Source organism: Nostoc sp. MS1, assembly GCF_019976755.1.
In the GTDB taxonomy this organism is placed as follows: domain Bacteria; phylum Cyanobacteriota; class Cyanobacteriia; order Cyanobacteriales; family Nostocaceae; genus Trichormus.
In genome coordinates, this window is sequence record NZ_AP023441.1 from 4,049,018 (window position 1) to 4,164,360 (window position 115,343).

Below are 115,343 nucleotides of genomic sequence, written 5' to 3' on the forward strand. Positions count from 1 at the left end.
GTGCGTTAGGCTAACGCCTTAACACACCCTACTTAAGCTTTACTTTATAAATAGTTTCTAAAACATGTGTGAAGAAGCGCACAACCCCGCGCCTCTTCAGTAATAAACATTCTTGCGTGAGGAATTATTTTTTGAGTAACCAACCTATAGGCAAAATTAAGATTTCTTAAAAATTATTGTTGCGCGACTACCATGAAATTACTTAATCCTCAAAACTCAATTCAGATTATACGTAAGTAAAATCATTGAAATCTCAACTAGACTGGGCTATATATCTGCTATTCGCCAATAAATCCCTTGTGAGCGTTGCATGAGTTGGTTTTCTATTAACTCTCGTCGCAAAGTAGCATAGTCAGGATGGTAATTTTGCAGAATTGCATTTACCTCCCGTTCTGGATAATTAACTCCCACATGGAATTGATTTACTAACCATTTGAGGATAACTAAACGCTTTTTGCGACTAGCGGGAATTTCTTTGAGTCGTACATTTGAGTTTTCCAGGAAAGGATCACCTTCAAAAAAGTTTTTGAGAATTTTTCTTGACCATGTTTCACTTTCCCCATTATTTAATACATTTGTTCTATTTTTATCCTGAAAAATTTCCTTACCAATAGTTTGTAATGTGGTGTTATCCAATTTATAGAGGTAAGTATCATCTTGAGAACGCATACTGACTAGATTGAATTTCTGTAACTTTGCCAGATGGTGAGATACTATCGACTCTTTGAGTTGCATCACCTTGGCCAATTCTTCGACGCTATACTCTTGGTTAGCTAAAATCCCTACTATTCTCAGGCGGCTCTCATCTGCTAAAGCTTTAAAGAAATTAATTAAAATATCAGGTTGTTCTAGTGGCATAGGGCAATTCTAATTAGATGTGCATCTAATTAGAATTATATCTAATAAATTAATATGAGTGTCAAAATCCTGTTAAGCTTTGTAGTATTCGCGTGTATCAAGGACTAGAGTCCTTACTACAAAGCTTTTTTCAATGACTAAAGTCACGTTTGCATTAACCGCCAGTAGACTCCATTTTCTCGTTGCATTAACTTATAACTAATCAACTCTCGTCTGAGAGTTGCGTAATCTGGATGGTAAAGATTGATAATGTCATTGACTTCGCGTTCTGAGTAATTAATACCTAACTCAAATTTGCTTACTAACCATTTAAGAATGACTAAGCGCTTCTTGCGGCTGGCTGGAATTTCTTTGATACGTTGGATTCCTTGTGTACTGTTGATATCTATCTCTAGATAGTTCCTTAAGACTTTGCTTTCCCAAGCTTCGATATCTACATCTTCAACTAACGAGGCAATTTTTTCTGGAGAAAGAATTTCCTTGCTGATACTTTGCAACACTTCACTATCTAATTGATATATCCGGCTATTGCCTTCTGGACGCATGGTGACTAAATTTAGCTCTTTGAGTCTGGACAGATGATGGGAAACTGTCGGCTCTTTAAGCTGCATCAGCGCCGCTAATTCTTCGACGCTACACTCTTGATTTGCTAAGATCCCTAAAATTTTCAATCGGCTTTCGTCAGCTAACACTTTGAAAAATTGCAGTAAGGTTTGAAATTGCTCTTGTTTCATAATTTGTTATACTTAATTCGATCGCAATCTAATTAGAAGTGGATCGAATTACTGATGCTGTATTCGTCTGATGCAGCACAAGCTCTGCTTTGGTGATTTTTGAATTAATGTTAATTTTGCGATTTGTTCTGGAGAAAGTTGAGTTTTCTTAAGTTGTTCTTTACATTTTGCTATGTTGAGATTTGTACCAAGGCGAAAAAGAAAGCATCAGGGTATGCTTAGACAAGGTACTTCGCTTGTCCAAGCTGCCAGATTTTTGGGAATGGATCAAAGTTCTCTGTATATGGCTTTGCAAAAAGGGCAAATTCCCACGCACAAAAGCAATGGGCGGACAGTAGTTAGTCAAGGTGCGCTACTAGATTATCGAGCCAGGACAAGAAATTTGTAAGTTTGAAAGGAATGAGTTAGGGCGGGTTTTGCTGAATTTACTAATCAATATCCCGCTCAATGCTCGTTCTCACCTAGTTCAAGCGTAACGGAATGTGAGTATCACGTCCTCCCCATCTTGACGTAGGAGCAGCTAATTATCTTGACTAAGTGCGATCGCGTTCCGCCCACCGTAGGCGATCGCTAATTTAATAGCTAATGCTTATGTGTGTTGCAAAAATAGTTTTAAAGCTGATACCGCTATTCTTTAAATGATGACTTACACTTGGCAGTGCTTAAAGTATTTCTTTAGTTTCCATTTCTAGAAAAACTGAAAATATTACTTTATAAGAAGTTTTTTAAAGATATAAATTGAATGGTAAATCTTTAACTTTTTATCGTGATGTTTATACTTATTTTAACTCAATTATTACTTCAGCACTAAACAATTAAGTATTATTCTGTATTAAAGAAGTCTGTAAAATAAATTATGCCAATTTTTGAACTCAACGCAACAGTTTCTTCTCCTTGCCTCCTGCCTACACGGTGATAGGAGATTTTTTTAGTTGAAAGTTGCTTATCTGCGTTTGAGTGTGAGAAACAAAGAAACCTGGGGTAAGCTAGGCTAACACAGGGGTTGGGTACTCCCAGAAGATACCCTCCACACGTTAAGCTGGATAAAAGTAGCAATTTGTTGCACTTTTTAGATGAAATTAGCTATCCCTGCTAATTTTTAATTTTTACTCCTTGAGAAATCTGGAATGCTAGACCAAATTTTTGATTACCTAAACTTTCATTTCAGCGTGGAAGCCTCTATAGTCCTGCTGATATTAGTACTTCTAGAGGCGGTACTGTCAGCAGATAACGCGATCGCTCTAGCTGCTATTGCCCAAGGACTAGAAGACAAAAACCTGGAACGCCAAGCCCTCAACATTGGTTTAGTCGTGGCTTATGTGCTGCGAATTACCTTACTGTTGACTGCCACTGAGGTACAAAAATTTTGGCAATTTGAGCTTTTGGGTGCTGCCTACTTGCTTTGGTTGGTGTTCCAACACTTTACTTCACAAGAAACAGAAGACGACCATCATCACGGCCCGCGTTTTGCTTCTTTGTGGCAAGCCATACCCGTGATTGCGTTTACTGACTTAGCCTTTTCTTTAGATAGCGTGACAACAGCGATCGCCGTCTCTCAAGAAACTTGGCTAGTGATTACAGGCACAACAATCGGCATCGTCACCCTGCGATTCATGGCAGGATTATTTATTCGCTGGTTAGATGAATTTGAAAACTTAGAAGACGCAGGTTATATAACTGTAGCTTTAGTAGGCTTGCGCCTGTTATTAAAAGTTGTAAATAATGATTTTGTCCCGCCTGAATGGTTAATGATTACGGCGATCGCCATTATTTTCTCCTGGGGCTTTTCTAAGCGTAGTTTCAAAGAATCACCCCAAGTAGAAGTAGAAAAAAGTGAAGTGTCGAAGTGAGGCAGGAGGCAGGAGGCAGGAGTGATATTATCTCCCTCATCTCCCCACACTCCCCACTCCCCACTCCCCACTCCCTAACTAACTATTCGTGCAACCAAGGGGTTAAGTGTGGTTGCCAACTGACTAATTCTGCATCTGTAAACCACAGACTGATTTCTTTTTGTGCGGTTTCTGGTGCATCAGAACCGTGGATGAGGTTGCGGCCGATGTTAATGCCAAAATCGCCCCGAATTGTTCCGGGTTCTGCTGTGAGGGGATTGGTTGCACCAATAATTTTTCTGGCAGAAGCAATTACACCATCACCTTCCCAAACCATCGCTACTACCGGGCCAGAAGTGATAAATTCAACTAGACTGGAAAAGAAAGGTCTTTCTCTGTGGACACCATAATGTTCTTCCGCCAACTCTTTACTGACTTGGAGAAACTTTAAACCCACGAGGGTAAAACCTTTTGTTTCAAAGCGACGTATAATTTCGCCAACGAGTTTACGCTGCACGCCATCGGGCTTAATTGCTAAGAATGTGCGTTCCAAAGCTATCTCCCAAAACTTAATAAAATTTTTATTTGGTCAAGAGTCCATAGTCCACAGTCCATAGTCCACAGAAAATATCCTTTTAACTGTTGACTATTGACCCTTACGGGTTCGCTAGTCGCTCATGGGGAAACCCTCAAGACCACGCTAGCTCACTATTGACTATTGGCTAAAAAACTGACCAATCAAGAGTGTATCTCAGAAATTATCCCTGAGTGCATATCAGTTCTTATACGAATGAGTTAAATTGTTTATTCGTGGGTGAAACACAGAGGTCAGGAAGAAATGGGTGTTGAGTCAACTGCTACATCTGACGAGGTGGTAAAAGTACCAGCTAACGGAAGCAAGTTAGAGGGGAAAAATCATAAGCAGAAGAAACTGCTAGCACCAAGTACGCCAGGAGATGTTTCTCGTACTTGGAAAATTGAAGACAGCGAAGCTTTATACCGAATTGAAGGATGGGGACAGCCTTATTTCTCGATTAATGCGGCTGGTCATATCACTGTGTCTCCCAAGGGCGATCGCGGTGGTTCTTTGGACTTGTTTGAATTGGTCAACGCTTTGAAACAGCGAAATTTGGGGCTACCTTTACTAATTCGCTTTTCTGATATTTTGGAAGACCGGATCGAACGGTTGAATGCTTGTTTTGCTAAAGCGATCGCTCGTTACAATTACCCCGGTGTTTACCGTGGTGTATTTCCTGTCAAATGCAATCAGCAACGGCATTTGATTGAAGACTTGGTGAGATTTGGTAAACCACATCAGTTTGGTTTAGAAGCTGGTTCCAAGCCAGAGTTAATGATTGCCTTGGCTTTATTGGATACCCCTGGATCATTGCTAGTTTGCAACGGCTACAAAGACCGGGAATACGTGGAAACAGCCATGTTATCCCAAAGACTAGGACAAACACCGATAATCGTCTTAGAACAGGTGGAAGAAGTCGATTTGGTGATTGCGGCTAGCCAGCAGTTGGGAATTAAGCCGATTTTGGGTGTAAGAGCGAAATTAAGCACCCAAGGTATGGGACGTTGGGGAACATCCACAGGCGATCGCGCCAAGTTCGGTTTGACGATCCCGGAAATTATTCAAGCAGTTGATAAGTTACGCGATGCTGATTTGCTGGATTCTTTGCAGTTAATGCACTTCCATATAGGTTCGCAAATCTCCGCTATCAATGTGATAAAAGATGCCATCCAAGAAGCTAGCCGGATTTATGTAGAGTTAGCGTCCTTGGGGGCAAATATGAAATACCTCGATGTCGGTGGTGGCTTGGGTGTGGACTATGACGGTTCGCAAACCAACTTCTACGCCTCCAAGAACTACAACATGCAGAACTATGCTAACGACATCGTGGCAGAGTTAAAAGATACCTGTGCGGAGAAACAAATACCCGTACCTACACTGATTAGTGAAAGTGGACGGGCGATCGCTTCCCATCAGTCGGTACTCATTTTCGATGTTCTCAGTACCAGCGATGTCCCCCGCGATAACCCAGAACCACCAAAAGAAGGTGAATCTCCAGTAATTAATTACCTCTGGGAAACCTATCAATCTATCAACAAAGAAAATTATCAAGAGTTCTACCACGACGCGACCCAATTTAAGGAAGAAGCTATTAGCCGCTTCAACTTAGGGATTCTGCGTTTGAGAGAACGGGCGAAGGCTGAACGCCTCTACTGGGCTTGTTGTCAAAAGATTTTAGACATCATTCGTCAGCACGATTACGTACCCGATGAGTTGGAAGACCTTGAGAAAATCATGGCTTCCATTTACTACATCAATCTTTCCGTGTTTCAATCAGCACCAGATTGTTGGGCAATTGATCAACTATTCCCCATTATGCCCATCCACCGCTTAGATGAAGAACCAACCGAGAGAGCCATTCTAGCAGACCTCACCTGTGATAGTGACGGTAAAATTGACCGCTTTATTGATCTACGTGATGTCAAATCTGTGCTGGAACTGCACCCCTTCCAAGCAGGAGAACCTTATTATCTGGGAATGTTCCTCAATGGTGCTTACCAGGAAATTATGGGGAACTTGCACAACTTGTTTGGCGATACTAACGCCGTCCACATCCAGTTAACACCTAAAGGCTACCAAATCGAACACGTAGTCAAAGGTGATACCATGAGTGAAGTTGTTGGCTACGTGCAGTACGACTCTGAGGATATGGTAGAAAATATCCGCCAACGCTGTGAACGGGCTTTAGAAGAGAAGCGGATCACTTTGGCTGAATCTCAACGCTTGCTCCAAACCTACGAACAAAGTCTCAGAAGATACACATACTTGAATAGTTAGGAGTTATTAGTCCACAGTCTATTGACTATGGACTAATGACTATTGACTATTGACTAACTAACCATTAGTTCCCAACAATTCGGCGATCGCTTGCCGTTCTGCTGGAGTATGTTGTGGGGGTGTTTGCCGTGCGTCGGTAATTAACCAATCAAGGGATGCAGCTTGCACGTCAATGGAAGCCCCGGTTTTATCGACGCAGTAACGCCCGAACACAAGTTTATCTACTAGCCTGACTCCAGGGCCTAAGCGTGACCATTCAAAGATGACGCTGTTATCTACAGTAGCGCCACTGCATATCCAGCAGTTAGGGCCAATCATTGCTGGGCCGATAATTTTCGCTCCATCTTCGATGCGAGTCATACCACCGATGTAAACTGGCCCTGTGATATCCACTTTGTCCCAGTTCACTGCTACATTCAAGCCAGTGTAAATGCCAGGGGCAACCTCATGACCAGGGATCTGCACATTCTTAATTTCCCCTTGTAATACGCCACGAATCGCTCGCCAGTAGTCAGGAACTTTACCGATATCTACCCATTCAAAATCCATTGGAATAGCGTAGAAAGGCGCACCAATTTCTACTAGTTTGGGGAATAGTTGGCTACCGATGTCATATTCCACACCAGAAGGAATGTAGTTAAATACCTCTGGCTCGAAAATGTAAATACCTGTGTTGATATTGGTGCTAAGTGCTTCCTCTACCGATGGTTTTTCTTGGAAGGCTTTCACCCGGCTATGTTCATCGGTGACGACAACACCGTAACTAGAAACTTCTTCTTTGGGAACAGTTTTTGTAATGATAGTAGCGATCGACCCCTTCGATTTATGCCACTTTACTGCCGCAGTCAAATCCAAGTCAATTAAAGCGTCGCCGCACAGTACCACAAAGGTATCATCGAAAAATGGAGAAAAATCTTGGATGCGTCGCATCCCACCAGCAGAACCTATAGCTTCCCCTACCAACTTACCTTCATCATCGATTTTGCCTTCAAAAGAATAGGCAATCTGGACACCAAACCGTTGACCATCACGAAAATAGTTTTCAATTTCCTCAGCCAAATGGCTCACATTGACCATAATTTGGTCAAAACCATGCTGCCGTAAAAGTTCTAATAAAAATTCCATCACTGGCTTTTGCAGGATTGGAATCATCGGTTTGGGAATCGTGTAGGTAATCGGACGAACGCGAGTACCCTTACCTGCTGCGAGAATCATCGCTTTCATAGTATTTATTCCTCAACCACAAGCCAGTTTACTTTCATCGTGTGATACTTAATCATCAGTTTTTTTGGTCTGTTATAAGTAACCGCTAACAACAGGGATAACAGGAATCTATGGTTTATTGCAACCACAGATATGGTTATTTCTCCAGAGAATAAGGGACAGGTGACAGGTGAGCGGGGGTAATTGAAAGCGTATTCATACTTGACTGGATATATACCAGTTCTAGGCGTTAATGGGTGTTTAGTCCCAAAGAGCATGAGGAAATTGCAAGCACTATCCCCTATTTCTTATTCCCTATTCCCTCCATTGATGACAAGCAATCAGTTATCTTTATTAATTTAATCGGATTTTTGGTTTCCCTGATGCAACAGTCTGTAAATTTACTTAAGCTTATATATTACTGTTCTAAACGACTTTAGTTCATCGGCTGTTCTAATGATTGGTATGTGTTGGCTGAGTCTGTAATTAGACGGATTTTCACTTCTTGATAAAATTCCTCTTGAGATAGTTCCACTTTAGATTGTGCCGATAACAGCAATAAAGCCCAAAAAACACTGACTAGATGGCTATTTACTGATTCATGAGTTGATAATTCCTGTTGTTGCTTTGTCTGAGACCACAATTCTATAAGTTGTTCTAAGTTTAAGTAATTTTGTTCTAAGAGTAATTGTTCGGCTGAACAACGCAATACTTGCTCCAATTCCCCCGCTACTTCTGTTAAATTTTCTTGGTGCGCTAACTCTAGCGCCTCTCGCATCGCTTTGACAGTGGGCTGGCGCTTGGGACGTTCCGGTTTGCTAACTTTTTGTACCAGTTTGAGCTGATTCGCCATAATTTGCAACTGCGCGATTAGCTCTTGCAAGGTTACACGGCGTTTCGGTGGTGGCATGGCGGCAGTCCGCCTACGCAAAACTCGCTCTAAAGGTAGACGGTGAGTTTGATGGAAAATACCATCTCCATTCTCGATTAATAGCTCATCTTCAATATCTGCTAAATCTTCTGCTGTGGACAACTGCATCAAGGTATTAGCTTTGAATAAAACTAGCATAGAGGCTGATAAAAAAGCTTGCCCAGATTGGGACAAGTCTGATTCGTAGCCTCTAGCAGTTGTCTTTGGTGTCATTAGTTCTAAATAACGGTCAATCACCTCAATAACCTTGACATCCCAAGGATCTATGTCTCCTTGTTCTGCTTGCTCAATTAGAAGTGTAATTGTCTCTAATAGCTCGGAAGCATCCATGCTGTGGGGATTGGGGAGTAGGGAGTGGGGAGTGGGGAGTGGGGGGAGAAGAGGAAGATGAGGGAGAAAGGGGAACAGGGGAGAAAAACAATTAACAACTGTCAACTGTCAACTGTCAACTGTCAACTGCTTACTCAGCACTCAAATTTTCTCCGCCTACAGAATGGTGTATATAATAACCAATTTTTTATCAAAAGAAGGATGAATTTTAACTATTAAAGCTTTGGAATGAATATACATTGTTGAGCTTTAATTACCAAGGATAGGAATTTCCTCACATGAGTCTACTATCTATTGATGAGTTAAAAAATTTAATTGAGAATTGTCAAACACCATGTGTATCTCTTTATATGCCTATGCAGAAAGCAGGGCCGGAGATTCGCCAAAACCCCATTCGCTTTAAAAATTTAGTGCGTGAGGCTGAACAACGTTTACAGGCATTAGAAATTCCTGCTAACGAAATTGAAAATTTACTACAACCAGTCAAAGAATTAGATGAAGCTGAGTTTTGGGAAAATCAAGACCACGGTTTAGCAATTTTTATTGCGCCGCAAGTATTCCGTTACTACAGTCTGCCGATAGAGTGTCAAGAATTGGTAGTTGTAAGTAATCAATTCCATTTCAAGCCGTTGCTGCATTTAATTAATAGTGATGGTAAGTTTTATATTCTCGCTCTAGGTCAAAAGGATCTGAAGTTTTTTGAGGGGACGCGCGGTGGAATCACTGAGGTAGAAGTAGAAAATATGCCTAAGAGTGTTGATGAGGTTCTCCAGTACGACGAAACTGGCAAAGAGGGGCAATTCCGCATTGCTACATCTAAGGGTAGTAACAATAATCCTTTTACGCGATCGCAGCCTGGAGCATTCCACGGTCAAGGTAGTCCCGACCGAGATCAACACCAAGAAGCTATCTTACAATTTTTCCACGCTGTGGATACAGCCTTACACGAAAAACTGCGGGATCAAAAAGCACCTTTAATTTTGGCTGGTGTGGATTATCTCCACCCCATTTATCGAGAAGCTAACAAGTATCCTCATCTTTTGGAACAGGCTATTACTAAAAGACCCGAACTTTTCCAAGCAGATGAGTTACATAGCGAAGCTTGGGAAATTGTCGAACCTTTGTTCCATCAGTCAGAACAGGAAGCGATTGAACTTTTCCAACAACTGGCCGGAGAGGAAACTGGTACAGCTTCTAGCGATATTAAAGAAATCGTTTCCGCCGCTTATTACCAAAGGGTTGACTCGTTAATCGTCCCAGTAGGGCAGCAAATCTGGGGTACATTTGACCCGGATACAATGGCTGTAGACCTGCATCCAGAGCCACAACCGGAAGACGGAGATGTTTTGGACTTTGCAGCAATTCATACGCTATTAAACGGTGGTACTGTTTACGCTGTTGAACCAGAGCAAATGCCTGATGGTAAACCAGTTGCGGCGATTTTCCGATATTAATCGGCTTTGGGGTGTTGTATAAAAGAAGGCAGTGAACAATTGACGATTGACAGTTGACAGTTGTCAAGTTATTTGGCATTTTCACTGTCGCTCATGTACAACACCATTTATGAAAACTTTTCGTACTTTTATTAATCAATTTTTAGTTGGTTTAGTTGTTGTTAGTGCTGCATCTGTAATATGTCAACCAGTTAAGGCTGAGTTATTTACTGGGCAATCAGGTAATGTTAAGGCAGAAATAACTTTTGACAAACCGCAGGAGTATCAGTATAAGAATGTGCGGTTGCGAATTGTACGAGCAGGGAAGACGGTTTTAGATAAAACTTTGCCCCAAGAAAGCGAGTACGATAGACCAATTGGTGGGTTATTCTCAGAAAAGATACCTGTGATGGATTTGGATGGTGATAAGGAACCTGAAATAATCGCCGATTTCTTTACAGGTGGGGCGCATTGTTGTACTTATTCTTTAATTTACCGCTACGATCGCATCTCTGGACAATACAAACAAATTCGCCACGATTGGGGTAATGGAGCCTACAAGCTGGAAGATTTGAATCGAGATCGTATACCAGAATTTAATAGTCGTGATGATCGCTTTGCAGCTGCTTTTACAGCTTATGCTGCTTCTGCCTATCCCCTACAAATTTGGCAGTACCGCCAAGGCAAGATGACTGATGTTACCCGTCGTTATCCTAAATTAATTGCTAATCACGCCTCACAGCTATGGAAAGACTACAACGATATCAAGCGTCAAGGTGATGATGGCAAGGGCTTTTTAGCTGCATATCTGGCTGATCAGTATTTGCTTGGGCAAGGACAGGAAGGATGGCGGCGAGTACAACAAGCTTATACTAAGAGAGATCGCTCTCAATATTTCGTGGAATTACGTAAGTTCTTACGTGAAGCTGGATACTATAGGTAATTGATAATTATTCTCTTCTTGTTAGATCAGTACCGATAAAAGGCTCACGCAAAGGCGCAAAGAAGGAAAAAAATTTATAGCGTTTCCTAGTAGGGTGGGCAATGCCCACCCTACTCACCATCAGGTGTTAACGGATGACTGATGGAGATTTAGCGCATATTGTCTAAATCTTTCTAAATCAGCTTGAATTGTCGATTCAACTGCCCGCCCCAAAAACAAGCTATCCATGATTTTGCCTAAAAAGCCGGGGATAGCATAGGAAATAGTCATCTTAACGATACTATGACCGTGGCGATCGTAAAAGCGGATAGCGCCTTGATTGGGTAAACCATCAATTGATTCCCACTGAATGATTTGATTGGGGATCACTTTGGTAATGCGGGATTTCCAAGTAAATTCCAGTCCACCAGTATTTAGTTTCCAAAACGATAAATCAGGATTTTCTGGTGGTACTTTTACGGAATCAATCCACTTCATCCATTTGGGCATTTGTTCCAAGTCAGCCCATAGCCCCCAGACTAATTCTATGGGGGCTTCTACTTCTACCTGTACGCTATGTTCTAGCCAGTTAGACATTCTATTTTGGATTTGAGATGTGATTAGATTAGCAGCTATAACTCTATTTTTTAATATCCTCTAGGATGGCTTTTGCTGCCTGCCTACCAGACAGTGTTGCCCCTTCCATGCTGTCGATGTAGTCTTGCTGCGTATAACTACCTGCGAGGAAGAAATTAGCTATAGGCGTTTTTTGGTTAGGACGATAAACATCCATACCTGGGGCTTCTCTGTAGAGAGATTGCGCTAGTTTGACTACATTGAACCAAGTCATGTTTAGTTCCCGTGATAAGGGGAATAGTTCATGGACTTGTTTGAGGACGTGTTGGGCGATCGCTTCGTTACTTTGCTTAATAAATGGATCACCCGGTGTTAGCACCAGTTGTAATAATGAGCCTTGACCTTGGCGATAATAATCACTGGGGCTAGTCAAAGCCAAGTCAGCAAAACAGGAGAAATCAGCGTCTGCGGTATACAACAAATTATCTAGCCCGGTTGCTTGTTTTAGCTGCTGGCGTTTCTCCTCGTCTTGCAGTTCTGTCACCCAGCCATCAAACCTCATCTGCACAGTAGCGACTGGTACTGCATCTAACTTGTAAATATTATCAAATTCTGACCATTTTCGCCATTCTTGGGGCAAAACTCGCTGTATTCCGGGAATGTCGCAAGCACACACATAAGCATCGGCGGTAATTTCTTCTATCTCATCACCTTGAGCAACTACTATGCTAGTAACGCGAGTTTGTCCTTCAATTTCCGCATACTTAATTTCCCGTACTTGCCGACGAGTATAAACTTTTGTTCCCCTAGCTTCTAAATATTTGAGGATGGGTTTGTGTAGGTATTCATCTGGTGAACCCTCCAACATCCGCAGTACCGAAGCTTCGCTTTTGATTGCGAAGAACTGAAAGATAGTCAGCATACAACGGGCAGAAATGTTTTCACAGTCAATAAATCCCAAAGCGTAGGCTATGGGGTTCCACATCCGCTTGATACTACCGTTACTACCACCATGACTGCGAAACCAATCAGCAAAGCTAACTTTATCAAGGTTGCGGATGGTTCTCATTGCGCCGTCAAAGTCTACTAAGCCTCGGACTATGGGGCTTGTACCTAAAGCGATCGCATTTTGCAGTTTATCTTGGAGTGAGAGTTGAGATGTAGTAAAAAACGCCTTTAAGCCATTAAAGGGCGCACCTGTAAAGAAGCGGAAATCTAAAGCACCCAGATTTCCCCCTTTATTTACAAAGGTGTGGGTATGTTCTTTGAGACGTAAATGAGAAAATGCCCCCACCTTATTCATCAGATCAAACAGTTGGTAGTAGCACCCAAAAAAGACATGCAAACCCATCTCAACATGGTTGCCATCTCCATCGATCCAACTGCCAACCTTACCACCGACAAATGGACGGGACTCAAAAATTTGGACTTCACAGCCAGCATCAGCTAAATCTATAGCGGTTGCTAGCCCAGCCAATCCCGCACCTACGATTGCAACGCGCATTCCGTCCTTCCTTATTCACCTGCTTTACAAATTGTAACTGGGTTGGTGTCGGAATTTGCTACTTATATAAATTCAAGCAGTATGTTGTAGGGCAACATAAGTTATGCCCCTGATGATCAATATGCTTTAATTAATCTTTTTAATTTTTGTTACCGAATACACTTAACTCCACGCGCGTGTATTCTAGTCAACTAACTTTCGTTAGTTAAAACAGATTAAAAAAAAGCATTGTGGGTATCCGTCGAGTGTTCTTATAGATGTAGATGTAAAAGTGAATAAAAAGTCTGAAAACACCCCCTAACTATTTATTTCTTTGTTGTCATCTGTTATGGGTAAACTTCTAATGAGTTCCCTAATTACATCAGTTGCTGGTCTACCTGTCTGTTGACAATATTTTTCCAGTTTTTCTGCTTCCTGTGCTGCTAAGTTAACAGTTATGCGTTTAACGGCCCATTTTTTATTAGTCATTATCATGCTATTTGCTGTGTATTGACACCATCAAAAACAACTTAATCAAAGATGAAGACGATAAGATTATCAGAATTTGTGACACGAAACAAGCGATATCGTTAATACCAAAAATGCTAGGTTTGGCAAATTATTCATCGTTTTTCCAGAAAACATAATAAATTAATTACTCCTGGTCGAAGAATAATAGGTAAGGTCACTATTCCAGAGAATAACCTTAGCAATAGGAACCTAAAGTTTAGCAATTATTTTGTATAGATGAGTCTAACTTATTTAATGTTCACTCCGTGAAATTTTCCTACAGTTGAATTATCAAAAGTACGTGACATCTTAGTCAGCCTAATATCATCTACAACCTGGATAGATCATCTTCCATAAGAATCACATTTAACTAGCTATCATCAAGCGATCGCTCTTATGGGTATGCTATTAAGACGGTAAACTCCTAAAAGCCCCAAACATCTGCGTTCATTACCTGACTTACTCACCTCAAAGATATCTTTTTGCTGTAATAGCTAAGACATCCAGCACTTACAGCAAATAACTTTCCAGAATCAGTTCGAGTTAGTTGCTCAAACAGTCCAAGCAGCAACTTTGGAGTTAAGTTTCTCAGTTTTATCGTTAATTTTGTAAGAAGTTAACTACTGTAAACTTGAGAAAATCGCCATGATAATTACTTATCGTCTAAGTAATAATGATGCAGCTAAATTGGTTTTGTTCCTGTAGTTAATCCGATCATCTCTGCGTATTTCATCAATTACTGATTGTGAATTGATTGACTTTGTAGTTGACAACAGAACAGCACACTAAATTTTAAATTATCTATTCAAGTTATTTGGATTCTGGAAATTGTAGTTTAGTGGTTGATGATTAGCTGTATTAATTCAACTCACTATTTTTCACTCTATCAAAGATGAACCATTTCTTTTTTTAATGGTAATCATTAATTGAATTAGAGTAGAATTTAATTACTGTTATGAATTAGATGTTTATTTACATCAATCCAGCACAAATAACTTTAGTTCCTTAACTTTAGCACCCATAACCTAAATAAGTAGTAACCTTGTCTTTCAACAATTTATTTATTGTTGTATCGCTATTATATCGGTGTTTTTATGGATTGCATTCATCTTTATCAAAAGTACAATTTATAGTTATTTATCTTTGTAAGAAAAGTATAAAGTTAATTTCATTATTACTGAATTTTTGATTAACTGTATTGACAAAGAATCAAGCATATAAAATAAAAATTTTTCAGTTGTATTCTGGATACAGTTAATTAATATCGATTTCTCAAAAATTTGAGCTATTTATCTTCAGAGTTAGCTCTTACACAAAATTAATTTACCCAGATAGTAAATAAAAATAACAGCAATACATTCTTTGTATAAAAAATTAATACAAGGATAATCTCTGGCTGAAAATTAGGAAGTAAAGGTTGGGATTAGAGCCTAGAGAAGATATTTACATTAATTAATAGTATATTTTGTTACCTTGAAATAGGCAAAAAATGAGTTTTCCTAGTGAAATTATGGGCTAGAGAGATTATTGATAATGCCGTCTATACACTACTTAGTGAAGAACCTTGAAAGTGATACGGATTTGCAGCCAAAGAAGGTAACTTGGGCTGAGAGTAAGAAGTATTATGTTTGATCGCAACTTAGTATGAGTAAATGTTGGTATTGACCGCAGATGTCATTCCAATTGAAACTGGGGCATGAGTTGCAGGGTTCCTAGACCTAAATCCTTGGGTGAGAGCGATCGCGCTTCAAATAAAGCCATCATGTCTCGCAGTTGAGGATTACCACGGGAAGCGCCTGTTAAGCCTTTGGCAATAATTAATCCACAGAAGCCTTTGGTATTTTTACAGCGTTGATTCCACTTGCGTCTGGCTTCTACGTGGACTGGATCATCATCTAAAAATTCGCCAAAAAGGAACAATTCTCCATTTTGAGTTTGCAATAAACCCAAGTCATAGCGATCGCCATCAAAGGGATCAGCACCCGGATTAAAACAGATAGCTTTCAGTCCCCCAGCTGCTTCGATATTTTCAATGACAGTCTTGGCTTTGGGGCGGGAGGTTTGGATTAAAATTACAGGTAGACCATCACCCACTTGTTTATATTCACCCAGTGGATGGTATTTCACTCCTTGGCGCAAATACTCCAACATTTCCCAAGACACTACACCTAAACTGAGAAAAGAGTCCTCTGGGATCAAGTCATCCCGTAAAGAACGAGACTCTAAAGAGGCAAATTCCTCAAAATCTTCCTCATCTATGAATACATCTGCCATTTCTTCCAACTCTGCGGCGAGTTGTGGCATGGTAGAAACAGTTACGGATACAGCTTTAGTCACTTCATCGGATGCAGGTAGAGAAATGCGATAGCGACGACTTAGGCTAGGGAACTCCCGATTTGACAATTGGCGGCGATGGTCACGAATGAAGCGAGAGAGGCCTTCCAAAGCCAAAAAGACCACAGCCGCTTCCTCATCGTACAGGACAGAACGTAATCCTTCTAAGGGATGGATGTTGCCAAAGGTAGGAGTAAGGTCTGATAATGCCAAATTACTTAATTCTTCAACCTCATCCTCATCATCATTTTCATCCTCACGCTCAAAAGTGAGAAACAAGCAATCTTGTTTAAGAAAAGCCTCCTCTAAATGTCCGTGGGATTCTTCATGATTTAAAACTTCTGCACGAAAGCGTTTGAGAGAATCTTCTGAGCGATAAAACAAAATGCCATACTCCATTCCCAGCATTCCCATAACTGAGGCGTAGAGTGTGCCTACATCCCATTTATTAATCTCTATAGATATAATTTGCTGTTCTTCTAAAAATTCCCAAGGCGCTGCTTGCCACATAGCATACGCTTTTTCATGTAAGGCTTTGGCATACTGGGGAGGAATATCAGGAACCTGACCATCAATAATTTCCGTAAATCCGCGAAACAGTTCATCAATGAGCGGCAGTTCTGGTGCATAATCTATGGCAATATCCAAATCTTGGAGTACGCCACGCAGATAAAATTGGATTTCTCGATCGCGCACCACAATTCTTTGTGGTCGCGCGGGTTTAGCGGGACTGTGGGGATGTTCCATTGCACGCATTAAAGTGCGAACTATCGCTTCCGGCCCAGTCTCTTCTGAGATCACATCCATTCCCCGGACAATGCCTTGTGAACCGTCCACCCACAAAATACAATCACCCTTAGATTCTGAGTGAACATTTGGGGTATGCGGTGATGACAACGGACGGCGATCGCCCTCCCATACAGAAGGAATTTGGGTTAACTTCTTCAACCGACGACTGGTAGAGCGATTAAAACTTGTCATAGAAATGGGTTAATCAGAAACAGGCAATGGAACAGAACAGTTGGAAATGGCTGGCCATGAAGCGAACTTCCTGGCTGAATTGTGACTCAGACTGTTATAAGGTTGGAACTCTAAAAATACTGAGTCTTTCAATTCTAGAATAAAAAACTTCCCCCACAAGGGGATCATGTTTTTGTTCATGGTTAAGGGGAGTTGGGGGAGGTGGGGGAGATGAGGGAGATGAGGGAGATGAGGGAGAATAATTTTGACTGTAGACTAATGACTATGGACTAATGACTAATGACTAATGACTAATCACAATTTAAAGTCATTATTATCGCTAGAATGGATTAAAAAATTGAAAAACAATCTAAGGGTTATTGCAAGCCCGAAACGGATATTTTAAATTAATTCAGGAGTTGAAAATTTTATGACACAAGCCACTCAGTCTCAACAACGCGGCATACTGTTGAGCGAAAGCGCTCTGCGACAAGTAAAGTCCCTCCAAGAGAAGCAAGGTAACGATTTGTGTTTGAGAGTGGGAGTTCGCCAAGGTGGTTGCTCTGGAATGTCTTACATGATGGACTTTGAACAAGAAAGTAAGATCACTCCACAGGATGAAGTTTTCGATTACGATGGCTTTAAAATTGTTAGCGATCGCAAAAGTTTGTTATATCTTTATGGCTTAATGCTCGACTATAGCGATGCCATGATTGGTGGTGGTTTTCAGTTTACGAATCCTAATGCTTCTCAGACCTGTGGTTGCGGTAAATCATTTGGGGTGTAGTTAATAGTCAATAGTCAATAGTCCACAGTCAAGTTTTGTGAAGTAATTTTTGACTGTCAGCTATTGACTAACCACCACTATTAAGTATTGACTAATGTACAGATACGACGAAAAGCTCGTCTCTACTAATGACCCTTCGGGTATGCCTTCTCTACGAGAGGCTGCGCCAACGGCACGCCAAGGGCGAACGCCAGTTCCCTACGGCGGGAAACCCCTCCGGGTTCGGCAGCCACAGGACTGGACTCACTAATGACTAATGACTGATGACTAATGACTAATACAACTGATACCGTTGATGCTTTATTTGATAAAGGTTTAGAACGCTATAAGGCAGGAGAGCCTGCTGCTGACTTAATCCCTGTGTTTAAGGAAGTGTGCGATCGCGCTCCTAAAGCCAGTGCAGCTTGGATTTGTTTATCTTGGTTATATCTGTTGGAAAACAAGCCAAATTTAGCTCTCAAGGCTGCACAAAAGGCGGTAAAAATCAATCCTCAAGACCCACAAGGTAGGGTAAATCTTGCTGTGGCTATGCTGGAAACTGGACAAAAAGGTTTACGGCAACACATTGATATTGCAAAACAGTTAATCTTGGTCAATCCTGAGTGGGAACAAGACATACAAAGTAGTATTGAAGACGGATTCAATAGAAAACCTGATTGGCAAAGCTTGGCAAAAGTCCAAGGTTGGTTGTTTAACGAATAAACCAATAGAAGTTAGGGCGTAGGGAATAAAGACTGGATGAAAAGTATTATTTCATACCTACTCCCCACTCCCTACTCCCCACTCCCTGCACATTATGAAAGATAAATTACTTAACTGGCTCAATTTAATTTTAGTTGCGGATGTATTTTTGGTATTTCTAGGTTTTGGTTGGTTTGTGATTGCTGTGATAGGTGAAGCATCAGGAATCAATCTCGGTCTAGATTTGTGGCACAAACTCTGGCAACCTGTATTTAACCCAGCTATTGGCATCCTTATGGGTGGCGCACTGCTAAGTGGTTTAATCGGTTGGGTATCTAAGAAATTCCTTTCTAGTCAATAGTTGATTATTTAATGAGTGATTCTGATTATCTACAACTATCTGAAGCGGAATTGAGAGAGTACGTAAAACAACATCCCCAAGATGAGGATGCTTTTCAGCATTACCTCAAGATTATGAGGGCAAAACCTAACAGAGTAGTGGTTAGTACTGATGAACAGTTAGAGGCTGAACTGAAAAAAAGGCTTATGTCTTAAAATAGACAATAAGTATTAAGCCTTTATTGATACTAAGAAACCACTGGCAAACATAATTATTTCAAGATTTCTTGCAGTGCTGGTTGTAAATTAGGATACTCATATTTAATCCCGGCTTCTAAAGCACGTTTAGGAAGTACCTGTTGACCTTCTAGAACAACGATCGCTCCATCTCCTAAAAGAGCTTCTAGAGCAAACGCTGGAACAGGTAGCCATGAGGGACGGTTCATTACTTGTCCCATAGTTTGGCTTAAATCATTCATGCGTACAGGGTTAGGTGCTGTAGCATTATATACGCCTTCTAACTGAGGATTAGTCAAAGCTTGGACAATAAGATTCACCAAATCATCGATGTGAATCCAGGAAAACCATTGACGACCACTACCTATAGGCCCCCCAGCATAAAGTTTAAAGGGGGTAATCATTTTTCCTAAAGCGCCACCCAAGCCTAAAACAATGCCTAAACGCAGTATAACCAGACGAACACCAGATTCTTTGACTTTTTGGGCTTCTGCTTCCCATGCTTGACAAACCTTTGCCAGAAAATCTCGACCAGAAGCACTACTTTCATCAAAGGTAGTTGTTTCGCTTGTCCCGTAGTAACCAATGGCGGAAGCATTAACTAATACTGTTGGTTTAGGATTAGCTTTGGCTATAGCTTCAACTATTTTTTGTGTACCTAATTGACGACTGTTGAGAATCTCACGTTTTTGTTCTGGTGTCCAGCGAGTCTCGGCGATAGGTTCTCCTGCTAAATTAACCACACCATCACAACCAGCAATTACATCTTGCCACGCTCCAGATGTGGTTGGTGTATATGCCACAATTTCTACATTGGCATAGGTTTGAGCCGGAAAATTTCTCTTAGCCGATGTCAGGTTACGGGTCAAAATTATGATTTGATGACCTTCTTTGTGCAGTCGTTGTATTAACCGAGTACCGACAAATCCTGTTGCGCCTGTAATTGCTACTTTCATATATGCACCTTCACCAAATCCTTATTTTAAAGTTTTTTATCAATTTTTCAACTTATGTTTCAGGATTGGGAACAAATAAATTCAAAATTCACAACTGTTGAGGTTGGGCATAGGGATTAGCCAATGCCCTGTATAACTAAGTTATATTTATCTGTTTTTCGTGGTGAAGATGGTGGTAAACATCATCAAAAAACCACCTAAAAGGATAGTTAGCGCCAATCCTCCTGTAATCCAGTCGAGCAGATTTTGATTGTCCATAGTTAAAAGTCCATAGTCAAAAGTCCATAGTCCATAGTTTATAACGGTTGACTGTAGTCCATAGTCAAAAGTCCATAGTCCATAGTAAAAACTGTTGACTAATGACTAATGACTGTTGACTAACTTAAAAATCTACTCCCCGTTTGAGTTCTACGCCTTGATTAGCGTAGTGTTTGTGACAGTAAACCTCAGAGTGAATGCTGGCTAGGTCAAAGTAGGCGGGGTGGTTTTGACAACGGCCAGTGATGATGATTTCGGTGTCGCGGGGTTTGCGGAGTAAAGCTTGGACAATTGGTTCTACAGGAAGTAGTTCTAAGTCTACAGTGGGGTTGAGTTCGTCGAGGATGATGGTTTTGTAGAGTCCAGAGGCGATCGCAGTTTTAGCTATTTCCCAACCGCGTTCTGCTTCTACATAGTCTAGTTCTTGGCGGGAATTGCGCCAGACAATCGCATCTCTACCGCAGCGTTGATGGTCTACGACTTCAGGGTATGATTGCCGCAAGGCTGCGATCGCTGCATCTTCTGTATAACCACTACCACCTTTAAGCCACTGCATAATTAGTACCCGCGTTGAACCAGGATGGTTGATTCCTCTACCAATGGCTTGTAAGGCTTTGCCTAAAGCACTTGTAGATTTACCTTTACCTGCGCCGGTGTAAATTTCGATCCCATTGATGAGAAGTTCTTTGGCTATGGGATGGTGTTGGGGTTTCATTTCTGAGTGTAAATCCGCAATATCGAGTAATTCTTGCGGCGCACCTCGTCCTGTGGCAATGATTTCTAATTCTTGGGGTTTAGATTTTAATGTTTGAACTACTTCATCTACGGAAAGTAACCCCAAATCCAGGACTGGGTTAATTTCATCCAAGACGACCACAGAATATAAACCAGAAGCGATCGCACCTTTGGCCACATCCCAACCCCGTCCAGCTTCCGCACGGTCAAAGGATGTGATTTCTTCTGAGCCAAAAAATTCTGCTCTCCCGGTACGTACTTGGTCGATGAGATGGGGAAAACCACGCTGTAAAGCTGCGATCGCACCATCTTCGTCATAATCCCGTTCTGGCCCTTTGAGAAAACGCAATAGTAAGACGCGATTGGAATTGTTTGGTGTATTAATACCCAAGCCTATCGAGCGTAAAACTACACCCAAAGCCGCTTGAGACTTACCTTTACCGATACCATCATATACGTGAATCTGGCCAGTAAGCCGTTCTGAACGCACTTGTGCTGTGCGGATACCGATGCCGTTCCTTGTCATCTGTTGAAAAGCTCTATCATGGCAGTTTCTCATCTTACCTAGTCATTAGTCATTAGTCATTAGTCAACAGTCCATAGTCAAAATTTTTCTCCCTTGTCCCCCCCTCTCCTCCATTCCCAGTACTCAGTATTCATTAATTACGGCTATACTCTCTACAGTTTCATTTTTTGTAAGTGTTTATGTTTGAAGACTTTGATCTACCCAGAGTTTGGCCGATTGGCACGATTCTATTTAATTTGTTGTTTTTCTTAATAGCTATTCCCATAGAGGGATACGTCTATCACAAGAGACTGAACTTCGATAAAAAGACTAGTATTTTTTATGCGATCGCGGTTAATAGCTTTTCTGGCGTAATCGGTTGGATAACATTCTTTATAATAGAGCCTTTATTAGCAGTACCTTTAAAGGCAGAGTTAATTAGTTACATATTTTTTAATAATTTTCGAGCCAGTAATAGCCAAGGTGTTCTGATTTTAACTACTTTTATAATTTTCTTTGCTACTTTTATACTAAAATTCTTCCTTTTACGGATTTTTGTTTTTGTCTTAAGTGAAGATATTGGTAAAAAGAAAGAAGAACCAGAGCTTGGGCAACGTCAAAAAAATCGTTTTATTAGTAAGATTAATTTTCAAGATACGAACTTGGTTACTACAACACTTATTGCTAATTCCTTGAGTTACACTGCCATAACTGCTATTTTATTGATTCGCAACAATAGATAAATTCAATTTTTTTTGTATTTGTATTTTTATTAAAAGATGTGTGGAGGTTGAATTATGAATTTATTATTTAAAGACTTTTTCGGTATTTTCAAAATTTTTGAAGAGACTTATGAACGTATTAGAAAGATATTAATACCGCCAAAGGCTTATTCTTGGCAGACATTTATTTATTTGAGTATTTTCTCTTGGATAATGTCTTATTTGGCTACGGGTTACATTAGAGATATTATTGCCCTTTTCGGTTGGTTATTTTTAATTGCAGGTACAGCTTGGTACACGACTGATGATCCTTTGCGAGTTCCTGGTACTTTTATGCCAATAGGAGCAGTAATTACTGGATTTTTAGTTAGTGTTTTTGCTTTTGGTGATCAGACAGAAACCATTACATCTAGAACTATTGTACTTTGGCCGACAATATCAGCATTAATTACCGCTATTCCTGAATTTATTGAAGGAACTGATGTTGACTCTAAAACTCGCATTCCTAAACCAGACGCTCGGCAGAGAATTATCGTTTTGGTAGCTAGTTGTATGATGATCAGTTGTTGGCTTCAGTTTTATTTTGTTATGGATAATTGGTTAAAACAATATCCTAGTTTATCAGCAGAAAGTTTTGGACGTAGTAGTTTTGTCATCACTGGTATGGAGCCAGAAAAAATCCCTACTAATGGGGTGACTATTTTAAATAAATTGCAACCATTAGTTGAAGAACAAATTGCAGATAGACCTTGGTCAGAAGTTGAAAGATGGCTGTTAGAAGCAAATGTCAAGGTAGGTCAATTAGGTAGGGAAGTAATAAATAATAACTTGTCAAAATACGAAGAAAAAGAACTCTGGCGTGTAGAACCACGAGTTGTTAACCTTAACTCTGGCTATAGGTTAGATTTGTTAAGCATTTGGACAGGCCCAACTGCTAACCCTCGTGGTTATTTCTTGCGAAAATCCTGTCAAATTGACCCCGTAGCCGCACCCAGCACTACCACAAACAGTAGAATACCGGAGGATAAAAAAGCAGTAGCAGAAATACAATGCGATCGCTTGAGTAAATTATTCTCAGGCGCAGCACCACCGCAACAGTGAGAGTTGGGAGTAGGGAGTAGAGAGTAGGGGGAGATGGGGGAGAAAAAAAAGAATAAATTACGGCTGTGGACTGTTGACTAATAACTAATGACTATGATGAAAACTTTTGCAATTGCTAAGAATGTATTTCAGGAAGTAGTGCGCGATCGCATTCTCTATATTATCGGTTTTTATGTTTTGACTTTGGCTGTAGCTATCCGTGCTTTACCCGAATATGCGGCTTCTACTCAAGATAAAATGTTTCTTGACTTCGGTTTGGCAGCGATGAGTGCTATCAGTTTACTAATTGCTATATTTGTAGGTACAGGTTTAATTAATAAGGAAATAGAGAAACGAACTATTTTGTTATTAATTGCTAAACCTGTAAGCCGTGGGGAAATTATCACGGGTAAATTCTTTGGTTTATCGTCTGTGCTGGCTGTTTTAATTGCCAGTATGACAGTTATTTATCTGCTATTTTTACAATTTGGTAATATTCCTCATACAACAGCAAGTATTTTAATCGCAGCCGTATTTTTATGTTTACAGTTATCTTTGATAACTGCTGTGGCTATTACCTTTGGGGTATTCACTAGCACATTGTTGGCTGTGGCTTTGACTTTTGCTGTGTATTTAATGGGGAATATTACGCAAAATTTGGTGGAGTTTAGCCGCCTGAGTCGTAACCCTGTAATGGAAAGTGTTAGTCAGTTTTTATATTTAGTCTTGCCAGATTTATCTCGATTAGATTTGAAAAATGATGCTGTATATGGTCTGCAAGCACTACCTGATCCAATTTCCCTGTTTGGTCACGCTGGCTATGGTTTAATTTATATTGTCATGTTATTAGCGATCGCCATTTCTCTGTTTTCCAGACGAGAATTTTAAATCATTCAAAAATTACTATTTGGGGATGGTGAATCTTGCCATCTGGCATAATAGTGTCGTGCAACTTAGTATAAGTTATTGTTGTTGCTTCTAAGTTGGCATTACTTAAGTCAGCCTTGGTAAGATTTGCCCATGTCAGGTCAGTATTGCTTAAGTTAGCCTCTGTTAAATTAGCTTCTAGTAATTTAGCTCCAGATAGGTTGGCATTTGTAAGATTTGCTTTAACTAGATTAGTTTGGATTAAAGAGGCTTCCACTAATTTAGCTTGAGTCAGATCAGCTTCCCGTAAATCAGCTTCGCATAAGGAAGCACCCCAGAAATTAGTATTATGACATTGCGATCGCCAAAGCATTGCACCACATAAATTTGCTTGCGTTAAATCAGCATTAGTTAAATTAGCTGACGATAAATCAGCCTCGTATAACTTAGCTTCACGCAAATTAGCATTGCTTAAATTTGCACCAGCGAGGTTTGCACCCGTGATGATACAGCCAGACAAATTAGCAAAGCTTAAATCTGCACCTACCAAATTAACTCCACTTAAATCAACCGTCCTTAAGTCAATTCCACTCAAATCACAGCCGCTAAAATCTCGACGCTGACACAATTTATCTTTGATTTGACTCAGTACTGATGCCTGTGAGCCAGCAAAATTTATCATGTTATCTACCTACGAGTGTCAATGAGTGAAAAAGACGATTGTGAAACTTGCTGTATCTTGAAATTACACCCTAGTCGCTAAATAGATACAGCGAAAATTAGCCAAAAATTGGCATTTATTTTGTTTTTGTAAAAAAGGACTTTAGTCAGTTATTTTAACAACATAAATAACTAAGGTAAGTCAAGAAAAACAGATAATGTCAGAGAATGCCCTATGTAATAATTTTTTTTATTACACTACATAAGTTTTATAGCTCACTTAAAGTAGCTCTGGTAAATATGTAAATAAAATTTAGTAGATAGAAATTATAATTACATTCATAAATGTATCTTTAGGTAGATACATATAAAAATAAAAGATGTTCTTACAGATACAAAGACTTTTATAATTACGAATTACGAATTACCAATTAGTCTTACTCTTCTTCCCAAGTGCGTAACTGGAAGTACACTAGCACCAAAGCCAAAGCTAAAAGTACAGTTGCGGCGGCGGCGGCGTAACCAAAGTCAAATTCACCAAAAGCTTCTTGATAGATATAGTAAACCAGTAAGTTGGTTGTGTTTAAAGGCCCTCCACCTGTCATTATGAAAACTTGCTCGAAACTCCGCAATGTAAAAATGGCTGTGGTGATTGCAGCAAAAATTAAAGTAGGTCTTAATCCAGGTAAGGTAATATACCAAAACTGTTGCCAACTGTTAGCACCGTCTAGTTCTGCGGCTTCGTAGCGACTGGAAGGAATAGCCTGTAACCCCGCCAAGAACACCACCATATTAAATCCAATTTGTTTCCAAATACTTAAAATAATGATTACAGGCATTGCCCAAAATGTATCTCCTAACCAGGAAATTTCGGGAATACCAAGCATAGTTAAAAATGCGTTTACCGGGCCGGAGGTTTGAAACAACCAACGAAAACCTAAACCAGACGCTACCAGAGAAATAATTGATGGGAGAAAATAAGCACTTCTTAGCACTCCGCGTAATATAAGGGTACGATTTAATAAAACTGCCAGTCCTAAAGGGATAACTAAGCTAGGAAGTACGGAAGCTGCGGTAAAATAAACGGTGTTACCAAGAACTTGCCAAAAATCAGCGTTAAGTAACAATCGCCAGTAATTTTTTAACCCTACCCAATATGTCCCTGTGGAAGTGAAACTCCCAGCAGTAAAGCTGAGATAAAACAAATAGGCGATAGGCCACAGGACAAATAAACCCAACAAAATTACAGATGGGGCAAGAAAACTCCATGCGGCGAATGTATCATTATCTAACCATGACTTATTAGATGTTTTTGACATTATAATTTTCCTCTTGGCTAGGAGTGAGAGTAGAGAATAAAAGTTAGAAGCTAGAGAAGAAAGAAACTAGGAGAAGAAAAAACCTTTGCTTGATTAATTACATTGTTTATGTATTAATTTAATTCCCAGCTTTTAGCCTCAATTCTTGGAAATGACATCTTGGTATTTTTGAATTTTGAATTTTGAATTTTTATGACCCTCCGCCCTGATTCTACCTTTAGCCTTGTTTCTCCCAGCATTGATAATCATAGATTTTTCCCAGGTACTCCATTAAAATTAGGAATAATGGCTTCTGGTAGTGGTAGCAATTTTGAAGCAGTTGCCCAAGCTATTGATGATAATCAACTCAATGCCCAAATACAAGTTTTAATTTACAATAATCCCTCAGCTAAAGCAGCAAGTAGAGCAGCAAATAGAGGTATAGAAGCGGTATTGTTAAATCACCGTGAATATAAAAACCGGGAAATGCTTGACCAAAAAATTGTCCAAACCCTACAGGAATATGATGTGGAGTGGGTAATTTTAGCTGGTTGGATGCGTGTAGTAACGTCAGTTTTAATTGATGCTTTTCCCAACAGGATTATTAATATTCATCCTAGTTTATTACCCAGTTTTAAAGGTATTCATGCTGTAGAACAAGCCTTAAAAGCTGGGGTAAAAATTACTGGCTGCACGGTGCATTTGGTGCGTTTGGAAGTGGATAGCGGCCCGGTTTTAATGCAGGCGGCTGTGCCGATATTACCAGATGACACAGCCGAAACCCTCCACGCCAGGATTCAAGTTCAGGAACACCGTATCTTACCACAAGCGATCACATTAGCGGCTCAGGCTAATTTAATTACAGTTGGGCATTAACACACAAGAAAAAACCCTCTTTTGAAGGAGGGTTCAATCATCTTGAGTAATGAAACTTAATTAGCTTTAGTAAGAAGTATGTTGAGTGAATGAGGTAAGTTGTGACTCAACAGCGCTAAGATAATCTTGATTATTCAGGACATCTGCTGATACTTTGTTAGCTCTAACAGCAGCTTTAACTATATCTAAAGTAGATAAGTTTCCTGTTTGGTATTCACTTATCAACGCACTACCACTAGGAATACCTTCAGCTTTCAAACCACCTTCGTAAGCTAGAAAAGCTGTATTAAAAGGTTTAAGGTAGCTAACTTGCGTTGAGTGATTTGGTATATTGTTGGAATTGATGGCTGTATTGATTGGTTGATTGTTGTTTGCAGGTGTTTGAGCGCCAACTATTCCAGGGGTAAGAGCAATAGCAACTGTAAATAATGCAGAATTGATAAAAGTAGAAAGTTTCATAGTTTTTCCTGAGACAGAATAAAGTTTTCATTACTGTCTTCTAAGAATAGAATCCTCTTTTTTCTCTGTCTTAACTTCCTACAACTAGATCACCAGATAGGGTGATTACGGCCTCATCCATTCGGGTGAGTGACATGGTATTACATAGGGCTTGCTGAAAAAGTCATTTCAAAGGAAGAGAAAAATTGATTAAGTAGTCAGTCCAGAAAAAAGATAAGTTTTTGTTGTTTAAGGTTTAATGAAATATCAGTTTCGATAATAGAAGAAGTAAAAAAAGACTCAGTTTTGAAAAATAGGCAAAAAAATACACAAAAAAGCCGTAATAGCAGAGTAGAAAGATTCATAACTAAAAAAGTTATGGCAATAGCGGTGAAAGAAGTATGAGGAAGTTTAGCCATAACTCTACCAAGGCTAAATCTTCGTTTACCTTGTCCAAACTTGCCCTCAATACAATTACGAATCCTTTCGTCATAAGCGGCTTGTTTCTTCTTTTCAGGGCTGACATTTTGGGGGGGTCTACCTAGTGGTGGGCCACTAATTCTAATTCCCCTTTCTTGACACCAAGCTCGATTCTCCCTCGTCCGATAAATCTTATCAACATGAACTGATTCAGGATAATATCCGGTGTAGTTTTTGTATGCTTCTACTTGTGATTTTAAGTCTCCTGATTCGTTAAAGTTGTCCCAACTAATATGGTCTAAAAATACATAGCCATCATAGTAACTAGCTGAAAACTTAGCCCCAAACTCTACTGTTCTCCCGGCTTTACCTCGGATAATCGGACGAATGTGTGGTTGGTTTAAACTGACAATGCGGTCTTGTATACTAATTTTTTGATTTTCATATAACCATAACTGTTGACGATAAACTTCTGCTACTACTAGCAACATCTTATATTGACTGTTGCTCAGTTTTAATAGTGACGCACCTAAATTTATTAGCTGCTGAATATGAGTTAAATTTCTGTTGATATATTGCAGTTGCTTTCTGATAGCTTTCCTTCTTTCTTTAACTGTTGGTTTTCTTTTCTTGGCTACTGCTAAATAATCCTTTCTTGCTTTGTTTCTGTAGGTTCTTGGTTTGTTGATATTTCTTACTAATAAGGACTTATATAATGTATCTATGATTGTTTCTGTTTGCTTTCTGGCTTGATTTAATAATCCTAAATCTGTCGGATAACTTATGTCTGCTGGCGCACAACTAGCATCTAATATTAATTTTCCTCTATTGGCTGGCTTACTTTTTGAATCCTCGACCTCTGGCTTTTTTGCTCTTACTTCTACCTCCTGTTTATTTTCTAACATCTTCCTGACTATTTCTTGATTGATTTTATTGACTAATTCTATATCTATCCTTTCTCTAAAATGAACTAGCATTGACGGGTCAAATGCAGATTCATTACTATATGCTGACATTCCTATAAAGTATTGCAGATACGGGTTCTCCCGAATTTGTTCTACTGTCTCTCTGTCACTTATTCCTAATTTTTCTTTAATTATTAATGCTCCCAACGCCATTCTAAATGTTTTGGCTGGCGCTCCCATTCTTGCTGAAAATATTTCTGCGTACTCTGCTTCAAATTTTGACCAAGGTATCATGTTCGCCATGATTACCCATCGGTTATCTGACGCTAGTTTTCCCCCAAAGGGTAGTTCAAAGTTTTCTGCTGCTTTTTCTTGCTTTTGCGCTCTTCGATACATTTTAACGCAACTTGCTACAAGGATTTTTACTTATCTTACCCTTTTTCTTTTCACCTTATTTTTCTTTCCTGACCCTGAAACTCTTCATTCTGCTATCTTTCGCCCTTATTCAGCCAGCCCTACATACTCCAGGTGACAAAGAATAAAAAAATCCTGCTTCTTCAATCAAGTAGGATTTTTAATAGCTAAACTTTCTGTATAAATATTTTTTACGACTGACGCAGTTTCCACAAAAAACTAGAAACTAAATTTGTCATGATATGAGCCACAATTGGCACTAGCAAGTTACCACTCAACAAGGCACTGTATCCTAGTATTACCCCAACAATACTTGCCCAGGCTACGTAAGGCCATTGTTGAGAACCACTTAAATGTAAAATGCCGAAGCATAAACTAGAGCCAATTACAGCAAAATGATCTAATCCTAAAGCGGGTAACATCACACCGCGAAATAACAATTCTTCACTTAATCCTGGTAGTAAACCTAACCAGATTAAATCCGGCCAAGCCAAAGGTTTCAGGACTAATTCTAAATAATAGTCGGCACTTCTGCGGTATGGCTTCCACAAACGATAAGCTATCCCACTTAAAACGGTAATTATTAAGCCTACACCCAAACCCAGCCCCAAATCTCTGGGATACCAATGCCACTCAAATAACAAAAAATTACCAAAACGCAGCCACACCTTAGCAACTGCCCATAATAAAACAGCAGTTACACCCATTGCTACTAAAACTTGGGTTCGCGTCAAGTATGGAATCTCTGGTTCTTGTTTTTGTTGTTCAACCACGGGTATTTTTGGGGAGTGGGGGAGATGAGGGAGATGAGGGAGAGGGGGGAGAATAGCTTTAGGCTATGGACTATGGACTATGGACTGTTGACTAATGACCAAAGGATTAATTCCTGCTTTGTGGGCTACTATAAAACCCACAGCTTCTAAATAAGATTTTACTTGTACAGACTTAATATTTAATGCTTGGGGTGGGACTTGGATTTGAGTTTTATTTTCCTCAACGGTGATAATTTGACATTTTTTTTGGCTTAAGCTGAGTAAAGCACTGCTACCACAGGCTGTTGCTGGCATGATAATAGCATCTACTTGCTCTGCCCAAATATCTTCCGGTTGAGATTGATTTAGCTCTTTTTCTAATATAAATTGTGGTGCGCGACTCAAACCTACGAGTACGCTTGGTAAAAAAGTATAACCTAATTCTTCCGCAGCAGAACGGGGCGATAAATCAGGATATGGCGGTTCTGGTGCGAAGGCGGGAGAATGGGCGCAAGGTATGCGACAATTCTTTACTATCAAATGGCTAATGACTGCTTCTGCCCCGGCTATAGGATCTACCCCTTTACCTTGGCGGTATTTTTGTGCTGCTTCCTGATCTATATCATCGGGGAAACGGGCGACAACTGCGATCGCCTCTGCTCCTGTTTTGTTAATTAATGTTTCTGCGCCTCGTAATAAACTATCGGGGTTGCCAATGGTTCCCCAACTTGCGCCTGATGGTGCAGTCCGCAATTCCACCTGTAAAGGCGCATCTGTCATTACATGATCTGTGATGGTTAAGCCTAAAGTTGCCCGCGCTGCATCGGCGGCTTGGAGGTGTCTTAGTTTTAAATCTGGTTCAATGGACTGATCTAACAATAAACCAATTTTGTTATTGCGTACCGGACGCAAGCCCCAGCAACCGGCAGCGAATTTGTCAAGCCCGTAACCTTCCACATACAAGGCGTTGGGTATATTCCAGTACAAACTCGCACCGTTGAGAACGTTGGGGTGGGTAATTAGGCGATCGCAAACTTGTGCTAATAATCTAGCAACAGGTATAGCATCACCCGCATACCCCCCAATCGCTGCACCAACGCCAGTTGGTACTATGAGGATGGCAGTGTAAGGACGAATTATCATGAGTGCTGGGTGCTGAGTTTTTAGTGCTGAGTAGAAATGAGGTTAAACATTATTACGGATTCAAGTGTTCAATTCAAGCTACACATTGGAAAAATCTACTCATTTCCTAATTACTCTTTCTAAAATCCTCAACACTCACTACTCAGCACTCACTACTCCACACTACCTGTAGTTACCACAGCTTCCACAGTAGCCTTTTGCTTCTCATCATCTACAGCAGTAATTGCCCAACGGAGAGGTTCACCTTGCTTTTTCAATTCTGCTTCAATAGCTGCTTGTAATTCTGTGGGTGTTTCTTGAATATCGATTTCTGCGCTAATAAAATGAGTTGTCATGGCTGTCTGTTTGGTGGATTTGTAGATTCTAGAATAACCGATTTCAGCCGTATGCCAATACTGATTTTATCTATATTGTGAATAATCAGCAGTAATATCTATTTTTCCTAATTAAATTGATTTAAGCGGTAATCGGTAATCGTTTTTTTACCATTACCAATTACCGATTACCCATTACCGAAATTATTTTACTTACCGAATTGCAATTGATAAACAGTCTCTTCTTTTTCTGTTTCAACTTTGATATCAGAACGAGGATAAGCTACACAAAGTAATACATAACCTTGTTTTTGTAATTCTGGGCCAACTCCCATACCATCAGTTTGATCAACAGTTCCGGTAATAAGTTTTCCAGCACAAGTTGTACAAACGCCAGCATGGCAAGAACTAGGTAACTCTAGCCCTTGCTCATCGGCAACTGATAAGATGGTTTTATCTTCAGGGACTTGCAAAGTGTGGGTTTTACCTTGGTGAAGAATTTCAACAGTGTATGTTTTAGACATATACAAAATTAAAGTGAAGCAAATAACAAATGAAATATCTTATCTTATAAATAGGTAGCCAATCAAATTGAGCCAGGGCAACACAGGAATCATTTGCAAATAGCTTTAACTGCAAAAGTAGCTATACAGTGATAATTATAAGTCCCTGACAAAAAATAATGTAAGGAATCTCACTTCCTATTAGTTCTGCTACGGAAGACTGATAAGGTAGTATTCTCTTGCGACGTAGACAGTGATTATAAAATTTGACGAAGGTTAAACCAAATCTGGGAGTACACAATGCTGGAATCATACCGTCAACACGTTGCCGAAAGAGCAGCACTAGGGATTCCTCCCTTACCGTTGGATGCAAAACAAACTTCAGAATTATGTGAATTGCTGAAGAATCCACCTAAAGGGGAAGAAGATACATTATTACATTTATTGCGCGATCGCGTATCTCCTGGTGTTGATCCTGCGGCTTATGTCAAAGCTGGCTTTCTCACCGCCATTGCCAAGAAGGAAGTCAAAAGCCCCATCATCTCACCTATACAGGCGGTGCAGTTACTTGGGACAATGGTAGGCGGTTACAACGTCCAGTCCTTAATTGAGTTATTGCAATTCCCCACTGTATCTGTTTCCGACTCTTCCGAAACACCCTTGGTAATGGGTGGAGAAGGGAAAGAACCAATAGCCGCCTACGCCGCCGCCGCCCTCAGCAAAACCTTGTTGGTGTATGATGCTTTCCACGATATTTTGGAATTGGCAAAAACCAACCCCTACGCTAAACGGGTAATTGACTCTTGGGCTGAGGCTGAGTGGTTTACATCACGCCCCCAGCTACCAGAATATATTAATGTCACCGTGTTTAAAGTGCCTGGGGAAACCAACACCGATGATTTATCCCCCGCCACCCACGCCACTACCCGCCCAGATATTCCCCTCCACGCTTTAGCGATGTTAGAGTCACGGCTACCGGGTAGTTTAGAAACTATTGCTGAGTTGAAGAAAAAAGGACATCCAGTGGCTTATGTTGGGGATGTGGTAGGTACTGGTTCCTCACGGAAATCAGCAATTAACTCAGTGTTGTGGCATACAGGCGAAAATATACCTTATGTTCCTAACAAACGCGCTGGGGGGTATATTTTAGGTGGTGCGATCGCTCCCATCTTTTTCAACACAGCCGAAGATGCAGGTGCTTTGCCTATACAGTGCGATGTCACCAAACTAGAAACCGGCATGGTAATTACCATCTATCCCTACAAAGGCACAATTACCAACGAAGCCGGCGAAGTCATTTCCACCTTCACCCTCAAACCCGACACCATCCTCGATGAAGTCCGCGCTGGTGGACGTATCCCCCTACTCATCGGGCGTACCCTCACCGACAAAACCCGCCAAGCCTTGGGTTTAGAACCCAGCACCGTCTTCATCCGTCCTCAACAACCAACCGACACAGGTAAAGGCTACACCCTCGCCCAGAAAATGGTAGGTAAAGCCTGTGGTTTACCCGGTGTGCGTCCCGGTACATCCTGCGAACCCATCATGACTACCGTTGGTTCCCAGGATACCACCGGCCCTATGACCCGCGACGAACTCAAAGAACTTGCTTGTTTGGGCTTCAGTGCGGACTTAGTAATGCAAAGCTTCTGTCACACCGCCGCCTACCCCAAACCAGTAGACATCAAAACCCACCACGAACTCCCCGACTTCTTCGCCTCCCGTGGCGGTGTAGCCTTGCGTCCTGGTGATGGTATCATTCACTCTTGGCTCAACCGAATGCTATTACCAGATACCGTAGGTACTGGCGGCGACTCCCATACCCGCTTCCCCTTGGGAATTTCCTTCCCCGCAGGTTCCGGGTTAGTGGCCTTCGCTGGCGCATTGGGTGTCATGCCTTTGGATATGCCAGAATCAGTATTGGTAAGATTTAAAGGCGAATTGCAACCAGGAATTACCCTGCGCGATATTGTTAACGCCATTCCTTACATCGCCATTCAACAAGGCTTGCTGACAGTAGAGAAGGAGAACAAGAAAAACATCTTCTCAGGACGCATCATGGAAATTGAAGGCTTACCAGACTTAAAAGTTGAACAAGCCTTTGAACTTACCGACGCAACCGCCGAACGTTCCTGTGCAGGTTCTACAATTAAGCTAAGTGTCGAGACAGTAGCCGAATATCTGCGTTCCAACGTCGCCCTACTGAAGAATTTGATTGCACGGGGTTATCAAGATTCCCGTACCATCCTCCGCCGTATCGCCCAAATGGAAGCATGGTTAGCCAACCCCGTATTATTAGAAGGTGATGCAGATGCGGAGTATGCAGCAATCATTGAAATTGATTTAAACGAAATCAAAGAACCAATTGTGGCAGCTCCTAATGACCCCGATAATGTTAAGTTATTATCGGAAGTTGCTAATGACCCAGTACAAGAAGTATTTTTAGGTTCTTGTATGACAAATATCGGTCATTATCGAGCAACAGCGAAAGTTTTGGAAGGTGCAGGTGAAGTCAAAACTCGCCTGTGGATAGCACCACCCACTCGCATGGATGAACACCAATTAAAAGAAGAAGGTGTGTATGCTGTATTTGGTGCGGCTGGCGCGAGAACAGAAATGCCAGGATGCAGCTTGTGTATGGGAAATCAGGCGCGAGTTGCCGATGGCACAACTGTATTTTCCACCTCCACCCGCAACTTTAACAACCGCATGGGTAAAGGTGCGCGAGTGTATTTAGGTTCCGCCGAATTAGCCGCCGTTTGTGCCTTGTTAGGACGCATCCCTACAGTACAGGAATATCTGGATATTGTGGCGAATAAGATTCATCCTTTTGCTGATAATTTGTATCGGTATTTGAACTTTGATCAAATCGTCGGTTTTGAGGATGAAGGGCGGGTGATTTCTAAAGAGGAGCAAGCTTTGTTGTTATAGTTTAATGAGGGTGAGTCTTGATGGCTCACCCTCATATATTTAGATGAAACTGAATAATATCAATTGCTAGCCAAAATGATGAAGCTTAGTCTTTTGTATAACTAAACAACTGGGTCTAGTCTTCACTCAATGTAACGCCAAGATAACAGAGAAACTATCATCTTTTCGTCACATCAACGCAAAAACTAGACCCAGTATAAAACTAGACGCTCAGATATTCAATCTTAACGTCTGCCACGGTATGGCACTGCATTTAGATAATCGATATCAAAAGCAGAGATTCTTTGTGCGTAGTTGCCTTGGGTATTAACTGACGCTGCCAAGTCTGCAAACTTGCGAGGATCACCTTCGCGTAGTTGTTTTTCTTGGAATTTGCGGCTGTAGAATTTGTCCAAGGTGAAGCGCCAGTCTGTTTGGACTGTACCTGCTTTTTCTTGGAAGTCTTCGCCGTAGCGGGGAGTTACCAAGTTGTGGGGACGACCTTCCATGCGCTTACGTTGGTAAGGCACGATGTTTTCGCCAAAGCTTTGGGTGTACTCTTCACTGTCAATGAGTGCATCAACAAAACCGCTAAAACCTTTGGTTCCGATAACAATAGACCAAGCGATTTCTTCTTCTTTGTTGTAAGCAGAACGACCCAACAAGCGTTTGAGGGCGATGTCAACTAGACGGTAATTATTATTAACCGAGACAACTAAGCGGTAGAAGGCTTCAGATTTAGCTAAACCGCGAATGAAATCACGTACAGAAATAGAACCATTTTTCAGCTGAGATTCTAAAGTTTTTTGGCGGTTGAACTTGAGAATTTCATGTTCGCTGAAAACTTGGCGGTAAGCTGCCCAAATGATGTTTTGAATATCAGTGTAGGAGCTAACATCTTCAATGCGATAGATGTATGGTGTATCTTCGTTTTGATCAGCTAGACCGAAGCTTTTTACCCGGTGATTTTGAGAGCTTGGTTTATATGAAAGTAATGGCAGTGCCATGCTGAGTATTCCCCTTATTAACAAGTTAAACAGCTAGCTGTTGCAAGTGAAAGAGGTTTGATTTCTCAAAACCCTCCTTCATGCTTTACTTATTTTCCCGCATTAGGTCGGTGGCTAGAGCTGATATCCCAACCAATTTAGGAAGAACAGGAAAGTTAATCCTGCGCTGAAGACCAGCAATACAGCTAATATTGCGATGCCATCATAATTAGGATTGGACTTTCTGTACCAATCGGTAGCATAACGGCCTGGGCCTGGTCTAACAATACCAGCGCGATCGCGGTAATCAGCACCGTAACGGGTTGTAAAGCTGAATGGTCTGTCTGTGGTCAAGCGTTTGCGTTGGTAGGGTACGGTGTAATCACCAAAGGCTTGCTGATACTCATCACTGTCAAGCAAAGCATCAACAAATCCGCCCCAACCTTTGCTAGCAATTACAATTGACCAAGCAATTTTTTCTTCTTCGTTATAGGGAGATCGTCCCAAGAGCCGCTTAAGAGCCATTTCCACCAGTCGATAGTTGTTATTTGGTGTCACAACTAGCTGATAAAAGCGCTCTGATTTAGCTAAACCGCGAATAAAATCCTTAACCGTGATTGACCGATTTTTGAGTTGGGTTTCTAAGCCAATTTGTCGATTGAACTTGAGAATTTCTTGTTCATTAAAAACTTGGCGATAGGCAGCCCAAATCAATTCTTCCATTTCACTGGAAGAGTTGGCATTTTCTTGACGGTAGATATAAGGGGTGTCCTCATTAATATCAGCCGTCCCAAAACTCGGAACTCGTTGATTTTGAGTTGTGGGTTTGTATTCCAGTAAAGGTAATGCCATTTTGGAAATCTCCGGTTTCAAAGAAGTTAATCGGCAACTTACCGCACGGGGAAGTTAGCGCTAGGACTTACGGAGAGAGGAATCCCTTGTGGTGTGTCATTCCGAGTTGTGTCGGGAATTTGAATGTTGGCAGTGCTAACTGGTGTCATGGTGACTGTTTTGATTTCTAGGGATTTAGCCAATTCCAAGAAATTCTTCACAGCACCGGGTTTGTAGCGCTCATCTTCCAACTTATCGCGCCAGTAGTTGCCGTAGCGTGGGGTGACTAGATTGAAAGGTCTATCTTTATAGCGTCGCCGTTGGTAGGGGACTATATTCTCACCAAAGTTGCTCTGATATTCTTCGGAATCTAACAGAGCATCTACAAAGCCATCCCAACCAAGTGTGGCTATCTTGATTGACCAAGCAATTTCTTCATCCTTATTATAAGGCGCACGACCCAAAAGGCGTTTCAGTGCTAATTCCACAAGGCGGTAATTAGAGTTACTCTTAATTACTAAGCTCTTGAAAGCCTCTGATTTAGCTAGACCCCGAATGAAATCGCGGACGCTGATAGCCCGATTTTTCAATTGAGATTCTAAATTGCCTTGGCGGAAGAATTTTAAAATTACGTGTTCGCTAAATACTTGCCGATAAGCTGCCCAAATTAGTTCTTTGAGTTCGCTATCGTAAGCAGCATCTTCGATGCGGTAGATTCTGGGGGTATCTTCGTTAGGAACTTCGTACCCAGGAACACGCTGATTTTGAGAACTGGGCTTGTATTCTAGTAATGGAATTGCCATAGTTTGGTTATTTGTTAATTGACAATTGACAATTGACAATTGACAGTTGTCAGTGGAAATTTTTCCTCCTGCCTCCTGCCTTCTGCCTCCTCAAGTGGTTTTGTTACCAGGAATGTAACGATATGGCAGGGCAACAGCTACGGGTTTAACTGTAACTTCAGGGGTTGTAACTTCGCGGCTGGTGTCGGGGATTTGTATATCTTTAATTTGAGAAGTGACGGAAGCGATAGTACGCTGATAGTTCCGTTCTGGAGTAATGATTGAGCCTGCTAATGCCATGAAGTTGGCGGGGATAGCGCGGCGGATATCGTCTTTGGTGAGAGTGCCTGAAGTCCGGGCGCTGTAGAAGGAACGTCCACCTAAAGCATTGAAGCTTTGGCGATCGCGCCAGTAGGCGTTATATCTTGGGTTAACTAGATTAAAGGGTCTATCTTTAAACCGACGGCGTTGATAAGGTACGATGTCATCGCCAAAGTTTTCTTGATATTCATCGCTGTCTAATAAGGCATCGATAAAACCATGCAATCCTTTAGTACCAATGACAATAGACCAAGCAATTTCTTCGTCTTTGTTATAAGCAGCCCGTCCCAAGAACCGTTTTAAGATGATGTCAACTAAACGGTAGTTGGAATTAAGGTCTGCTACTTGAGTACGGAAAACTTCTGATTTACCCAATCCCCGGATAAAATCGCGGACGCTGATTGCCCGATTCCGCAATTGTGATTCTAGGAATACTTGGCGATTGCTTTTTATAATCAGGTGTTCACTAAAAATTTGCCGATATCCAGCCCAAATAATGGCATCAACATCAGCATCATCAATAGCAGCCGATAGGCGATAAATAGTAGGGGTATCTTCGTTAGGAACTTCGTAGCCTTCTACACGTTGGTTTTGTGAAGATGGTGCATATTCCAACAGAGGTATTGACATTTTTACTTTTACCTTTTCTTATGAAACTCAATTCCCGCTATTGACTTTGAGCCAGTAATATACGGGCGCGGACTGACCTTTCCGGCTCAGTGTCCAGCATTTGGTTGAATCTGTTATGAATGGGCTGTTGTAAATCTGGGATTGTTGCTAAACCTTGGAGACCTGCGATCGCCGCATAACGAATTGACCATTCAGGGTCTTGTGAAACAAAAACCAGTGTTTCCCATACCCTTGTAAGTGCTTTTTGACGCTCAGGCAAATCTAGCTTATGCCAGTGTAAGTTCCCTAATCCCTTTGTCGCAGCCCGGCGCACACTAGGAGCAAAGTCTGTTGCAGCAGCATCGACTAATACATCTAAAGCACGGGGGTCAGCGATCGCCGCGAGAGTGCGAATCGAATAAGCCCGTGCGCCATAGTTGTAGTCATCAATTTGTGTAAGTAACTGGGGAACTGCTATTTCTCCCATCTCTACTAAAGCATTAGAAGCGATCGCTGCTGCTGTCGGGTTGTTGTAGCCGAACACAGCAATTAAGGTAGAAATTGCAGCTTCATCTTTGGCTATTGCCAGATTTTTCACTGCTGTTACCAGTTTCTCTGGTGTATCTGCCTCGGTAACGCCGCGAATTAGTTCGTTAGTCATTAGTCATTAGTCCACAGTCAACAGTCCACAGTCAACAGTCAATTACTATGGACTATGGACTATGGACTGTTGACTAAAGTAGTGAATCCATGAGGTTCATCACCCGGATGGCTGAGTCAGATATTGAGAGGGCGTTTGATTCTGGTATCTGATGCTCTAGCAATCCTTTGAGGGCAATGAGTTTGAAGCTGTTTTCGGCTTTGGCGTTGGCGATCGCTTCTGCTGCTGCTAAGTATCCAATCGCACCTAAATCCCCCAAGGCAACACGGCGTAGGTTCAGGTCGTTACCTTCTAACACTTTCACCAGTAGCTCTCCATATACTGGTTCCTGTGTGAGTTGGTACATTGCCCTAGCTGCGGCGCACTGCACTCGTGGGACTGGATGTTGGAGAAATGGCTGAATCAGAGGGATTGCTTCGGTAGCACCAACAGCACCTAAAGCTTCTAACACTGCTTCGTAGGGCTGGACTAGATGTGGTCGTCCTGGTTCTTGCACGGCCTGGGCGACTCCACCATCTAGTAATTTAATTAAGGCTGGTGTGGCTGTTTTGTCTCTAAGCATTTCTAGAGATTGGGCAGCTGCTTCACGGACATAAAAGTCCTCACATTCCAAGCACTTAATTAAACCCGGTACAGCTTGGCGATCGCCTAATTTTCCCAAGGCTCTGGCTGCATTGCGTCGCAGAGGATAACCACCGAGTTCTGTTCTATCGGCTTCATCTTCTAACGCTGCAATTAGTCCATCAACAGCAGCACGTTCTTTAACCCGATACTTACCCAACCACCAAGCTGCATAATAGCGGAGACTTAAGTCTGATGATTGCAGGTTAGCTATGGCTAGTTCTGGTGTTAGCTGCGGCCCATTTTCTGCGGAAAATTCTGCCTCACTCGGTTCTATCATCGCCAAGGCGTTATTCTGCCTCTGAAGATGTTAATGGCTCAATTTTGACGATTTTGCCGCCTAAACGAGTAATTCTTTGGTATTCTTCATTCATCCGGCTGTATGGCACTGTAAGAAATACACTGCCACTATTACGAATGTTGTATTTGTTTCTGTCGGTTTCTGCGCTTTGACGCAAGCCTACGACTTCATAACGAAATACTCGACTAGCAGATGAAGAAACGCTACCAGACCCAAGAGTGGTTTGACCGAACATTACTTCCTATCTCCTGTTGTTGTTAGTTGACAGTTAACGGTTAACAGTTAACCGTTAACCATTGACAACTGACAAAAATCCCATCACGCCGAGGTAACGCTAACGATTTTGCCACCTTGTTTGTGAATTTGCTGGATCTTGTCAGAGAGCCGCTCGTAAGGTACTATGAATACCGTGCTACTCCGGCGAACACTGGGATAGCCTGGGCTACGGATTCCGGTAACTTCTAGCCGATAAACGCGATCGCCTTCCCCAACGGCATTACCTAAGTTCTTCTTAGGAGCGACATCTGCTGAAGCCCGGAAACCCCAACTATTATTGGTTCCAGATGGGCCAACAATTGTAGAAGCTTTGTTACTAGCTAATTCTTGAGCCAATCGAGACTTCTTACCTTCTACTTGAGCGCGATCGCTATTCGCATAACCACGGTACAAGCGGAACATCCGGTTGAAGCCTGCGGTTTTCTGTCCTGGTTGAGTCTCAAAACCACGATAGTAAGGAGCGACGTTATCGCCGAAATTGCTTTGATACTCCCATGAATCGATATAGGAGTCGATTTCAGCGTCGTAACCTTTCTCTTGATACAAGTCTAAGTGGTAGATAACTTCAGACTCATCATAAGGAGCGCGACCCAACAAGTGTTTGTAGTTGAGTTCGATTAGCCGAGTTTGGAAGCTGTTGTAGAAAAATTTCTTTTTGTAGAGTTCTGATTTAGCAACGCTACGCACAAATTCTCGCACAGTCAGATTGCCATCTCTCAATAGAGACTCTGCACTTACGAGGCGTTCTGATTTCAGTATGTAGTCATTGCCCAAAACGTGCCGATAAACAGCACGAATTACCGATTCAACTTCTTCTCTGCTGGCGTTGGGGCGTAGTTCTACTTTAGGTGCGTCGCTAAAAGGCTCTGTTCCCAGCCTGGATGCTGCTGCTGTAATTGCCATTTTAAGTTTCCCCTATTTTTTTGCCGAGTGCTAAGTTCTAACCTAAGCGCCTCTAACCCTTAATACCAATTCTTTGAATTTTGAATTGGTATAGATAAAACTATGCCCGGAACGAGATTCAACTGCTAGGTGAAAACTACATCCAGCACTTGCACCCCTTTCCGGGCAGAAAACTATCTAGCTGAGAGCGTTGATAGCGTAATCGATGTAGGTGTTAGCTTCGTTAGCAGCTTGACCGCTCAAACCGTGGTTAGCCTTGATATGCTTGAGAGCTTCAACATACCAGCTAGGAGATAAGTCAAAGGTGCTGTTGATTTCAGCCAAACCAGCAATTAGGTATTCATCCAAGGGGCCAGTACCACCAGCAACTAAGCTGTAGGTGATGATGCGCAGGTAGTGACCAACGTCACGAGCGCACTTGGATTTACCACGGCTGTCAGAAGCGAACTGAGGGCCGGGGGTTTGGGTGGTGTAAGGGAATTTTTGGTAAACAGCTTGAGTTGCACCATCAATCAAGCGTTGAGCGTTAGCGGTTAAACCACGAGCAGCTTCTAAGCTAGCAGCAGCACGTTCATAACGACCACGAGCTGATTGTAGTTCGGTGTTACCTAAAAAACGACCTTGGGTATCAGCAGCAGCAATAGCTTCGGTAATGGGGGTCTTAACCATGATGTAAAATTCTCCTTGGTAATTTCGTAGTTTTGTACCTGTTTACCTAGATAATTAGGTATAGGTGCTGGAACTGGTTAATTACAATTAACCAACAGCAGCAGCAGCGCGATCAAAGTAGCTAGCTACTTCAGAGATCAATTGGCTGCAATCACCTTTGGTGATACCGTTGGGGTCGTTAGCGATGCCAACAGCAGCATCTTTCATTTTTTGAACGCCAACAGCTACGGAAGAACCGGGAGTGCCTAAAGCTTGGTATGTTTCACGCAAGCCGTTTAAGCAGCGATCGTCTAGAACGCTTGCATCACCAGCGAGGATAGCGTAGGTGACGTAACGCAAGATGATTTCCATGTCGCGGAGACAAGCAGCCATGCGACGGTTGGTGTAAGCGTTACCACCAGGAGCAATCAATTGGGGTTGTTCTTCAAACAACGCACGAGCAGCGTTAGTAACAATAGCAGATGCGTTGCTGGTGATGCGGTTAACAACGTCCAAGCGTTTGTTACCATCTTTCACAACATTTGCCAAAGCGTCTAGTTGTTCGTTGCTCAGGAACTCGCCTCTGGAGTCAGCTTGAGAAACCACCTTGGTAAATACGTCTAATGTCATGGACTTAAATCTCCTAATTACTTAGTTGAGAGATGTCAGGATTAAAACTGGCTATGTCTTAATTTTTTAGAACAGGTTGTAAACAAACTGGGGATCAAACTGCTTCTCATGTAGTCTCAAAATTCCCTGCTATTTCCAGAAGGAGAAAAATGAGAAACTGGGGTGAATTTATGAGAAGTCGGCAAACTTTATGAATCGATTGCCTCGTTTAACTTTCGTCTGTTCTCTAACCCCTTCAGCTTATGTTTATACAATGCTATAGATCCTCTTTTTGTTACAAATTATGAATAAATAAGTTGCAGGTATAAGAACCCCCTCAAATCCTTTACATACAAGGACTGCAACCAATGTTTCTTGCTCATTTTCGTTACATAACTTTGTAAAGTTGTAACGTACTAAGATAAAAATCTGGTTTTATAATTTTTTAATTTTTGGAGAAAACTATATCAGGCAAACACTTTGGGTTTTATCCTGATATGTTCCTGATGTCAGGGTTTATGAACAAATATGAACTTAATTTTTCTACATATTTCCAAAAAAGCCTTTTGCCCAGGAAAAAACTAGGCAAAACAGAGGCAAAAATTAAGTTTTAATAAGAAATTGCCCCTCTCTTGCGAAGTATATCTAACAGAGTATTGAATGTTTGCGGTAGTTGTGCATTTACTTCAATCCAATCTCCAGAGATGGGGTGCTGCACTTTTAATTTCCAAGCGTGTAAGGCTTGTCCAGGTAAATTTACCCCTACAGAACGACCGGAACCATAAACGGGGTCGCCGACAATTGGATGACCCATCTTGGCACTATGAACACGAATTTGATGAGTTCGTCCTGTCTCTAACTGAAAGTGAATCAAAGTGTAATTTCCTAAACGTTCTTTGACGCGCCAATGGGTAATAGCTGTCCTTCCTCCTTCCTCTACTGGGACGATAGCCATTTTTTTTCTATCTTGGGGATGACGGCCGATAGGTAAATCTATCGTCCCGCTTTCAGTTTTTGGCGCACCGTAAACCACACCTAAGTATTCTCGCCGTGCAGTTTTGGCTTGGAGTTGTGCTTGTAGGTGTTGATAGGCGATGTCGGTTTTAGCGATCGCAATAGCTCCCGTTGTATCTTTGTCTAAACGATGGACAATTCCTGGTCTTTGTACACCACCAATACCTGGAAGATTAGGACAATGCGCTAACACAGCATTTACCAAAGTCCCGTTAGGATGTCCTGGCGCTGGGTGAACAACTAAACCAGCCGGCTTGTTAATTATGAGTAATTGATCGTCCTCGTAGAGAATATCTAGGGGAATATCTTGTGGGATTAATTCTAGGGGTTGCGCTTCAGGAATTTCTAAAGTGATGCGATCGCCTACTTTCAGGTTTATCTTTTTAGAAGTGCAAACTTTATCGTTAACTTGGACTTTACCCTGTTCAATTAACTGCTGAATCCGAGAACGGGATAAATCTGGTAATTCTTCAGCAAGGTAACGGTCTATACGTGCGCTATCTTCTTCAACTTGTAAATCAAATTCGTTCAACATTAGGATCTAGAAAATAGGAAATAGGGAAAGGATTTTAACAATCCTTACCTATGCCCTATCCTGTCATAATTCTTCTGGGTTAATTCCCTTCGCCTTTAGTAAAGCGCGGAGTGCTTCTAATTGGTTTTCTGCTTGTTCGGCGCGTTGACGTTCTTGTTCGGCTTGATTTTGTGCTGCTTCTTTTTGCTGCGCCAGTTCTAAATATGTCAAAAATCTTTGACCATCTGGATGATAAATTTGTAGGTCATTATCTGACAACTCAAAGCGGATACCCAGCCGGGGACTTATCCAGCCAGCCATTTGGGGAATTTCTACTAACCCCTCAGGAGAGCGTAACCAACCACCTAAATCTAATTTCTCTGGATCGTATAAATAATATTCTTCTACCCCATAGTGTTCGTAAAACTTAAATTTTGTAATCATCTCTTTCACAGTATTGCTGGGGGAAAGAATTTCAAACACTACTTGTGGTGGAATGTTATCTTCTCGCCATTGGAGATAGGAACCTCTATCACCTTTTGGTCTACCAAACACCACCAACACATCAGGCGCACGGCGTGTTACATTATCGCCTTCAACGGGATACCAGAGTAAGTCACCAGCAACGAATACGTTGGGGTCATTGGCAAATAATAAATCTAGATTTTTTTTAATTAATACAATTAACTCAAACTGTTTGGTATTGTCCGCCATCGGCTGTCCGTCGCTTTCTGGGTAGATGATGCTTGCTTGGTTGGAAGATGGTATTTGTGTAACCATTGCGATAATTCCTGTTTCACAAGTGGTTTATCAATTTTAACGGATTCAATTGTGAAGCTAGTGAAATAGTAACCATAGTAAAGGCGCTACCGATGGTGTAAAACTCAATCTGCACTATCAGATTAAATAGTATTTTTACTGTACGGTTTTTAAGTTTCAGGAAAACAGCACGTTTAATTGTTATTCACATTTTCTTTAAGCATGACGCATAAAATTTATATATTATTTTTATTTGCTTAGATAAATTGGAGTAACCTAGCTTTTAGTAAGCCATTACTTGCCTATCTACCTTTGAGAAAAAATAGAAGTTTTATAGCGAAAATATGCTATTGACATTTTGCAAGTAATAATTTTGAAAAATTCAGCAAACAGCATCTCTAAAATCTCAAACTTAGGTAGCCAGTGAAGCTCCAAATCCTTAGTAAGCAAAATTACTTGATTACAAATGCGTAACCGTATTAAAGCTTTGTATTACCTAGTTTTCCATGATTCTGTAAAAACACATGGAAACTTTTGTTACTGATGGGTTTGAGCCAATATCTCTAAGTGGAATACTTAAGGTACTGTTAGATAAGCCAAGTTAGTGAAAGATACAGAAAATCAATCTGATTTTTGGAACACTACTTTCAAGTAATCAGTTGAGCAATGTTCTGCTTCACATCATAATCTCATCCGCTTAGAGTTAGGAGCATCTCAGTTTTGCTACCTCTTGAGTGGAAAGTTTGTTATAGCAAGAAAAAGAGTAGATGTGATTACTAAAATGTAAATTTAAAATTTAGCTAAAGCTGCTGCCAAAAATATATTTAATAAAAGTAGAACCTTTTTTACTAATTTTTATTTAAATCTTGGTTTAATAACAAAGCGATCGCCATGAAAACACTTCCGATTACTAGGTACAGATTCTTTCAGAAACTACAACCCTTATCTTTACTCAAAAAAATTACTGGTAAAACAATCACTGGCTGTTTACAAGTCTTTAGTACTTCAGGTACTTGGTCTATTTATGTGGAAGAAGGTAAGCTAATCTATGCCTGTTATTCCGAGAGAATGTTTGAGCCACTTTATAGACATTTAGGGCATTTAAGCCAACAAATTGCTACCCTACCTAAAGAAATTAACGAACAGTTAAAAGTAATCTTTGAAACTGGAATTGAAAATCAGGCGATACCTAACCCTGATTATTTAGCTATTTGTTGGTTAGTTAATCAAAAATATATTAGTGCTTCACAAGCAGCCATTCTTATCGAACAAGTAGCCTTAGAAGTATTAGAATCATTCCTGATACTAGAGGAAGGAAGTTATGAGTTTATTCCCGAAACATTTTTAGATGATTTACCTAAATTTTGTTACCTAAATGTTCGGTTATTAGTAGAACAGTGTCAACAGCGTGGAAGAGTTCCCGACGCATTCCGTAGAGAAGCATATAGCCAAGAAACATCTTCATCTACAGACAATAACGAATCCTCAATTAATAACAGACATTATACTCAATCTACATCCCATTCCCAAACTCAACCTAAATCTGAGCCACGATTACCCCAATTTAATACTAATAAACCAGGAGAATATACAAAACGTTATATATCTCAGCCTCATAATCTCAATAATGGATATCAACAAATATCCAATCCATCTACTGATAAAAAAGTCTATAAAATATTTTGTATTGATGATAATTTGAGCGTTTTAAATACTATTAGAAATTCTTTAGATGAGCAAATTTTCGCAGTAATTGGCATTACAGATTCCTTAAAAGCTTTAATGGAAATTCTCTATACAAAGCCAGATATCATTTTAATCAGCGTTAATATGCCTGATTTAGATGGTTATGAATTATGTTCTTTATTGCGGAAACATTCATATTTTAAAAATACACCTGTGATTATGGTGACAGAAAAAGCTAATCTAATTGATAGAGCTAGAGCCACTTTAGTCAGAGCATCAGGTCATTTAACTAAACCCTTTACTCAAGGTGATTTATTAAAAGTAATCTTTAAACATATAGTCTAATATGCTAACTGTTGACTGTTGACTAATGACTAATGACTAATGACAAAAATTAAATAGGGCTGGCTGAATAAGGGCGAAAGATAGCAGAATGAAGAGTTTCAGGGTCAGGAAAGAAAAATAAGGTGAAAAGAAAAAGGGTAAGATAAGTAAAAATCCTTGTAGCAAGTTGCGTTAAAATGTATCGAAGAGCGCAAAAGCAAGAAAAAGCAGCAGAAAACTTTGAACTACCCTTTGGGGGAAAACTAGCGTCAGATAACCGATGGGTAATCATGGCGAACATGATACCTTGGTCAAAATTTGAAGCAGAGTACGCAGAAATATTTTCAGCAAGAATGGGAGCGCCAGCCAAAACATTTAGAATGGCGTTGGGAGCATTAATAATTAAAGAAAAATTAGGAATAAGTGACAGAGAGACAGTAGAACAAATTCGGGAGAACCCGTATCTGCAATACTTTATAGGAATGTCAGCATATAGTAATGAATCTGCATTTGACCCGTCAATGCTAGTTCATTTTAGAGAAAGGATAGATATAGAATTAGTCAATAAAATCAATCAAGAAATAGTCAGGAAGATGTTAGAAAATAAACAGGAGGTAGAAGTAAGAGCAAAAAAGCCAGAGGTCGAGGATTCAAAAAGTAAGCCAGCCAATAGAGGAAAATTAATATTAGATGCTAGTTGTGCGCCAGCAGACATAAGTTATCCGACAGATTTAGGATTATTAAATCAAGCCAGAAAGCAAACAGAAACAATCATAGATACATTATATAAGTCCTTATTAGTAAGAAATATCAACAAACCAAGAACCTACAGAAACAAAGCAAGAAAGGATTATTTAGCAGTAGCCAAGAAAAGAAAACCAACAGTTAAAGAAAGAAGGAAAGCTATCAGAAAGCAACTGCAATATATCAACAGAAATTTAACTCATATTCAGCAGCTAATAAATTTAGGTGCGTCACTATTAAAACTGAGCAACAGTCAATATAAGATGTTGCTAGTAGTAGCAGAAGTTTATCGTCAACAGTTATGGTTATATGAAAATCAAAAAATTAGTATACAAGACCGCATTGTCAGTTTAAACCAACCACACATTCGTCCGATTATCCGAGGTAAAGCCGGGAGAACAGTAGAGTTTGGGGCTAAGTTTTCAGCTAGTTACTATGATGGCTATGTATTTTTAGACCATATTAGTTGGGACAACTTTAACGAATCAGGAGACTTAAAATCACAAGTAGAAGCATACAAAAACTACACCGGATATTATCCTGAATCAGTTCATGTTGATAAGATTTATCGGACGAGGGAGAATCGAGCTTGGTGTCAAGAAAGGGGAATTAGAATTAGTGGCCCACCACTAGGTAGACCCCCCCAAAATGTCAGCCCTGAAAAGAAGAAACAAGCCGCTTATGACGAAAGGATTCGTAATTGTATTGAGGGCAAGTTTGGACAAGGTAAACGAAGATTTAGCCTTGGTAGAGTTATGGCTAAACTTCCTCATACTTCTTTCACCGCTATTGCCATAACTTTTTTAGTTATGAATCTTTCTACTCTGCTATTACGGCTTTTTTGTGTATTTTTTTGCCTATTTTTCAAAACTGAGTCTTTTTTTACTTCTTCTATTATCGAAACTGATATTTCATTAAACCTTAAACAACAAAAACTTATCTTTTTTCTGGACTGACTACTTAATCAATTTTTCTCTTCCTTTGAAATGACTTTTTCAGCAAGCCCTAAATATTCAATCCAATCACTGTTAACTCTGGCGGATGCTCAACAGTAAACTGATAAGACACTTCTTGCCTACCTTGAGGTGGAATATTTAATATCCATTCCAAAATTCCCATCTCACCTAATTGAATTGGCGGTTTACTACCATTCATGCGGACTTTAATTTGCTCATCACGGCTGACGGGTAATTGTTCAGTTAATTTCAACAGACTTTCTTGATTCAGCAAGTTAGTAATTACTAGGCGGTAAGCGTAAGTAGTTCGGCGTTGATTACCAATCAGCTTTTTATCTACTTGACGCTCAATTAAATCACGCTCAATTTTTAAACCTTCATCAATACCTAAATTGAGGGTGAATTTTTCCCCTGGGGCAATATGTTCTAATTGAGTTGTGCCACAAAACATATCATCGCGGAAAATATTTGCTTCACCCGGTAATAAAGTTACGCCACCAGAGCTATTTTTCACATTGGCTTCCAAATAAGCAAAGCTAACTAAGCGTGGCATCGCTACATAATTAAAATTACAGGAGTAGTCATCATTAAAAACTGTGATTGTGTGAGGTGTACCATCACTGGGAATATTTCCACCGTTATTTATTTTAAAAGTAACGATGCTTCCTTCTTTGGATACCTCAGCCTTGGCTGTTTCCGCCAAAATTAAACTATCTTGGCTTTCTTCTTCTGTGGGATTGCCGACTCCAGGTGGAACAGATGTAGGTGATATGGCGGGTAGGGAAGGACTAGGCCCTAGTCTTCGTTGCGATCGCCATACTTGAAGTGTTGGTGCATCAATATACCACGGTTGCAGCTTAGGTGGAATCGTACCTAGTCCGGGTTTGGCAGTGGAAAGGGTAAGCGCTACATCTTGCCAATCCTCGCCTGTATTCTGAGTAATTTCTGCAAGATAGTTTAAATTGACTGTTTGAGTGGTGCTATGCAGGCGCAAGTCATATAAAGGAGTCCAACTGGCATGATTTACCATGTAGGAGGCTTCCAACTCAAATTCACCCTCTCCCGTGGCTTCAATTAATGCAATCAAACTTACGCTTTCGTGGGGATTGGGTGTTTGGAGAATTTCTAGAGAGTTACGGAGTGCTTCTATTTGCTTTTCTAATTCTTGCTGCTGGCTTTTACATTCTCCAGAAGCGATCGCATATTCGCTGTATTGACTACCCAAAAAATTCAGAAAGTCTAGGGTTTCACTCAGTCCTAAATTTTTCCGTGATAGGCTTTGGGCAAAAGGTTCTTCTGTCTTTTCGCGTAAACCTTCAATAAACCTAGCTTGTAAAGATAAAGCGTCTACCTGAGCTTGTAGATGGCGTTTTTCCGTTTCTAATTGCTGAATTTGCCGACTCAAATGGGCAACACGTTCAGTAACAGGTTCAGTGGTATAGATGCGATCGCAGTTTACACCCAACAAACGCACCCCTACCGTACCTGTACCACCAACCCGAACAGACTCAGTTTCTAGAGTTACTGGCAGTGAAGCAATCACTAATTCCCTTTCTGTCCCTGATAAATGAACCCTTCCTTTGCGTGTAACTAAGGCTTTATCGTTGTACACTGTCACAGCTACAATCTGACTTTGTACTATTTTTCGCCAAGATGGTGTTTCCGGGTTAACCACTGCCAGTTTTTCCCCATATTAAATGATGCTCTGGTTAATTTTGCATTTTTCCAGGCATACCCATCAGCCGTCAAGCAATTTGCAATGAATTGTAAGTCATGAGTGCTGAGTGCTGAGTGTTAATCACAAATCTCTCCCCCCTCTCCCTCATCTCTGTCCTCACTCAACCAAACTATACTCAGGCACAGGAACAGAAGCATTTATTTGTTCTGTTTGCTCGACAAACTTCTTGGCAGCATCTAGCAGATACTCGTAGTAAGTACGAGCGACAATAGATAACTGTTTACCAGCCGGGTAAACCATGTACCATGTCCGCTTGATGGGGAAGTTCTGCACATCCAAAATGCTGAACTCTGCTGCATCAGACAATAATGTGTGCCGAGAGAGAATAGAAATTCCTAAACCCCCGGCGATCGCTTGTTTAATCGCTTCGTTAGAGCCTAATTCCAGCTTCACTTTGACAGGAACACCTTGTTCCTCAAACAGATTTTGTACAGCGCGGCGTGTTCCTGAACCTGGTTCTCGCATAATAAACGGTTCACTGGACAAGCGTTGTATGGGAATATTTGTTTCTTTTGATAGTGGATGATTTGCTGCGGCTAATACAACTAAAGGATTATCCAAAAATGGCTGACAATTCACATCCAAATGGTCGGGAACTTGACTCATAATGTACAAGTCATCCATGTTATTATTCATCCGCTCTAGGATGCGTTCGTGGTTGGTAACTTGCAGTGAAATCTCAATTCCTGGATAAAGTTGGCAAAAAGGCCCAAGCAAGCGGGGAATAAAATATTTGGCAGTAGTAATAACTGCTAAACGTAATTGCCCCTGTTTTAGTCCTTTTAAATCAGCCACCTTCATTTCAAACTGGGCTATAGTCTCAAAAATTTGCCGACAAGTAGCGAACAATTCTCTTCCGGCTTCGGTCAAATATAAGCGTTTGCCCACTTGCTCAAACAGTGGTAAACCAACCGATTTTGTCAGCTGCTTGATTTGCATCGAGACGGTAGGTTGGGTGAGAAATAACTCCTCAGCCGCACGAGTAAAGCTACCGTGCCGTGCGGCGGCCTCGAACACCTTCAACTGGTGTAGTGTTGCCTGGTTCAAGGTGATTCTCCTCTAATAGCGATTTTTATAGATATACAACTAGTATCCCTGAACACCTGCACTTGATATAACTTCACCCATACAAAAGTTATGAGCTTATTATAGATAAAAATCTATCCTCGCTATTAAAAGAGAATTTGTTTTCTTATAGATGAGAAAACTTATTCTCATCATATACAAAACCTACTTCAATATGAGAACAATTACTTACTTAATAGCCTGAAAAAGCAATACTTATATAGACAAAAATCTATTCTTCCTATACAAAGAAACTTCTTTCACTTATAGAGTGGAGAAGTTATCATCAGAAAAACAAGCAAAGCGTAAGATGCCTTCCAGCTGCAAGATGAATGTTGAATACTAAGTTCTGCAATATTGAATGTGGATTATTCCCAATTCACTATTCTCTAGTTAGTAATTCACCATTCATCATTCATCATTCCAAACTTCTACTTCTTCTGTAACTTTTACAGGTATAGTGGCTAAATCGGGCAATTGTAACACTTCCCTTTCTGCAACTTGCTCTCTAATATTTATTGGTAGCCTTAACGGTTGATGCTCTTCGATCCAGCAACTTGCTATTGGTAGGGTTTGCTCTAACTCATCCAATGGGCGAGGAATTACCATTACCGCGTTTAACTCCCCAATCCTTTCAGCCTCAAACATTCCCGCTTCTACTGCAACTGCAACATTAGCTACAGAGCCGCGAATAATCGCTGTACACAAACCAGCACCAATCTTTTCGTAAGATGCTAACTGGACATCAGCCGCTTTGAGCATAGCATCACAAGCACCTACCATCGCCGGAAAGCCTCTTGTTTCTACTAGACCAATTGCTTGGTTACTCAAACGGCTGTATTGACCTTCCTGCATTATTTGGCTTAAGCGGTTGGTAATTGGCAAAACCACATCAAGGTTAGGAAAAGGTCGAGGAATCACCAAACTAGAAACTAGTTGCCCAAACTGTTCCGCAGTTTGTACACCAGATTCTACAGCTAGACGGACATCAGCAATTCCACCCCGGACAATCGCTGTACAGTGACCACTCCCAATTTTTTCATAACCAACCAGGTGAACTCCAGCCGACTTCAACATCATGTCAGCAGTTCCCACAATCGCCGGAAAGCTGAGAGTTGAGACTAAACCCAAGGCTGTATCCCTGAAATCATCTTGATGACGTTGTGTCTGATTTGTGCTAGTAGAGTGCTGATTATACATTGTGTATTCTCCGAGATACTCTCAACTTAACACTTACTCAGAGCGATCATCCCTGACAGGGTTATTTAAAGCTTGTCTATGGGGAAACAATGTTCCTAATAGTCTTTGAATACTCCCTTGCCCGTAAATTTGATTCCCGAAGCCATTGGGAGATTCAGCCTCATTACCCGATTTTTCATCTTCTAGACTAGGTTCTGCCACGCTAGGCTCAGTCTCATTAGTAGCATTATTTTCTACAGTAGCAGACTGATTCTCAGGTGGTGCTGGGGGTTGCGTTGTAGCCACGGAATCTTGTTGAAATTGCACAGAAGCCGATGCCCAGAAGCTAGTTGAAGTAACTACCTTACTTTCATTTTCTCTAGGCTTTTGGGTAGTAGCCTCAGATTGATTTTTATCTGGTTCTGGTGCTTCAGTTGCCAACTGCCGAGTCGTATCACCTAATATCGAACCCGGTGGTACTACCAATGCCGGAGCCACAGAACAGTTAAATAATGTTGTGGCTGCACCAATGCAAGCATTCATGCCAATTTTGCCTTGACCAACCATCAAAAAACCTGCGCCCAGGCTAACACCAGGTTCTACTTCTATCGTTCCCTCATCTACTTGCAGAATAGACCCCATGCCAATACAGACTCCTGCCCCGATGATGATTTTGCTGTTTGCGGCCGCTTGGAGTATCACCCCTGGTGCAATGACTGCACTTGGATGAATTGTCACCTCGCCACTAATGTAAGACTCAAAGTTGTTGTGGAGGCGCAGTAGCGGCACAGACATGGAAATTTTAACCTCGGAAGCCTATTATCAATTGGGGAGTGAGGAGTGGGGAGTGAGAAGTGATGAGTTGGAAGCTAAGTATTAATAACTTGTCTTCCTTGTCTACTTTTTCCACATGGTCTTCCCCTACTGCCTACTGCCTGTTCCTTACTCCCTCTCACTATGGACGCTGAATAATTGATTCCAACACGCGGCGCTTGGCTTTGGGTTCTATACCAATGATGCGGACGTATTCTCCAGCAAATTCAGATAAAGCGGCTTCTACGGCTGCGATCGCTTCTCTTTCGGAATTGCCAGAAATTGGGCCTGTGCTACTCCAAGAACCTGTGCGGAATCTTCTCTGGTCTACGTGTTCAATGCTAAGTTTATACCCACCACCAATTATTTGCTTAATCTGATCTACTACCTCAGAACTCAAGCGGGTAGCGGTGGCAGTTGCAGATGAAGCAGACGCACTAGGTACGGTTCTTTGGCCGCTACCAGATGAAGATGGAGCTACTTGACCGTTGGGGCGTTGAACGATGCTTTCTAGGACACGGCGTTTAGCTTTGGGGTCAATACCAATTAACCGCACGTATTCGCCCTGATGATTATCTATACACTCTTCTAAAGCGGAAACAACTTCATTGGCGGAGGTTGCATTAATGGGTGTACAGCTATTCCAAGAACCTGTACGGAAGCGTCGCTCATCTACGTGTTCGGTTCCAATCTTGTAACCACCAGCCAATAACTGACGAATTTGCTCTATAGTTTCAGCGCTAATTCTGCCACTGCCTGCACCATTGCTGTAACCGTTGCCGTTGCTGTGACTGTTGCCATTGCTGCTGTAGCTACCATTAGTGCTAGCAGCAGGAGCTTTAAAGTTGGTAGAACCTGTTGCAACAACACCATCGGGACGCTGAATAATTGTTTCCAGCACGCGGCGCTTACCTTTAGGATCAATACCAAACAGACGCACATACTCGCCACTGTGGTCAGCTAAACAAGATTCTAAAGCTCTTACAGCATCACCTACTGAACGCGCTTCAAGGGGCTGGCAGCTAGTCCAAGAACCTGTACGGAACCTTCTTTGGTCTACGTGTTCTGTACCAATCTTGTAGCCCTGCTCTAATAGATAGCGTACTTGCTCTATGGTGTCTGCACCCAAGCTGTTGCTTGCCACTTCACTACTCCTTTCTAATCCTTTAAATTGATTACTAGTATAAGATTTAACTTCTTCATTGCGAAGAGGGGCAATACACTTGCTATCCGCAGCACAAAGATACCCAGTACGCAACGCTTGATTAATGCCGATGACATGATGAGCAAAATCCTTGTCTTGAGGTTGCACATCAGGCAAGCGATCGGCCTGCTTTTGATTGGTAATAATTGCTCCCGAAGGAACATACTTACCAGGGGGAACCTCTACATCTTTAACTAAAGCGTGCATCATAACGATACAGCCAGCCCCTACCTTGGCATTAAATACTGTAGAGCGAAAACCGATAAACGAATTTTCCCCAACGTAAGCAGGGCCGTGAATCAGCGCCATGTGGGTCAAGGAAGAATTTTTACCTACCCAAACCGAGTATTCTTGGTTGTCGTCACCAACTACTCGACCTTGCTCCAATCCGTGAATCACTACACCATCTTGAATATTAGTGTTTTCACCAATATAAAACGGTGTGCCTTCATCGGCTCTAATTGAAGTCCCTGGAGCAATGATGACATTTGCACCTATCCGAACATCCCCAATAATGTTAGAAAACGGATGTACAAAAGCGGTTTCATGGATTTGGGCTTCAGCCAAGCTCCTCGACCACGGGGTTGGGGGGGCCGCCGTGCTGCGGACTGCCATTGCGAGATTCCTCCTAAATTTGTCAGTTGTCAATAGTCCATAGTCAATAGTCTTTATCTGTTGACTGTTGACCTTTACAGGTACTCTTTCCTACGGGACGCTACGCGAACGAGAACCCCTTCGGGGAACGATAGTTGCTTTCCGACGCAAGGCGACAGGAACGCACGATCTCACTGTTGACTGTTGACTGCTTATCTATACTGGTCTTTTTTACTGTAAATGAGACGATCTTCAACGTGAATAGTATCAATTATCGCCACCACTGCGGCATCTAAAGGCCGTTGCTCGTTACCAAGTATTTGACGCGCCGCACTACCACGGCTAATCAATACCCACTCATCTACTCCTGCACCTACGCTATTATCTGCTGCTACCTCGTATTTTTGCAGGAGGTTTCCTTCTTCATCTACTAATTGCAACAAAAGTAGTTTAACACCTCTAAGACTTGGGTCTTTTTGGGTGCTAACTACTGTGCCACGGACTTTAGCAATTTGCATTACTAATTACGGTCTTCTGCCGAAAGGACGGATTGCGTTAACGTTTTCCCGGAACTGTTCTACATCTTCTGTATAACGAATTGGCAGGACATATTCTAAGTTTTCGTGGGGACGAGCAATGATGTGTGTAGACAATACTTGTCCGCCGTTGACACGCTTAACTGATTCAACACCTGCTCCTACAGATGCTTGTACCTCAGACACATCGCCTCTAACGATGACTGTTACCCGACCGCTACCAATTTTCTCGTAACCTACTAAAGTGACACGAGCGGCTTTCACCATCGCGTCTGCGGCTTCTACAACTGCTGGAAAGCCTAGCGTTTCTACCATTCCTACTGCAATAGACATTTTTTTGATTCCCAAATAAAGTTTCTAGCCCGAACTCCAGCTATGCTCAAGATGGCGACCCCGTTGATGTGTTTTTTTACTCAGCTTTTAGTACAGCGCAACGTAAATAAAACTACCATTCAAACTTGATAAAAAGCTTACTAAATCAGCTTTTTGCTTTCTATTCGTTACTTAAGTACGGAACTGTTCTACAGCTTCCGTATAACGAATCGGCAGCACATACTCCAGGTTTTCATGGGGACGAGCGATGATATGAGTAGATACCACTTCACCACCATTTACTCTTCTTGCAGCTTCAATGCCAGCAGCTACAGATGCCTGTACTTCAGAGACATCCCCCCGCACAATTACGGTGACTCTTGCACTACCAATTTTTTCATATCCTACCAAAGTTACGCGGGCAGCTTTCACCATCGCGTCAGCAGCTTCTACTACTGCGGGAAAGCCTTTAGTCTCAATCATTCCAACTGCAATTGGCATCGCAGAACTCCTAAAAAATTAATCCAATCAATACGGTGGGCGTGAAATTTTGGACGGGGAAGCTCATCTTGAGCTATCAAAACACTTCCAAATTAAGCATAGAAAAGCTTGGCGCTTCTGGCAATATAAATTAGTATAATAGTTTATGATAAAAAAGTTTAAAAAAACTTAACAATTTTTTATACCAGGGTTGACTGTAATCAAAGTTCATTGATCCCTATAGCAACCGCTTATGCTTTATAATTTTTTTATGACAATCATAAAAAAGTATTGATAGCCAAGACGAACTCTATCTGGTGGGGAGTATAGAGAGGCTGTAAATTTTACAGTTTCTATGTTTCCTTGGTTTTGCAATACCTTTCAAAATTGTCTAGAAAACACATAATCTATATTTATATATCATATAAAATTACTTTCTTAAACCAAAAGGATTGATTGGGTAATAGAAAGAAAAATGTCATAAAAGCTAGTTTTTGAGTAAGGAACTTATTTCTAATTACAGTTTAGTGGAGAAGATAAGCACAAAATCACTATTTAAGTTTGATGAAAAAAAATTAAAAAAAACATAGCTTTTGAAAAAGATTATTTTTTTTAGTAAATCATTGTTTTAAGAGTTTTAAAAAAGTTAATGCTGAGTCTTCAAGGGCAATCTAAATGAATCAGTTTCTATTTGCAACAAGTTGGTGTGTGCCTTTTTACAATTTAATAGGCGCACTGTTGACATTACCTTGGGGAATAGGAATAATTCGGCGCACAGGGCCAAGACCTGCGGCCTATATTAACTTGTTGACTACCCTTATAGGCTTTATTCATAGCCTGTTAGTATTTAAGGACATCTGGAGCCGAGAGCCAGAGAATCTAGTAATTACTTGGTTTCAAGCAGCAGATTTAAACTTATCCTTTGCTTTAGAACTGTCGCCAGTTAGTATTGGCGCGACAGTTTTGATTACAGGGTTGAGCCTTTTGGCTCAGATTTATGCTTTAGGCTACATGGAAAAAGACTGGTCACTAGCACGATTTTTCGGTCTAGTCGGCTTTTTCGAGGCAGCACTGAGTGGTTTAGCTATTAGCGACTCTCTATTCCTCAGCTATGCGCTTTTAGAATTACTCACCCTGTCTACTTACTTGTTAGTAGGCTTTTGGTATGCTCAACCATTGGTAGTAACTGCTGCAAGGGATGCCTTCTGGACAAAGCGTGTCGGCGACTTGTTGCTATTGATGGCTGTGGTGACACTTTCCTACATGGCGGGTAGCTTAAACTTTTCTGATTTATCAGAGTGGGTACAAACAGCAAATTTAGACCCTGTAACTTCAGCATTACTAGGATTAGCTTTAATTGCTGGGCCGGCTGGTAAATGCGCCCAGTTTCCTTTGCATTTATGGTTAGATGAGGCGATGGAAGGCCCTAACCCGGCTTCTGTCATGCGGAACTCGCTGGTGGTAGCGGGTGGTGCTTATGTGCTGTACAAACTGCAACCAATTTTAGTTTTGTCACCTGTGGCGTTAAATGCCTTAATTATCATCGGTTCGGTGACTGCTATAGGCGCAACCTTAGTTTCCATCGCTCAGACTGACATTAAACGGGCATTGTCCCATTCCACTAGTGCATACATGGGTCTGGTGTTTCTGGCAGTGGGATTAGAGCAGGGTGGTGTAGCTTTGATGCTGCTATTAACTCATGCGATCGCCAAGGCTCTGCTATTTATGAGTTCTGGTTCTATCATATTTACGACACATAGTCAAGACTTAACAGAAATGGGTGGTTTATGGTCAAAGATGCCAGCAACTACTACTGCCTTTGTGGTTGGTTCTGCCGGTATGGTGACACTGCTACCACTTGGTAGCTTTTGGGCTATGTTGTCTTGGGCTGATGGTTTGGTCAGAGTTAGCCCTTGGGTAATTGGCGTACTGATATTAGTTAACGGTTTGACAGCTTTAAACCTGACACGGGTATTTAGATTGGTATTTTGGGGGAAACCACAACAAAAAACCCGCCGTGCGCCGGAAGTCGGTTGGACAATGGCTTTCCCAATGGTGACACTGACCATATTGACCTTGTTATTGCCCTTGATGCTACAGCAATGGTACTTATTGCCAGCTTGGGAAAGTATTGACTGGTACGTAGTTTTAGTTTTGGTATCTTCTACCGTAGCTGGTGTAATCATCGGTTCAACAATTCATTTACACAAAGCTTGGTCTCGTTCCACAGTCCTAGCTTGGAGAATGATCCAAGATTTGTTGGGTTATGACTTCTACATTGATCGTATTTATCGGCTGACAGTAGTGAGTAGCGTAGCTTTATTGTCCAAGATTTCCGCCTGGAGCGATCGCTATGTAGTTGATGGTCTAGTCAACTTAGTCGGCTTTGCCACCATTATCGGGGGACAAGGTTTGAAATACAGCATTTCCGGTCAATCCCAAGGATACATGTTGACCATTCTGGCAGTAGTCAGTGCCTTGGGCTTTTTTATTAGTTGGTCATTAGGCTTACTTGATAAGTTGCCATTTTAGTCATTGGTCATTTGTCATTAGTCCACAGTCCACAGTTTCCCCCCCTCTCCCTCATCTCCCCCCACTTCCTCATCTCCTATGCTAAGTGCCTTAATTTTTACCCCATTACTGGGTGCGCTGTTAATTGGTCTACTTCCCTCTGGTAATAATGGGAAAAATTCCCGTAATGTAGCATTGATTTTTTCGGGTTTAATTTTCTTGTGGTCGGTGGTGATAGCCAGCCAGTTTCAACCAGGACAAGTTAGCCAACAGTTTAGCGAGTTCATACCTTGGATAGATTCCTTGGGATTGGGTTATAATCTGGGTGTGGATGGTCTATCCTTGCCGTTGTTGGTATTAAATGGATTATTAACAGGCATAGCCATTTACAGCACCGATGAATCTTTGCAACGTCCTAAGTTTTACTACTCCCTGATATTGGTTTTGAGTGCCGGGGTAGCAGGAGCGTTTCTTGCACAAGATTTACTACTATTCTTCTTGTTTTACGAACTGGAACTGATTCCCTTGTACCTGTTAATTGCTATCTGGGGTGGTGCAAAACGGGGTTATGCGGCTACTAAATTTTTAATTTACACGGCTGTTTCAGGAATTTTGATTCTTGCCAGTTTCCTGGGTTTGGTGTGGTTGAGTGGATCTGGTAATTTTGCTTTATCCAGCATTAATATTAATTCCTTACCCATAGCCACGCAATTGCTAATCCTGGTAGGGCTTTTAGTAGGTTTTGGCATCAAAATGCCTTTGGTTCCCTTTCATACATGGTTGCCAGATGCCCACGTTGAAGCTTCTACGCCGATTTCCATGTTGCTGGCTGGGGTACTGTTGAAGTTGGGAACTTACGGGTTATTGCGTTTTGGAATGGACTTATTACCCGAAGCTTGGGCATATGTAGCACCTTGGTTAGCTGTGTGGGCTGTGGTGAGTGTGTTATATGGTTCATCATGTGCGATCGCTCAAACAGACATGAAAAAAATGGTAGCCTACAGTTCTATTGGACATATGGGCTATGTGCTGTTAGGCGCAGCCGCCGCTACACCCTTAAGTAGCTTAGGCGCTGTCATGCAGATGATTAGTCACGGTTTAATTTCTGCACTGCTATTTTTGCTAGTAGGTATTGTTTATCAAAAAGCTGGTAGTCGTGATTTGAATGTAATTCGGGGATTATTAAACCCAGAACGGGGTATGCCTGTAATTGGTAGCTTGATGATTATCGGTGTCATGGCTAGTGCAGGTACACCAGGAATGGTAGGGTTTATTTCCGAATTTATTATCTTCCGGGGTGCTTATGCGGTTTTTCCTGTACAAACGCTGGTTTCAATGATTGGTACAGGTTTAACTGCGGTTTACTTCTTAATTCTCGTCAATAAAGCATTTTTTGGGCGCTTATCAGTACAGGTAATGAATTTACCCAGAATTTATTGGAGCGATCGCGCTCCTGCTTTTATCTTAGCGGCATTAATCATCATTTTTGGTATCCAACCCTCTTGGTTAGCTCGTTGGACTGAACCCACTATTACATCAATGTTGAGCGTTGATAACACAGTAGCAACAGTATCGCTCAATAAAGGTAAAAGTTAATAGTTGGTCATGGGTAATAGATAATTAAGTGGATAAAAAATTATCTATTGCCAAACTGAAAAAATAATATAACCCTTTAAACAAAATTGATATTTTTACTAAGGAGAAACTAATTATGGTCAATCTTAAGAATAAACCAAAAAATCAACCTTTAGGTGAATATATTGAACGTTTACTACAAGGACAAGCATTACTTGTAGATAGCCCACAAAATGTTTTAGAAGTAGTAGGTATTCTCAAAAGTTACGGCATAGTTTTGGATGCTTATTCTAAGAATCTAATATATATTGCCGAAAACCAGTTTTTAGTATTTTTCCCATTTTTTAAATATTTTAATGGCGAATTTTCCTGGGGAAAATTATTTCGTCACTGGTGGCATGACAGAATCAATTTTGAATATGCTGAATACTGTATGAAAGCCATGATGTGGCATGGGGGCGGTGGCTTAGACGCATATTTGGATACTATTGAATTTCAAGAAAGAGCAGAAGCAGTTATTCAAGCAAAATTTGCGAAAAATCCCTTAGTGAAAAGTGTGAATCAACTGTTTCCTGACTTCTTAATTGAACAATTGCGAGTATCTGCTTACTATAGCGGTTTGGGTCAGTTTTGGCGAGTTATGGCTGATATTTTCCTCAGCTTATCAGACCGTTATGACCGGGGTGAAATCGAAACAATTCCCCAAGTTGTAGACCATATTAAAGCAGGGTTAGTTGCAGATGCGACTAGACCAATTACCTATTGTGTAAAAATAGAAGGAAAAGTCTACGACATTATTCCTAAAAGTTTAGGTTTAACTTTCTTAGCAGATACAGCAGTACCTTATGTAGAGGCAGTATTCTTCAGAGGAACTCCCTTCTTAGGAACAGTTTCTTATAATGCTCAAGCTTATCAGGTTCCTCCTGATCAAGCTCGATTCCAATATGGTGCTTTATATGCAGATCCCTTACCTATCGGTGGTGCAGGTATTCCACCTACATTGTTAATGCAGGATATGCGCCATTATTTGCCAGAGTATTTACATGAAATTTACCGCAAAAGCCTTAGAGGTGAAGATGATTTGCGGGTGCAAATTTGTATAACTTTTCAAAAGTCAATGTTTTGCGTCACCACAGCTACTATTTTAGGGCTAATGCCTTTCCCGGTAGATACTCAAGACCCATCTGAGCAAGCTGCTAATGAAGTTTATCTCGAAAAGTGGATGGATAGATTTGTAACATCACGCTTGCTTGACGTTAACAGTTGAGTATTGTATGGGATTCATACTTAATTTTTGAAATTCTTTTAGGGTAGGCGATGCTTACCAGTTCAGGGTTTTGGTGCTGTAATGCCTACCCCACCGATACAGAGAATTTTACGGCTACACCAAGAGAAATCAAACCGGATGTCCGTAGCATAACAACGTTCTGCTTAATTCGATTATGATGAAGTGTAGTGTAAGAAAAAACACTACATCAATTACGAATTACGAATTATTTCATGGATGCTTTTGCCCTTACTCCGCCTGAATGGACACAGAAGGCAGTTCATGCTTACGGGTTTTGCTGTCCTAACTGTCGCGCTAGTAGCCTAGAGGCTTTACAAGTTTGGATTAATCGGCGATCGCCTGTTTTAACAGAAGACCATCGGCGTAAATGGCAGGAGTTTTATAATTGCCAGTGTGGTTGTGCTTGGTGGGGGTGGAGTAGCGATCGGCCGCCATCAAATTTGACTAATCAACAAGATGCTGATTTGGAATAAAAAAAGCCCTCTACTACAGAGGGCTTTCGTTATATAGTAACGACTTTAGAAAGTAACTAACTTTTAGAAAGTGAAGGTTGTACGCAATGTACCTACATAAACGGTATCATTTCTGTCATTATTCTCTGGGTTGAAGATAACCAACAAGGCTGGAGTGACGGAAATATTATCGTTAATTTGCATTCTGTAGAGTCCTTCTAGGTGATAAGAAGTGTCAGCATCTTTTTGCTCTACATTAGTAGCGGATCTAACGTCGCTGCTAGTTACTTTAGGCTGTTGACCAAAGATAAAGCCGAGTACGTTCCCCTCTCTACCAAAGTCTTGCAATCCAAGAGTTACACCCCAGTAAAACAGGTCTGCATTATCACCTGATCTGACTGTTGCACCACCCAATGAAGTACCATTAGATTCAGCTTCAGCATATGATAAACCTACCCAACCACTAAGGGTTGTTTTAGCGCTAGGTTTGAAAGTGGTTTGAAAGCCAAAGTGGTTCCCAGAGGTAGCTACACCACCAAAAGGTCTGTTTGCTATATCGCTACCTGTACCTCCAGTAAAGTTAAAATTACCACCAGTAGCATTTTGATATGAGTGAACGTAGGTGAAACCCAGGTTTAACGCTTGGCTAGGTTGGAAAGCTACCTGAGCTAAGAGCGCATAGTCACCATTGAACAAACCTGTTTTATTAGAAGGGTCGTTAGCTGTGCTAGTACTTGTACCACTTACAGCACTTCCACCAGCTAGATAACCAACAGATGCAGCGAAGGGGCCTTGAGGATTAAAGTTAACGGTCAAACCTGCGCCACCAGAACCTTGACGATAGATGGGGCTGAAACGACCATAACGGGAAATAGCACCTCTGCTGCTGCTAGCAAAGACAGGGTTGAAGTTATTTACGTTTTCCCAAAACTCACCATTGTTAGCATCAATCTTGACGCGAATTGCATCACTCAAGTTGAAAGCATAGTTAATTTTATCGATGTCAACTCTGTTACCATTATCATTGTCATAGGCAAGACGGGTCATGTTAGTCCCAGTTCCACTTGCTCCACTTGTATTGGAGTTGTTAAGAACATTTCCTGATTGCAGACGGATTTGCAGTTGGTCTTTACCAGTAAAACTGCTATTTAAGCTTAGACGTACCCGGTTAGAGAAGGTAATGTTGCTGTCTAAATCTCTTCTTGTGGCATTTGGGTTATTAATTAATGTGCTAGAAGAGAGAGCTTGCTTGTCACCAAAAGAATCAGAGATGCTGAAAATGGCTTCCCCGACTAGCTTGGTAGTTGTGGAGAATTGGTTTGCTTCCAACTCAGAAGTACGAGCTTCTAGCGCATCAACGCGACCGCGTAAGGTAGCTAATTCAGCAGAAAACTCTTCTTGTAAGCGTTGTAGGGTAGCTAAGTCTTCTTTTTTGACTAAATCTGCTGTTGCTGTAGCAATCAGTTCGTTAACTCTGTCCAAACAAGCGTTCAAACCAGCAGCAAACTCATAACGGGTTAAAGCACGATTACCACGGTATGTACCGTTGGGATAACCTGCAATACAGCCGTAGCGTTCAACCAAAGATTGCAATGCTTGGAATGCCCAATCAGTAGGTTGAACATCGGAGAATTGTGATACAGATGTTACCTGACCAATATCTTGAGATTGGGAAGCCTGTGTTAATTGGGAAACACTGGTTACTTTTTCATTAGCTTCGGCTGCTAGGGCGCTATTGGTAGCAAAAAGGGTAGCAGCAAAAACTACTGGGCTAAACTTTAAAGCGTTCCAGAATAGTTTCGACATATGTTTTAAATTCACTCACACCAAACAGTTCACTATCATGGTAAAATATTTTACACCCTTTTTATGGGGGTATTTACACATGATTGTTGTAATCACTATACATCTTTAGGCATAGTTAAGACAAGATAGTTAGCCATTTTTTAAACTGACATTCATAATTGTTTTATTTGATAGGCATAGAATAATGCGCCGCTTGTGACGTAGTAGCGTACCTGCTGCTTCAAATTGCTGTAGTAAACGTGTTACAGTTACTCTCGTTGTATTCAATACTTCAGCAATTTCTTGATGGGTAATATACAGTTCAATGAGTCTACCTTGTTCTAAATCTCGCCCAAATTTTTCACTCAGCCAAACTAAGAATTGCCATAAACGTAGAGACACAGGTTTACGGTGGACTATGCTTAAAAGCTCTTCAGAATATTGAATATGAGCTAGTAAATCATTAGTGTATTGATGCCAAAAATGTTGCGGTATGGCAATAGCTTCTACACTAGTTAAACATTCAATTTGATATGGGTTAATTTTAGATAAAGGATAACCAACTAAATCCCCAGTTCCCCAATAACCCAAAGTAATAAATGTGCCGTCTTCGCCCCAAGTGAGAGTACGAACTACCCCACGTTCAATTCGCCAAAGTACATCTTGATTAGGTGGAATAACTTCTTTGCGCGTAAATAGCCTTGGTGACAAATTCCCCTTGAGGGTGGAGTCAGCCAAGATGTCAGCAGTAGTTTCTGTGATAGTTATAGAAGACATTCAAGCAGTAGTTGTAGAAGATAATTAACAAGAATTACGCAAATCAGAATGAGTTTTCTGTACTAGGTATTTTATATTTTGCAAAAATTTAAGCTGGTTTAAAAATTTTTTATAATATCCAACAACTCAGAAAATGAAGAGAAAATATTTTAAATTTTTAGATTAATAAATTATCGTCTACAAAAATTTTCAATTAGTCTCTAATATTCTATTAGCATAATTTTGTCAACTTTAAACATTTTTATCATCAAGATAATTATATGTATTGGATATTTATTTTCTTATGTCTAAATAAATTTATTAGTGGTAAAATGGCAAATCTTTGAAAAAGGAGCAAAGTTTGTACTTCAATAAATTTTTTGAGCAGTAGCTTCTATACCTTGATATGTATCTAATTCAAAGGATTGTTAGCAAGCAAACCTTTCTCTCATTCCCAGTGAGTGTTTTTTAAATGTATTCATGGTCAATAGTAATCATGCAAGTTTAAGAAAAGGTAAATATTAGGTGAAGCGATACTTAATTAATTTAGACGAATATTTAGAGACCGCTTATATACGGACATAAGTTACTTCCGTAGGTGTAAAAACATGAATTATTTGTCACTCCATCTACGTAAATTTAGCTTCCATACACTGGAATTACATTTGCGTACGATGAAATCGGTATCTATTGTTAATAGCTAACCCTTAAACTCTTTATCTTGATTTCTTAAAAAAATATTGAGATTTTCTAACTTGAGATACAAGTATATGTAATCTGAGATGCAGTAAAAATGCCTATGACACAAAGTTTACCAAGCATAGCTAGGAAAATTTTCATCCCTTAACAAAGTCATGGGAATTTTACAAACTTAGTATAAAGAATTGGCAACATTGGGAAAAGACAGTCAACAATAGCCATAGCTAAACTAGGAGCCTTGCTAACCTATGCAGCCAATTCGTACATTCAATGTATCTCCTTCCTTGCCGACGCGACTAGAACCGTTGCGGCGACTGGCGTATAATTTACATTGGGATTGGAACGTCGAGACTAAAGATTTATTTCGTCGCTTAGACCCAGATTTATGGGAGTCTAGCCATCATAACCCTGTATTAATGTTGGGTACAATCAGTCAAGGGCGGCTTTTGGAAGTCGTAGAAGATGAAGGTTTCCTGGCACAGCTAGATCGTGCCGATCGCCAACTAGAGGAATATTTACAGGAACGTAGTTGGTATAAGAAGCAGCGTCATCAGACACCAAAAGAATGTTTCGCCTATTTTTCGGCGGAGTTTGGGTTGGTAGATTGTCTGCCCGTTTATTCTGGCGGTTTGGGGGTTCTAGCGGGAGATCACTTAAAATCAGCTAGTGATTTAGGACTACCCTTGGTCGGTGTGGGTTTATTGTACCAGCAAGGCTATTTTGCTCAATATCTCAATGCCGACGGCTGGCAGCAAGAACGTTACCCGATTAACGATTTCTATAATATGCCTTTGCACCTAGAACGCAATGCCGACGGTTCAGAACTGCGGATTGCGGTAGAATATCCAGGACGCAAGATTTACGCCAGAGTTTGGCGTGTACAGGTGGGAACTGTACCCCTGTATATGATGGATACCAACATTGAACCGAATAATCCCTACGACCAAGACATCACCGACCAACTCTATGGCGGCGATATCGATATGCGTATCCACCAAGAAATCATGTTGGGTATTGGTGGTGTGCAAATGTTGAAAGCCTTGGGCTATAAGGTGACTGCTTACCACATGAATGAAGGTCATGCCGCCTTCTCAGCCTTAGAACGCATCCGCTTGTTGATTCAGCAAGAAGGTCTGAGTTATGCGACAGCTAAACAGGTGGTGAGTTCTAGTAATATCTTTACCACACATACCCCAGTACCAGCCGGGATTGACCTATTCCCACCTGATAAAATTCTGTATTACCTTGGTTATTATGCAGATATCTTTGGCTTACCCAAAGAGCAATTTTTAGGGCTGGGACGGGAAAATACAGGTGATTTGTCTGGGCCGTTTAGTATGGCGGTGTTGGCGTTGAAGATGGCAACATTTTCTAATGGTGTCGCCCAGTTACACGGTGTTGTTTCCCGGCAAATGTTCCAAGGCTTGTGGAAAAAGGTTCCTGTGGAGGAAGTACCTATCACAGCCATTACTAACGGTGTCCATGCGCGTAGTTGCGTTGCTAAGTCAACCCAAGAATTATACGATCGCTATTTGGGGCCAAATTGGTCATCAGTACCATCAGATAACCAATTGTGGGAACGGATGGACGCAATTCCTGATGAGGAGTTGTGGCGCAATCACGAACGTTGCCGCTTGGACATGATATTGTATGTGCGTGAGCATTTAGTCAAACATTTGCGCGATCGCGGTGCTTCTCCTTCCGATATTGTCCAAGCCCAGGAAGTCCTCGACCCCAATGCGTTAACTATTGGTTTTGCCCGGCGCTTTGCCACATACAAACGTGCTACCCTGTGGATGCGCGACATTGAAAGGATTAGACGCATTTTATTAGCCGACAAAAACCGCAAGGTACAATTTGTTATTGCTGGTAAAGCCCACCCGAAAGATATCCCCGGAAAAGAACTCATCCGCGAAATTAATCACTTTATCCGTGAACAACATTTAGAAAAACAAGTCGTGTTTGTTCCCAACTACGACATTCATATTTCCCGGCTGATGGTAGCTGGTTGTGATATCTGGTTAAACACACCCCGCCGTCCTAGAGAAGCATCGGGTACAAGCGGGATGAAAGCTGCAATGAATGGCTTACCTAACCTGAGTGTGTTAGATGGTTGGTGGGATGAAGCTGATTATGTCCGCACCGGCTGGGCTATAGGACATGGGGAGAATTACGAAGACCCCAACTACCAAGATGAAGTAGAAGCCAATGCCCTCTACGATTTACTGGAAAAAGAAGTCGTACCCCTATTTTACGACCACCGCGATGTCGATGGTTTACCTAGACCTTGGGTAGCGAAAATGAAGGACGCTATCCGCTTAAACTGTCCATTTTTTAATACAGCGCGGATGGTGCGAGAATATGCACAACGGGCTTACTTCCCAGCAAGCGATCGCTACTATACCTTAACATCCGATAATTATGCGCCAGCTAAGGAATTGGCAAATTGGAAAGCAACCCTTAGTGACCACTGGTTTAATATCAAAATTAAAGATATCGATGTATCCGCAGGCGCAGATATCGAAGTTAATCAAACCGTTGCTGTCAAAGCTAAGGTAGACTTGGCAACTTTAACCAATGATGATGTACAAGTCGAACTATATCAAGGTGCGATTGATGCTAACGGGGATATAGTCAACGCTATACCTGTAGTGATGGATTATCAAGGACAGGATAGCGGAGGGTTGAGTGTGTACACAGCTAATATCCTTTACACTGCCTCTGGTTTACAGGGTTTGTCGTTGCGTGTGTTACCCCAACACCCGCATCTGTCTAATCCTTATGAACCCAGGTTGATTGCTTGGGCGGAATAATTGGGGAGTAGGGAGTAGAGAGTAGGGAGTGGGGGAGATGAGGGAGACAAGATAAGTAGAACTTCTTCTTTATCTCCCCCTACTCTCCATTCCCCGTTTTTGGAATCACAATGTAACCCGTGGTGCGATCGCCTAAAACTAAGTTACGTTGTTCTCCCCAATACCACCAGTACGCAGCTATGTAGGCACAGATTAAGCTATCTAGTTTATCTTCGGCAGCTTTGAGTGCTGTACCTGTATGGGGGATTTCACTAATGGATAACTTTTTTATACACAAAGCAGGCTCAAAGGTGGGTAGAATATCCACAATATATTGATATAGTCTGACTAATTCTAAGCGGCACTCACTGATGCGCCCTTTTTTATATTTGAGGATACGGTCTAAGTTGAATAAATTTACTATTGCGGGATGGGGAAAGACTTCAATTTGATATCTGCCTAATTTTTGTGGTTCGATTGTCGGTGCATGGACGAAACCACGGGATTCTAATTCTAAGCCAAAATTAATGGTGCGATCGGCAAAGGGTAGACCTTGATTTGCTGGGTAACAGCCGGCGTGATATTTACCAAAATATTTGTGTGTGAGTTTGTCAGGAAGACGGCTACCTGTAGGGTTAGGGATGAGGGTAGGCGCATCTACAGCGATGAGTGCGCTTTCGTTTGGTTGTACCCAAGTATCAATCCAGGTGAAAATGTGAGCGATCGCATCTTGCCGATCTAAATCAAGTATCTCTAGTTTCCCATCAATGAATTGTAAACAACATAGTCCACTTGGTTGAGACTTCCAACCCAAATCAACACCAATAAATTTCATATCTGTACGCCCCTGCCATTCTTCAGTTCAATTCGGAATATTCTATAATCTGGAGAATAATTAACTGTGTAGCTCTCTAAGTTTTGCTGTACTGAGCAAGATTGTTGCATTTACCAAGATTGATGATATTCAGGTCAGTGTTATCTACCAAAGTAAGGCCAGTTTGTAAAACAACTGACAACTGACTCATATAAATTTTCATGCAGCCGCAACTGTCAGAACATGATCTGCTGCTTAAATCCAGATTGCCCAAATCCATTAAACTCTGATGGAAAACACTCGTGTAAATCCTGTGGTACTACCTTAGTACCGCTTTTAAGAAACCGCTTTCGTGTCATTCGTGTACTTTCTGATGAAGGAGGATTTGGCAGAACTTATCTATCAGAGGATAAAGATAAATTAAATGAACCCTGTGTAATTAAGCAACTAGCACCAAAATTTCAAGGTACTTGGTCACAAAAAAAGGCAGTGGAATTGTTTGCTGAGGAAGCCAAGCGCTTACAAGAACTTGGCGAACATCCGCAAATTCCCACCTTGTTGGCTTACTTTGAGCAAGATAACTGTTTGTATTTGGTGCAACAGTTTATTAATGGACAGAATCTTTTAAAAGAGTTACAGCAACGTAAGAACTATCGACCAGGGGAAATTCAAGCGATTTTGTTAGATTTACTCCCCGTTCTCAAATTTGTCCATGATCGCGGTGTCATTCATCGAGACATTAAACCTGAAAACATTATCAGGTGTCGCACTGATGGCAGATTAAATCTTATCGATTTTGGTTCCTCTAAACAATTAACTGCCAACGTGCAGAATTTCGGCACATCCATCGGTTCACATGGTTACTCACCACTAGAACAAATTCGTGATGGTAAAGCTTATGCTGCTAGTGATTTGTTCGCTTTGGGAGCTACCTGTTTTCACTTAATGACTAGTGTTTCACCCTTCCAATTATGGATGGAACATGGTTATAGCTGGGTATCTAATTGGCGGCAATATTTACGCAGTCCCTTGACACCAGAATTAGATCACGTAATGGACAAGCTGCTGCAAAAAGACCTCAAGCACCGCTACATATCGGCTGATGAAGTCATCCAAGATATTACTCCCAAACAGCCCCTAGCCTTACCAGCCGCCGGACAAACATCTGGCAAATTCCCCATACCTCAGACAACTTATGTAGCTAAGTTGCCTAAAAAATATACCTTAGTCAGAAGCTTAGTTTTGCTGAGTGCTTTAGTATTGCTATTTGGTTTTAGCGAATCTTGGGTTAGCCAATATCGGCGCATTTACAGCAGTTTATCCTCAAGGTTAACTCAGCACAAGTCTAGCGAAATGGTGATAGTCAAGTCGCAGAAGCCCACATTAAGAACCATTTCTCTACCAAATACTCTCCCAAGCGGTGAAAACCCCTATATTTCCCTTGCAATTAGTCCTAATGGTCAAATCATAGCTAGTTGTGGGGGCGATCGCACTATTAAGATTTGGCAGTTAGCTACAGGTGAAGAAATCTCTACCCTCAATGGGCATTCTGGTAAAGTTAATGCTGTTGTCTTTAGCCCTGATGGTAAAACCCTAGTTAGCGCCAGTGATGATAACACTATCAAAGTTTGGAACCTCAAAACTGGCAAAGTCATTCGTACCCTAGAAGGACACAACGACGCAGTTCATACCGTTGCTATCAGTCCCAACGGCAAAACCTTAGTTAGTGGTAGCGATGATAACACCGTCAAAGTCTGGAATTTAGCTTCGGGAAGACTCATCACAACACTCACTGGACATACATTTTGGGTGCGTTCCGTTGCTATTAGCCCTGATGGTGTCAATATAGCGAGTGGTAGCTTTGATAAAACTATTAAAATTTGGAATTTAGAAACTGGAAACCTAATTCACACCCTAGCCGGACATGGTGAAACAGTCACATCAATTGCCTTTAGCCCTGATGGTAACACCTTAGCCAGCGCCAGCCGCGATCGCACGATCAAAATTTGGAATGTAGCCGCAGGTACAAGGCTTCTCACCTTAAAAGGAAGTACAGAAACAGTCACATCAGTTGCTTTTAATCCCGATGGTAACACCCTAGCCAGTGCCAGCCGTGACCAGACAATCAAGTTGTGGAATTTAGCAACAGGCGAAGAAATTCGCACCCTAGAAGGGCATGAAAATACAGTCACATCTGTAGCTTTTACCCATGACGGTGCAAACTTAGTCAGTGGTAGCGAAGATAATACGATAAAAATTTGGCCTATGGGAAATTAGGGAGTGGGGAAGCAGAGGAGAATAACTATTGACTATTGACTATTGACTATTGACTAACTATCAATTGCCCCTCTCACCAAAATCACTGTACTATCTACACCAGAAGCGATCGCCTCTGGAATATTACCTTGGATAGCTTGTTGTAATAAGCCTTCACGGGAAGCACCTAAAACTACTACATCATAACCCTCGGTTTTTACCAGCTTAATTACACCTTCGACAACTGAATCAGCTTGTACTGGCGCAGCAATTACAGTGCTAGATAATTGACGACTACGCATTAATTGACGAATAGCTTGTTCTAGAACTGTCATATCTGGTTTTAAATCTAGGGGTTTAAATATCCTAGTTAGACGAATTTGCGGTTCATTTCCTAAAGTAACTAAAGCTGGTAACAATTTAATAGCTATCCTGGCGTTGGGGCCACCAGCCATTGGTACTAGCCAGCGATTAAATTGGGGAGTGGGGAGTGGGGAGTGGGGAGTGGCGGAAGATGAGGGAGATTTGACTGTTGATTGTTGAGTGCCTAGCTTTACTAGCACTACGTCACAGGTGGCTTGGCGGATGATGATGTCTACAATGTTACCGAATATACGTCCGGGGGTGGATGTGTTGCCCTTCCAACCCATGAGGATGAGGTCTATGTGTCGTTCTTCAATGGTTTCTATTATTGCTTGTGCGGGGTCATGGGCGACTCTAATTTGAGTATGTACGGGAATACGCCACTTTTTAGCTAATACTTCTGCTTGTCGCAGCAGGCGGCGGCTTTTGGCGGTGCGGACAGTGGTTTCGGATGGGGAAGTGTGGCGGGAGACTAACATTATTTGCACACACTCTATTTCATAATGGCGATCGCGGGCAATAGCGGCTGCCATTTTTAATAAGGTGGCGGCGGTTTCGGGGTTGGCGACTGGTACTAATAATCTACCTCTGCCAGTACTAGGACTGCGGGTTTGGTAAACTACATAAGATGGTTCTGCTTGTGTTGCTGGGTTGGGGTTTTCCCCGTTAAGATGCTCTGCTTCTGCTTTAATAATATCTGCACGCGTAATAATGCCGATCAATTTCTGCCCTTCGACAACGGGTAAGCGGCTGATTTGATAGCGGTCTAGTAGATACAATACGTTACTTAAGTTATGTCTAGGTGTCACCGTCATAGGATTGGCGGTCATAATTTCCCGTAAAGGGGGATTACTGTCTGGATGACGACTGAGGCTTTTGGTTAAATCTGATTGCGTAATAATTCCTACTAATTTATTATCTTCAACTACTGGAAAACCCCTGTGATGAGAGTTAGCAAAAGCTTGTTTGGCTTCTTCTAGGGTCATGTCTGCGTCTAAAGTTTCTACCCTCTGCTGCATTACCTCTTTTGCCGTCAGTCTAGTTAATACCCCTTCCACCGACATTTGTTTATTTAGAGTAATCCCATTTAAAGATAATAATTTTTCATACAGTGAGCCAGGTACTACCTTTTCTGCTACCAAGTAAGCAGTTACAGCTACTATCATCAAAGGTAAAACTAGGTTAAAGTCAGTGGTCATTTCAAAGACAATCACTATTGCGGTGATTGGTACTTTAGAAACGGCACTAAAAAATCCTCCCATCCCTGCTAAAGCATAGGTAGCAGGAGAACCGCCTCCCGACACATAGTAGGCAAATACCCCTACCAAATGTCCTAAAGCGGAACCCAAAATGAGACTAGGGGCGAATAATCCTCCAGGTGCGCCAGAACCAAAGGCTATTAAAGTGAGAATAAACTGAGAAATAAATGCGATCGCCGCAAATGTTGGTTTTAAATCACTGGTAATTACATATTCTCTCAACGCAGCATGATTACGGAAAGACTCTGGCAACAGAGACACGACAACCCCAGAAACTAAACCAGCTAAAGCGACCCGTAAAGGTAAGCTAATATGCAGATTCCGGTAAAATTGCAGGCTAAAAATTAATCCGCGATTGAATAATGCACCAAATAGCCCGGCTAAAACTCCTAAAAGCAGAAAGAAAGGGATTTCTGGAAAAGAAAAACGGCTAGAGTAGTAAAGTAACTCTATGTTTAAATTTAGACTGCGACCACCCAATAATCTGGAAACTACGCCACCAATAAACGAGGCAATAATCGCAGTTCCTAGAGTTAATCCTGATAAATCTTGTAGTAATTCCTCAATAATAAATAATACACCCGCGATCGGAGCGTTAAACGCAGCCGCTAAACCAGCACCAGCACCAGCCGCTATCATTTGTCGCCGATGGTCGGGAGATGTAGGAACCAAACGACTCATCCCCGCCGCCAAACCTGCCCCTACCTGTACTGTCGGGCCTTGCCTTCCCAGTGTCATTCCCGAACCTAAGACAATAATGGCACTTAGTAACTTAATTATTGCTACCCGCCACGACAATTTCATGGGTATATTTGCCAGGGTGGCTTTGACTTGAGGAATCCCACTCCCACCAGCCTCTGGTGCTAATCTTTCCACCAATAAACCAGCCAAATACCCAAAACATAGACCTATGATTGGTAAGACTAACCAAGCAGGCAAAATATGAGAACTATGAACTCGCCATGCCCCTAAAAATCCTGAACTGACTTTGAGAAATACCGCAGATAAAGCAGCTACAATCCCAATAACACAAGCTTCTGCGATCGCTAAACCCCGTCTAGGCTGCAACCAACTGCGAAAGTACATAATGGTCAGTTGTCATTGGTCATTAGTCATTAGTCATTAGTCCATAGTCAACAGTCCATAGTGAGCCAGTCCTGTAAGCGGGTTTCCCGCCGTAGGGAACTGGCGTTCGCCCTTGGCGTGCCGTTGGCGCAGCCTCTCGTAGAGAAGGCATACCCTTAAGGGTCAACAGTCAGTGCGTTTTTCCCCCTTGCACCCCTGCTTCTTCTACTCCCTAGTTATTTCTCCCAGTCGTCGATAGTCCTTCAACAATTAACGATGGGGTATAACAAGAACCGTTCCAATCGGCATCACTACCTAATTCTACTTGCTTGAGAGCAGTATAAACATTACCTGCGACCATTGTATCTTTAACGCGACCAATGACTTGACCTTTCTGGACTCTATACCCTAGTTCGATATTGATGGAAAAGTCACCAGATATACCACTACTACCACCAAGCATTTGATCCACGATTAAACCATCATCGATTTTTTGAATTAGTTCTTTAAGGGATGCAGAACCAGGTTTAATCAAGAAGTTAAATAAGCCAGGGGTGGGATAGCTGGCTAAACTTGGGCGAAAACCATTTCCAGTAGTACCATTCGAGAGTTTTCTTCCAGTGGTGCGATCGCAATAATAATTCTGTAATATGCCTTGTTCGATAAATACCAACGATTGAGTCGGTGTACCTTCGTCGTCAAAAGGGCAACTGTAAGGCCCTGCTTGGGGGTCTTGGTAAAGGGTAAGGCTGGGGGCAATTATCTCTTTACCTAAGCGTTCTGCCCAAGGAGAGGCAGCTTCTAGGACACGTTTGCCATTCAAAGCTGCTTGTGCCGTACCCCAAAGCATATCCGCCGCTTTGGAGGTAAATAAGACGGGAACGCGACCGTTAGGAGGTGGGACGTTTTCTTTTGCCCATGCTAACCTTTGTAAAATTTGATATGCTAGTTTCTCTGGGTCTAAGTAGTCGCGCTGGGTTTGTCCATCAGAAACACTTAAAAAATCGTCACCGCGCACCCACTCGGCGGACATATAACAACTGAGGGTGGTATCGTTGTAGTAACAATCTAAACCTTGGGTGTTGATCAGCCTAGTAGTTTCCACATCACATTCCCAATCACTATTACAGAGTACATCTGGATAGTTGTTGCGGATGAGGGCGATCGCTTCTTTTCCCCAATTAACTAAAACCTCTACAGCTACAGCCTCACCCAAATCTGGATAGGATGGCTGAGAGTTGCTTATCAATTCCACAGGTTCTGGTTGGTTAAGTTCGCTCAAAGCTAGAGCGCGTTCCACCATTGCTTGTGGTTCCACCGAACCATAAGCTACCGTGAGTCCTGGGCGACCTTTGCGCCATAGACGCAGTGCCGTACCTTCAGATTGGCTGGTTTCTAGCTGTTTGAGTCGATTAGCCTCAAAAAATACTGGACGAGAAAGCGATCGCGACTGATATACTTCAGCCGCTTCCGCTCCCGATTTGATAGCTAGTTCCAGCAGTTGTTCTGCTAGCGTATCTTGTGATAAATTTTCAGAACCCATGACCCTCGGTGAATTGTGGACTGTGGATTTTGAACTGGCAACAGACGCAGATCATTATCCCAAATCATTGGTAACTATCCGCGTACATTTCAGACGGACGCAGATAATTATCCCAAATCCTTGGTCTTTCTCAGCAATTTAAAAGGGAATCGGGAATGGGAGAACCACATCTCCCCCTACTCCCCCCACCCCAATTAAGGCAAACCCACCTCTTGTAAGAGCCAAAATCCCGCAAAAGATTCTGCTTGGGAGTCGGACTGTACCCCGATGAAATGTACACCTTTAGCTTTTTGTTTGGCGGTTTCAAAACCTTGGGCTTCTTCTAAAACGGAAGGATTCTTGATATTGGCTAAAATCCAGCTTTCTGTAGCACCAGTTTCTAAAAGTAATCTTGTTCCTTGACTGGTATCTACTCTCAAAAAGCCCAATTCTAAGCCAGACATCCAGCCGGCTATGGGTAAGGCTCTAGGGGAGAAAATTAACACACCAGGAATGCGTGTTTCGGGAGATACCTGAGCCAAATTTAAAGGGAATGCTTCGGTAAAGCCAATGTCCCACTCTGACATTTCTGCTAATTCCGCAGCCGACAAAGAAACAAATACCCATTTTTGCCCTTCTAAGGCATCAGGTAAGCGTTGGGGTAGAGGACTGTCCAAACGTACCGAGGGATTTGTGCCTCCTTGATAACCTGGTTCTTGAGGATAAACCTCTTCCATGCGCTGCTGGAGCCATTCATAAAGCATCAAAATACGCCGACTAGGCATGGCGGAAATGCCTGCATCCTCGCAAGCCTTAACAATCATGTTATTCATTTGGCGGCGGAAAAAGCGGATTTTGTTTGGCGCTTCTCCAGCTTTGCTAATAGCCTCTTGGATAGCTGTCTTTAACCAAACAGAATTTACCTCCGTATTAGGACAATATTTTGCAAAGCGAAATAAGGTGTCCGTATTTGTCCGAACATCTGTGGGGCTTTCACAAATTAAAACTTCCCAAACTTTTTTCTGATTTTCGTCCAAAATCGGACGAGAGTAAAAATCTAATTCCCAAATACTGCCCATGTTCTGCCGTATATATCTGGCGAGTTTATTTTTTGTTTATACTCTCACTCTACCAAGATTGGTCATTAGTCATTAGTCATTAGTCCATAGTCAACAGTTATTCTCCCCTGCTCCTCTGCTTCCCTATCTCCCCCATCCCCCCACCTGACAGGTGTAGGTTTTTTACAATTAGGAGGAATTGAAGCAAAAGAAATCGTCAACAGGAGTATGAGGAAAAGCAAACTGGGAAGATGAATAGGAAGATGGTTGAGTAAATCAGCAATCAGGGTCAACAGGCCTAACAAAAAACAAGAAATCTGACGCTGAGGATGAAGGTGGAAAGGCTGAGAAAAGACAACATGTCGAGGTGGAAGTTGTTCGAGAGTTGGGGGAGAAGATTGATTTTCCGCTTCGCCCCCCAGCATCACCATCCAAAGAGTGGCAACAGCGATGGCTAACCACAAACGTTCAGCACGTTGTGGTGAGAGCAAACGAGTATGATGCCAATCCCAACCATCTCCTTTGACATCCCGATAAACACATTCTGTAGAAGGACGTAAACCGTACCAGAGTGCAGAGGCGCTCATGGGTTCAAGGTCAGTCAAAATCAACCAAGGGTCTTTGTAACCAAAATCCCAACGGGCAAGCAATGTACATTCAACGGGATTGGTGACAAAGCAAATAATTCGACCTGACCAAGATGTTCCAGGGGTACAAACCACATCTTTTAGTGGATGCCATGTATTCCCAGATGGCAGGCGATAAGTTCCTTGATGGTTAATACGTAAAAACGGATGCCAGCCAGCAGCCACAATCAATTCATACAACCAACAAGCATACAGTCCTCTGTCAGCAGTGACTATGACATCAAACTCAGTTGGGATGGCATCTTTGATTGCTGTGAGCAGATTGTGCCAATGCCCTTTCCAACTTCCTGGCTCATGTGCTTTGACCACACACCATGCTATCGGGATTCCACAACCCGCCAAGAGTATGTTTACTGATAAGACTACAAACTTATTGCCGATACTGGTTGCGTCTAGTGCTAGCGCAATACGCTTGATATTGGTAGGTAGCAAACTGATCACCCATAACAGCAATGGCGCAAAACAACTACTTACATCTAGAGTCCGACGATGAAGCCCTTTTTTGGCAGAGGCTTCCTCATACCATTCTTTTAATCTTTGACGTACTGTATTTGCCTTTTCTGAGTTGACTTGAGCTATGAATTTTGACACTTTGCTCAAGCTACTTGATCTTGTCATCACTATGCCAAAACTCCATGTTGCCAGCCCTACCACTTGTGGTAACGTCAGATGTGGCATTTTCTGTGACACTATATTTGTCCATTGTTTGAGGTACTCATTTTTCAGCATTTGAGCCTCTGTTTCACTTTGTCAGTCTGCTTTTATTTTCTGTCAAGCGTGAATGAATGCTCACACTCTTGTAAAAAACCTACACCTGTCAGCTCCCTACTCCCCACTCCCTATTCCCCACTCCCTACTTACCAACTCTTTGGGTTCATAATAACGGCAACCTTGACAAGGGCCGCTGGGATTGACGGCACAACGGAGATAGCCGGAGCGAGCATTATACTGGCAACTGATATCACCAATTAAGTAACCTACCCCTTCTAAATAATAGCGATCGCTTTCTAACGGTCTGAGATTTTGCTGTAGCCTCGCTCTAGAAACATTGATTGCTGCTTGTCTGAGGCGTGAACTTGTCCGTGATTGGGCTTTTCGCATTACCCACAAGGAGAACATGGACGGTAACAAACCAATGACAATCAATAAAAGTGTTCTTAACACCTTCTGTTAACCTCTTTTTATAGGCTGCGTCTTTGCCTCCACAAGCAGTTGTTCCTATTGCTTGCTGAGAATGGCAAGGGTTTTATGGCATATTCAATCAGCATAACTGTTACAGCTAAAGCGGTAAACTGTTATGTAATCTACAGAACTTTAAGATTTGTTTATTGGTCATTGGTCATTAGTCATTAGTCCCTAGTTATTTTCTTCTGGTGTTTCCCTGACCCCTGCTGTATATGTGTGTCAATCTTAAAGTGGAACGATCTTTGGGGCAGGTTGCTTCCTCAATGTCTAATTTTTTTATATTTTTTGGCTGTAGCTTTTTTCTTGTGGGTACGCTGACGCAGTTGCTGCGCTAGTTGTGCAGCTTCTCTTTCTGCTTTAAATAAGTCAACTTTCCTTGTTGTTAACATAAATGTTCTATCTGACTTTTGTTTCACCAAAGGAACGCTTATAGGTGAATACTGACAAATGTTGATAACAGATTGGTTGTCATTCTCATTTAAAGAGTTGAGTTGGCTATTAATTTTACTGGCTATGGTTTTAAGTTCTAACATCTTTGTTTCTAACTCCACTGCCATCTGATTAATGTGTTGCACAACAGTCATCAAATGCTCCCACCTACTGTTCAAGGTGTCTGGTTGGGGTTGTAGCGGTACTATGGCATTTGTCACTTTTACCTGCGGCAGCATTAATGGCAGGGAGAGGGTAGTTTTGTAGCTAGGTTCGATTTGTTTCATAGATGTTATCGCCAACCTACTGAGCCTGAATGGCATTTCTATACATTAAGTACAATTGTACTATACAGTATAAAAGTGGAAGTTGATACACCTAAATATATTTTTAATGATGCCAAATCTACCAAAGTATATAAACATGCTTAAATTTGGCGGTCGCATTTATAAACGCAATCCCCCAGGCTATGTTAATTACTAAGGCTGCATTTTTACTACCTTATACTTTGTAATAAAAAATACCTAGAAAACTATTGTCTGTGTATTGATAATACTACCCCACACATACTTCTCATAAAATAACCAAACTAGCAAAGTGTATCAATTTTCCGATATATCTTTGTGCCTCTGTGTCTTTGTGGTTAATAAATCGTATATCCTATCCTTGTCATGCTACGAATGCGTAGGCGTAGCCCGTCGTAGACATCGCGATCCATAATGTTTAAGAATAATTAAGATGGATGATTATGCTTATAATTCCTACGCCACCTTTCTAAATTATCTATAGAGATAGATTTAGTCATCACATTGACACAATTTCCACGCCAATCAATCTCTGAGTCTGTAGTAAAGACACCACATTCCAACTGTTCAGAGGGAATATCCCAATATTCACCAAACCTACTTTTTAAAGTAATTACCTGCTCAAATACCTTATTTCTGTGCTTGTTCCTGCGTTTTCTTTCAGTTGCGCCGGTTGCTTCTGTATCAATAAACTTTGTCTCAATTAAAAACAGACTACCTTGAAATGTCAAATAGACAAAATCGCACTTACCTAAATCTGTATAATCAGCAATTGGAGACTTTTCAAACAAGAGCAATTCATAACAAGAGGGAAACAAGTTTTTGATATTTAAAAAGAGGTAAGCTTGCAAAAGCAATTCCTTATCATAAGGAAAAGCAATTACCCCTTCAAAAAATCGCTTGATGTCCTCCTGAGTCTGGGGTTGAATTTTTTTACAGTAAGAAACAAATTTACTTAAATCATTAGCGATCATCAAAGTATTAACTCCTTCCCCTAGCTCTTGCCGCAAGACTCATGGCATAAAAAGATACCATTTAATACAGGAAAACATCATCCGCATAAGTAACGAAAAAAACTATAAAAAATAGAAGTATCTACGGTAATATACTGTTGACATAATTGTCTAACTAATGATGATCTGACCTCAGTAATACGGAGAAATTAGTCCATAGTCAACAGTCCACAGCTTTCTTCGTTGTCTCCTTTGTCTATTACCTTGTGGAAAGCTGAAGCTACATCTTCCTAAAATCTTATGAACCACCAATTAGAGGTTTCAGTTGTGCAGGAAAGCTGGCGTTTTGCAGTGCTTGAACAGTAATACGAGCATCTTGGACACAAAACTGCCAACCTAAACGTACTAAGCGACGAGAATTTGCAGATTGCACAATTCCAATCACAGGCATTTTTGCTTTCTCTTTATCTCCACACTGCTCTTGCAGGATGGTTTTTAAGCGATGTAATTCTTCAATATTAGCGGCTTGTTGAGGTTGCAGTTCTACCATTACCATTTGCAAAGTTTCTACTGGTTCTGCATCTTCTACGATTAGTTGAGTTTGGTCGTCTCGTCGGTCTACTTTACCCCAAATAATTAATCTGACATCAACTTGTAGTTGAGAATTTATACGCTCGTAGGTTTTGGGAAAAACGACTGCTTCTGATTGCGATGTTAAATCCTCAATTTGCAGAATTGCCATTGCATCGCCTTTCTTTGTCATGACCTTTTTTACACCATTAAGCATGACAATTACACACAATCTGCTGTCTTCTCGCTGTTCTGATAATTGAGAAAGATTAATAGGTGTTAAAAGTGGTGCTACTTGTCTTAGAGATTTTAAAGGATGATCTGATACATAAAACCCTAACAATTCTTTTTCTAAACGTAACTTTTCTTGTGGAGGATAATCTAACACAGGTTTAGCTTTAGGTGCAGTTTCAAAGGCATTATTAGCTGTTTTGGAATTAGTAGAAGCAAATCCTCCTAATAAATCAAACAGGTTTCCTTGTCCACTTGCTCTATCTCTAGCGCGAGATTGCGCCCAATCATAGACTAATTCTAAATCTTGAATTAACTGGTGACGATTTGCTTCAATTTTGTCAAAAGCTCCACAGTAAATTAATGATTCTAGTGTGCGGCGATTAACAGCACGCAAATCAACGCGATCGCAAAAATCAGCTAAGGATTTAAACTCGCCAGTTGTGTTTCTCGCTTCCAAAATTGAGGCGATCGCATTTTGTCCCACATTTCTAACAGCTGAAAATCCAAATAGTATCTTTCCGGCTGCTGGTGTAAAATCTACGCCAGAGCGATTGATATCAGGCGGTTCTATCTGAATATTCATACTCAGACATGTGGAAATATATTTCTGTACCTTGTCTGTATCATTGCTGTTAGCCGTCAGCAATGCAGCCATATACTCCAATGGATAATTAGCTTTTAGATAGGCAGTTTGATAAGTGACATATCCATAAGCAGTTGAATGGGATTTATTGAAACAATTAGATGCTACTAAACCATTTTTAACTAAAAAATTATGATCCTGCTCAACACCAATATCATAGACATTTCCTATACCTACAGATTTACTGCTGACTATTTTAATCATTTATTCCACCTCTAAATTAGTCGTTGTCTCAGAAATTATTAATATATTTACGTAGGCTTCAATTTTTACTTAAACCCATATTATATAATCCAATGTCAAGTAAACAATCTGTTCCCTTATCCTAATTTAACTAAAATTATTAGCTTATATATTTGGCAATTTTTTGCCAAATTTTGCTAAATTACCAGTAACTAGTAAAAATATAGCTATTAAACATCTATTTGCTGTTTAATTATTTAAAAGCGATGGGACGGGAAATAACTGAAACCACGACAAGTAAATGATTTTGACAAGAATATGGGGGTGTGGACTTACAGGTATTCCCAATCTTTACACCCAGCATTAAAAGATAAGCTTTATGAAGGCTAACGCATAAAGCTTAAGCATTACATTAAACAATGCTCAAAACAAGGGAAAAATATCTAAATCCCAAAATTGGAATGTATATAAAACTTATATAAGAATCCGATTTGATTTCTGAAAAAATCTAAGTATATGTAGGGTGTGTTAGCGACAGCGTAACGCACGTAGCCTGATGCTTTGGATGCGTTACGGCTTACGCCTAAAACACCCTACACATCTGCACCCATAAAGGGATGCAGCTTGAAAATTTTAGATTTGCGATTTTAGATTTGTTCCGCCGACCAGGAATGGGTCTTGAATCAAGAAAAATAATTCAAAATTAGTACGGCCTTTGCTTTTGCATTATTATGCCTTATACCTAAACTATTTTGGCATTAACTTTTGCAGACGCTGCGGTTCTTCTCCTAACCAAGCTGGGTTTTGAGCGGTACTATCAAAAATAGATGAGGTTTTAAATGGTTCAAACTCTCCGCGTGAGGCGGCGGCGGCTGTTTTGGCTAAGAGATTCTGTACTTGCTGTTCGTCCATTGGCTGAAATGTCTGCACTGCTTCTATAGCTTGGTCGAGAATATTCATACTATCAATTCCTGCTATTAAAACCGATGTAGGTAGATTCAAAACGTAGTGCAGACATTCAATCGGCTTAACAGTATTTGACTTTAACAAAATACCGTTAGCGAAACTTTTCATCCCTAAAACGCCAATATTTTGTTTAACTAATTCCGGTAAAACCAACTTGGCAAAACTCCGGTAGTGAGCATCCATAACATTAAGCGGCATTTGCACTGTATCAAATTTAAAGCCGCGCTCAGAAGCCACTTCTAACATATGTAGATGAATATGGGGGTCTTTATGCCCTGTAAAGCCAATATATCTGATTTTCCCGGCTTCACGCGCCTCTATAAAGGCTGCATTCGCGCCTTCTTCGTCAAAAATGCGATGGGGGTCTTCATAGCGAAGAATTTCGTGATGTTGGACGAGATCAATATGATCGACTTGTAGACGTTTGAGTGATTCATCTAATTGTTTTGTAGCTTCTTTTTTAGAACGTCCATCAATTTTCGTCATCAGAAATACTTGATCACGGTAGCCGCGCAACGCTTTTCCCATGCGTATCTCACTTATCCCGCCGTTATAGTCCCAACTGTTATCCATAAAGTTGATACCACGGTCAATGGCTGCGTGAACAATGCGGATACCTAGTTCCTCATCTACGTACTTTAAACCAATGTGCCAACCACCCAAACCAATTGCCGAAACTCTTTCCCCTGTACTACCAAGAACTCGGTATAACATTTGTAAATTTTACTGAATGAATATACACAACTCAAGGTCAATTCAAACACAGGAAAAATTTCTCAAACACTTCCTACGGATACAATCTTGAGTCAATAATTACTAATTCATAATTCGTAATTGAAGAGGGTACAAACATCTACTAAATCATTCGTGCAGGGTTTTTTAGAGAAGCGGCTTGAGTTCTTCAATTAACTCATGCGATCGCCATAAGTTTTCCAAGCAGGACTAAAGTCATGACTACAAGCTGATTGTCAAAATAGCTGAACCAGTTATTAGATAGTTAGTGGCGCTATGAAATAAAGCGGAAGCATGGAAACTAAACAGCTAGGAAAAACAGGTGTATCTGTCAGTGCGATCGGTTTGGGTGGGATGCCAATGTCGATATATAATCGACCTCCAGAGTCGGATTCGATTCAACTTATCCATCGTGCCTTAGATTTAGGAATTACATTTATTGATACTGCCGACTCTTATTGCAAGGATGAGTCAGACAAGCACCACAATGAAAGACTGATTCACAAAGCACTCAGCAGTTATCCAGGTGACATCAGCCAAGTGGTTGTAGCTACTAAAGGCGGCTTGATGCGTCCCAATGAAAGCTGGACACGCAACGGAAATCCAGAACACCTACGGCAAACCATTCGCGTGAGTTTTGAAGCTTTGGGCGGTGAAAAACCTATTGATGTATGGCAATACCATTCTCCAGACCCAGAATATACTATTGAAGCCTCTCTTACACCTGTGAAAGAAGCTGTACAGGAAGGTTTGATCCGATTTGTCGGGGTGTCCAATTTTTCTGTAGAACAGATTAAACGGGCGCAGGATGTGGTAGAGATTGTGTCAGTGCAGAATCAATATAGTCCTTGGGAACGACAGCCTGAAAAAGATGGTGTTTTGCCGTATTGTGAAGAAGAAGGGTTAACATTTTTACCGTGGAGTCCCTTTGGTGGTCGTCGTCGCCATCAAGATTTACAAGATATTCCCGCGATCGCCCAATTAGCCAAAGCCAAAGGTGTATCAGTCTACGCTATTGTATTAGCATGGCTACGTGCCAAATCAAGCGCCATATTACCTATCCCTGGCGCAAGTAAAATTTCCAGTATTGAAGACTCAGTAAGCGCTGTCAATGTCAAACTAACAGAGGAAGAAGTGCGAAAGATTTAATTTGTTAACTGTCAACTGTCAACTGTCAATTGTCAATTGTCAACTACTTGTACCCGTGGTAACACAATTTGGGGTAAGATCAAAAGCCTGCCAATAAACGATGCTTGCTGACAGGAGATGCTTGTATGGCCCGGATGTACTATGACGAAGATGCCAATTTAGACCTTTTGGCTGGAAAAACCATTGCAATTATCGGCTATGGTTCTCAAGGTCATGCCCACGCTTTAAATTTAAAAGATAGTGGTTTGAATGTGATTGTGGGTCTATATCCGGGTAGTAAGTCAGCAGAAAAAGCTCAAGCAGCTGGGTTGACTGTAAAAAATGTGGCGGATGCTGCTAACGTTGCTGACTTCATCATGATTTTGTTACCTGATGAGGTACAGAAAACAGTTTATAAAAACGAAATTGAACCAAATTTGCAAGCAGGGAATACTTTAGCTTTCGCTCACGGCTTTAATATTCACTTTGGGCAAGTTGTACCACCTGCGGATGTGGATGTAGTGATGGTAGCGCCAAAAGGCCCTGGTCATTTGGTACGACGTACTTATGAACAAGGTCAAGGTGTACCAGCTTTGTTTGCGGTTTATCAAGATGCTAGTGGTAAGGCACGCGATCGCGCATTATCCTATGCTAAAGGTATTGGTGGTACTCGTGGCGGTGTTTTGGAAACAACCTTCCGCGAAGAAACTGAAACCGATTTATTTGGTGAACAAGCTGTATTGTGCGGTGGTTTGAGTGCTTTAATCAAAGCTGGTTTTGAAACCTTAGTAGAAGCAGGTTATCAACCAGAACTCGCTTATTTTGAATGTCTACACGAAGTTAAATTAATTGTTGACTTGGTGGTAGAAGGCGGTTTAGCGAAAATGCGCGATAGCATTTCTAACACTGCTGAATATGGTGACTACACCCGTGGCCCTCGCATTGTTAACGAACAAACTAAAGCTGAAATGAAGAAGATTCTCAGCGAAATTCAATCGGGACAATTTGCACGGGAATTTGTGTTAGAAAACCAATCTGGTAAACCCGGATTTACTGCCATGCGTCGTCAAGAAGCTGAACACCCAATTGAAGAAGTTGGTAAAGACTTACGTGCTATGTTTAGCTGGTTGAAGAAAGTTTAAAAAAATTAGTTGACAGTTGACAGTTGACAGTTGTTTTCACTGATAACTGATAACTGTTGAATAGCTAATCAAGGCGCAACAGCAGTAAAAATTGCTTTGCGTCTTTGGTTTTTTAGTGGTAAATTATCAGCAAAATTCTCAACTTAAATTTATGGCAAACCATAAGTTTCAAAAAGTGCTGAGTATCTTTGCTGCTTTATTATTGACTTATCCAATTCTACAAGCACAAGCACAACCACAGCAAAGATTATTACCTTTTTTTGATAACGAAAATAACCCTGTTCCCGTAGGTTTTCCTAAAGGGCAACAAGTAGATATTACACCACCACCACCCCAATTAAATGCTTTTGACCAAGCTGTATTGAAAACCTGTGGCCCTATTGGTACAAGAGTTAATCCTAGTAAATTTAAAGAGTTGCTATCGACTTATCCCAATGTTTTAGCAAGGCTACAAAAAGTTAGCGGCGGTGAATTGCGTCCGGGACGGAAGAAAAAGGCTCAATTTATTGAAGATTTGACCAATATTTGGTTTCAGCGTAAGGGTTTTGAACACATTTTTTGTGGGGAAATATATAACGCTAATGATATTGGTGGCTTGCATTTTTATGGTAGATATTTACAGCTACAACAAGAGGGTATTGGTGGACGTTTACCAAATAATCAGGGACGAGAAGAAGTTGTCCCAGGCGTGATTTATACGTTAGGCGTAGTATTACGGCAAGGGAACCGGACGGTTACAGATGTGATTAAAGGTTACGGCTATCTCAGCAATGCTGAAGAAATGTTGACAGATGCGACTCAAATCTTTAAAAAACAAGGTAATAGAGAGGGTACTTGTATTTATAATGTCCGCGATCAAGATACTGGGAAAACTTTCTTTACAGTTTTTGTTAGGAAAGAAAAGGCAATTATTACTTATTATCCAGACGCTACTCCTCAAGGGGCAAAGTGTAGGCAATAATTCGTAATTCGTAATTCGTAATTTACAATCCTGCTACGCATTTTGTAGTACACAGAACTAGCTTTTAGAGCTTGTATCTGTCAATGGATTTGGAGCAATAAATAGGGTGAGCAAAAAGCTCACCCCTTGATAAATGTACATATAGGAAAATAACAATCAAAATTAGCGGAATCTATCAGGATTAAGGCGAGCAGGAGCTTGATTTTGATTAGTAGATTGATTGGGAGATTGGCGACGAATAGCTATACCATTTCTTAAGTTTCTGCCTGTTCCTCCATCTCTAGAATCAAGGTATGGTTTCAAGTCAATCCCACTTCTGGATGAACTCGCGCGATTATTACGATTACCTAAAAGTCCACCTAAGTTGTACAGATTGTTGTTTCCTCTGTAAGTATTAACGGCTGTGGTTTGTTGACCGTTATCAGCAGTGACTAAGTTTTGGAAAACGTTATTACGTACTGTGTAGGGGTCTTGGTTGCGAGGTACTGTGAAGACAATTCGACAACTTTGATTTGCATCGGTAGTGACACAAACGACATTTTCGTTATTAAGTACAGATACCTGAAGTTCTTGCAAGCCATCTGGACGATAAGTTTCTAATCTGCTGGCGATCGCTTGACATCTTCTTTGAGCATCCCAACCACCACCTAAGTTTCTCGGTGCTGCCCAAGGAAAGAGTTGACCGGGTTGACTTTGGGGTTGATATACTACGGTAGGCTGTCCACCGATATACTGACAGCTAAACCGGACGTTACCATTAACATTAGTGGAAGGATATGTATTTGTTGATGTGTCTACCGGATAGGGATAGTTTGGATCTGTAGATGTTGATGAACCGGGTACAGTTGGCACAACAACACCATCATCATATTGAGCCAATGCGACCGAATTACCCACGATAAAGGATAAACCCACACTTCCCAGCAAAATAAATTTCCAGGTTTTAGATAACATGATTGCTCCTCAAATGACGAAACTTTAGATTAGTCATTAGTCATTAGCTAAAGGTTTTGATTTATGGACTGTGGACTCTTGACTATAGACTAGCCCAACGAGAAATTTATTACACGCAACTTTAGTGATGATTTAGTTGACGCAAAATTTTACGTTTAGTTCATTCGGTAGGCTGCTTTTTTTCCTCTGTTTCTTTTTTCTCTCTTTCTTTTTTTTCTTTAAGGAGTTTGTTGACTCTGGCTTGAATTTCTACATGGCGTTGTATACCCTCGTAGGCATAGCGGTTGTAATTGCTGCGAGTAATTAAGTTTTCTAGATAAGTAACTCGCTCGTTGCCGCCTGGGTGGGAGGATAACCAAGTGGGAATGTCATATTTCTTTTGCTTTTCTAATGTCACCATCAGGTTACGCAAGCCGTCAGCAGCATAACCACTAGCAACAATTAATCTTGTACCTAAAAAATCTGCCTGTCGTTCCATATCCCGGCTGTAATTGAGGGCGAAAAGTTGTCCAATGGTTCCACCGAAGGGGAGATATTGAGTAACGTTAGAGATGAGGTTGCCTTGAGTAATTAATTGAAAGCCGTGGGAGAGGACAACGTGAGATAATTCGTGTCCAATTAAACCAGCTAATTCTGCTTCGGAGTTTGCTTTAGCGATCGCACCTGCATTAATAAATATTTTCCCTCCAGGTAAGGCAAAAGCGTTTAGTTCTTCTTCGGGAATGACAAAAAATTCGTACTTAAATTCATTTCTACCAGAGACTTTCGCCAATTTTTGTCCAATATCATTGACGTAGGCTAAAATCTCATCGTCAATCACTAAAGGTAATTGTTTTTTTGCTTCTTTAGCCACCGACTCACCAATAGACTTTTCGCCTTGCAATAACAAAATGGTGGAGTCGAGGGCAGAAAAAGGCCCCAATAAACTACCAGTCACCGCATAACCCAATGCACCTGTGATGATGTTACTAATCACATTACCTCTAATCTCTTCACGAATGTGAGATTGATAGCTTTTGAGATTGTCATCGGCTAATTGAGTAAATTCTGGTGCTTGTGGGTTGTTAGGGTTGAGAATAGCAAACTGCCTCGCAGCCAAAGATGCTTCCATCCATTTTTTCGCCTCAGCCAAGGCTTTGACTCTAGCTTTAATTAATTCTGGTTCATTAGGATAAAGGGAAGATCCTCGTTCTAAAACATCTAATGCTTCTTGAGTGCGATCGTATTTTGTGAGAACTTCAGCATAGCGAATTTGTCCCAATATAAATTCGGGATATTGTTCTACTAATAATTGCAGAGGTACTAAAGTTTTTGTTTGTAGCTTGCTGGCTATTCCTGCCTGTGCTTCTCGCCAATATACTTTCCCGGCTGGTGAGAGTTGGGTAGGATCTAGGATGGCAGGTTTGCGTTCTTGGGTTTTACCTGTCTGAGGAAATGGGGTTTTGACTTCGCGGTAAATCTTCTCAGCCTCAGCCATTTGTCCTGCAAGATAAAGTTTATCTGCTTGGATGAGTTTTTGTTGACGGGCAAGTTCTTCTGGGCTGAGTTGCGGTTGAGATGAAGATGAGCGTTTTAGGGCATCTCTAAGCTTTTGGTCATTAGGATTTTCTGGCTTAGGTGTGCTAGTTTGTTGCGTGGGGGCTGGAGGTTCTTGGGCTGGAACTGCTACTGGTTGAGTGAAAATAATTAAAAGCGTTGTGCCAATTGATAGTAATATCCAGTTCAAGGCTAGCAGCAGAGACTTACTGATCCGCTTCATGCTGTGTTCCACCTAATATAAAAGGCTCTTATATTAGGTTATGAGCAATCAGGTCATTCGACTAGAGCGATCGCCATTGCTTTACACTAACTACTAAAAGTTTGCCTTACGTCTATAAGTTAATTAGTGACATGGTGGGTAATGCTAATTGGGAATCGGTAATGGTATAAAACAATTCCCAATTCCCTATGACCCATTACCCATTACCAACCATATCGTCTGTAATTAGCCAGCCTTATTAATTCCTAACGAAAACGTCGTTTAGACTGCCTGTGTTTGGCGATTTCTTTACGCTTGCGTTTTTCTATAGGCGTTTCAAAATGACGATGCTTCTTAATATCAGGCATAATTCCTGCTTTAGAAACTTCTCGCTTAAATCGGCGTAAGGCTGACTCGATACCTTCATTTTCGCCAACTTTGATCTGTGTCATGATATCTCCTATTCAATTGAAATTCTTGGCTCAATAGGGGTCAAGAATTGAGTTAACTCACCGGAAAAAAAAAGGCAGACATATGTCTGACTTTAAGAATTTCTCTAAATTCTTCGTTTTAAACCTTAGTAACGGGAACGTCCACCGCCACCGCCACCGTTATATCCTCCTCGGTTGCCACCACCACCAAAGGAACCTCTATTATTATCTTCTTTGGGCTTGGCTTTATTAACTTTTAAATCTCGTCCCATCCACTCAGCACCATCAAGTCCATCGATTGCTGATGCTTCTTCTTCATCTGAACTCATTTCCACGAAAGCAAAACCGCGTAGACGGCCTGTTTCACGGTCAGTAGGTAGCACAACCCGTTTTACAGAACCATATTCTGCAAAAACGTTGCTGATATCCTCTTGCGTAACTGCGTAAGAGAGGTTCCCTACATAAATTGACATTACATTCTCTCCAAAATCAAAGCTGTGTAGAGACTTAAGTTTCGGAGAGAAGTCTGTAAATACCAAATGGAAAAGCCAGTTAATACTAAAAACAAAGACTATCACCGATTTAATTCTCACTGTCTATGATGACATAGAAATTAATCATTTGCATGAGTGGTTACTGTCAACAAGCAAAACAAGCGGCCAAAATAAATTGACTTATAAAGCCAAAGCTATTGAGATACAAGGTTTTTGAGATTTTACTTTTTCAGTGTTTACAAATATTACAAATAAAAATTACATTTTTATTTAATAAGTATAGTTCAACATTTTTTAGTTTCTTTCTAAAAACTATACTCAAGATAGATGTTATAAATTTGCAAATAGTATAGCTTCTTTTATACTAAGAGTTAAGCTCAGGTTAAATGCGATCGCCCAACGGTAAAAACATGATTAGGTAGGCGATCGCCTACTGCAATTTATAATCGTTGGGATAAATTCATCAAATTCGCTAATTTATAAACAACTCTTGCCCCTACATTACCATCCCACTCACCATCCCCAACCTCGCAGACATCAAAGCCAATAATTTTTCTGCCACTATTCACCAATTCACGGAATAGACAAAAAACTTGTTCCAATTCCAACCCACCAGGAACAGGTGTACCTGTACTTGGACAAAGTTTAGGATCTAAACCATCTGCATCAAAACTAATGTGGACGTGTTCCGGCAAATGATGAATAATTTCTCGGCATAATTCAATCCAAGTAGTACCAGCGTAGAGCTTTTGTTTGATCAGTGGGTCATAGTATGCCACAATTCGACCTTGGGATTGGTCAATCATTTGCACTTCATCATGACTAATATCGCGTAAGCCTACCTGCACCAGCTTGGAAATTTGCGGTAACTTCAACCCATTAAACATAATTGACGCATGAGAAAATTCAAAACCCTCATAAGCGTCGCGTAAATCTGCGTGTGCATCAATGTGTAAAATCCCAAAGTTAGGGTATTTCGCTGCTAATGCTTGGAAATAGCCCAAGGGTGAACTATGATCTCCACCAATGACAGCGACTTGTTTACCTTGATTCATCGCTGTTTGACATTGATCAAACAGCCATTGATTTACCTGTTGAGAAGCCTGATTAATTTCTGTGAGTACGGGGGTTAAATCTGGTGTATCTGTGAGTAATTTACCCTGTGCTAACCGCTCAATAATTTGTGCTGCTAAAGTCCGGTAGTAATTATTCTTCTCTATAATGTCTTGGGGAATGTCTACTAAAAAAATTCCTTGTTTCCAACCATCAGGGTTATCGAAGTCGAATAAATCCAGTTGTACTGAAGCATCAAGGATTCTTTGGGGACCGTTGGCTGTACCTGCACCATAGGAAACCGTAACCTCCCAAGGAACTGCAAAGACAATTAAATTTGCAGAATCATAATCAAATGGCAAACCTAAGAGATTGCCATTAATTTCACCCACGCCGCTAGGGTTATAGTCTTGGAGTTGATTAATCATTGATTACCTGATGGATTTACCTGGGTAGAAAATATACTGCCGTAGAACTTCTGTATTTTAGCTACATTTCCATCAGTAAATGATTTGTAGGGCAAATTGTGCAATAAGTTAAGTGTAATTGGCGATCGCTCTCACAAATTCAGCAGTAGACTCATAAGGTAAAACATTTCGTCCCAGTATTTTCACACCGCAATCTTATGGCGATGAAAGAAACTGCCGTATTGCTTATGAGTAGATACGGCAGCCATGAAGTAAAATAATCCAGAAATGAATTTATGCTTTATTGACTTGCTGTTGACGCTTGTAGAGAGAACTTGTACCTAAAGCACCAAACATTAACAATCCCAACATAGAAGCTGGTTCAGGAACAGAAGTTGAGTTAGTAGTACTTGTTAAGCTGACATTATCAAGTAGTAATCCAATGTTATCGCCACCAGCACCTGCAAAAGCTAAATTAGCAGTTGTGGCTGAAGCAACAGTAAAAGTCCGGGTAAAGGTTGTAAAACCTTGGCTAAATGGTAGTGTAAATGTTTCATTAAACAAGCTACCTAGAGATACCGTCACAGAATCAGCAAAATTCACTCGTTGATTGCCTGCTAGTTGGAAAGTAAGGTTAACGACATCACCAGCATTAAAAGCAAATGAGGTTTTAGATGAGAGTATACCAGCATTTGCTGTTGAACCATCTAAATCTACGTAACGTCCATTGCCTGGTTGTAAGTCAAAAAAACCTGGATTACCGATTAAGTCCACGGTTCCGTCTGTCACATTCCAGTTAGCGAAAGCATTATAGTTCAACTGCAAAGATTCAGTATCAAAGTTGTCTTGTAAAAGAACTGCTGCTTTGGCGGAACTGGATGTAGCAACTCCCACAGAAAGAACTGTTACTGCTAATCCAATTTTTGCAAAGCTCTGGATCAAAGTTGATTTCTGCATAAGACTCTTTTTCCTAAAGAAGATGAATATTGAGGATTTATAGTAAAAATAGACACATAGTCTATATATAAACAAATGTGAACTAGCCTTTTTAGGCGATCGCGCAAGTACATAAGGTAAAAATTACCAGTATTAGCAATTTTTCTTATCTTGATACTGCTATGAATGTGATTTACTCTGTATTTCCTCAATAGACATTTTCTAAATTATGATAAATGTACTTATTCAGCTAGAGTAGTCTTACACGTTCACAAAAAAAACATATTGGTCATAGTGTCATATAATTCGCTAAAATCTAGCTACAATAGGGGCTAACATACATTTTTCCCTTTCAATATCTGGTTTAGTAACAATAAATTACTTATATAAATACACTATATACTTTATGCAAGATTTACATTGATATACAGGTTTTCAACGTCATACCATTTTATGAAATGTTTGATACAGTCGATGTGCAAAGCGCCCCTATCGTCAATTCATCTGTTACAAAGATTTTTTGTGGTGGTATCACCAGACAACAACGGTTAACTCTTACGTCTAATTCAGATAGAAATGGAATTTGCTTTCCAAAATAATCTCATTATCAGTAGAGTATACAATACTCAGTCTACGTGATTTCAATATTTCAGTATGAATCATACAGAGTTTTTGAAATTTTTTCTTTGTCGAACGAAGTTTGGTTTGTAGTAAATACTTCACAAATGTGTAATGGGCTACAAGTTGCTTTGGGCGATCGCTCTCACAAATTCAGATGTAGACTCATAAGGTAAAACATTTCGTCCTGGTATTTTCACACCGTGAGCTTGTGGTAAACAAGCAAGGTAATCGGCTAAAGTGTCATCAGCCGTCTGTGTTTTCCCTTCTTTACTAATACTTGACGCAGCTTCACCCAAAACTACAAGTGTGGGTTGTTTGATGGTAGCAATCAAACTGCTATAGTCTTTCCGCCAAAACCCAGCGAGAAAAGAAAATACAGCGTGGCGGCTGTCTGGATTTGCTGCACCTGCAACTAATGTATTTAACCACTCTGCATCTACACTATCGGCTAATGCAAATAATTGCTTGGTGGAAAAAGAACTGAGAAACTTTGGTGTACGTGCGTAACGATAAAAAGCATTACCAACAGGCGAGTCAAAAATATTCCAAGCTAATTTTTGTTGCCAATCTGGGGCTTTTTTGGTAATTACTGGCCAAGTTGGCGGCCCAGAAAGTACGAGTTTAGCAATTAAGTTTGATTCCAACTGCACTAATTCTAGAGCCACAGGAAACAAAGCACCTTGTACTACTAAAATCACAGGTGTTTGTACTACAGTTTGTAGGAAATATTGTAATTGCTCTGCCCAATCTTTGGGAGTATAAGCTACATGGGGTTTATCACTTTCTCCGCAGCCTAATAAATCTGGATTATAAATCAGATTTCGTTGACCGCTACTGTACCATTCACGCACAAAACGTTGCCAAAATTTACCAGATAAGCCGACACCAATAGGATGAATCAATAGTAAAGGTAGACCTTCAGCTTGAGAATTTGGTGCTTGATAAACCTGATATGCACATTGATAATTTTGCCAATTATAAAACTGGGTAGATGTCGTTTCCATAAAATTATATTTCTAAATTTAGAAGATCATTTGAGGATGAATTAATTGATATCCAGCTTGTTTGATTTTTTGATTAGAGACTGTTGCATTATAAGGACGATTACTATTACCTGTATCATCCCAAGTTACTGGAGCTAAATTATGTTTAGCAAATAAAGTATCTAGCAATATTCTACTGGGTAAATGGGCATCATTTACTAAGTTATAAATGCCTTGTAATGGATGTTGACGCACAAACTCTATAGCACCAACAATGTCATCTAAATGAATCCAATTTGTAATATCACTACCATCACCAGGACGAGTGGTTCCAGGAACTCTGCTAAATATTTTCACCAATTCTCTACCAGGGCCATAAATGCCACCTAATCGCAAAATGCAAATTTTGAGTTGTTCACTAGAGGCTGATAATAAAACTTCTTCTGCCTCTTGAAGAATTTCTCCGTTACGGCTTTTAGGCATAGGCGGTGTTTCTTCATCTACCCACTCACCATTTCTATCACCGTAAACTGAATAACTGCCTGTATATATTACTTGTTTAACACTAGAGTTTTGTTGTAAAGCCGCAACTAAAGTTTTGGTAGTATCTAGATATGTTGATTCATACAAATCAGCACCTTTTGCCCCGACACTTAACAAGACGAAATCTTGATTTTCTAAGATATTGACAATTTTTTCTAGGTCATTTCCTTGAGTAACTACAACTTTGTGAGCTAGTTTTTGTAATTGAGAAACACGTTCTGGTGTGGTAGTTGTAGCGGTGACAATTAGATGGGAATTTTGCTGCCAATATTGTGCGATCGCACAACCAACGTAACCACAGCCAATGATTACAATGTTCATAGTTGTCAGTTGTCAATTGTTATTTGTCATTGTCCCATTTATATCAAGCACTGGAGACTGGAAGGACAAAAGAAAACAACTATTGACTATTGACTGTTGACTATTGACTAACTATGAACCGCACCATCAGGCATAATTGCACCGCTTAAATTTGCGCCTATTAATTTTACCAACAGGCGATCGCCTGAACGAATCCGCGCTCCTGTTAAATCTGCTCCTCGCAAGTCAGCGCCACTAAGATCAGCACCGATTAAGTTAGCAGAGCGTAAATTAGCTTCTCTCATGTCGGCTAAGAGTAAATTCGCCCTAAACAAATTTGCTTCTGATAAGTCAGCACCCCTCAGAATCACTTTGTGCATAAAAGTATCACTGAGGTCAGCACCGCTTAAATTAGCGTGACTGAGGTTTCTACCTGATAAATCTTTATTACTTAAATTTGCCCGACTGAAATCTTTGCCGCTCAAATCAGGATTTTGTGGCTGTGGCTGTGGCTGATGAGTTTCTTGGTATGATTTTCTCGGTTGCCGTGGAGGATTCTGGTAAACATGATTGTGCTGACGCTTACCATTGCCATTACTAACGCCATTACCATTGCTATGGCTGTTGTCTTTACCATTTAAAGAACGCAACTTGTCCCTAGCTTCGTTAATTGCCTTAAGTTTGTCCTGCGCTTTTTGTTGCAAGCGGACATTATCTTTAGGAAGTCGGTCAGGATGCCACACAAAAACCAAATCCTTATACGCTTGGTTAACTTCCTCAAGGGTGGCCCCTGGTTCCAATTCCAATACCCTATAATACCGCTCCAGCTCGCTCATAAGATGTTTTATTGGAGAATCAACTTAGTTATGAGAGATATAGCCCTCCATATTTACCAATAGGGACTGGGCAGTACTGTAGCATCTTTAACAGAGTTGAGGATACTACAGTGAAAATAGCACTCAGACATTATATAAGCCTATCGCAGCGAAATGAGTCTATCAATAACTTTTTTGCTCGTAAGGTCTAAGATACTACATTTTATATATTCATCTATAGCCTACCGAGCGATCGCTGTACTCATTTTGACCTAAATGTAGAGCAAATTAACTGCTGTCAGCTGCCCTAAGTCATAGAAATTTACAAAACTTTTCATCTTTGGGCTTGTCGATTTCTCAAATTACCAATGGCTCGTAAATATGCAGCTACAGGGATTTGATAAACTTCGATGAAAATCCAAATAATAATTGATAAATGGGACAAAAAAGTTAATATCGTCCAAATATACGGCAGCCAACTTACAACATCACTAGTGCTAGGTGGAAAATAATAAGCGACAAGACCTATTAGCGTTGTCGGTAACAACACAAAAGTAGCCGCAGCCAACCCATAACCCCAGCCTAATTCTACACCTTCTAACTGCGCCTCCGTCCAGTTAAAGCCATTCCAGCGCCAAATTAGAGGCGGATGTCGAGAAGGCATCTTAATTTGCTGCTGTTCTAAATTCACAGTAAAAATTTCGTGGCAAAAATCACAACCCATTGCTTCCATCAAGGATATGTGAGAAATCTTCCCTACTCGACAGATAGGGCAGGGATAAACACCATGCGTATCAAAAGGTTTAGTGAAGAGTTTAGACCTGAGCATAATCAAACTAGGTTGTGATTAACGTATAGAACCAAAAAACTGTGCAATAAAATACCTCTTTAGGCTTATTTTTTATTTCATTTAATAATATTTACTATCATTTATTACCTATTACCTAAAAAATAAAAGTTACCAAAATCGGAGGATGTATTTTAATAAGAAACATTCTATTTTGTGCCAGCCAGGAACAAACTATCATTCTCAGATTTGTACTGAGTTTATCGTCTTTCTTCCATATCTTGCTGGTCTTGACGCTACAAAATTCTTCTGTTATCTTTGTTTTAAGATAGCGTATACATATATTCTTTAACTTAAAATCGTGCAAATGTTCAGCAGCAGTCGCTACTTTTATTTTTGGCATAAGGCGGTTCACCGGGGGTGAATTAAGTTTCCACATGGAAGCCGCCCGGTGAACCGCAGAGCAAACTCTGCGGTTTTTGTTTTTTTAGGAGTAAATCTACCGATTTTGGATTTTGCGGAACGTTGCGTGGGCGGCTATGCCGACTTGAGCAAACTTTCCAAGACGGATTGAAAACCTAGATTCATTAACTATTCCAGCAGTTTGAAACAAAATTACCTATCCCCATTGAGTATCATGATCTATTTCAGTAATTGGTTTTATGGCTTTTGCTTTTGGCCCAGAGCAAGTTCCGGGTAAATAGCGTCATGCTGATAAATCATACGCGCCCGGAACTAAAGGTTCTGGGCTTTTTTTTCGGCAGTCAAAAGTCAATAGTCAACAGTCAAAAGTCAATAGTCAACAGTCAACAGTTAACAGTCAACTAGGAAAATCAAACCATGATTAACGCTAAACTTGTCGCTCAGTCTTATCCTCATCATCAAACAATCGTTAAACTCTCAAAAACAGTTGCTTTCGGTGGCGAAGAACTGGTAATTATCGGTGGGCCATGTGCTGTGGAAAGTCTAGAACAGATGGAAACAGTCGCCCAAGAGTTAAAATCTGCACCTGTACAAGCTTTGCGGGGTGGTGTTTACAAACCTCGTACCTCTCCCTACGCTTTCCAAGGGATGGGAGAAGCAGGATTAGAGGTTTTAGCCCAAGTGCGATCGCAATACAATATTCCTGTTGTGACTGAAGTTATGTCAATTTCCCAAATTGAAGCGATCGCCGCCCATGTTGATATGTTACAAGTGGGTAGCCGCAATATGCAGAACTTCGACTTACTCAAAGCTTTAGGCCAAGCTGGCAAACCCATATTACTCAAGCGTGGTTTAGCAGCCACAATCGAAGAATTTGTCATGGCGGCGGAATACATTGTCAGTCACGGAAATCCAGATGTGGTGCTGTGCGAAAGAGGTATCCGCAGCTTTGATAGTTACACCCGCAATGTCCTAGATTTAGGGGCGGTAGCCGCACTCAAGCAAATCACCCATTTACCTGTAATTGTCGATCCTTCCCATGCTGTAGGTAAACGAGAACTAGTAGCACCTCTAGCCAAAGCGGCTATAGCTTGTGGTGCAGATGGATTAATTATTGAGTGTCATCCAGAACCAGAAAAATCAGTTTCTGATGCCCGTCAAGCCCTATCTTTAGAAGATATGGTGAATTTAGTAACTAGTTTAAAGCCTGTAGCTGTTGCAGTTGGACGCAAAATATCAGAAGTAGAAGGGGTGGGTTTGCAACCTACCCCTATTTGTCGTGCAGCTTAAACTATCAGAAGTGGGGGAGATAGAGAAAACTTTTATCTCCCTTGTCTTTTCTAACCTTTGCTCTCAGATTCCAAACTCAGATGACCAGATCCATAGGCCAGGATCAACAGAAGTCCACCAATAATAGACAAGTTTTTGAAGAAATTATTAAACTGACTAGGATCAGCCAGGGGATTATGAAACACAATAGTAGCTGGAATCATAAAAATAATGAGCAGAATCGCACCAATTTGGGCTTTATAGCCCAATACGGTTCAGTTAAGCCTAGAAAGCTGATTAGTGATGTGAAATTTCGGAGCTTCTACTCGTTGTCCAGTACCTCTGTGTTGCGGCTTTTTAGAGCGAAACTTTGATACAGGTTTTTTCACAACTCTGGGATTAACACGGTGAACACGTTCAGATAAAAACGTATCTAAAATCTCGACAATTAACCAATCGAAAAAAAAGGTAAGTCTTCGGTCTGTAAATCTTGAAATTTAGGAATAGCACGACGAATGACTCGTAATGTACTTGTAAAACTCAAGCGTAATGGTGGAACCCCAGCAGTAGTTGCAGCTTGAAACATTAACACTCGTACTGACCAATGACCTAACAACCAACCATAAATTTCTTGCACGACTTCTCGTGGTTTTTGAGAACGAACGTGAGTTTTACGCCCCAAAAGATGTATTTTCAATTCATCAATGATATTTTCTACTTCCCAACGTTGATGATATTCCTTAGCTAATAATTCTGCTGGGAATTTCTGAATATCTAATAAACTTGTAATTAAGCGATAAGTAAGTTGTTCCGTGGGATTTTCTGGATGCTCAATTGTGTATTCAATAACTCTCACAAGGATTGGCTGACAACCTTTTGAGCGTAGTTTTCCTGAAGGATTAATCCACGATAAGTAGGAGCCATCTTCTAACGGTTTTTCTGCCAGAAATTTCACATTGGCTGGGATTCTTCCTAAATAATCACAGCCCTTGGATACGGTTTTGTGTACCATTGCATAGGAATGTAAACCTCTATCCCACATCAACAACATTCCTGATTGTACAGAGCGTAATAATTTTAATGCTCGAACTCGTTCTCCCATACGATAAGGACACATTAAGGCATCAAATATAATGTGCGTTCCTGCTTCCACTAAGATGACTAATCTCACCTTGGGAAATGCTGCCACTGTCCCAGTACGGCTACTTGGGCGACCAAAAACTCTGGCATTTTCTTCACTATCTGGAACATCAAAACAGCTACCATCAATTACTACTATTCGTAGCCCATTTAAAAATGCTCCCAATGTTTCAGCCGTTGCCATTGGTTTTACAGAGGCGTGAAATAATTGGCTCATCACCCTTGCACCTAATCTTTGTCGAGCTTGAGTGATTGCCGATTTACAAGGTACTCGCGCTTTTTTTCCCAACTTTTACCCACGCCACAGAAAGACCATCTACTAAGTTTTTTAGTACATCTCGCATTGAATCTCTCGACCACAGACTCATTGCTATTACTAAGCAGACTACCAAATGTGCAGGTAAAGAACGATTTCTTTCTTCGTTAGCTTTGCTGGTTGTAATCGCTTGTTCAATGGCAGTTGCAGGTATGGCTGTCTCTATTGCTTTTAGCAAATCATCGCTTTGTATCATTGGAGACAACAGGGAAAAATCTTTGAGATGCACTACAGTTTACTTTCAGCGTTAATTACAATCCTTAATTTACACAACTTTGCGCCTTAACTGAACCGTATTGCTTTATAGCCCAGAATGATTGACAAACCACCTAAAATCTGAAAAGCAATAGTAAAAACTAGTAAAACTTCTACTATTGGTAAACCGACTTTAGCTATAGATGCACTTGTTCCAGCAAAGTCAAACACTTTGTTTAAACCAGCATAGATAAAAATCACAGCCAAAAAGGAACGAGCTACCAAAGGGATGTACTGTTTGAACATCATAGATGCCTCTTAATCGTTCTTTTGTACTTTCCCTTTATCTTAAAGATTTAATTTTTTGATTTTCTTTCTTGGATAATATGAAATACTGATGGTAATAGCGAGACAACAATAATTAATCCAATGATAGGTAGTAAATACTTGTCTACCTGTTCTGGTGGCAGAGATTTACCAAGAAAGAAACCTAAAAGTGTAATACCGAAAGTCCAAACCAGACCGCCGATTAGGTTATAAAACATAAATGTCCGATATTGCATGGAACCAAGACCAGCAACAATTGGGGCAAAGGTGCGGACAATAGGGACAAAACGCGCTAAAACGATAGTTTTCTTGCCGTGTTGTTGATAAAATTGCTGTGTTTTGACTATATGTTTTTTATGAAATAACCAAGAATCTTCTTTTTGAAATAATCTTCTGCCAAATTTGTGACCAGTGGTATAACCCACGTTATCACCTAAAACTGCACAAACAAAGGCTCCAATAATGAGAATCCAAATATTTAACAAGTGCTGAGATGCCACAAAACCGGCGGTGAATAATAAACTATCTCCTGGTAGGAAAAAACCAATCAATAAACCAGACTCAGCAAATATAATTCCCCATACTCCAAAGTAACCGAGTGATTTGATCAAATGTGGTAAATCAAAGTGCATAAAATTTCGCAGGCTGATGAATGTGCATACAATATCTTAGCCTTGAGGATTTTAGTAGAATCATTATGATTATAAAGATTGGGTCAAGTAACTGAGAAGCAGGGATTAGGTTACGGGTGTAAGATGCAAAGATATTGGAAAGTATTAAAACTATTTTGGAGTGCAGCGATCGCATCTGAGATGGAGTATCGCCTCAACTTCCTCATCGCTACACTCAGTAGCTTAGGTAATTTAGCTGGTAGTCTATTTGGATTATTCTTGTTTTATCGTACTGGCTATACTTTTACTGGCTGGTCATGGGAAGCAGCTTTGATAGTATTAGGAATTTTCACCTTACTGCAAGGCTTTTCAGCAACCTTCCTCGCTCCCAACCTCAACAAAATCGTCAACCATGTCCAACAAGGAACTTTAGATTTTGTTCTACTCAAACCTATTCGCAGTCAGTTTTGGCTGTCTACCCACACTGTATCCCCTTGGGGAGTCCCAGATATTATTTTTGGTAGTATCATCATTGGCTATGCAGGTAAACGCCTTGGTTTAAGTATTACCAACTACATACCAGCTATCCTGCCCTTATTGTGTGGTGTCATCATTCTCTACAGTCTATGGTTTATGCTAGGGGCAACTAGTATTTGGTTTGTGAAAATCTATAACGCCACCGAAGTATTACGCGGCTTACTAGAAGCAGGTAGATACCCAATGATCGCCTATCCCGCAGCTTACCGCTTTTTCTTTACCTTTATAGTTCCAGTAACATTTTTAACTACAGTACCAGCCGAAGTTATGTTAGGCCGAGTGCAATTACCTTGGATAATAGGAGCTTTGGGATTAGCTATAGCCTTATTTTGGGTTTCGAGTTGGTTTTGGCGCTTTGCCCTGCGTTTTTATACCAGTGCTTCCAGTTGAGCCATCCTTCTATAACCTCTTAAACTCTGTGTCTCTGTGACTCTGTAGTAAAAATAATTTATTAAACACAGAGGCACAGAGAAAAATCTCCCATACCTTAACTGTTACCGTGACCTACTAATTTCTCTCCCTTCAACATCCGCACTGCGGCTTCTAACAAAGCTTCTTCTAAGTAAGGCTTAGTAAAGTAACCACTAGCACCTAGTTGAATAGCCATTTGTCTGTGTTTATCCGCGCCCCTTGAGGTAAGCATAGCAATCGGTAAGTGGTTGAGGTTGGAATCTTTTTGAATGCGTGAGAGTAACTCCAGCCCGTCACAACGGGGCATTTCAATATCGCAGAAGACGATATCACAAGGTAGACCAGAGCGGAGTTTATCCCAAGCTTCCTGACCATCACGAGCTTGTTCAACGCGATAACCAGCTTTGTTAAAGGTGAGTGATAACAACTCTCGAACGGTGATGGAGTCATCCACAATCAAGACAGTCGGGTCAATCTTCTCAACCTGGGCTTCTACCGCAGTAGGTGGTGTTGCGTGTTGCCAAGGCGTGTTACCACTGTGCTTGGACATCCGCCCTTGGAAGATATCGATAATTTCCAGTACATCGGCAATTGGCATGATACGACCATCACCCAAGACTGTAGCACCTGCCACACCTATTGGTTTAGGTGCTGGGGCTTCAAATTGTTTAATAACAATTTCTTGTTCACTTAGTACTAGGTCAATTTGCAGGGCGATTAAAGTATTACCCGATCGCACCACAACCACGGAAATCATATCATCATCTCTTGTACCGCCGTAGACACTACCGCGACTAAGTTGACGATTGAAGGTTAACAAGTCTTTCAAAGGTCGGAATGGTAAAACCGTATCGCGCCAAGAAATGAATGACTGTCCATCAGCACTATGTTGAACGTTTTTCGCTGGGATATCTAAAGTATCTTCAACACCATCCATCGGGAAGGCAATCCGTGCTTTATCGGAGACGCAGCATAAAGCCTTACAAATGCTTAGTGTCAGTGGTAGACGAATTGTAAAGGTAGTTCCCCTGCCCAAAGTGGAATCTGTATTGACAATACCCCGAATTTCGCTAATTTCCGACCGCACCACATCCATACCCACACCCCGACCAGCGATTTCGTCGGCTTCGTCTTTGGTACTAAAACCAGCTTGGAATAATAAATCATAGACTTCCATGCGGGACATAGCTTGCGCCTGTGCTGGTGTCATCATTCCCAGTTTCACAGCTTTAGTTTTGATGCGTTCTGTATCAATCCCCGCACCATCATCACCCACAGAAATTACAGTTTGGTTCCCTTGGTGGAAAGCGCGGATAGTAATGGTTCCCACTGGTGGTTTATTGGCAGCTTGCCTGATTTCTGGGGTTTCAATACCGTGAGCGATCGCATTATTTAACATATGCGTCAGTGGGTCATTGAGATGATCCAAAATCATCTTGTCGATTAAAGTATCCCCACCTTCGATAACTAATTCCACCTGTTTACCAAACTTGATTGCATTATCTCGTACCCCACGGCGCAAGCGGTCAATTGTCTGGGAGAATGGAACCATGCGGGCGCGTGTTAGTCCCTCTTGTAGTTGGGTAGTGACTTGGCGGAATTGTCTGGCGACTCGCTCAGTTTCTTCGGTAACGAAGTCGATGTCACTTGCTGACTCCCGCACCCTGACAATGAGTTCAATCATTTCCTGGGAAAGCGTGTGGAAGGGAGTGAAGCGATCCATTTCTAGTTCACTAAAACCGCGATCGCTATTTGCGTCTGGTTCTTGGTAAGTAACTTCTGTAGTTTTCCGACTGGCTAACAAAGAAGCTTCTAAAAGCGATCGTTCATACAACTCCTGCATCCTTGCGCCTACATCAGAGAGTTGTTGTACCTGAATCAGCAAGTTATCTAATGATTGTCGCAACCGTTCATGATCCTGTTCTAAGGTGTTGCGGTTAACCACTAACTCACCCACCAAATTGCTCATTTCATCTAACTGCTTCACCGGCACTTTCATCGTTTCTTCAAATCTTGCAGTCCGCCGATTAGAACCACGTTGAGTTTTACCTACAGTTTGTTTAACTGATGATGAATGAGAAATACTTTGGTCTGCTTCTGCTAACAGTTTCTCCAGATCACTAAATTCATCTCTTAATTCCGGTGCAGCAGGAGGAACATTAGGCGTAATTGGTATAACTTTGGCTAAAGCTGGCTGCGATTCATTTAGTTCTTCTGCATTGTCTGTACTCAACAACGCTTCTAAGACAGCAAAATCATCTATTGCTATAGCATCATTTTCGTTACTAAGTGTAGATTCTCTGTCTAATAATGCTTCTAAATCAGCAAATTCATCTTGGATGTGAGTCTCGGCGTTAGTTAGGATTACATTTTCCTCAGCCTTAGCTACAGTTTCCGATAAAGAACTTACATCCCCCAAAAGCGCTGATAAATCAGCAAATTCATCTGCGTTTTCAGAATCGATGGTTTCTAGACTGTTGCTAGTTGTAATTAACTCCAGTCCGTTAGATTCTGAGATAGATATATCCTCAACCCCGACATCTGTTAAACCATGAGTTTCCGTGATGGACTCATCTAAAGTTAAATCTGATAAACCAGCATCAAGGTTGAATAAATCATCACCTAACTCAATTTCGCTACTCTCTTGTACTAAAGGCGTTTCTAAACTATCGGAAACATCTGTCTGCTCAACAGTAATATTTGATAAAACAGCATCAATGTTGAATAAATCATCGCCTAACTCAATTTCGCTACTCTCTTGTGCTGAAAGCGCTTCTAGACTACCAGAAACATCTTTTTGCTCAACAGTAATATTTGATAAACCTGCATCAATCTTGAATAAATCACCGCCTAACTCAATTTCGCTACTCTCTTGTATTGAAAGCGTTTCTAAACTATCGGAAACATCTGTCAGCTCAACAGTAATATCTGATAAATCAGCATCAAGGTTAAATAAATCATCACCTAACTCAATTTCGCTACTCTCTTGTACTAAAGGCGTTTCTAAACTATCGGAAACATCTGGCTGCTCAACAGTAATATCTGATAAACCTGCATCAAGTTTAAATAAATCATCACCTAACTCAATTTCGCTACTCTCTTGTACTAAAGGCGTTTCTAAACTACCAGAAACATCTGTCTGCTCAACAGTAATATTTGATAAAACAGCATCAATGTTGAATAAATCATCGCCTAACTCAAGTTCGCTGCTTTCTTGTAATGAAAGCGTTTCTAAACTACCAGAAACATCTGTCATCTCAACAGTAATATTTGTTAAGGCACTAGTTAAATCTGATAAATCATCGGTAATGAACCCAAGCTCGCTGCTTTCTTGAGACGAAATCGTTTCTAAGCTAACGGAATGATCTATTTGGTCAAAAGTAATATTCGTTAGGTCGTCAGTTAATTCTGGATTCTCAGAATCTATAATTAATAAATCATCACCTAAAACTAGTTCATCCGTTGTTTCAACTATTGGTGGTGAAAGGGTTTCTAGAATACCCAAATCATCTGTCTGTTCGCCCGTTAACTCTGATAAATTACTATCAGTAATCAGTAAATCATCACCTAAATCTAGCTCACTGCTTTCTTCTATTGTTGGCGCAACAAATTCGATAACTGTTTCTATCCTACCAGAATCATCTGTCTGTTCAAAAGTGATGGCTGTAAGTTCGTCAGTTAACCCTGATAAATCATTATCAGTAATCAATAAATCTAGTTCACTGCTTTCTTCAACTGTTGGCGATGATAGTAAATCTACAGTATCAGCAGTTGCAAATAAATCATGATTCTCTAAAATTGCTGAACTTTCTGGTGCTGTAGCCTCACTATTGATTTCTTGGAATAAATCAACTTCTAATTCAGCAGGAGCTAATTCTTGAATTTGGGTAGTAAATTCAGGAGTAAAATCTAATACTTCTGGTTGTTGAGAAAAACTATGAGTTTCTGGCGTTGAAAGTTGTTCACTTGCCAGCAGATCAATATTCGGATCAATAATAGAATTATCGGCTGTTAGTTCGCCAAACAAATCATCCCCAGTCTGCTCTGAGAATATTAAATCTAACTGTTCTTCTTCCTGTAGGAAAGTTATATCTAAATCTTCTGTGTGAAGATTTTCTCCTATTGGCAATGTAGAATGTGGAGTTTCCGCAAAGAGATCGCTTGAAGTTGCAGCCGCAAACAAACTTGCTTCTAAAGCCTGAGCTATATCTTGCTCTAATACAGATTCTAATATTTGCCCTGGTTCAATCTCTGCTTCTGAATCCCAGAAGTTATCTAAATCATCTTCTGTTTTTGTAACTCCTGATATTGCTGGTGATGATGACAAATCAAATAAATCACTCAATTCCGATTCGTCTGTAGGTAGTAGAGAACCTTCACCCAAATCACTAAATAAATTAGTTAATGATGATTCTTCTAATGGTGTTGATAGATTAGTTTCTGGATTATTTGATAATTTTGTTTCTTTTAAACCATCTACATTTATATCTGTTTCTAAGAATAAATCATCAATATTAGTCACTGATTCTACGACAGATGAACTATCTTTATTAGATGATAATTCTAATAACTCATCTATAAAATCATCTTCTTCTGAGGATTTTATAGTGTTCTCTTTAGCTTCTTGTAATATTTCTTCAGCAGTAATTGGTGCTTTAAATAAATCTTGTGATTCTAAATTATCCTTATCTAATAAGTTATCACCAAATAATAAACTTAAATCTTCTGAATTATTTGTAGTGCTTTGAGTCTCTTCACTATCATCATTAAGCGAGAGAAAATCAGCTATATCATTATCAATTCCCTCAGATTTAGTTTCACTATTATCTACTTCTAAATTGTTAGTGTCTGTGAGGTTAATAATTTCCTCTTGTTGCCATGTGTCGTCTAGCTCTGGTGTTTCACCTTCAAATAAATCAGCAAGAGTATTTAACTCAGCTAATCCTACTTCTGGGCCGTGGGTATGAATTTTGTTAGTGCTATGTGGTGTATGGTCTTCGCTATCCAAGAAAATATTGTCAGTTGCCGTGTTTTCTGCGGTGACATTTTCCGGCTCAAGTTGCTGAGATATTTCGGTTAGACTAGTGACGCTATCTGTTGGTGGCTCAATAACAGGCTCGTTACTTTCATTATGAGTAATAGTAGTTTTTGGTTCGGGGGGGAGTAGTTCGATAAATGATTGACTAATAGCCGTGGGAACATCACCAAGTAGATTTTGCGCCACTTCTAACAATGGCATTTCTGGGAAACCCCAAAGTGCTTCTAATCGATGACTGATGGTGATTTCGGATTCCCTACCTTGCAGAACTAATTCTTGAGCTTGCTTAATTTCTGTAATGACAATTTTAGCTAAAGTAAGATAAGTATTTTCTTGATTAGCGATCGCATTAGCTGCGGCTTTAGATAAATTACACCAATTGGGTAAATTCCATGTCTTGCCAATTTTGACTAACTGATTACAACAGTCTTGAAGACTTTGCCTAGAAGCTGGTGTGGCTGGTTGCTTAAATAATTGCAACATTTCCCTAAGTGTTTGTAGCACCTGGGCTTGAAATTCACCCCATTGATCGGCTGTACTTACTGTTTGTGTTGCCACTGCTGGAGCTGTTCTGTGGGCTTCGCCTGCTGTATGTACAGCATCTTGACGGAAGAAGATTTCTGTCAGTGTACCCACACTATCTGTTGGGCTTGGCTGGGTGGCGACTTCACTAGCTCCGCCAGATGTACCTTTCTGCACCAATAATTCTAAATGCTCATGTAACCATTGGAAAACCGGTTCTGTTTCCGACATCAAAGTGTTCGCCACTTCTTCGGATAAACCAAATGGCCCACTTAACTGTTCTAACAAAGCCTTAAGAGTATCAGAAACACCAAGAAATAGGGACTCTAATTTTTGGTCAACCTGAATTGGATTCTCTTTAAGAACTTTAAAACAATCCTCCAAACGGTGGGAGGTGTTCTGAATGCTGGTTAAGCCAAGCATTGCTGCACCCCCTTTAATGGAGTGAGCAGCCCGGAAAACTTCGTTGATCATTTCCGGGTCGTTCAAGGTACTCTCAAGATTGAGCAATCCCTGTTCGATTGTATTCAGGTGATCCCTCGCCTCTTCGATAAAGTAGCCTAAAATCCTCTGTTGTTGTTCGGGCAGCATAGTTTTTAGTCAATAGTCAATAGTCAATAGTCATCAGTCAACAGTCAACAGTCATTAGTCAATAGTCAATTTGGTAAACTTGGGACTTGGGACTTTGGGACTATTGACTATCTTGTTTCCATTGTTTCCACGCGGAAACGTTCTACGGAAGAAATCAAATCGCGGGATACACCCACGAGGTTTTGCAGTGCGCCGGAAACTCGTTGTGCTTCCTGGGAAGTTTCTTGAGCTGTCAATTCCACCGATTGCATTACCTGAGCCACAGCACGGGATGTTTCCGTTTGTTCTACGGTATCGCTGGTAATTGAGCGGACTAAACTGTCGATACGGTTTGCCACCTGGATGATATTTTCCAGCGATCGCTTGGCTTCTTCCGCCAGCTTTGTACCTTTAATTACCTGTTGTGTACCTTCTTCCATTGCGGTCATTACTGAGCCGGTTTCACTCTGGATTTGCATGACGATTTGCTCAATTTCCTTTAAGGATTTGGCTGATTTATCCGCTAACTGGCGAACCTCATCAGCTACGATCGCAAATCCGCGTCCAGCCTCTCCCGCTCTTGCCGCCTCAATACTGGCGTTGAGTGCCAGTAAGTTGGTACGCGAGGCAATCTGAGAAATCAAGGCGACAATCTTAGAAATTTCCTGCGAGGATTCCGCGAGGCGTTTCACCTTGCGGGTAGTTTCGGCTACAGTTTCCCGAATTTCCAAAATACCCGCCACAGTATTTTCTACTGCTTCGCCACCTTTGAGAGCGATCGTACTAGCATCACGCGCCACTTTCTCAGCTTCCCGTGCTGCTTCTGCTACCCGTTGAATCGAATCAGTCATTACCTGCACAGAATTTAAGGTAACTCCCAACTCCTCAGCTTGGCGCAACGCATCGCTTGACAAGGCTCTAGCAAAGGTTTCCGAATTGGTAGCACCTTTGGTTACTTCCTTGGCTGCCACTTTTACTTGTTGTACAATGTCCCGCAGGTTTTGAATTGTCAAGTTAAAGGCATCAGCAACGGCTCCGAGTACGTCGGCTGTCACTTCAGCTTGCACCGTTAAATCACCCCTAGCTGCGCCTTCCACATCATCCAGCAGGCGAATTACTTGACGTTGGAGGTTTTCCTTAGCTTCTTCTTGCTCATCCGCCTTGCGTTGAGCTTCATTAGTGGTAGTAAAAATTACCCGCGCCATTTCATTGAAGCCGGCCGCTAATTGTCCCAATTCATCCTCAGAAAACACCGTAGCTTGGACATTTAAGCTACCTTGACGCACAGCATCAAATTGCGCTTGTAAATCCTTGGTGGTGCGGCGGATTTGTTTGAGAGTCATGTTCCCCATAAAGGCGGCTGTAGCAAAACCTGTTAGCCCGGCTGCTAATGACATCGCCCAGCCTGTGTTACGTACAGACTCCCGTTGTTCTGGTGGAGCAACGTTAGTCGCACCAAAGCTAACTACGGCTACCATCAAAGCGGAGAACACGCCGACAGTACCAGCTACTAACCAAGGTTTTTTGTCTAGAGAAGCATTTTCTAATGGTGCTAACCAACCTTGCTCAACACTGACATTAGCTTCTACCTTGGGAACATCTGATTGGCTGAAGATGGGTACTGCTTCTTGAGAGCCAGTAATAGTAAATAGTTCTTCGTCGCGCTCTGAAGTATCGTTTGGAGTTTCTGTGGTTTTGCTACGAGGAGGGCTATTAACATCCCCAGAACTGGAAAGCATTACATCACTGAAGCTGGAATCGGCTTCCGACAAATCAAACCCAGGAATGTTACCTAAATCGTCAAATTCATCAAAGTCGTCTAAAAACTCTATATTACTTTTAGAATTTTCTTTACTGAAGACGGCGCTTGTCTCTTCATCAATTGATACGCTTTCTGACCCAAAAGCCGATTCAAAGGCTTCAAAATCAAAACCTTCATCAACATCAAAGTTGTTTATCTCCTCTTTTATCGTATTAGGAGATGGTGATTTCAAAATGAAGCCACTATTAGATGATGCTGGTGATTCTAAAACTTCCTCTTGAGAGGCTATTTCTTGTAACCAATTACTTGAGTCGGGATGAGCAATATTATCTAAATTTTCATCTGATAAATTTTCTAAAGGTATTACGCCATTCTTAGATTCTTCTTTTCTGGTTTCAGTGCTTTGTTGACTGTTTTCCATAAGGAACTCAGTGACGGAAGCCTGACCAATAAAACTATTGGTTGTGTCAAATTCAGCAAAAGGTGATTCGAGATTACTTGAGTTTTTGCTTGATGAGTCTGATTGACTGTCTAAAGACGTACTATCAACACTATCTTCTTGCCAAAAGAGAGGCAAATCTAAGTCTTTTTGCCCTTCCTGACTATCTAAATTTTCTTCTTTCTGCTCAATATCTAAAGCAAAAGGATTATCACTAAAACTTTGTATAGATTCTAAAGATTCAGTGTTTTTTTCAAAAGAAATGCTATCTATAGGTGTTTCAAAGGGATTGTCTAAAGATAAATCATCTGTGCTGTCTCCAGATTCTTCTAAAGAGAGCAAATCTAAACTGTTATTATCAAAATCGCCAATTGCTCCTAAATCCTCTAACTCTGATGCTTCAGGCTCTTTAAGAGCAAATGCACCCAAATCTATTGAGTCACTACTATCAACATCAAAGCCTTGTTCAGCCAGCTGCTGATATTGGCTAATATTGTCTAGACCATTTTGAGCCATACCAATGATTTCAAAATCATTGGTCAACTCCATGACTTTTTCATATTCTGCCGTTGCTACATCGAATTGCTTCAAAACATAATAGATGTGGCCCCGTAATAGATGAAAATTTGGCTCATCTGGTACATTCTGCACGACCTGATCAACTAAACTAGCGGCAACATCATATTTATGTTCCGCGTAGGCTGTACTAGCCTGCTGATATTTCTCAAGGTATTGGTCTATACTTGCTGCCATTTGCTCCCCTCCCAATTTCATCCTGCCCACCTCGCACTCCGCAAAATTGCTGTTTGGTCAAGTAGTCTTAGAGACTGGTTGTTTTTAGTTTCTAATAACCACTCCCCTCGCAAAAAGGGAGCCATTGTATCCGGTGTATTTGTAGGTGGCATGAGATTTTGTACATCAAGCCAATCCATTCCACCGACCGTTTCTACTGCTAAACCGACGATTGTGTCTTGCTCTTGCACAGCAATCACCGGAATTTCTGCCCTATCTGTGTTTAGCGGAGTTACTTCTCCTAAAAATTGACCCAAATCGGCTACCCAAATTACTCGACCGCGTAGATTTAAAGTACCCAAAAGTAAAGGAGAAGCATTAGGAATCGGGGTGATTCTGTCAGGACTCAGTTCCATCACCTCTCGAATACCAGTTGCGGGTAGTGCAAACTCCTGATGCGAGGGAATGTAAAACCGTAAATGTAACTCACCTTCGGGACTTTCTACTTGAAATTCGGGACGGAATTGGTCTTGACCACTGCCATTTAAAAAGTCCGGTTTGCTGACCATGTTGTTTTCATCCTTATCCTCGCAGTAGTTGTTTGACTGTTCCTACCAATTCAGTAGGCTGAAATGGTTTTGCTATGTAAGCATCCGCGCCTTGTTTCATCCCCCAATAGCGGTCAAATTCTTCCCCTTTGGAAGAACACATCACCACAGGAACATTTTGGGTTTTCGGGTCTGATTTCAAGCGTCGACAAACTTCATAGCCGTTCATTTTCGGCATGACAATATCTAAAACGACTAGATCAGGAGGTTCGTCTTTAATCGCCTCTAGTGCTTCTAATCCGTCGGTTGCGTGAGTGACTGTTAAGCCGCTAGCCTTCAGGAGGTCTGTAATCATCTCCCTCTGTGCAAGACTGTCTTCCACAATCAGAACTGTACTCATATATAGCTATCTACCTCCTGATGTAGACGTTCCTGTTTGGAACATTCCCTGATCTCCCTGCAAAAATTACTGTATAAATTAATTCTATTTTTTTGCTTAATTGTCTAGATAATACTTTGACTCGGAGTAGGTTCATTCTGTGATAACATTTTTTACCTCATCTTTTATAAAATTAACAAGGCCAAAGTAGTTATTAGTCATTAGTCATTAGTCCATAGTCCATAGTTAAGAGTTATTCTTCCCTGCTCCTCTGCTACCTTTAGGCAATCTTTAACCCCTGAGATATTTCTTTACCAGCATGAGTAATTCATCATTATTAAAAGGTTTGATGAGATAGTCGGTGACACCTGCCATCCTAGTTCTGATTCGATCTATAAATTTATCTTTACTACTCAACATAATCATCGGTATATACCGAAAAACTTGAGATTGGCGCAGCATGGCACAAATTTCATAATCATTTAGTTCTGGTGTGATAATGTCACATAAAATTAAATTTGGCTGGAGTTGGACAATTAGACTCAGAGCTTCTAAGGGCTGGCTTAAAGCAATGACTTCCGGGAGAGTGTAGCCCATCGCTTCATATCCTTGGGCTTGCAGAATAGACTCTATGGTTTCACAAGTGCTTTTTGTATCGTTAATACACAATATTTTTGCTTTGTTTTTACCTTGTGTTATTTGGATATTTTGATTTGTTTGTGGGCTAGTTAGTTTTAACCATCCTTGCTGTACATGAGGATAGATGACCTTGGCAACTGTCAAAATGTCTCGGTTGAGATAACGTCCTAATTGTCGTAAGGTGGTTTTTCCATCAGCCCATTGTTTTAATTTAGTGATTGTGGCTTCTGGAAGTGATGAGTTTAAATGAACTCTGTCAGCTAAAACTAGCAATTGATATGGGGAGTGAATATAAGGATATAGCTGGTTCCAACCTTGTAATTGTTGGGTAATTTGAGTAACTAGGGGTGAAATCTCCCAGCTAGTTAGTTGAGGTGCGATCGCACTATCCCCAAGGAAAATAAAATAACCTTCCTGTAGATTGAACAAATCAAATAAAGTTTCACAAATCAACCGATAGATGATGTTTTCGGCTATTTTCGGGCTGATCAGATTTTCCTCTAACAATAGCCAAAGATATTCATATTCTGAAGGATTATGTTTGCCTAAACCAGTTAGTTGCTGCTTATCAAAATTTGTTTCTATACGATGATGATGTAAATAATCATCAATCCGTGACAAATTTTCTCCAGCTTGGCAATAAATTATTCGACCATTAAGAAAAAAGACCAACCAATACTTTTGTTGGTATTTTCCAGTATCATCAGTCTCCCCTGCATCGTCTGTGTCAGCTTTGTTACTGCTGTATAAATTAGGAACTTCAATCAAAAGTTGCCCAGTTCGCTGACCTAATTCAATCAATTGCAGGATACTGCGAACGTCGATTTCATGTAAATTTCCCTGCATTTAAGTTAGTCCAGAGTCAATGGTCAATGGTCATTAGTTATTAGTCCACAGTTTTCCTCTTACTCACCTACTTCCTCATCTCACTAATCTCCCTCATGTCATTTTCTTTACAACCTAGAGAATATATTTATCCCGACGTTGTAAATTTCCTTAATAAAATTAAGATAAAGTTAGTGATAACACGGAAGTCATCATAACTGCCACAAGTACACAATGTTAAAGACAACAAGACATTCGCAGTTATAAAAATGAAGACGCTAGATATAGCGTCTATAAATAGTTTTGTTTGTCTTATTTTGCTCAATTGAAGCGGAATAAGACAATTTAGCAGAATTATATAATGTATATTTCAAAACACAGATTTAAGTACATGAGAGGAAAAGTGGTGTGCTGTATTTAGCAGAAGTACAAAAGCCCAAAGGTAACTTACTCACTACTAACTTACTCAGTAACAGTTCTAAAACAGAATTGAAACTGCTAGCCTGTCAGCGAACCGACCAGAACTGGACTACTGTGTCGGAAGAAGTGATTGCAGCTGATGAAGCTAGTAAATTAAATGATGGCGCACTGGTTTTGGTGGAACTTACACCAAATCGCCAAGTTCAGAGGCTTCAAGAAGCTGGTCGTCCTCTGGTTAACATTTTGCAGAACTTTTCTAGGCAGTTAGAAAAATATAAGCTCAAAGAAGACGAAATTGACCAGTGGAAAGAGTCGCTGACATTCCAGGCGCAGGAGTTGAACCGCCGGGAAATGGATATGGAGGCGCGGCTGGAACAATTGCACGAAATGGAGGGTGAGTTCCAACGTCTAGAAGCGCAACAACAGGAAGTAGAAGCATCCCGCGAACAAATTGAAAAATTACAAGCAGAAGTTGAACGCAACCGTCAAGAATTAGAAGGTGCTTGGGAGCATTTGCGGGGTGAACAGCGCCGCTTTGAGGAGCGTCTGCATGAAGGGAATGTTTTAAATGTAGCGCAAAGTCAGGCGATGAGCGAACTATTAGACCGCTTGTCTAGTCGTATTGCTCCTACAGAGACTGTTAGAGAACACCTGCATCAAGCTTTTGAATTAGTCGAAAAACAACAAGCTACGCTTAATCCTCATTGGCAAAACCTTGAACAACAAAAGACTCTAGTTAATCAAAAGCAAGAAGAAGTTAATCAACTAGGGCAAACATATAGCGATCGCCAAAATTTACTAAAACAAGCACAAGATTCTTTACACCAGCAAACTGCTCAATTAAAGGTGAAAACAGCTTCTCTAAGCAGTAAGCAAGAATATCTCCGCATCCTCAAGGAGCAGTTACAATCTCAAGATGCTTTATGTCAACAGATTAACTCTTTGGCTATCACTTCCGGCAATGTTTCGCCTAGTCAAAAAGTTGATGTGCAAGCGCTCGAACAAATGCCTTTAGATGAACTGCAAAAAATCATTCAAGACCTAAATGATAAATTGCAAATAGATTCCAGTTTTGTTCATGACCAAGAACAAGAACTAACATATAAACAACAAACTATAGAAGACTTACAACAAAAAATTAGTCAAGCATCTGACCAAGATTTAATTAATTTACAAATGGAATTGTCAGATGAGCAAGACTTGTATCAAATGCTCAATGAAACTTTAGTCGGACAACGGCGTAATTTAGTAGCTAGACAAAAGCTGATTCAGCAACACCAAAATGTGCTGCTACGAAGACAAGGGCAACCTGTTAACACTACAGAAGAAAATAATAGCATTGATTTCAGCCCACTACTGTCACAAGTCGAAACTCAGCGACAAAAGCAATCTCAAGAATTACAACAACTGGAAAAAGAAATTGAACAATTGCGTTCTGCGATCGAGCTAGATCAGGGCATGATTGATAATCAAGCTCATGATCTGGAAGAAAAGTTGCAAGAACTCAAAAAGATGGAGTCTGACTTAGTAGCCTTAAAAACTACAACGGCTGAATGTTGGGGTCGAATTAATCTTTATCAAGAAGCACTACAACCAATCCAAGATGGTGTAGATGAGTTACGCAAAAAGCTACAAGGAATTGGTGAATCTTTAGCTCAAGTCCAAGAAGCAGGCGACTATCA

Annotated in this window: 101 protein-coding genes and 1 pseudogene (1 of these 102 cut by a window edge); 31 read left to right on the forward strand and 71 right to left on the reverse strand. The window is 40.9% G+C overall.

The genetic code is table 11. The features are described 5' to 3' along the window. Positions 1-267: 267 nt before the first annotated feature. Complete coding sequence (locus NSMS1_RS17495) at positions 268-858, reverse strand: metalloregulator ArsR/SmtB family transcription factor (protein ID WP_224086006.1); 591 nt, start codon at positions 856-858, stop codon at positions 268-270. 143 nt (positions 859-1,001) lie between these two features. Further along, positions 1,002-1,592: a metalloregulator ArsR/SmtB family transcription factor gene (locus NSMS1_RS17500; RefSeq protein WP_224086007.1), complete on the reverse strand. Its 591-nt coding sequence runs from the start codon at positions 1,590-1,592 to the stop codon at positions 1,002-1,004. 214 nt (positions 1,593-1,806) lie between these two features. On the opposite strand from NSMS1_RS17500, the gene NSMS1_RS17505 reads away from it, so the two are divergent. Together NSMS1_RS17505 and NSMS1_RS17510 are read left to right on the forward strand one after the other, a co-directional pair. Continuing rightward, positions 1,807-1,980, forward strand: coding sequence for a helix-turn-helix domain-containing protein (locus NSMS1_RS17505; RefSeq protein ID WP_224086008.1), 174 nt, complete (start codon positions 1,807-1,809; stop codon positions 1,978-1,980). A 739-nt stretch (positions 1,981-2,719) separates the two neighbouring features. Further along, positions 2,720-3,442, forward strand: coding sequence for a TerC family protein (locus NSMS1_RS17510; RefSeq protein WP_224086009.1), 723 nt, complete (start codon positions 2,720-2,722; stop codon positions 3,440-3,442). 82 nt (positions 3,443-3,524) lie between these two features. On the opposite strand, the gene ndk is transcribed toward NSMS1_RS17510, so the two are convergent. Next, positions 3,525-3,974 (reverse strand): nucleoside-diphosphate kinase, encoded by a 450-nt coding sequence (gene ndk, locus NSMS1_RS17515; RefSeq protein ID WP_224086010.1) that lies wholly within the window; start codon positions 3,972-3,974, stop codon positions 3,525-3,527. Positions 3,975-4,259: 285 nt separating this feature from the next. Between ndk and speA the strand changes: the two genes are divergently transcribed. Beyond that, the gene (gene speA / locus NSMS1_RS17520; RefSeq protein ID WP_224086012.1) at positions 4,260-6,275 is read left to right on the forward strand and encodes a biosynthetic arginine decarboxylase; all 2,016 of its coding nucleotides are present in this window, start codon (positions 4,260-4,262) and stop codon (positions 6,273-6,275) included. A 57-nt stretch (positions 6,276-6,332) separates the two neighbouring features. On the opposite strand, the gene NSMS1_RS17525 is transcribed toward speA, so the two are convergent. Together NSMS1_RS17525 and NSMS1_RS17530 are read right to left on the reverse strand one after the other, a co-directional pair. After that, positions 6,333-7,499, reverse strand: a complete 1,167-nt coding sequence (locus NSMS1_RS17525) for a sugar phosphate nucleotidyltransferase (RefSeq protein ID WP_224086014.1) — start codon at positions 7,497-7,499, stop codon at positions 6,333-6,335. A gap of 415 nt (positions 7,500-7,914) precedes the next feature. After that, positions 7,915-8,739, reverse strand: coding sequence for a segregation/condensation protein A (locus tag NSMS1_RS17530; RefSeq protein ID WP_224086016.1), 825 nt, complete (start codon positions 8,737-8,739; stop codon positions 7,915-7,917). 278 nt (positions 8,740-9,017) lie between these two features. Here NSMS1_RS17530 and NSMS1_RS17535 point away from each other — a divergent pair, with 278 nt between their 5' ends. Further along, complete coding sequence (locus NSMS1_RS17535) at positions 9,018-10,193, forward strand: hypothetical protein (protein ID WP_224086017.1); 1,176 nt, start codon at positions 9,018-9,020, stop codon at positions 10,191-10,193. Between the two features lie 109 nt (positions 10,194-10,302). Continuing rightward, positions 10,303-11,115: a hypothetical protein gene (locus tag NSMS1_RS17540; protein ID WP_224086019.1), complete on the forward strand. Its 813-nt coding sequence runs from the start codon at positions 10,303-10,305 to the stop codon at positions 11,113-11,115. Between the two features lie 120 nt (positions 11,116-11,235). Here NSMS1_RS17540 and NSMS1_RS17545 read toward each other — a convergent pair whose 3' ends face one another. From NSMS1_RS17545 to NSMS1_RS17560, 4 genes are all read right to left on the reverse strand, one after another. Next, positions 11,236-11,691 (reverse strand): SRPBCC family protein, encoded by a 456-nt coding sequence (locus tag NSMS1_RS17545; RefSeq protein ID WP_224086020.1) that lies wholly within the window; start codon positions 11,689-11,691, stop codon positions 11,236-11,238. 43 nt (positions 11,692-11,734) lie between these two features. Continuing rightward, positions 11,735-13,174, reverse strand: coding sequence for a 9,9'-di-cis-zeta-carotene desaturase (gene zds, locus NSMS1_RS17550; protein ID WP_224086021.1), 1,440 nt, complete (start codon positions 13,172-13,174; stop codon positions 11,735-11,737). Positions 13,175-13,471: 297 nt separating this feature from the next. Beyond that, positions 13,472-13,648, reverse strand: coding sequence for a ribbon-helix-helix protein, CopG family (locus tag NSMS1_RS17555; protein ID WP_224086022.1), 177 nt, complete (start codon positions 13,646-13,648; stop codon positions 13,472-13,474). A gap of 1,689 nt (positions 13,649-15,337) precedes the next feature. Beyond that, a complete protein-coding gene (locus NSMS1_RS17560) occupies positions 15,338-16,978 on the reverse strand; it encodes a DUF6930 domain-containing protein (RefSeq protein ID WP_224086023.1) in 1,641 nt (546 codons plus the stop codon). Between the two features lie 409 nt (positions 16,979-17,387). Here NSMS1_RS17560 and NSMS1_RS17565 point away from each other — a divergent pair, with 409 nt between their 5' ends. From NSMS1_RS17565 to NSMS1_RS17585, 5 genes are all read left to right on the forward strand, one after another. Continuing rightward, a complete protein-coding gene (locus tag NSMS1_RS17565; RefSeq protein ID WP_224086024.1) occupies positions 17,388-17,744 on the forward strand; it encodes an iron-sulfur cluster assembly accessory protein in 357 nt (118 codons plus the stop codon). Between the two features lie 94 nt (positions 17,745-17,838). Then, positions 17,839-17,994, forward strand: coding sequence for a hypothetical protein (locus NSMS1_RS17570; protein WP_224086025.1), 156 nt, complete (start codon positions 17,839-17,841; stop codon positions 17,992-17,994). A gap of 20 nt (positions 17,995-18,014) precedes the next feature. Continuing rightward, the gene (locus NSMS1_RS17575) at positions 18,015-18,446 is read left to right on the forward strand and encodes a hypothetical protein (protein WP_224086026.1); all 432 of its coding nucleotides are present in this window, start codon (positions 18,015-18,017) and stop codon (positions 18,444-18,446) included. 94 nt (positions 18,447-18,540) lie between these two features. Further along, complete coding sequence (locus NSMS1_RS17580; protein WP_224086027.1) at positions 18,541-18,786, forward strand: hypothetical protein; 246 nt, start codon at positions 18,541-18,543, stop codon at positions 18,784-18,786. 11 nt (positions 18,787-18,797) lie between these two features. Continuing rightward, on the forward strand, positions 18,798-18,980 hold the full coding sequence (locus tag NSMS1_RS17585; RefSeq protein ID WP_224086028.1) for a DUF6887 family protein: 183 nt from the start codon (positions 18,798-18,800) through the stop codon (positions 18,978-18,980). A gap of 56 nt (positions 18,981-19,036) precedes the next feature. On the opposite strand, the gene NSMS1_RS17590 is transcribed toward NSMS1_RS17585, so the two are convergent. Together NSMS1_RS17590 and NSMS1_RS17595 are read right to left on the reverse strand one after the other, a co-directional pair. After that, on the reverse strand, positions 19,037-19,957 hold the full coding sequence (locus NSMS1_RS17590) for a TIGR01777 family oxidoreductase (RefSeq protein ID WP_224086029.1): 921 nt from the start codon (positions 19,955-19,957) through the stop codon (positions 19,037-19,039). A gap of 382 nt (positions 19,958-20,339) precedes the next feature. Then, complete coding sequence (locus NSMS1_RS17595; protein WP_224095263.1) at positions 20,340-21,476, reverse strand: cob(I)yrinic acid a,c-diamide adenosyltransferase; 1,137 nt, start codon at positions 21,474-21,476, stop codon at positions 20,340-20,342. Positions 21,477-21,655: 179 nt separating this feature from the next. Between NSMS1_RS17595 and fraC the strand changes: the two genes are divergently transcribed. The 3 genes from fraC (at position 21,656) to NSMS1_RS17610 (ending at position 24,145) form a co-directional block, all read left to right on the forward strand. Then, positions 21,656-22,198, forward strand: coding sequence for a filament integrity protein FraC (gene fraC / locus NSMS1_RS17600; protein ID WP_224086031.1), 543 nt, complete (start codon positions 21,656-21,658; stop codon positions 22,196-22,198). 54 nt (positions 22,199-22,252) lie between these two features. Beyond that, positions 22,253-23,278, forward strand: a complete 1,026-nt coding sequence (fraD, locus tag NSMS1_RS17605; protein ID WP_224086033.1) for a septal junction protein FraD — start codon at positions 22,253-22,255, stop codon at positions 23,276-23,278. Positions 23,279-23,371: 93 nt separating this feature from the next. After that, entirely contained in the window at positions 23,372-24,145 is a 774-nt protein-coding gene (locus NSMS1_RS17610; RefSeq protein ID WP_411908690.1) for an ABC transporter permease, read from the forward strand. Between the two features lies 1 nt (position 24,146). Here the strand turns inward: NSMS1_RS17610 and NSMS1_RS17615 are convergent, their stop codons facing one another. Together NSMS1_RS17615 and NSMS1_RS17620 are read right to left on the reverse strand one after the other, a co-directional pair. Then, positions 24,147-24,806 carry a pentapeptide repeat-containing protein gene (locus NSMS1_RS17615; protein ID WP_224086037.1) on the reverse strand — a complete coding sequence of 220 codons (660 nt, stop codon included), beginning with the start codon at positions 24,804-24,806 and terminating at the stop codon, positions 24,147-24,149. Positions 24,807-25,221: 415 nt separating this feature from the next. Continuing rightward, complete coding sequence (locus NSMS1_RS17620) at positions 25,222-26,103, reverse strand: carbohydrate ABC transporter permease (protein ID WP_224086038.1); 882 nt, start codon at positions 26,101-26,103, stop codon at positions 25,222-25,224. 192 nt (positions 26,104-26,295) lie between these two features. On the opposite strand from NSMS1_RS17620, the gene purN reads away from it, so the two are divergent. Continuing rightward, positions 26,296-26,958 carry a phosphoribosylglycinamide formyltransferase gene (gene purN, locus NSMS1_RS17625; protein WP_224086040.1) on the forward strand — a complete coding sequence of 221 codons (663 nt, stop codon included), beginning with the start codon at positions 26,296-26,298 and terminating at the stop codon, positions 26,956-26,958. A 66-nt stretch (positions 26,959-27,024) separates the two neighbouring features. Here the strand turns inward: purN and NSMS1_RS17630 are convergent, their stop codons facing one another. The 6 genes from NSMS1_RS17630 to NSMS1_RS17655 form a co-directional block, all read right to left on the reverse strand. Further along, on the reverse strand, positions 27,025-27,417 hold the full coding sequence (locus NSMS1_RS17630) for a hypothetical protein (protein WP_224086042.1): 393 nt from the start codon (positions 27,415-27,417) through the stop codon (positions 27,025-27,027). A 197-nt stretch (positions 27,418-27,614) separates the two neighbouring features. Next, a complete protein-coding gene (locus NSMS1_RS17635) occupies positions 27,615-29,117 on the reverse strand; it encodes an IS5 family transposase (RefSeq protein WP_224085439.1) in 1,503 nt (500 codons plus the stop codon). A 209-nt stretch (positions 29,118-29,326) separates the two neighbouring features. Continuing rightward, positions 29,327-29,908 (reverse strand): CPBP family intramembrane glutamic endopeptidase, encoded by a 582-nt coding sequence (locus NSMS1_RS17640; RefSeq protein WP_224086044.1) that lies wholly within the window; start codon positions 29,906-29,908, stop codon positions 29,327-29,329. A gap of 63 nt (positions 29,909-29,971) precedes the next feature. Continuing rightward, positions 29,972-31,030: a DUF3326 domain-containing protein gene (locus NSMS1_RS17645; protein ID WP_411908634.1), complete on the reverse strand. Its 1,059-nt coding sequence runs from the start codon at positions 31,028-31,030 to the stop codon at positions 29,972-29,974. Between the two features lie 152 nt (positions 31,031-31,182). Further along, complete coding sequence (locus tag NSMS1_RS17650; RefSeq protein ID WP_224086046.1) at positions 31,183-31,365, reverse strand: hypothetical protein; 183 nt, start codon at positions 31,363-31,365, stop codon at positions 31,183-31,185. 188 nt (positions 31,366-31,553) lie between these two features. Continuing rightward, a complete protein-coding gene (locus tag NSMS1_RS17655; RefSeq protein WP_224086048.1) occupies positions 31,554-31,868 on the reverse strand; it encodes a 2Fe-2S iron-sulfur cluster-binding protein in 315 nt (104 codons plus the stop codon). A 279-nt stretch (positions 31,869-32,147) separates the two neighbouring features. Between NSMS1_RS17655 and acnB the strand changes: the two genes are divergently transcribed. Further along, positions 32,148-34,778 (forward strand): bifunctional aconitate hydratase 2/2-methylisocitrate dehydratase, encoded by a 2,631-nt coding sequence (gene acnB, locus NSMS1_RS17660; protein WP_224086049.1) that lies wholly within the window; start codon positions 32,148-32,150, stop codon positions 34,776-34,778. Between the two features lie 224 nt (positions 34,779-35,002). On the opposite strand, the gene NSMS1_RS17665 is transcribed toward acnB, so the two are convergent. The 12 genes from NSMS1_RS17665 to NSMS1_RS17720 form a co-directional block, all read right to left on the reverse strand. After that, positions 35,003-35,764, reverse strand: coding sequence for a phycobilisome rod-core linker polypeptide (locus tag NSMS1_RS17665; RefSeq protein ID WP_067774474.1), 762 nt, complete (start codon positions 35,762-35,764; stop codon positions 35,003-35,005). Positions 35,765-35,878: 114 nt separating this feature from the next. Further along, entirely contained in the window at positions 35,879-36,595 is a 717-nt protein-coding gene (locus tag NSMS1_RS17670; RefSeq protein WP_224086050.1) for a phycobilisome rod-core linker polypeptide, read from the reverse strand. Positions 36,596-36,633: 38 nt separating this feature from the next. Further along, the gene (locus tag NSMS1_RS17675; protein WP_224086051.1) at positions 36,634-37,377 is read right to left on the reverse strand and encodes a phycobilisome rod-core linker polypeptide; all 744 of its coding nucleotides are present in this window, start codon (positions 37,375-37,377) and stop codon (positions 36,634-36,636) included. 90 nt (positions 37,378-37,467) lie between these two features. Beyond that, positions 37,468-38,307 carry a phycobilisome rod-core linker polypeptide gene (locus NSMS1_RS17680; RefSeq protein ID WP_224086052.1) on the reverse strand — a complete coding sequence of 280 codons (840 nt, stop codon included), beginning with the start codon at positions 38,305-38,307 and terminating at the stop codon, positions 37,468-37,470. A 37-nt stretch (positions 38,308-38,344) separates the two neighbouring features. After that, a complete protein-coding gene (locus tag NSMS1_RS17685; protein WP_224086053.1) occupies positions 38,345-38,947 on the reverse strand; it encodes a HEAT repeat domain-containing protein in 603 nt (200 codons plus the stop codon). Between the two features lie 73 nt (positions 38,948-39,020). Further along, positions 39,021-39,848, reverse strand: coding sequence for a HEAT repeat domain-containing protein (locus tag NSMS1_RS17690; RefSeq protein WP_224095265.1), 828 nt, complete (start codon positions 39,846-39,848; stop codon positions 39,021-39,023). 10 nt (positions 39,849-39,858) lie between these two features. After that, the gene (locus NSMS1_RS17695) at positions 39,859-40,104 is read right to left on the reverse strand and encodes a phycobilisome linker polypeptide (RefSeq protein ID WP_224086054.1); all 246 of its coding nucleotides are present in this window, start codon (positions 40,102-40,104) and stop codon (positions 39,859-39,861) included. An 83-nt stretch (positions 40,105-40,187) separates the two neighbouring features. Continuing rightward, the gene (locus NSMS1_RS17700) at positions 40,188-41,048 is read right to left on the reverse strand and encodes a phycobilisome linker polypeptide (RefSeq protein ID WP_224086055.1); all 861 of its coding nucleotides are present in this window, start codon (positions 41,046-41,048) and stop codon (positions 40,188-40,190) included. A gap of 177 nt (positions 41,049-41,225) precedes the next feature. After that, positions 41,226-41,717, reverse strand: coding sequence for a phycocyanin subunit alpha (gene cpcA / locus NSMS1_RS17705; RefSeq protein WP_224086056.1), 492 nt, complete (start codon positions 41,715-41,717; stop codon positions 41,226-41,228). Between the two features lie 87 nt (positions 41,718-41,804). After that, entirely contained in the window at positions 41,805-42,326 is a 522-nt protein-coding gene (locus NSMS1_RS17710; RefSeq protein WP_067774452.1) for a phycocyanin subunit beta, read from the reverse strand. A gap of 589 nt (positions 42,327-42,915) precedes the next feature. Continuing rightward, a complete protein-coding gene (locus NSMS1_RS17715; protein ID WP_224086058.1) occupies positions 42,916-43,854 on the reverse strand; it encodes an RluA family pseudouridine synthase in 939 nt (312 codons plus the stop codon). A 63-nt stretch (positions 43,855-43,917) separates the two neighbouring features. Continuing rightward, positions 43,918-44,613 (reverse strand): Uma2 family endonuclease, encoded by a 696-nt coding sequence (locus NSMS1_RS17720; protein WP_224086059.1) that lies wholly within the window; start codon positions 44,611-44,613, stop codon positions 43,918-43,920. A gap of 870 nt (positions 44,614-45,483) precedes the next feature. On the opposite strand from NSMS1_RS17720, the gene NSMS1_RS17725 reads away from it, so the two are divergent. Together NSMS1_RS17725 and NSMS1_RS17730 are read left to right on the forward strand one after the other, a co-directional pair. Further along, positions 45,484-46,623 (forward strand): response regulator, encoded by a 1,140-nt coding sequence (locus tag NSMS1_RS17725; RefSeq protein WP_224086060.1) that lies wholly within the window; start codon positions 45,484-45,486, stop codon positions 46,621-46,623. 176 nt (positions 46,624-46,799) lie between these two features. Beyond that, a complete protein-coding gene (locus NSMS1_RS17730; protein WP_224085439.1) occupies positions 46,800-48,302 on the forward strand; it encodes an IS5 family transposase in 1,503 nt (500 codons plus the stop codon). Positions 48,303-48,351: 49 nt separating this feature from the next. Here the strand turns inward: NSMS1_RS17730 and NSMS1_RS17735 are convergent, their stop codons facing one another. The 8 genes from NSMS1_RS17735 to NSMS1_RS17770 all read right to left on the reverse strand — a co-directional run bounded on the left by NSMS1_RS17735 (position 48,352) and on the right by NSMS1_RS17770 (position 56,244). Further along, positions 48,352-49,977 carry a mucoidy inhibitor MuiA family protein gene (locus NSMS1_RS17735; protein ID WP_224086061.1) on the reverse strand — a complete coding sequence of 542 codons (1,626 nt, stop codon included), beginning with the start codon at positions 49,975-49,977 and terminating at the stop codon, positions 48,352-48,354. A gap of 159 nt (positions 49,978-50,136) precedes the next feature. After that, positions 50,137-51,087 carry a LysR family transcriptional regulator gene (locus NSMS1_RS17740; RefSeq protein ID WP_224086062.1) on the reverse strand — a complete coding sequence of 317 codons (951 nt, stop codon included), beginning with the start codon at positions 51,085-51,087 and terminating at the stop codon, positions 50,137-50,139. A 429-nt stretch (positions 51,088-51,516) separates the two neighbouring features. Beyond that, entirely contained in the window at positions 51,517-52,305 is a 789-nt protein-coding gene (locus NSMS1_RS17745) for a carbon dioxide-concentrating mechanism protein CcmK (protein WP_224086064.1), read from the reverse strand. 33 nt (positions 52,306-52,338) lie between these two features. After that, positions 52,339-53,079: a transferase gene (locus NSMS1_RS17750; RefSeq protein ID WP_224086066.1), complete on the reverse strand. Its 741-nt coding sequence runs from the start codon at positions 53,077-53,079 to the stop codon at positions 52,339-52,341. A 160-nt stretch (positions 53,080-53,239) separates the two neighbouring features. After that, on the reverse strand, positions 53,240-54,916 hold the full coding sequence (locus NSMS1_RS17755; RefSeq protein ID WP_224086067.1) for a ribulose bisphosphate carboxylase small subunit: 1,677 nt from the start codon (positions 54,914-54,916) through the stop codon (positions 53,240-53,242). 191 nt (positions 54,917-55,107) lie between these two features. Next, on the reverse strand, positions 55,108-55,413 hold the full coding sequence (locus NSMS1_RS17760; protein ID WP_224086069.1) for a EutN/CcmL family microcompartment protein: 306 nt from the start codon (positions 55,411-55,413) through the stop codon (positions 55,108-55,110). A 6-nt stretch (positions 55,414-55,419) separates the two neighbouring features. Then, entirely contained in the window at positions 55,420-55,764 is a 345-nt protein-coding gene (locus NSMS1_RS17765) for a carbon dioxide-concentrating mechanism protein CcmK (RefSeq protein WP_039748664.1), read from the reverse strand. A gap of 171 nt (positions 55,765-55,935) precedes the next feature. Continuing rightward, entirely contained in the window at positions 55,936-56,244 is a 309-nt protein-coding gene (locus NSMS1_RS17770) for a carbon dioxide-concentrating mechanism protein CcmK (RefSeq protein WP_010995042.1), read from the reverse strand. A 654-nt stretch (positions 56,245-56,898) separates the two neighbouring features. Here NSMS1_RS17770 and NSMS1_RS17775 point away from each other — a divergent pair. The 5 genes from NSMS1_RS17775 (at position 56,899) to NSMS1_RS17790 (ending at position 62,070) form a co-directional block, all read left to right on the forward strand. Further along, positions 56,899-58,755 carry an NAD(P)H-quinone oxidoreductase subunit F gene (locus NSMS1_RS17775; protein WP_224086070.1) on the forward strand — a complete coding sequence of 619 codons (1,857 nt, stop codon included), beginning with the start codon at positions 56,899-56,901 and terminating at the stop codon, positions 58,753-58,755. Between the two features lie 78 nt (positions 58,756-58,833). Further along, positions 58,834-60,330 carry an NADH-quinone oxidoreductase subunit M gene (locus NSMS1_RS17780; protein ID WP_224086071.1) on the forward strand — a complete coding sequence of 499 codons (1,497 nt, stop codon included), beginning with the start codon at positions 58,834-58,836 and terminating at the stop codon, positions 60,328-60,330. Between the two features lie 115 nt (positions 60,331-60,445). Beyond that, positions 60,446-61,576 (forward strand): CO2 hydration protein, encoded by a 1,131-nt coding sequence (locus NSMS1_RS17785; RefSeq protein ID WP_224086072.1) that lies wholly within the window; start codon positions 60,446-60,448, stop codon positions 61,574-61,576. 50 nt (positions 61,577-61,626) lie between these two features. Next, positions 61,627-61,755, forward strand: a complete 129-nt coding sequence (locus NSMS1_RS35130) for a hypothetical protein (protein ID WP_263432517.1) — start codon at positions 61,627-61,629, stop codon at positions 61,753-61,755. 54 nt (positions 61,756-61,809) lie between these two features. Then, positions 61,810-62,070: a hypothetical protein gene (locus NSMS1_RS17790; protein WP_224086073.1), complete on the forward strand. Its 261-nt coding sequence runs from the start codon at positions 61,810-61,812 to the stop codon at positions 62,068-62,070. 63 nt (positions 62,071-62,133) lie between these two features. On the opposite strand, the gene NSMS1_RS17795 is transcribed toward NSMS1_RS17790, so the two are convergent. Then, positions 62,134-63,855 (reverse strand): iron uptake porin, encoded by a 1,722-nt coding sequence (locus NSMS1_RS17795; RefSeq protein ID WP_224086074.1) that lies wholly within the window; start codon positions 63,853-63,855, stop codon positions 62,134-62,136. Between the two features lie 129 nt (positions 63,856-63,984). After that, positions 63,985-64,611, reverse strand: a complete 627-nt coding sequence (locus tag NSMS1_RS17800) for a Crp/Fnr family transcriptional regulator (RefSeq protein WP_224086075.1) — start codon at positions 64,609-64,611, stop codon at positions 63,985-63,987. A 926-nt stretch (positions 64,612-65,537) separates the two neighbouring features. Here NSMS1_RS17800 and glgP point away from each other — a divergent pair. Beyond that, a complete protein-coding gene (gene glgP, locus NSMS1_RS17805; RefSeq protein WP_224086076.1) occupies positions 65,538-68,102 on the forward strand; it encodes an alpha-glucan family phosphorylase in 2,565 nt (854 codons plus the stop codon). A 79-nt stretch (positions 68,103-68,181) separates the two neighbouring features. On the opposite strand, the gene NSMS1_RS17810 is transcribed toward glgP, so the two are convergent. Beyond that, the gene (locus tag NSMS1_RS17810) at positions 68,182-68,916 is read right to left on the reverse strand and encodes a DUF429 domain-containing protein (RefSeq protein ID WP_224086077.1); all 735 of its coding nucleotides are present in this window, start codon (positions 68,914-68,916) and stop codon (positions 68,182-68,184) included. Between the two features lie 222 nt (positions 68,917-69,138). On the opposite strand from NSMS1_RS17810, the gene NSMS1_RS17815 reads away from it, so the two are divergent. Continuing rightward, the gene (locus NSMS1_RS17815) at positions 69,139-71,172 is read left to right on the forward strand and encodes a serine/threonine-protein kinase (protein WP_224086079.1); all 2,034 of its coding nucleotides are present in this window, start codon (positions 69,139-69,141) and stop codon (positions 71,170-71,172) included. A gap of 53 nt (positions 71,173-71,225) precedes the next feature. Here NSMS1_RS17815 and NSMS1_RS17820 read toward each other — a convergent pair whose 3' ends face one another. Genes NSMS1_RS17820 through NSMS1_RS17825 form a run of 3 tightly spaced genes read right to left on the reverse strand, consistent with a single transcriptional unit; the run spans position 71,226 to position 75,381 of the window. Continuing rightward, positions 71,226-73,859, reverse strand: coding sequence for a chloride channel protein (locus NSMS1_RS17820; RefSeq protein ID WP_224086080.1), 2,634 nt, complete (start codon positions 73,857-73,859; stop codon positions 71,226-71,228). A 22-nt stretch (positions 73,860-73,881) separates the two neighbouring features. Continuing rightward, complete coding sequence (locus NSMS1_RS35135; protein WP_263432518.1) at positions 73,882-74,010, reverse strand: hypothetical protein; 129 nt, start codon at positions 74,008-74,010, stop codon at positions 73,882-73,884. A gap of 60 nt (positions 74,011-74,070) precedes the next feature. Next, positions 74,071-75,381 (reverse strand): TldD/PmbA family protein, encoded by a 1,311-nt coding sequence (locus NSMS1_RS17825; protein ID WP_224086082.1) that lies wholly within the window; start codon positions 75,379-75,381, stop codon positions 74,071-74,073. On the opposite strand from NSMS1_RS17825, the gene NSMS1_RS17830 reads away from it, so the two are divergent. Then, positions 75,380-75,523 carry a hypothetical protein gene (locus NSMS1_RS17830; RefSeq protein WP_171843551.1) on the forward strand — a complete coding sequence of 48 codons (144 nt, stop codon included), beginning with the start codon at positions 75,380-75,382 and terminating at the stop codon, positions 75,521-75,523. The genes NSMS1_RS17825 and NSMS1_RS17830 overlap by 2 nt on opposite strands. A gap of 52 nt (positions 75,524-75,575) precedes the next feature. On the opposite strand, the gene NSMS1_RS17835 is transcribed toward NSMS1_RS17830, so the two are convergent. From NSMS1_RS17835 to NSMS1_RS17865, 7 genes are all read right to left on the reverse strand, one after another. After that, positions 75,576-76,439 carry a Tab2/Atab2 family RNA-binding protein gene (locus NSMS1_RS17835; protein ID WP_224086083.1) on the reverse strand — a complete coding sequence of 288 codons (864 nt, stop codon included), beginning with the start codon at positions 76,437-76,439 and terminating at the stop codon, positions 75,576-75,578. 65 nt (positions 76,440-76,504) lie between these two features. Continuing rightward, positions 76,505-77,794, reverse strand: a complete 1,290-nt coding sequence (locus NSMS1_RS17840) for an endonuclease (RefSeq protein WP_224086084.1) — start codon at positions 77,792-77,794, stop codon at positions 76,505-76,507. A 96-nt stretch (positions 77,795-77,890) separates the two neighbouring features. Beyond that, a complete protein-coding gene (locus NSMS1_RS17845) occupies positions 77,891-78,229 on the reverse strand; it encodes a DUF6464 family protein (RefSeq protein WP_224086086.1) in 339 nt (112 codons plus the stop codon). A 281-nt stretch (positions 78,230-78,510) separates the two neighbouring features. Next, positions 78,511-78,966 carry a hypothetical protein gene (locus NSMS1_RS17850; protein ID WP_224086088.1) on the reverse strand — a complete coding sequence of 152 codons (456 nt, stop codon included), beginning with the start codon at positions 78,964-78,966 and terminating at the stop codon, positions 78,511-78,513. 446 nt (positions 78,967-79,412) lie between these two features. Then, positions 79,413-79,958, reverse strand: coding sequence for a hypothetical protein (locus tag NSMS1_RS17855; protein WP_224095266.1), 546 nt, complete (start codon positions 79,956-79,958; stop codon positions 79,413-79,415). Between the two features lie 277 nt (positions 79,959-80,235). Next, entirely contained in the window at positions 80,236-81,588 is a 1,353-nt protein-coding gene (locus tag NSMS1_RS17860) for an OB-fold nucleic acid binding domain-containing protein (protein ID WP_224086090.1), read from the reverse strand. Positions 81,589-82,314: 726 nt separating this feature from the next. Continuing rightward, complete coding sequence (locus NSMS1_RS17865) at positions 82,315-83,247, reverse strand: aldo/keto reductase (RefSeq protein ID WP_224086092.1); 933 nt, start codon at positions 83,245-83,247, stop codon at positions 82,315-82,317. A gap of 312 nt (positions 83,248-83,559) precedes the next feature. On the opposite strand from NSMS1_RS17865, the gene NSMS1_RS17870 reads away from it, so the two are divergent. The 3 genes from NSMS1_RS17870 to NSMS1_RS17880 all read left to right on the forward strand — a co-directional run bounded on the left by NSMS1_RS17870 (position 83,560) and on the right by NSMS1_RS17880 (position 86,496). Next, entirely contained in the window at positions 83,560-84,414 is an 855-nt protein-coding gene (locus tag NSMS1_RS17870) for an aldo/keto reductase (RefSeq protein ID WP_224086094.1), read from the forward strand. Between the two features lie 125 nt (positions 84,415-84,539). Further along, the gene (gene ilvC, locus NSMS1_RS17875) at positions 84,540-85,535 is read left to right on the forward strand and encodes a ketol-acid reductoisomerase (RefSeq protein WP_224086095.1); all 996 of its coding nucleotides are present in this window, start codon (positions 84,540-84,542) and stop codon (positions 85,533-85,535) included. 151 nt (positions 85,536-85,686) lie between these two features. Beyond that, complete coding sequence (locus tag NSMS1_RS17880) at positions 85,687-86,496, forward strand: EndoU domain-containing protein (protein ID WP_224086097.1); 810 nt, start codon at positions 85,687-85,689, stop codon at positions 86,494-86,496. A gap of 162 nt (positions 86,497-86,658) precedes the next feature. Here the strand turns inward: NSMS1_RS17880 and NSMS1_RS17885 are convergent, their stop codons facing one another. The 10 genes from NSMS1_RS17885 to NSMS1_RS17930 all read right to left on the reverse strand — a co-directional run bounded on the left by NSMS1_RS17885 (position 86,659) and on the right by NSMS1_RS17930 (position 96,600). Further along, positions 86,659-87,450, reverse strand: coding sequence for a COP23 domain-containing protein (locus NSMS1_RS17885; RefSeq protein WP_224086098.1), 792 nt, complete (start codon positions 87,448-87,450; stop codon positions 86,659-86,661). Positions 87,451-87,610: 160 nt separating this feature from the next. Continuing rightward, complete coding sequence (locus NSMS1_RS17890; protein ID WP_224086100.1) at positions 87,611-89,209, reverse strand: M48 family metallopeptidase; 1,599 nt, start codon at positions 89,207-89,209, stop codon at positions 87,611-87,613. A gap of 245 nt (positions 89,210-89,454) precedes the next feature. After that, positions 89,455-89,640 (reverse strand): 30S ribosomal protein S21, encoded by a 186-nt coding sequence (rpsU, locus tag NSMS1_RS17895; RefSeq protein ID WP_224086102.1) that lies wholly within the window; start codon positions 89,638-89,640, stop codon positions 89,455-89,457. Between the two features lie 125 nt (positions 89,641-89,765). Continuing rightward, positions 89,766-90,092: an RNA recognition motif domain-containing protein gene (locus NSMS1_RS17900; RefSeq protein ID WP_224086103.1), complete on the reverse strand. Its 327-nt coding sequence runs from the start codon at positions 90,090-90,092 to the stop codon at positions 89,766-89,768. Positions 90,093-90,553: 461 nt separating this feature from the next. After that, positions 90,554-91,594, reverse strand: a complete 1,041-nt coding sequence (speB, locus tag NSMS1_RS17905; RefSeq protein ID WP_224086105.1) for an agmatinase SpeB — start codon at positions 91,592-91,594, stop codon at positions 90,554-90,556. Between the two features lie 273 nt (positions 91,595-91,867). Further along, positions 91,868-92,530: a PEP-CTERM sorting domain-containing protein gene (locus tag NSMS1_RS17910; protein WP_224086106.1), complete on the reverse strand. Its 663-nt coding sequence runs from the start codon at positions 92,528-92,530 to the stop codon at positions 91,868-91,870. 716 nt (positions 92,531-93,246) lie between these two features. Further along, positions 93,247-94,134: an alpha/beta fold hydrolase gene (locus NSMS1_RS17915; protein WP_224086108.1), complete on the reverse strand. Its 888-nt coding sequence runs from the start codon at positions 94,132-94,134 to the stop codon at positions 93,247-93,249. An 18-nt stretch (positions 94,135-94,152) separates the two neighbouring features. After that, positions 94,153-94,977, reverse strand: a complete 825-nt coding sequence (locus NSMS1_RS17920; RefSeq protein WP_224086110.1) for an SDR family oxidoreductase — start codon at positions 94,975-94,977, stop codon at positions 94,153-94,155. A 107-nt stretch (positions 94,978-95,084) separates the two neighbouring features. Further along, positions 95,085-95,792, reverse strand: coding sequence for a pentapeptide repeat-containing protein (locus NSMS1_RS17925; RefSeq protein ID WP_224086111.1), 708 nt, complete (start codon positions 95,790-95,792; stop codon positions 95,085-95,087). A gap of 313 nt (positions 95,793-96,105) precedes the next feature. Continuing rightward, positions 96,106-96,600 carry a hypothetical protein gene (locus tag NSMS1_RS17930; RefSeq protein WP_224086112.1) on the reverse strand — a complete coding sequence of 165 codons (495 nt, stop codon included), beginning with the start codon at positions 96,598-96,600 and terminating at the stop codon, positions 96,106-96,108. A gap of 798 nt (positions 96,601-97,398) precedes the next feature. Between NSMS1_RS17930 and aroF the strand changes: the two genes are divergently transcribed. Beyond that, positions 97,399-98,271, forward strand: a complete 873-nt coding sequence (aroF, locus tag NSMS1_RS17935) for a 3-deoxy-7-phosphoheptulonate synthase (protein ID WP_224086113.1) — start codon at positions 97,399-97,401, stop codon at positions 98,269-98,271. Positions 98,272-98,321: 50 nt separating this feature from the next. On the opposite strand, the gene NSMS1_RS17940 is transcribed toward aroF, so the two are convergent. From NSMS1_RS17940 to NSMS1_RS17955, 4 genes and pseudogenes are all read right to left on the reverse strand, one after another. Continuing rightward, complete coding sequence (locus NSMS1_RS17940; RefSeq protein ID WP_224086115.1) at positions 98,322-98,519, reverse strand: hypothetical protein; 198 nt, start codon at positions 98,517-98,519, stop codon at positions 98,322-98,324. Between the two features lie 179 nt (positions 98,520-98,698). Then, positions 98,699-99,935 (reverse strand): annotated as a pseudogene (locus tag NSMS1_RS17945) (IS4 family transposase). Between the two features lie 53 nt (positions 99,936-99,988). Continuing rightward, positions 99,989-100,210: a DoxX family protein gene (locus tag NSMS1_RS17950; protein WP_224086117.1), complete on the reverse strand. Its 222-nt coding sequence runs from the start codon at positions 100,208-100,210 to the stop codon at positions 99,989-99,991. Between the two features lie 47 nt (positions 100,211-100,257). Next, positions 100,258-100,860, reverse strand: coding sequence for a DedA family protein (locus tag NSMS1_RS17955; RefSeq protein ID WP_224086119.1), 603 nt, complete (start codon positions 100,858-100,860; stop codon positions 100,258-100,260). 123 nt (positions 100,861-100,983) lie between these two features. On the opposite strand from NSMS1_RS17955, the gene NSMS1_RS17960 reads away from it, so the two are divergent. Then, positions 100,984-101,766, forward strand: a complete 783-nt coding sequence (locus NSMS1_RS17960; RefSeq protein WP_224086121.1) for an ABC transporter permease — start codon at positions 100,984-100,986, stop codon at positions 101,764-101,766. 97 nt (positions 101,767-101,863) lie between these two features. Here NSMS1_RS17960 and NSMS1_RS17965 read toward each other — a convergent pair whose 3' ends face one another. The 5 genes from NSMS1_RS17965 to NSMS1_RS17985 all read right to left on the reverse strand — a co-directional run bounded on the left by NSMS1_RS17965 (position 101,864) and on the right by NSMS1_RS17985 (position 113,262). After that, the gene (locus tag NSMS1_RS17965; RefSeq protein ID WP_224086123.1) at positions 101,864-107,938 is read right to left on the reverse strand and encodes a response regulator; all 6,075 of its coding nucleotides are present in this window, start codon (positions 107,936-107,938) and stop codon (positions 101,864-101,866) included. 107 nt (positions 107,939-108,045) lie between these two features. Next, complete coding sequence (locus NSMS1_RS17970; protein ID WP_224086124.1) at positions 108,046-110,871, reverse strand: methyl-accepting chemotaxis protein; 2,826 nt, start codon at positions 110,869-110,871, stop codon at positions 108,046-108,048. 17 nt (positions 110,872-110,888) lie between these two features. Further along, on the reverse strand, positions 110,889-111,419 hold the full coding sequence (locus tag NSMS1_RS17975) for a chemotaxis protein CheW (RefSeq protein ID WP_067774323.1): 531 nt from the start codon (positions 111,417-111,419) through the stop codon (positions 110,889-110,891). 13 nt (positions 111,420-111,432) lie between these two features. Beyond that, positions 111,433-111,798: a response regulator transcription factor gene (locus NSMS1_RS17980; RefSeq protein WP_224086125.1), complete on the reverse strand. Its 366-nt coding sequence runs from the start codon at positions 111,796-111,798 to the stop codon at positions 111,433-111,435. Between the two features lie 270 nt (positions 111,799-112,068). Next, entirely contained in the window at positions 112,069-113,262 is a 1,194-nt protein-coding gene (locus tag NSMS1_RS17985; protein WP_224086126.1) for a response regulator, read from the reverse strand. Positions 113,263-113,649: 387 nt separating this feature from the next. On the opposite strand from NSMS1_RS17985, the gene hmpF reads away from it, so the two are divergent. Next, positions 113,650-115,343: the 5' portion of a pilus motility taxis protein HmpF gene (hmpF, locus tag NSMS1_RS17990; RefSeq protein ID WP_224086127.1), read on the forward strand. Its footprint extends 73 nt past the window's final position; 1,694 of the gene's 1,767 nt are visible here — the first part of the coding sequence; the start codon lies at positions 113,650-113,652; its stop codon lies beyond the right edge, outside the window.

What these genes read in the sequence shown, in the direction of transcription:
- NSMS1_RS17540 (WP_224086019.1), top strand. Translation starts at nt 10,303, where the DNA reads ATGAAAACTTTTCGTACTTTTATTAATCAATTTTTAGTTGGTTTAGTT.
- NSMS1_RS17885 (WP_224086098.1), bottom strand. Translation starts at nt 87,450, where the DNA reads ATGTTATCTAAAACCTGGAAATTTATTTTGCTGGGAAGTGTGGGTTTA.
- NSMS1_RS17825 (WP_224086082.1), bottom strand. Translation starts at nt 75,381, where the DNA reads ATGGGTTCTGAAAATTTATCACAAGATACGCTAGCAGAACAACTGCTG.
- NSMS1_RS17850 (WP_224086088.1), bottom strand. Translation starts at nt 78,966, where the DNA reads ATGAAACAAATCGAACCTAGCTACAAAACTACCCTCTCCCTGCCATTA.
- NSMS1_RS17620 (WP_224086038.1), bottom strand. Translation starts at nt 26,103, where the DNA reads ATGTCAAAAACATCTAATAAGTCATGGTTAGATAATGATACATTCGCC.
- NSMS1_RS17755 (WP_224086067.1), bottom strand. Translation starts at nt 54,916, where the DNA reads ATGGCAGTCCGCAGCACGGCGGCCCCCCCAACCCCGTGGTCGAGGAGC.
- NSMS1_RS17870 (WP_224086094.1), top strand. Translation starts at nt 83,560, where the DNA reads ATGGAAACTAAACAGCTAGGAAAAACAGGTGTATCTGTCAGTGCGATC.
- NSMS1_RS17750 (WP_224086066.1), bottom strand. Translation starts at nt 53,079, where the DNA reads ATGTCTGTGCCGCTACTGCGCCTCCACAACAACTTTGAGTCTTACATT.
- NSMS1_RS17505 (WP_224086008.1), top strand. Translation starts at nt 1,807, where the DNA reads ATGCTTAGACAAGGTACTTCGCTTGTCCAAGCTGCCAGATTTTTGGGA.
- rpsU (WP_224086102.1), bottom strand. Translation starts at nt 89,640, where the DNA reads ATGACACAGATCAAAGTTGGCGAAAATGAAGGTATCGAGTCAGCCTTA.
- NSMS1_RS17960 (WP_224086121.1), top strand. Translation starts at nt 100,984, where the DNA reads ATGCAAAGATATTGGAAAGTATTAAAACTATTTTGGAGTGCAGCGATC.
- NSMS1_RS17590 (WP_224086029.1), bottom strand. Translation starts at nt 19,957, where the DNA reads ATGAAAGTAGCAATTACAGGCGCAACAGGATTTGTCGGTACTCGGTTA.
- aroF (WP_224086113.1), top strand. Translation starts at nt 97,399, where the DNA reads ATGATTAACGCTAAACTTGTCGCTCAGTCTTATCCTCATCATCAAACA.
- NSMS1_RS17545 (WP_224086020.1), bottom strand. Translation starts at nt 11,691, where the DNA reads ATGTCTAACTGGCTAGAACATAGCGTACAGGTAGAAGTAGAAGCCCCC.
- NSMS1_RS17970 (WP_224086124.1), bottom strand. Translation starts at nt 110,871, where the DNA reads ATGGCAGCAAGTATAGACCAATACCTTGAGAAATATCAGCAGGCTAGT.
- NSMS1_RS17830 (WP_171843551.1), top strand. Translation starts at nt 75,380, where the DNA reads ATGACCCTCGGTGAATTGTGGACTGTGGATTTTGAACTGGCAACAGAC.
- NSMS1_RS17655 (WP_224086048.1), bottom strand. Translation starts at nt 31,868, where the DNA reads ATGTCTAAAACATACACTGTTGAAATTCTTCACCAAGGTAAAACCCAC.
- NSMS1_RS17715 (WP_224086058.1), bottom strand. Translation starts at nt 43,854, where the DNA reads ATGTTGAACGAATTTGATTTACAAGTTGAAGAAGATAGCGCACGTATA.
- NSMS1_RS17785 (WP_224086072.1), top strand. Translation starts at nt 60,446, where the DNA reads ATGGTCAATCTTAAGAATAAACCAAAAAATCAACCTTTAGGTGAATAT.
- NSMS1_RS17670 (WP_224086050.1), bottom strand. Translation starts at nt 36,595, where the DNA reads ATGGCATTACCTTTACTGGAATACAAACCCACAACTCAAAATCAACGA.
- NSMS1_RS17535 (WP_224086017.1), top strand. Translation starts at nt 9,018, where the DNA reads ATGAGTCTACTATCTATTGATGAGTTAAAAAATTTAATTGAGAATTGT.
- fraC (WP_224086031.1), top strand. Translation starts at nt 21,656, where the DNA reads ATGTTTGAAGACTTTGATCTACCCAGAGTTTGGCCGATTGGCACGATT.
- NSMS1_RS17955 (WP_224086119.1), bottom strand. Translation starts at nt 100,860, where the DNA reads ATGCACTTTGATTTACCACATTTGATCAAATCACTCGGTTACTTTGGA.
- NSMS1_RS17700 (WP_224086055.1), bottom strand. Translation starts at nt 41,048, where the DNA reads ATGGCAATTACAGCAGCAGCATCCAGGCTGGGAACAGAGCCTTTTAGC.
- NSMS1_RS17585 (WP_224086028.1), top strand. Translation starts at nt 18,798, where the DNA reads ATGAGTGATTCTGATTATCTACAACTATCTGAAGCGGAATTGAGAGAG.
- NSMS1_RS17630 (WP_224086042.1), bottom strand. Translation starts at nt 27,417, where the DNA reads ATGAAACTTTCTACTTTTATCAATTCTGCATTATTTACAGTTGCTATT.
- NSMS1_RS17560 (WP_224086023.1), bottom strand. Translation starts at nt 16,978, where the DNA reads ATGACAAGTTTTAATCGCTCTACCAGTCGTCGGTTGAAGAAGTTAACC.
- NSMS1_RS17690 (WP_224095265.1), bottom strand. Translation starts at nt 39,848, where the DNA reads ATGATAGAACCGAGTGAGGCAGAATTTTCCGCAGAAAATGGGCCGCAG.
- NSMS1_RS17680 (WP_224086052.1), bottom strand. Translation starts at nt 38,307, where the DNA reads ATGTCAATACCTCTGTTGGAATATGCACCATCTTCACAAAACCAACGT.
- NSMS1_RS17810 (WP_224086077.1), bottom strand. Translation starts at nt 68,916, where the DNA reads ATGAAATTTATTGGTGTTGATTTGGGTTGGAAGTCTCAACCAAGTGGA.
- NSMS1_RS17980 (WP_224086125.1), bottom strand. Translation starts at nt 111,798, where the DNA reads ATGAGTACAGTTCTGATTGTGGAAGACAGTCTTGCACAGAGGGAGATG.
- NSMS1_RS17665 (WP_067774474.1), bottom strand. Translation starts at nt 35,764, where the DNA reads ATGGCACTGCCATTACTTTCATATAAACCAAGCTCTCAAAATCACCGG.
- NSMS1_RS17760 (WP_224086069.1), bottom strand. Translation starts at nt 55,413, where the DNA reads ATGCAAATTGCTAAAGTCCGTGGCACAGTAGTTAGCACCCAAAAAGAC.
- NSMS1_RS17975 (WP_067774323.1), bottom strand. Translation starts at nt 111,419, where the DNA reads ATGGTCAGCAAACCGGACTTTTTAAATGGCAGTGGTCAAGACCAATTC.
- zds (WP_224086021.1), bottom strand. Translation starts at nt 13,174, where the DNA reads ATGCGCGTTGCAATCGTAGGTGCGGGATTGGCTGGGCTAGCAACCGCT.
- NSMS1_RS17910 (WP_224086106.1), bottom strand. Translation starts at nt 92,530, where the DNA reads ATGCAGAAATCAACTTTGATCCAGAGCTTTGCAAAAATTGGATTAGCA.
- NSMS1_RS17500 (WP_224086007.1), bottom strand. Translation starts at nt 1,592, where the DNA reads ATGAAACAAGAGCAATTTCAAACCTTACTGCAATTTTTCAAAGTGTTA.
- NSMS1_RS17775 (WP_224086070.1), top strand. Translation starts at nt 56,899, where the DNA reads ATGAATCAGTTTCTATTTGCAACAAGTTGGTGTGTGCCTTTTTACAAT.
- NSMS1_RS17765 (WP_039748664.1), bottom strand. Translation starts at nt 55,764, where the DNA reads ATGTCTATTGCAGTAGGAATGGTAGAAACGCTAGGCTTTCCAGCAGTT.
- NSMS1_RS35135 (WP_263432518.1), bottom strand. Translation starts at nt 74,010, where the DNA reads ATGCCTTCTCTACGAGAGGCTGCGCCAACGGCACGCCAAGGGCGAACG.
- NSMS1_RS35130 (WP_263432517.1), top strand. Translation starts at nt 61,627, where the DNA reads ATGCTTACCAGTTCAGGGTTTTGGTGCTGTAATGCCTACCCCACCGAT.
- NSMS1_RS17925 (WP_224086111.1), bottom strand. Translation starts at nt 95,792, where the DNA reads ATGAGCGAGCTGGAGCGGTATTATAGGGTATTGGAATTGGAACCAGGG.
- NSMS1_RS17780 (WP_224086071.1), top strand. Translation starts at nt 58,834, where the DNA reads ATGCTAAGTGCCTTAATTTTTACCCCATTACTGGGTGCGCTGTTAATT.
- NSMS1_RS17770 (WP_010995042.1), bottom strand. Translation starts at nt 56,244, where the DNA reads ATGCCAATTGCAGTTGGAATGATTGAGACTAAAGGCTTTCCCGCAGTA.
- NSMS1_RS17635 (WP_224085439.1), bottom strand. Translation starts at nt 29,117, where the DNA reads ATGTATCGAAGAGCGCAAAAGCAAGAAAAAGCAGCAGAAAACTTTGAA.
- NSMS1_RS17820 (WP_224086080.1), bottom strand. Translation starts at nt 73,859, where the DNA reads ATGTACTTTCGCAGTTGGTTGCAGCCTAGACGGGGTTTAGCGATCGCA.
- NSMS1_RS17840 (WP_224086084.1), bottom strand. Translation starts at nt 77,794, where the DNA reads ATGCTGAAAAATGAGTACCTCAAACAATGGACAAATATAGTGTCACAG.
- NSMS1_RS17710 (WP_067774452.1), bottom strand. Translation starts at nt 42,326, where the DNA reads ATGACATTAGACGTATTTACCAAGGTGGTTTCTCAAGCTGACTCCAGA.
- NSMS1_RS17725 (WP_224086060.1), top strand. Translation starts at nt 45,484, where the DNA reads ATGAAAACACTTCCGATTACTAGGTACAGATTCTTTCAGAAACTACAA.
- NSMS1_RS17745 (WP_224086064.1), bottom strand. Translation starts at nt 52,305, where the DNA reads ATGTATAATCAGCACTCTACTAGCACAAATCAGACACAACGTCATCAA.
- NSMS1_RS17685 (WP_224086053.1), bottom strand. Translation starts at nt 38,947, where the DNA reads ATGACTAACGAACTAATTCGCGGCGTTACCGAGGCAGATACACCAGAG.
- NSMS1_RS17570 (WP_224086025.1), top strand. Translation starts at nt 17,839, where the DNA reads ATGTACAGATACGACGAAAAGCTCGTCTCTACTAATGACCCTTCGGGT.
- purN (WP_224086040.1), top strand. Translation starts at nt 26,296, where the DNA reads ATGACCCTCCGCCCTGATTCTACCTTTAGCCTTGTTTCTCCCAGCATT.
- NSMS1_RS17510 (WP_224086009.1), top strand. Translation starts at nt 2,720, where the DNA reads ATGCTAGACCAAATTTTTGATTACCTAAACTTTCATTTCAGCGTGGAA.
- NSMS1_RS17880 (WP_224086097.1), top strand. Translation starts at nt 85,687, where the DNA reads ATGGCAAACCATAAGTTTCAAAAAGTGCTGAGTATCTTTGCTGCTTTA.
- NSMS1_RS17645 (WP_411908634.1), bottom strand. Translation starts at nt 31,030, where the DNA reads ATGATAATTCGTCCTTACACTGCCATCCTCATAGTACCAACTGGCGTT.
- NSMS1_RS17900 (WP_224086103.1), bottom strand. Translation starts at nt 90,092, where the DNA reads ATGTCAATTTATGTAGGGAACCTCTCTTACGCAGTTACGCAAGAGGAT.
- NSMS1_RS17730 (WP_224085439.1), top strand. Translation starts at nt 46,800, where the DNA reads ATGTATCGAAGAGCGCAAAAGCAAGAAAAAGCAGCAGAAAACTTTGAA.
- NSMS1_RS17865 (WP_224086092.1), bottom strand. Translation starts at nt 83,247, where the DNA reads ATGTTATACCGAGTTCTTGGTAGTACAGGGGAAAGAGTTTCGGCAATT.
- NSMS1_RS17950 (WP_224086117.1), bottom strand. Translation starts at nt 100,210, where the DNA reads ATGATGTTCAAACAGTACATCCCTTTGGTAGCTCGTTCCTTTTTGGCT.
- NSMS1_RS17675 (WP_224086051.1), bottom strand. Translation starts at nt 37,377, where the DNA reads ATGGCAATTCCATTACTAGAATACAAGCCCAGTTCTCAAAATCAGCGT.
- glgP (WP_224086076.1), top strand. Translation starts at nt 65,538, where the DNA reads ATGCAGCCAATTCGTACATTCAATGTATCTCCTTCCTTGCCGACGCGA.
- NSMS1_RS17595 (WP_224095263.1), bottom strand. Translation starts at nt 21,476, where the DNA reads ATGACAAGGAACGGCATCGGTATCCGCACAGCACAAGTGCGTTCAGAA.
- NSMS1_RS17795 (WP_224086074.1), bottom strand. Translation starts at nt 63,855, where the DNA reads ATGTCGAAACTATTCTGGAACGCTTTAAAGTTTAGCCCAGTAGTTTTT.
- fraD (WP_224086033.1), top strand. Translation starts at nt 22,253, where the DNA reads ATGAATTTATTATTTAAAGACTTTTTCGGTATTTTCAAAATTTTTGAA.
- NSMS1_RS17615 (WP_224086037.1), bottom strand. Translation starts at nt 24,806, where the DNA reads ATGATAAATTTTGCTGGCTCACAGGCATCAGTACTGAGTCAAATCAAA.
- NSMS1_RS17530 (WP_224086016.1), bottom strand. Translation starts at nt 8,739, where the DNA reads ATGGATGCTTCCGAGCTATTAGAGACAATTACACTTCTAATTGAGCAA.
- NSMS1_RS17985 (WP_224086126.1), bottom strand. Translation starts at nt 113,262, where the DNA reads ATGCAGGGAAATTTACATGAAATCGACGTTCGCAGTATCCTGCAATTG.
- NSMS1_RS17790 (WP_224086073.1), top strand. Translation starts at nt 61,810, where the DNA reads ATGGATGCTTTTGCCCTTACTCCGCCTGAATGGACACAGAAGGCAGTT.
- cpcA (WP_224086056.1), bottom strand. Translation starts at nt 41,717, where the DNA reads ATGGTTAAGACCCCCATTACCGAAGCTATTGCTGCTGCTGATACCCAA.
- NSMS1_RS17580 (WP_224086027.1), top strand. Translation starts at nt 18,541, where the DNA reads ATGAAAGATAAATTACTTAACTGGCTCAATTTAATTTTAGTTGCGGAT.
- NSMS1_RS17915 (WP_224086108.1), bottom strand. Translation starts at nt 94,134, where the DNA reads ATGGAAACGACATCTACCCAGTTTTATAATTGGCAAAATTATCAATGT.
- NSMS1_RS17720 (WP_224086059.1), bottom strand. Translation starts at nt 44,613, where the DNA reads ATGGTTACACAAATACCATCTTCCAACCAAGCAAGCATCATCTACCCA.
- NSMS1_RS17525 (WP_224086014.1), bottom strand. Translation starts at nt 7,499, where the DNA reads ATGAAAGCGATGATTCTCGCAGCAGGTAAGGGTACTCGCGTTCGTCCG.
- ilvC (WP_224086095.1), top strand. Translation starts at nt 84,540, where the DNA reads ATGGCCCGGATGTACTATGACGAAGATGCCAATTTAGACCTTTTGGCT.
- NSMS1_RS17800 (WP_224086075.1), bottom strand. Translation starts at nt 64,611, where the DNA reads ATGTCTTCTATAACTATCACAGAAACTACTGCTGACATCTTGGCTGAC.
- speA (WP_224086012.1), top strand. Translation starts at nt 4,260, where the DNA reads ATGGGTGTTGAGTCAACTGCTACATCTGACGAGGTGGTAAAAGTACCA.
- NSMS1_RS17565 (WP_224086024.1), top strand. Translation starts at nt 17,388, where the DNA reads ATGACACAAGCCACTCAGTCTCAACAACGCGGCATACTGTTGAGCGAA.
- NSMS1_RS17650 (WP_224086046.1), bottom strand. Translation starts at nt 31,365, where the DNA reads ATGACAACTCATTTTATTAGCGCAGAAATCGATATTCAAGAAACACCC.
- NSMS1_RS17930 (WP_224086112.1), bottom strand. Translation starts at nt 96,600, where the DNA reads ATGCTCAGGTCTAAACTCTTCACTAAACCTTTTGATACGCATGGTGTT.
- NSMS1_RS17555 (WP_224086022.1), bottom strand. Translation starts at nt 13,648, where the DNA reads ATGATAATGACTAATAAAAAATGGGCCGTTAAACGCATAACTGTTAAC.
- NSMS1_RS17890 (WP_224086100.1), bottom strand. Translation starts at nt 89,209, where the DNA reads ATGAAGCGGATCAGTAAGTCTCTGCTGCTAGCCTTGAACTGGATATTA.
- NSMS1_RS17855 (WP_224095266.1), bottom strand. Translation starts at nt 79,958, where the DNA reads ATGATCGCTAATGATTTAAGTAAATTTGTTTCTTACTGTAAAAAAATT.
- NSMS1_RS17610 (WP_411908690.1), top strand. Translation starts at nt 23,372, where the DNA reads ATGATGAAAACTTTTGCAATTGCTAAGAATGTATTTCAGGAAGTAGTG.
- NSMS1_RS17860 (WP_224086090.1), bottom strand. Translation starts at nt 81,588, where the DNA reads ATGATTAAAATAGTCAGCAGTAAATCTGTAGGTATAGGAAATGTCTAT.
- NSMS1_RS17920 (WP_224086110.1), bottom strand. Translation starts at nt 94,977, where the DNA reads ATGAACATTGTAATCATTGGCTGTGGTTACGTTGGTTGTGCGATCGCA.
- NSMS1_RS17965 (WP_224086123.1), bottom strand. Translation starts at nt 107,938, where the DNA reads ATGCTGCCCGAACAACAACAGAGGATTTTAGGCTACTTTATCGAAGAG.
- NSMS1_RS17695 (WP_224086054.1), bottom strand. Translation starts at nt 40,104, where the DNA reads ATGTTCGGTCAAACCACTCTTGGGTCTGGTAGCGTTTCTTCATCTGCT.
- NSMS1_RS17835 (WP_224086083.1), bottom strand. Translation starts at nt 76,439, where the DNA reads ATGGGCAGTATTTGGGAATTAGATTTTTACTCTCGTCCGATTTTGGAC.
- NSMS1_RS17575 (WP_224086026.1), top strand. Translation starts at nt 18,015, where the DNA reads ATGACTAATACAACTGATACCGTTGATGCTTTATTTGATAAAGGTTTA.
- NSMS1_RS17495 (WP_224086006.1), bottom strand. Translation starts at nt 858, where the DNA reads ATGCCACTAGAACAACCTGATATTTTAATTAATTTCTTTAAAGCTTTA.
- NSMS1_RS17815 (WP_224086079.1), top strand. Translation starts at nt 69,139, where the DNA reads ATGATCTGCTGCTTAAATCCAGATTGCCCAAATCCATTAAACTCTGAT.
- speB (WP_224086105.1), bottom strand. Translation starts at nt 91,594, where the DNA reads ATGATTAATCAACTCCAAGACTATAACCCTAGCGGCGTGGGTGAAATT.
- acnB (WP_224086049.1), top strand. Translation starts at nt 32,148, where the DNA reads ATGCTGGAATCATACCGTCAACACGTTGCCGAAAGAGCAGCACTAGGG.